Below are 115,343 nucleotides of genomic sequence, written 5' to 3'. Positions count from 1 at the left end.
CCAAGCCATTTTCGGACGAAAGCTGGCAGGCGCTGGATGCGCTCGGCAACAAGGTCGACGCTGCCCTTCAGGCTGGCGACGTCAGGCTGACCATGGGCGGCGAGCCGACCTTTGTCTCCATCGACGATTTCGAATCGGCCGAATGGAACACCGCCGCCGTCGGCCCGACCAAGCGTGAAAAGGCCGATGCGCTGATCCGCAAACTGCGCGAACGTTTCGCGCCGGGCGGCTTCCTGCATTATGGCCAGGGCAAATGGTACCCCGGCGAAAGCCTGCCACGCTGGACCTTCTCGCTCTACTGGCGCACCGACGGCCAGCCGGTGTGGAGCGATCCGTCGCTGATCGCGCGCGAAAAGAGCGACGCAAAGGTCGGACCGCAGCAGGCCGAAAGCCTGCTGACGGCGATTGCCGGCGAGCTCGGCATCGACAAGACGATGGTCAGCGAAGCCTATGAAGATCCGGCCGAATGGCTGCTCAAGGAAGGCAAACTGCCCGACAATGTCGATCCGTCCAATTCCAAGCTGGAAGACCCTGAAGAGCGCAGCCGCATGGCGAAAGTGTTCGAGCGCGGGCTGACCAAGCCATCGGGCTATGTGCTGCCGGTGCAGCGCTGGAACAGCCAGGCGTCGGATCCGCGCTGGCGCTCGGAGAAATGGAAGACCAGGCGCGGCCGGCTGTTTCTGGTGCCGGGCGATTCACCCGTCGGCTACCGCTTACCGCTGGGCACGCTGCCTTATGTGCCGCCGGCGCAATTCCCCTATATCGTGCCGGTCGATCCGTCGCTGCCGCGTGGCGCGCTGCCGGCGCGGGAAGCGATCTTGCCTGCCGCTGCTCCGGCAGAACTGGAAGGCGCCGACGAGATGGCGCGGCGCCAGCAGGCGATTTCTTTCACCGCGACGACCGGCCAGCAGGACCGGGTCGAGCAGGAGATCACCGAAATCGGCGGCGCGGTGCGCACGGCACTTTCGGTCGAGCCCCGCGAGGGACGGCTTTGCGTGTTCATGCCGCCGGTCGAGGCGCTGGAAGATTATCTCGAACTGGTCGCAGCCGCCGAGAATGCGGCAAAGGCGATCGGCTTGCCCGTGCACATTGAAGGCTATGGCCCGCCGCACGATCCGCGCCTCAACGTTATTCGCGTCGCGCCCGATCCCGGCGTCATCGAGGTCAACATCCATCCGGCCTCGAACTGGCAGGATTGCGTGGCGACGACGACGGCGATCTACGAAGAGGCGCGGCAGACGCGGCTTGGCGCCGACAAGTTCATGATCGACGGCCGCCACACCGGCACCGGCGGCGGCAACCATGTCGTGGTCGGCGGTGCGACGCCCAATGACAGCCCGTTTCTGCGCCGGCCCGATCTGCTGAAAAGCCTGGTTCTGCAATGGCAGCGGCGTCCGTCGCTGTCCTATCTGTTTTCCGGCCTGTTCATTGGCCCAACCAGCCAGGCGCCGCGTTTCGACGAGGCGCGGCACGATTCGCTTTATGAGCTCGAAATCGCGATGGCGCAGGTGCCGCACCCGGATCAGGGCAATGCACCGCTGCCATGGCTGGTCGACCGGCTGTTCCGCAACCTGTTGACCGACGTCACCGGGAACACGCACCGGTCCGAAATCTGCATCGACAAGCTGTTTTCGCCCGACGGTCCGACCGGGCGGCTCGGCCTGGTCGAGTTCCGCGGCTTCGAAATGCCGCCCAATGCGCGCATGTCGCTGGCGCAGCAATTGCTGGTCCGCGCCATCATCGCCCGCGCTTGGAAAAACCCGCTCGACGGCCGCTTCGTGCGCTGGGGCACCTCACTGCACGACCGTTTCATGCTGCCGCACTATGTCTGGGCGGATTTCCTCGACGTGCTCGACGACCTCAAGCTCAACGGTTTCGAGTTCCGACCTGAATGGTTCGATGCGCAGCTCGAATTCCGCTTCCCGTTCTGCGGCGAAGTCCAGCATGCCGGCATCAAGCTGGAACTGCGGCAGGCGCTGGAGCCGTGGCACGTCATGGGCGAGCAGGGCGCCATCGGCGGCACCGTGCGCTTCGTCGATTCCTCGGTTGAACGGCTGCAGGTCAAGACCGAAGGCCTCAATCCGGAACGTCACGCCATCGTCTGCAATGGCCGCGTCGTGCCGATGAAGGTGACCGACAACAGGGAAGTCGCGGTGGCCGGCGTGCGCTTCAAGGCGTGGCAGCCGGCGTCGGGCCTGCATCCGGCGCTGCCGGTCAACACGCCGCTGGTGTTCGATATCTACGACCGCTGGTCGGGGCGGGCGGTGGGCGGCTGCGTCTACCATGTCGCGCATCCCGGCGGGCGCAGCTACGACACCTTCCCGGTCAACGGCAACGAGGCCGAGGCGCGGCGGCTCGCCCGCTTCGAGCCGCGTGGCCATACGCCGTCGGCCTATGTGCTGCGCAATGAAGAAGCCTCTGAAGACTTCCCGATGACCCTTGACCTCAGGCGGCCGGCAAGACTCTGATCAGCGATGGCAAAGGGGAATCACAAAAAGCTACGCGGCAAGCCGCTGATCCACAGTCTGCTGGAGCACTACCAGCCGATTGACGGCGTCGTCGACGAAATGGTCGATGCAGCGGGCAATCCGCGCCCGGTGTGGAAGAACTTCATCGATTCGCTGGAAGAGCTTGGCCCAGAAAGGCTCGGCCAGCGCTTCGCCCGCGCCGACCAGTATCTGCGCGATGCCGGTGTCTACTACCGCGTCTACGACAAGGCCGGCGCCAATGAGCGGGAATGGCCGCTGGCGCACGTCCCGTTGCTGATCGAGGACAAGGAATGGGCCGAGATCAGTGCTGGCCTCGTGCAGCGAGCCGACCTGTTCGAGGAGATCGTCGCCGACATATACGGGCCGAACCGGCTGATCGAGCAGGGCATCCTGCCGGCAGGATTGATTGCGGCGAGCCCCGAATATTTGCGACCCGTCGCCGGCACCCGGCCGGCCAGCGGCCATTTCCTGCATTTTTGCGCCTTCGAGCTCGGCCGTGGGCCGGACGGAAGCTGGTGGGTTCTGGGCGACCGCACGCAGGCGCCGTCGGGCGCCGGCTTTGCGCTGGAAAACCGCGTCGCCACCACGCGTGCGCTGTCCGATATCTATGGCGAGATGCATGTGCATCGTCTCGCCGGCTTCTTCCGCCGCTTTCGCGACGCGCTGATCGGCATGGCCAAGGAAAATGACGGCCGTGTCGCCATCCTGACGCCGGGGCCGCTCAACGAGACCTATTACGAACACGCCTATATCGCGCGCTATCTCGGCATCATGCTGTTGGAGGGCGAGGACCTGACCGTGTCCGGCGGCAAGCTGATGGTGCGCACGGTGTCCGGCCTGATGCCGATCAGCGTGCTGTGGCGGCGGCTCGACGCCGCCTTCGCCGACCCGCTGGAACTACGGCCTGACTCGCACATCGGGACGCCGGGGCTGGTCGAGGCGATCCGCCGCGGCGCTGTGTCGACGGTCAATGCGCTGGGATCCGGCCTGATGGAAACGCGAGCGCTGCTCGCCTTCCTGCCGAAGATTTCGCGCGCACTGCGCGGCGAGGAGCTTCTCTTGCCAAGCGTCGCCACCTGGTGGTGCGGGCAGGACAACGAACGCCAGCACGTGCTTGCCAATCTCGACCGCATGGTTGTCGGCCCGGCGCTGTCGACGCGGCTTGCCTTCGAGGATGACGACCAGACCAGGCTCGGTGCGGCACTGACGCCGGAGGAACGGGCCGCGCTGATCGCGCGTATCGAAAGCGATGGCGGCGGTTTCGTCGGCCAGGAGGCGGTGACGCTGTCGACGACGCCGGTCTATGTCGGCGGCTGGCTGGAGCCGCGGCCGGCAAGCCTGCGCGTCTATCTGGCGCGAACGCCGGATGGCTGGACGGTGATGCCGGGCGGTTTCGCCCGTGTCGGCCTGTCACTCGACCCGACGGCGATTGCCATGCAGCGCGGCGGCCAGGCGGCCGACGTCTGGGTGGTCAGCGACAGGCCGGTCGAGCGCGAGACGCTGCTGCCGCAGGAGCATGACAGTTTTGCCCGCACCATGCCGGGCAGCCTGCCCAGCCGGGCGGCGGAAAACCTCACCTGGCTCGGGCGCTACATCGAGCGTTCGGAAGACACGGTGCGCATCCTGCGTGCCTATCATGTGCGGCTGGCCGAGACGTCGGACCCGGACATGCCGCTGCTCGCCGATGTCAGGGACTATCTCGAACCGTTCGGCCTCGATCTCGAATCGGCCATTCCACCCGGATTGATCGGCACGCTGGACAGCGCCGTCTACAGCGCCGGGCAGATCCGCGACCGCTTTTCGCCCGACGGCTGGCTGGCGCTGAAGGACCTGTCGAAGACCATCCACCAGTTCGCAACGACCGTGGCGCCGGGCGATGACGCGACAAGGGCGATGACGGTGATGCTGCGCAAGCTCGCCGGCTTTTCCGGCCTGCTGCACGAGAACATGTACCGTTTCACCGGCTGGCGTTTCCTCGAGATCGGCCGGCGCATCGAGCGCGGCATCCAGATCGCCCGCACGCTTGCCCGTCTCACCCGCTCCGGCGCGCCGGACGGCTCGCTCGACATGATGCTGGAGATCGGCGACAGCGTCATGACCCATCGCCGGCAGTATCCGGTGCGGGCCGGGCGGCGCACGGTGATCGACCTCCTGGCGCTCGATCCGCTCAACCCGCGCTCGATCCTGTTCCAGCTCGAGCGGCTGAAGGCCGAGATCGGCCTGTTGCCGTCTGTCGGTCCGGAGGGGCACATGTCGGTGGCGGCCAAGGAAATCCTGCAGCTCAACACGGCGATTGCCGTCATGGAGCCGTCGGAGATGTCGGCGGAGGTGCTGGACGATCTCGCCACTGAGATCGGCAATCTCTACAACAGCCTCGCCAAAGCGTACTTCGGCTAACATGCTGTACGATATCAGGCTTCATCTCAGCTACGATTATGACGCCGCGGCCGGCGGCAGCCGGCATCAGGTGCGTGTCTTGCCGCAGACCATTGCCGGCGTGCAGCGCGTGGTCGCCGCCTCGCTGTCGTTTGTGCCGACGCCGTCCGAGCGCACGGATTTTGCCGATTTCTTCGGCAACAACGTCACCACGATCGCCTTTCGCGATGTCCATGACGGGCTCGACATCCGAATGAGCGCGCGCGTGTCGGTGTCGCGGCCGGAGCCTGGGCTCGACGTGTCGCCCGATTTGCAGCGGCTGAGGGAAGAACTCGGCGCGGTGCGGTCACTGGCGCCTGACGCGCCACATCACTTTCTCACGGCCAGCGATCATGCCGGCATCGATGCGGCGATCACCGCCTATGCACGCGGCAGCGCCAGTGGCTCGACCGTCGGCACGGCCATCGACTTGTGCAACCGCATCCACCGCGACTTCACCTATGATGGTGAGGCGACCACCGTTCATACCAGGGCCAGCGACGCCTTCCGTCTGAAGCGCGGCGTCTGCCAGGATTTTTCGCACATCATGATCGCCGGCCTGCGCGGGCTGGGCATCCCCGCCGGCTATGTCAGCGGCTTCCTGCGCACCATTCCGCCGAAGGGCAAGCCGCGGCTCGAAGGCGCCGATGCCATGCACGCCTGGGTCAAGGTGTGGTGCGGGCGCGATGCCGGCTGGCAGGAATTCGACCCGACCAACGGCATGCGGGCCAGCAACGACCACATTACCGTCGGCTACGGCCGCGACTATTCCGACGTGGCGCCGATCGTCGGCGTGCTGAAAACCACCGGTGGTCAGGTCGGCGATCAGGCGGTCGATGTCATCCCGGTTGCGCTCGAGAAGGCCTGAGCCTCGAAGCACAGCTTCTCAACAACGGCCATGCCGGTTATGCTCGGTCGATACTTCGGGGAGGATCGGTCGGCAGGCATGCCGATGCGGAGTTCGGTATTGACGGCAATCAGTGTCATCATCCCGGCACACAATGCGGCGGCAACCATAGCGGCCACGCTGGCCTCGCTTCGTTCTGAAGCCGAGGTGATCGGCGAGGTGCTGCTGGTCGACGATTCCTCGTCGGACGGGACGGCAGAGGCTGCGCTGAATGCCGCCACGCAATTCTCGTTGCCGTTGCGCGTGCTCAAGAGCAGCTGCCGGGAAGCGGGCGGCTCCCGCAATGTGGCGCTGGCGCAGGCGCAATGCTCCTGGGTCTACCTGATCGACGCCGACGATTTGCATCTGGAGGGCGGGCTGCGGTCGATGCTGGTCCGGGCGGGGGAGCAGCCGACCGCCGACATGGTGGTCGGCGCCTACCGTCGGCGCACCGATGGCGCGGATCGGAACCTCAAGCTTCCGGCCGGCTACGCAGAAGACGGCATAGCCAATGCCTCGGCCTATCTGGAAGGTCACATTCGCTCGATCGCCGTGGGCAGTGCGCTGGTCTCCCGGCGCGTCGTCGGCGACACGCGCTTCCCGACCGGGCTTGCCTATGACGAGGACACGCTGTTCTGGGCCAGGCTGATGGGCAGGGCGTCGCTCGCCTTGATCGTGCATCCCGTCATGATCTACGACGTTTCGGCAGTGCGTTCCGATGATCGCTTCATCACCAGGCCGGCGCGCCGCTTTCTCGACTGGCGGCTTGCGCTGCGCGAGCTGGCTGACTGCGGCATCCCACTATCGTCGCTGAAGACCAGGGAAGGGCTGGTCGCCCTCAAGATCGCCCGGGTTCACTATGCGCGCGGCGATCTGGAGACGGCGGCGCGGTTCCTGAGGATCGCTGCGGCGGCGCCGAAGGTGCGGTCGAACACCTGGCGTTGCAGGCGATACCAGCTGAAGCTGGCGCTGCGGCGCTGGTTCTCCTCTCCGCGCGCCCAGTTGCAACGTGCCTGACCCAGCCCCGCCGCAGCTTGCCGTCATTGTCATCGGCTACCGCGCGCCGGCTCACATCGTCGAGGCGGTGACATCCCTGCTGGATCAGAATGCGCCGCTCGAGATCATGGTCGTCAACTCGGGCGGAGGTGAGGTGCTGGCGCTGCTGACCGGCGCCGGAGTCAAGGTGCCAGTGATCGAGGTCGGTCGAAGGCTGTTTGTCGGCGCAGCCCGCAATCTCGGCATCGCGGCCACGAAAGCGCCTTTCGTTGCCTTTCTTGCCGATGATTGCCTCGCCTGTCCGGGCTGGGCCGAGGCACGGATGCAGCGGCATCTGGCTGGCGACCGCGCCGTGGCGAGCGCCATGGTGAACAGCCATCCGCGCAATCTGATCGCCTGTGCGGCTCATCTGATCATGTTCATGCGGCGGCTTCCCGGTCTGCCGTCGGATCGTGCGCTGCGTTACGGCGTGTCATTCGATCGGCGGCTGTTCGATGAGTATGGCTTGTTCGATGAAACCATGCCTGCTGGCGAAGACACCGAATTCCTGGAACGGCTGCCGCCGGAATTGCAGCCGGTCTGGGAGCCTAAGGTGCAAACCGTTCATCGCAACGAAACCCGGCTGTCCAGATTGCTTGCCGATCAGTACAGGCGCGGCTGTCGCCGCGGCGATTACCTCGCAGCGTCCGCCCCAAACACGCCGTTTCGGTGTTTTCGCGACACGTTTCGCGATCGGCGCAATGCCCGCAAGCTGGCGAAGATCGGGCTTTCCGATCGGGATCGAACTTTCGCGATGATGTCGATGCCAATTGTCTGGCTTGCCCTGCTGGTCAAATCCGTGGGCGTCTATATTGGCGTGCGAAATCGCGTAAAAGCGGCAACACGAAAATGATAACGAGCCAAATCAAGCCTCGACGCTGGCGACGGAGCCGACTGTTTTGGACGCGGCAGAGAACGATCGCAGTTTTCAGCTATCGCTATGACGCGCATCTGGTTGCCGATCTGATCACCAATATCGATCCGGTCGTCGACGGCTGGATTGCCTATGACGATCGCGGGGCGACCGGCGTGTTCAGCAGCGAGCCGCAGCGGCGGCGAATCTTGCTCGAAGCAGCGCATGAAGCTGCCGCCGACTGGATCCTGGCTATTGATCCCGATGAGCGGCTGGAACGCGGTACCGCGGAGCGGGTCGGACAGTTGACGGGGGACTACAGGCGCATGGCCTGGGGGTTCCGGCTCCGCGAATTGTACTCGCCGACCGAGTACCGGGTTGACGGGCTGTGGGCCGAAAAGTTCCAGTATCGTCTGTTCAGAGCTTACGATCCGGCGAAGTACCGACCAGAGGACCTGCATGGGCTCTGGTATCCTCCCGATCTTGGTTTCAAGGCCCGCAAAAGCGGGCTCAACCTCTATCATCTGAAAATGGTGGAGCCGAAGCGGCGGGTCGCCCGCCGCAATCTCTACGACCACCTCGATCCAAAAGGCCTCCTGCAGGATGTGGGCTATGACTACCTTGCCGATGAGGCAGGGGCCGTGTTCGAACAGATTCCGCCCGGGCGCGACTACCATCCGCCTCACGTCGACGATGGCGGCCTCTGGATGGCCGACGTGTCGGCTGGTGGACCCGACGACATTCCATAGCAACGCGGTGGAACCAGCTGCCGGTCCCGCAGCTTATCTACGGGAAAAATTCCGTGGGAGAGGGCATGCTGGACAAATCCGCGTCGCTATCCGGGTCATCGGCGGCCGGGGAGCTTGCACGAAAGAACGGGGCGCCGAAGAATGGCGCGCAGGCCTCAGCCGATCAGGCCTCGCTGACCTATGTCAGCGATAGCGAGCCGGGTATCCGCCGCCTGAAGGCTGGCAAGGGATTTTCGTACAAGGGTCCGCAGAGGCAGGCCGTCAGAGCGGCGGCAATCGCCCGCATCAAGGCGCTGGCCATTCCGCCGGCATGGACGGATGTGTGGATCTCGCCCGATCCCGCCGGCCATATCCAGGCGACGGGCCGCGATCAGCGCGGGCGCAAGCAGTATCGCTACCATCCGCTGTGGGCCGAAGAGCGTGACGGCGCCAAATATTCGAGCCTTGTCGCCTTTGCCGAAAGCCTGCCGGAACTGCGCCGCCGCATCGATGCCGATCTGCGCCGCCACGGCCTGCCGGCGGAGCGCGTCGTGGCGGCGGTGGTCTGGCTGCTCGACAACACCATGATCCGGGTCGGCAATGCCGCCTACGCCCGGGACAACAAGAGTTTTGGGCTGACGACGCTGCGTGATCGTCACGTCGATATCAATGGATCGAGCCTGCGCTTTGCCTTCACCGGCAAATCCGGCAAGGAATGGAGGTTGAAGCTGGTCGACCGCCGCATCGCTCACGTCGTGCGCGGCGCGCAGGATATACCGGGGCAAAAGCTGTTCCAGTATCTGGACGAGGACGGGGCGAGGCATCCGGTGCGCTCCGACGACGTCAACCGCTACATCCGCGAGGCGGTCGGCACCGATTTTAGCTCCAAGCATTTCCGCACCTGGGGCGGTACCATCCATGCCGCGTCGCTGTTTGCGCAGACGGAGCTTCCCGAAAGCCAGGCCGGGGTGAAGCGGGTGATGAATGGCGTCATCGACAAGGTGGCCGAGCGGTTGGGCAATACGCGCGCCGTCTGCCGCAAATGCTACATCCATCCGCAAGTCTTCGAAGCCTGGGTGGAAGGGCGGCTGCTCGACGAAATGACCGAGGCCAACAAGCGCAAGCGATCCATAGACGGTCTCGATGACGAGGAGGCGCTGGTGCTGCGGTGGTTGAAGGCCAGCGAAGGTTGAAAAGTTGCACTAACTTTTTTGTCGACGCCATGTCGGCATAGGCCCTACTGTTTCGTCCTTTGATGAGAGAAAAGGACGTCCCATGCTCTACGCTATCCTCTGCTATGCCTCCGAAGATGTCGTCTCCTCCTGGAGCAAGGCACAGGATGACGAGGTCATGGCGAAACTCCTGAATGTGCAGCAAAAATACGCGGACGCCGGCCGGCTTGGCCCGGTGGCGCGGCTTTTGCCGACCACCGCGGCGACGACGCTGCGCAAGGTTAAGGGCGAATCGGTCGTCATCGACGGTCCGTTTGCCGAGACCAAGGAGCAGTTCCTCGGCTTCTACACGCTCGAATGCGCCGATCTCGATGAGGCCGTCGACTTCGCGCGCGAGCTGTCCGAGGTCAATCCGAGCGGCGGATCCTATGAGATCCGACCGGTTTCCGTCTTCGACCCAACCAGAGTTTTGAAATGACCGACCTTTCCTGGATCAGCTCCGCAATCTCAGCCGCCCGGCCGCAGGCGATGGGTGCGCTGCTGCGCTATTTCCGCGATCTCGATACGGCGGAGGAAGCTTTCCAGGACGCGTGCCTGAGGGCACTCAAGAACTGGCCGCAGAACGGGCCGCCGCGCGATCCGGCGGCCTGGCTGATCTTTGTCGGCCGCAACACCGGCATCGATGCGGTGCGCAAGCGCGCCAAGCAGGCGCCGATGCCCGAAGAGGACCAGATTTCGGACCTCGAAGACGCCGAGAGCGATATTGCCGAGCGGCTGGACGGCGCGCATTACCGCGACGATATATTGCGGCTCTTATTCATCTGCTGCCATCCCGATCTTCCGGCGACACAGCAGATCGCGGTGGCGTTGCGCATCGTCTCCGGGCTCACCGTGAAGCAGATCGCGCGCGCCTTCCTGGTCGGCGAAAGCGCCATGGAGCAGCGCATCACCCGCGCCAAGGCGCGCATTGCCGACGCCGGCGTTCCGTTCGAGACGCCAGGCGCGGTCGAGCGTTCGGAGCGGCTCGCCGCCGTTGCGGCCATGGTCTATCTGGTTTTCAACGAGGGCTATTCGACCAACAGCGGCGAGGCGCCGGCGCGGGCGCCGCTTTGCGAGGAAGCGATCCGGCTGGCACGCCTGCTGCTCAGGCTGTTCCAGACCGAGCCGGAAATCATGGGCTTGACCGCACTGATGCTGCTTCAGCATGCCCGCGCCCCGGCGCGTTTCGATGAAAACGGCGAGATCGTGCTGCTCGACGACCAGGACCGCTCGCTGTGGAGCCGTAAGATGATCGACGAAGGCTTGGCATTGGTCGACAAGGCGTTGCGCCACCAGAAGCCTGGGCCCTACCAGGTGCAGGCGGCGATTGCGGCATTGCATGCGCGGGCGGCAACGCCCGAGGAGACTGACTGGGCCGAGATCGATCTGCTCTACAGCCTGCTGGAAAGGATGCAGCCATCGCCGGTGGTGACGCTGAACCGCGCGGTTGCAGTCGCCAAGGTGCGCGGCCCGGAAGCCGCGCTTGCCATGATCGAGCCGCTTGGCGAGCGGCTCTCCGGCTATTTCCACTTCTTCGGCCTCAAGGGTGGGTTGCTGATGCAACTTGACCGTGGTGAGGAGGCGCGTGTCGCCTTTGACCGTGCGATTGCTTTGGCCAACACGGCGGCGGAAGCCGCCCATATCCGCATGCATATCGACCGGTTGATGCGGGACGGCGCCGTGAAGGCGCCTGCGAAGACTGCGCACTGAAGCCTGCTGGCTCAATCGTGCAATCCCGGCTTGGACCATGCCGGGGTGGCGATTTTCCCCTGAAACGAGTAATGCCACGCCATGACAGCGCCTGACGTGCCTGCGGCACGCGGGCGACATGGCACGAAGGCTTGACCGCCGCCACATGATGGCGGGCGGATCTGAAAGGGATAAAAATGACGATAGCGAAGGAAACGGCTGAACTTCTGGCGAAACTGGGCGTGGCCAAGGACGCGCTGACCGGCGGCGACCTCATCGTGCGCAGCCCGGTGACGGGCGAGCAGATCGCAGCGCTGAAGACGATTTCACCGGCTGAGGCGGCCAAGGCCATCGATGCCGCGCACGCGGCGTTCCAGGCCTGGCGGATGGTGCCGGGTCCGCGGCGTGGCGAACTGGTGCGGCTGCTCGGCGAGGAATTGCGCGCGCACAAGGTCGAGCTTGGCCGGCTGGTGTCGATCGAGGTCGGCAAGATCCCGTCCGAAGGCCTCGGCGAAGTGCAGGAAATGATCGATATTTGCGATTTCGCCGTCGGCCTCTCCCGGCAGTTGTACGGCCTGACCATCGCCACCGAACGTCCGGGCCACCGCATGATGGAAACGTGGCATCCGCTAGGCGTCGTCGGTGTCATCTCGGCCTTCAACTTCCCTGTCGCGGTGTGGTCGTGGAATGCGGCGCTCGCGCTGGTCTGCGGCGATGCCGTGGTGTGGAAGCCGTCGGAAAAGACGCCGCTGACGGCGCTCGCCTGCGAGGCGATTTTTGCCCGCGCGGTCAAGCGCTTCGGCGCGGATGCGCCGCAAGGGTTGGCGCCGGTGCTGATCGGCGACCGCGCCGTCGGCGAAATCCTGGTCGACCACCCGAAGGTGCCGCTCGTCTCGGCCACCGGTTCGACCCGCATGGGCCGGGATGTCGGCCCAAGGCTGGCCAAGCGCTTTGCCCGCGCCGTGCTGGAGCTCGGCGGCAACAATGCCGGCATCGTCTGTCCGACAGCCGATCTCGACATGGCGCTACGCGCCATCGCCTTCGGCGCCATGGGCACCGCCGGCCAGCGCTGCACGACGCTGCGGCGCCTGTTCGTGCATGACAGCGTCTATGATGCGCTGCTGCCGCGGCTGAAGAAGGCCTATCAGAGCGTCTCGGTCGGCAACCCGCTGGAGACGTCCTCGCTGGTCGGTCCGCTGATCGACAAGGCGGCGTTCGACGCCATGCAGAAGGCGCTCAAGGAAGCCTCCGCCCATGGCGGCAAGGTGACCGGCGGCACGCGGGTCGAGAACGGCCATCCCGACGCCTATTACGTCCATCCGGCGCTGGTCGAAATGCCGAAGCAGGTGGCTCCCGTCACCGAAGAGACCTTCGCGCCGATCCTCTATGTCATGAAATACTCCGACTTCGACGCCGTGCTCGACGAGCACAATGCGGTCGGCGCCGGGCTGTCGTCGTCGATCTTCACCCGCGATCTGCAGGAATCCGAGCGCTTCCTCGGCGTCGACGGCTCGGATTGCGGCATCGCCAACGTCAACATCGGCACGTCGGGCGCCGAAATCGGTGGCGCGTTCGGCGGCGAGAAGGAGACCGGCGGCGGCCGCGAGAGCGGTTCGGACGCATGGAAGGCCTATATGCGCCGCGCCACCAACACGGTGAACTATTCCAAGGCGCTGCCGCTGGCCCAGGGCGTGTCGTTCGACATCGACTGAGAAAAGATCGCTTCCGACAACGCCGTGGGGCGTTGTCGGAAGCCCCTCACTAAAAGCCTTGCCGGCGTCGCGACCACTGTCGCGGACGCCCTCAGTCTACCGCGCGCTCAATATCCCGGCGCAGGACGATTGCGGTCGTCAGGTCCTCGACGCCGGCATGGCTGGCAATGAGATCGCGCAGCGTGTTAAGCCGGTCGATGGATGGCACCTCGACCTCGACGATGAGATCGAGTTGGCCGCTCAGTGATGATACCCGCCTCACTTCCGGATAGCGTGCCAACTGGTCGAGAATGCCGATCGACGGCGTGCGGATCAGCGTGACCAGAAGGAAAGCGCAGACCAGTCCGGCGTCCATCTGGCCGATATCGGCGCGATAGCCGCGGATCACCCCGCTCTTTTCCAGCGACGTAACGCGTTCGCTCGTGGCGCTGCGCGACAGGCCGATTCGCCCGGCAAGCGTCTTCAGCGGGATGCGGGCTTCCTTCGACAGGATGGCGAGAATGTCCCGGTCCTTGGCGTCCAGTTCCCTCATCGCATCGCGCTCCAGGCGGTTCCGTTAAAGTGCCGGTCAAAGCCGTCATTGTGCCGGCATAACCGACGCTTTGTCGGATGCCCGATTTTTTGGCCCGTGCCAAGCTTCGGAAAAGCAGAACCGGATTTCTCATGACTGACGTTTCCCACCCGGCACCTCACTTTTCGCAGAGCGCGGCCATCGACCTGGCCGCACGGCACTTCGGCCTGACGGGAACGGTCACGCCGCTCGACAGCGAGCGCGACCAGAATTTCAAGCTAACGGCGTCTGATGGTTCGGTGTGGATTCTCAAGATCGTCAATGCCAGCGAGCCGATCGTGGAAAGCGAGTTTCAGACCGCGCTGTTCGATCATCTCGCGCGCAACGCTCCGGATCTCACTGTCCCGCGTCTCAGGAAGACGGTGGATGGCGCCTCACTTGCTCATGTCGCCGGTGCCGGCGGTGAAGACCACGCTTTGCGTACGGTCTCCTGGCTTGCCGGCCGGCCGCTGGCGGAGAGCCAGTCTACGCCAACGCTGCTGGAGAGCCTCGGCGGTGCGCTTGGGCGGCTGGACCGCGCTTTGCAAGGCTTTATTCATCCCGGCGCGCTGCGCTCGTTCGATTGGGATATCCGCCGCGCAGGCGACTCACGGCAACGCCTGCATTTCATCGACGACAGCAAGGACCGCGCCTTGCTGGAGCGGTTCCTCGATCATTTCGACGCCGTGGTGGCGCCCCGGCTGCCGACGCTCAGGGCGCAGGTCATCCACAATGACGCCAATGACTGGAACGGGCTGGTAGACCTTGAAAGGCTCGAGCATGTCACCGGGCTTATCGATTTCGGCGACGCCTTGCACAGCGTGCTGATCGGCGAGGTTGCCGTCGCCTGCGCCTACGCCATTCTCGATGCGGAGGATCCGATCGGAGCGGCTGCGCGTCTTGCCGCCGGTTTTCATGCGCAGTATCCGCTGCGTGAGGAAGAGCTCGACCTGCTCTTCGATCTCATCGTTATGCGCCTTGTCACTTCGGTGACCATTTCGGCGGCGCGCAAGGACCGCACTGCCGACAATCCCTATCTGTCGATCTCGGAAGCGCCGGCCTGGCGGCTGCTGCATCGCCTGGGCCGGATGAACCGGCGTTTCGCCACGGCCATCCTGCGCCATGCCTGCGGCTTCGAAGCCGTGCACGGCGCCCGCGCCGTGACCGGCTGGATCGCGGCAAACCGCGCGCAGCTTGCGCCGATGCTCGATCGCCATTCAGCAACGCTTGCCAAGGCGCTGGTGCCCTACGGCGATCCGCAGAACCCGATGACGGTGACGTCAGCCGCGCAGCAGCCCGACAAGGCCACCGCTTGGTGGGACGCCTACTGTGCCGAGCATGGCATCGAACTCGGCATCGGACCCTGGGGCGAGGCGCGCACGGTCTATGCCGGCGAGATGTTCGAGTCGCGGTTCGTCGAAGGCATACGGCGCGCCAATCATCTCGGCCTCGATCTCTTCATGCCGGCCGGCACGCGGCTTTACACGCCGCTCGCGGCTATCGTCAGAAGCGTCGAGATCGAAGAGGATCCGCTTGGCTATGGCTGCCTTGTGGCGCTGGAGCATGCGCCGCAGGGCTGCCCGCCTTTCATCACGCTTTGGGGCCACATGGCGCATGAAGCCGGTCGCCGCCTGAAGGCTGGCGACCGCCTCGAAGCGGGCGCGCTCGTTGGAGAGATGGGCGCGCCGACGGAAAATGGCGGCTGGGCGCCGCATCTGCATTTTCAGATATCGACGGACGCCAGCCTCGCCGCCCGTGACATTCTGGGGGTCGGCGAAGAGCGTTATCTCGCTGTCTGGAAGGAGCTGTTTCCCGATGCCGCCGAGCTGGCCGGCATTCCACCCGAGGCCTTTACCCAGAGCGGACGGTCCCGTCCCGAAATCGTTGCCGCGCGCAGGGCGTCGCTCTTGCCCAATCTTTCCATTTCCTATTCCGAGCCGATCAAGTTCGTGCGCGGCGATGGGGTGTGGCTGATCGACGATCGCGGCCGCGCCTATCTCGACTGCTTCAACAATGTCTGCCATCTCGGCCACGCGCACCCGGATGTGGTCGCGGCCATCGCCACCCAAGCGGCCAGGCTCAACACCAACACGCGCTACCTGCACGACGCCATCGTCACCTATGCCGAGCGCCTGACGGCGACGCTACCCGCCGGCCTGTCGGTGGCGTCCTTCGCCTGCTCGGGCAGCGAGGCCAACAGCCTGATGCTTCGCATGGCGCGAACTCATACCGGCCGCGGCGAAACGATCGTGCTCGACTGGGGCTATCACGGCACCACGCAGGAACTGATCGACCTCAGCCCCTACAAATACAAGCGCAAGGGCGGCAAGGGACGCCCGGCGCATGTGTTCGAGGCGACCATTCCCGACAGCTACCATGCTCCGGCCGAATGGCCCGTCGAGGAACACGCAAAACGCTTCGCCGAGAGCGTCGCCGAGCAGATCGCCGCCATGGCAAGAGAGGGCCGGGCGCCGGGCCTGTTCCTGGCGGAATCGATCCCGAGCGTCGCCGGCCAGGTGTTTTTGCCGGACGGCTATCTCGCCGAAGTCTACGCCATGGTGCGCGCCGCCGGCGGCGTCTGCGCGGCCGACGAGGTCCAGGTCGGCTTCGGTCGGGTCGGCAGCCATTGGTGGGCGTTCGAACCGCAAGGGGTGACGCCCGACATCGTCACCATGGGCAAGCCGATCGGCAACGGTCATCCGATGTCGGCGGTGGTGACGACGACGGAGATCGCCGCCTCGTTCAACAACGGCATGGAATACTTCAACACCTTTGGCGGCAACCCGGTGTCCTGTGCGGCCGGGCTCGCCGTGCTCGACGTCATCGAGCGCGACGACCTCAGGCACAACGCGCTGGAAATCGGCAACTATCTGATCGCCCGGTTCAAGGCCTTGCAGGCGCGCTACGACGTCATCGGCGACGTGCGCGGCCAGGGCCTGTTCCTCGGCATCGAACTGGTCGAGGACCGCAAGACAAAGGCGCCGGCAACGGCTCTTGCCCGCCGCGTCAATGACGGGGTTCGGGCGCGCGGCGTGCTGATCGGCACCGAGGGGCCGCATGACAATGTGCTGAAGATGCGCCCACCGATGATCTTCAGCCGCGCCAATGCCGATCATCTGGTCGGCGTTCTCGACGAGACGCTGGCAGTGGTTCTGGCGGAAGGGACCTGGGACGGATAACCGCGCGGCGCGCCCGCGCGGACGCAACACAGGAAGAGTGATTTCAGGAACGTCTGGCGCTTCAAGTGTCAGCGGGAGGAGAGGCTTTGCCTCAGCAAGGGAGGAAACCATGAAACAGAGACTGATTGCGGCGCTTGCGCTCGCACTGGCCACGATGGCCATACCGGCGAAGGCCGACACATTGGACATCGTCAAGCAGAGGGGCGCACTCCTGTGCGGCGTCAGCCAGGGCGTGACGGGCTTTTCCGCGCCTGACGACGAGGGCAAATGGAGGGGCTTCGACATCGATTTCTGCCGCGCCATTTCAGCCGCCATCTTCGACGACGCCGACAAGGTGAGCTATGTGCCGCTATCGGCCAAGGAACGCTTCACCGCGCTGCAGTCTGGAACTGTCGATGTCCTGTCGCGGCAATCCACCTGGTCACTGTCGCGCGACACCGGCATGGGGATCCGCTTCGTCGGCGCCGCCTACTATGACGGCCAGGGCTTCATGGTGCGCAAGAGCCTCGGCGTCGACAGCGCGCTGAAGCTTTCAGGCGCCACCGTCTGCCTCGAGCAGGGCACCACCACCGAGCAGAACGTCGCTGACTATTTCAGTGCCAACAAGATGCAATATGAGGGGGTCGTCATCGATTCCGCCGACAGCCTGATCAAGGCGTTCGACAGCGGCCGCTGCGATGTCTACACCACCGACGCCTCGGCGCTCTATGCACAACGCCTGAAGCTGACTGATCCCGCTGCTTTCACGGTGTTGCCCGAAATAATCTCGAAGGAGCCGCTGGCTCCGGCTGTTCGAAAAGGCGATGACAAGTGGTTCGACATTGTGCGCTGGACGCTGTTCTCGCTGATCGAGGCGGAAGAGGAGGGCATCACGCAGGCCAATGCAGAAGCGTCCCTGAAGTCGCAGAACCCGACTGTACGCCGGTTCCTCGGCGTCGAGGGCGACAACGGCCAGCAGCTCGGGCTCGACCCTGCCTTCGCCTACAACATCGTTGCCAAGGTAGGGAACTATGGCGAGATATTCGAACGCAATCTCGGCCAGTCCAGCCAGTTGAAGATCGCCCGTGGCATCAACGCGCTGTGGAATGCCGGTGGCCTGATGTACGCACCTCCGGCGCGCTGATTTTCCAGCGCGGCTTCGTGAACAGCCCGTCCCGATGCAATCGGGATGGGTTTTCTCGTTCAGCCGTTTCCTGATGATGGAAACGATGCCGCGAAGGCGGCATCGATGATGGCGAGCTTGACGGCCTGGGCGCTCATATATTCCTGGTAGAAGCTGTTCGAGATCCACATCACCGAATGCCCGCGCTGGCCCACCCAGCCGAGGCTGCCAAGATTTTCGGCGTCGCGCAGTTTGCGGGCAAGGTGGGTGCGCGACAGGGTCAGCCAGTTGGACAAGTCGCCGATCGAGACCACGCCGGTCGGGATCCGGTCCAGCCCGCCATGGTCGGGGTCGATGCCAGAGATCAGCCAGTCCATGACCGCGCCGCCATTGTTGAGCCAGGTGAAGAGCGAGAAGGTCTGTTTGGGCTCACGCACCGGACTGGACGATAGCAGGCCGTCGGCGATCAGCGGCTGTACGCTCGCGAGGGCGTTGGGACGGCAAAGGAAGTCTGCCAGCCGGCTGCCGCCGTCCAGACTGTCCAGCGTCTGCAGATGGGCAAGAAGCCAGCCGGTCACCGCCTCCAGCGAGGCTGCGGTGGGCTTCATTGGGCGAATGCGCCTGTCCTCGCTGTTTTCCTGATACTCGATGAAATTATAGTGCAGGATCTCACGGATGAAGGCGTCGGCGGTGTTGCGGCTGGCAACGGAGTGCTGGCCGATGACGTCGAGGAAGCGCGACGTCGTCAACTGCTTGCGATAGTCGCCGGGATCGCGCCTGAAATGCAGGGCAAGGCCGAGATGCGCCATCAGCCAACGCTGCTGCGTGGCAAACACCGAAGAGCGGCGCGGGTCCGCTCTGAAGGCTGTGATCATCGCCAGCGCCTGTGTCCGGACACAGCGGTGCAGCGCCGGGTGACCGGTAATATCTTCCAGATTGAGCATTAGTCTCCCGTGCCTCGATCCCACCAAGCCACGGACTCACATTTTCAGGCTTCTACACCGGTGTCCAGATGTCCGTATCCCGGCGGCGAGGAGCCACCGATCCCGGCCATGGGCTGGCAGGTCCTGGCAAGTGGCATGATTACCTGTGAGCGTGGAGGTTCAGCCAGCCTTCTGCATCGGGCGACAGGCCTCGAAAGCGGCATCGATGACCGCAAGCTTGGCGGCCTGCACGGTCATGTATTCCTGATAGAAGCTGTTCGAGACCCACATCACCGAATGCCCGCGCCGGCCCATCCAGCCGATGCTGCCGAGCTTTTCGGCGTCGCGCAATTTGCGCGCCAGGTGGGTGCGCGACAGTTTTAGCCAACTGGCGAATTCGCCGATCGAAACCACGCTGGTCGGGATCTGGTCGAGGCCGGCATGGGCAGGATCGATGCCGGACATCAGCCGATCCATGACGATGCCGCCATTGTTGAGCCAGATGAACAGCGAGAAGGTCTGCTTGGGTTCGCGCACCGGGTTGGAGGAGAGCAGGCCTTCCGCCACCAGCGGCTGCAGCCTGGCAATCATGCCGGGCTGCTCGAGAAACGAAGCGAGGCGATTCCCGCCGTCGAGGCCGTCGAGTGTGCGCAGATGCGCAAACACCCAGCCATCGAATTCCTTCAGCGTCGCTGTCGTCACCTGAAACGGGTGGGCGCGTCCGTCACCGGTGTGCGGCAAATATTCGATGATGTGATAGTGCAGCATCTCCTTGATGAAGGCCTCGGCCGTGTTGCGGCTGGCGACGGAATAGTGAAGCACGGCATCGATGAAGCGGGCGAGGGTCAGTTCCGTGCGGGGATCGCGCGGGTCACGGGCGAAATGCAGGGCAAGGCCGGTATGAGCCAGCAGCCAACGCTGTTGCGTGGCGAATACGGCGGCCAGGCGCGGACTCGTTTCATAGATGTGCAGCAGCGCCTTCGACTGCGCCTGGACATGACGATGCAGCGCCGGATGGCCGACAATATATTCGAAATTCAGCGCCATCCTCCTCGTCCTCCGGCCAGCCCCCCGGCAGCGAAGACGCAATCACATTTTCCAGCCTTAGCCGCACGTGTCCAGCCATGCCAACCCGGACAAAAGGCCTAGAGCTGTAAATCGTTCCACGGACACGTTGAAACCGGCTCCATCTCTTTGATTTTGAGGCCATTGCGCGGGGAAAGCGCCACCCGCTTTTCCTAGGGAAAACCGCTTCACACTTTTCCCGGAAATGCTCTTGTCCGATCGCGCCCGGCGCGTGTCGCATTTCGCTAAACCCTTGCAACCGTTCGAAAAACCTACCCCAATAATAGTCACCCCGGACAGCCTGTGGTTGAATTGACGGTTAGCTGGAGCGGGCATAGGTTCCGCGGCATCCGATCGGCCGGGGGCCTTTCCGGAACAGAGTTTGAAACCGCGACAGGGTTTGGCGTGCGATGCACTTGCATCGGCGGGGGTGAAGCTTTGCCAAAATCTTCTGTCTCGCACCGTGAGTGACTGCGTGGATTACATTCCCGAAACCGGCATGATGGCCGAAGACTGCCATGTTCCGAGTAGCGTCTGGCCTCAGCAACGCGCTATTCGATCGCTTGGCCGTCGCCGGTTCTGGCTGCTGCTGCTGGTTGCGGTATTGGTCGGTCTGTGGTTTTCCGCCGGCGCCTTCGCCCAGACCGCCAGCCAGATCACACCGCCCAGTTTCCGGCCACCCCCGCCCGGAAACACTGCCGGCGTCTCCATCCCGGAATCCGCGGGACTTGAGGCGCCGGCGGGCGCCGCAAAGCTGAGGGTCAAGCTCGCCGAGGTCAGCGTCGAGGGCGGTTTGCCCGACATGGAGCAGGCAACACAAAAGATCGTTGCCGGCCTGGCGAATCGCACGGTGAGCGCGGCCGACATCTTCGCCGCGGCGCGAAAGCTCGAAACTGAATATGGCCGCGCCGGCTATGCGCTGGTGCGGGTGGTGCTGCCGGCGCAGAACCTCAATGACGGCGCCCGGCTGCGGCTCGTCGTCATCGACGGGTTTCTCGAACGCGTCGACACCAGCAATCTGCCCGAACGCATACGCGGACGCGTCGAGGCGACGCTTGCGCCGCTCGTCGGACAAAAGGGCGTCAAACTGTCGGCGATCGAACGCAAGCTGCTTCTGGCCGGCGACACACCGGGCGCCAGGCTGCGTTCGACCTTGCAGGCCGGTACAGCCAAGGGCGGCAGTGTGCTGGTCATCGACGGCAAGTATCGCCCGATCGGCGGCCAGGTGACCGTGGACAATTCGCTGTCGCCGTCGCTGCAGCGCTGGTCGACGGGCGTCGGCGTCGACTTCAACTCGTTGCTCGGCCTTGGCGAACTCGTCTATGTGCGCATCGGCGGTTACCCCAATGGCGGCGAAAGCGGCCTGTTCACCGACGCGCCGCGCAACCGCAACTATGCCGCCGGCATCGTCGTGCCGATCGGCTATGACGGGCTGACGCTCAACTTCGAGGCCACCCGCACTCGCGCCAACCCGACCAATGAGCCCGGCACGCTCGGCTTCGGCAGTGAATTCGAGCGCTATTCGGCCAGGCTTCGCTATCCCTGGATCCGCAGCCGCGACCTGACGGTGAGCAGCGAACTCTCCTTCGACCTGCAGAACGACTTTCTCAATGCGGTGACGCCGATTTCGCTGCCGATCGCCGAGGACCGGCTACGCATCATTCGGTTCGGCACCGACGCCACCTGGTTCACGCCGCTCGGCGGCGTCTTCACCGGCAATGTCGTGGCCTCCTTCGGCATTGACGGGCTCGGCGCGCGCTCCGCGGCCGATGCCTCGCCTTTGCTGCCGCTGTCGCGTCAGGGCGCCGATGCCGACTTCCAGAAGCTCGAAATATCCGCCAGCTACAGCCAGCCGCTGGCGACGCATCTCGGCCTCGAGCTATACGCCCGCGCGCAGACGTCGTTCGGCAAACCGCTGCTGCAATCCGAACAGATCGGGCTTACCGGCGCGAACGGCCTGTCGAGCTTCGATGCCGGCGCGCTGCAGGGGGACTCCGGCTATGTGCTGCGGGGTGAGGTGTCCTCGCCCTGGTACGTGCCGTTCAGCGGCGGCATCGTTTCGCTGTCGCCCTATGCTTTCGGCGCCATCGGTGAAGTGCATCTCGAAATGCCGACCGTGCTCGAAGAGGCCAGTACGTCGGGGGCTTCCTACGGTCTCGGCATCAAGCTCGGCACCGCACTTGCCGGCAATCCGGCCAATGCCAGCCTGACGCTGGAATGGGGCCGCCAGCACCGGGACGATGACGTGCCGGACAGCGACCGCTTTTCGCTCGCCGGCGCGGTTCAGTTCTAGATGAGCCAGATCATGCAGCACCACAGCCTTTTCCCCTGGCACTCCCGCCGCACCAGCGCGCCTTTGATGGCGCTGCTTTTGACATCGACGGCGCTCGTCGGCTTCACATCGATGGTGCGGGCACAGGAACTGCCGACCGGAGGCAGTGTGGCCTCGGGTGGCGTGACGATCTCCAATCCCTCGGCCTCGCAGCTCTCCATCAAGCAGTCGACCAATTCGGCCATCGTCAACTGGCAGAGCTTTTCGATCGGCGCTGGAGCAAGGGTTGATATCGACCAGCCGACATCGACCTCGACGATGCTCAACCGCGTCACTGGCGGCACGAAGTCGACCATCGCCGGCCAGCTCAACGCCAATGGCCAGGTGTTTTTGGTCAATCCCAACGGCATCGCCATCTCCAAAACCGGCAAGGTCAGTGCCGCCGGCTTCGTCGGGTCATCGCTTGCTATCAGCGATGAGGATTTTGAGGCCGGAAAGCTCGAGTTTCAGGGCAAGGGCGCATCGGCTGCCGTCTCCAACCAGGGCTCGATCAGCATCGGCCGCGGCGGCTATGCGGCGTTGATCGGCGGCAGCGTCGACAATGCCGGCACGATCAGCGTGCCGCTGGGCAAGGTCGGGCTGGGCTCCGGCGAGAAGGCCGCGCTCGATCTCTCCGGCGATGGTTTTCTCCAGGTGTCGGTGCCGACCAAGGCTGACGGCAGCAACGCGCTGGTCGGCAATTCCGGCACGATCAGCGCCGATGGCGGGACAGTGGAACTCAAGGCTGCCGCCGTGCGCGATGCCGCGCGCCAGGCCGTCAACATGTCCGGCGTCATCGAGGCCCGCACCGTCTCCGGCCAATCCGGCGCCATCGTGCTCGGCGGTGGCGACGGTTCGGTGGAAATCTCCGGCAAGCTCGATGCCTCGGCCAAAGCCGGCGGCAAAGGCGGCAAGATCACCGTCACCGGCAGGAAGCTGAAACTCAAGGCGGCCAAGCTCGATGCGTCGGGCAAGGATGGCGGCGGCACGGTCAAGATCGGCGGCGACAAGCAGGGCAAGGGCAGCCTGCAGACCGCCACCACCACCGAGATCGACAAGGACACCACYATCAGCGCCGATGCCACCGGCACCGGAGATGGCGGCACCGTCATCGTCTGGTCCGATGAGCAGACAAAATTCGCCGGCAAGATTTCCGCACGCGGTGGCGACGTCGCCGGCAATGGCGGCTTCACCGAAGTCTCCGGCAAGCAGCGGCTCGACTTCATCGGTGAGGTCGATTTGCGCGCCCGCTTCGGCGACACCGGCGACCTGCTGCTCGATCCCTACAACGTCACCATCTCCAACGGGACCAACAACACCGGCGGCAGCATGACCGCCAACACCAATGACAGCGTCATCAACGTCACCACGCTGCAGAACCTGCTGGCGATGGCCAATGTCACCATCTCGACAGGCAGCGGCGGCTCGCAGGCCGGCGACATCACCGTCGCCGCGCCGATCGCCTGGAGCGCCAACACGCTGACGCTCAGCGCCTATCATTCGATCGTCTTCAACGCGAATGCCACGATCGGTGGTCTGGGCGGACTGTCGCTGGTCACCAACAATGGCGGCAGTGGCGGCACGATCTCCTATGCGCTGGGCGCGTCGGCCACCTTCACCGGCACGCCCGGGGCGCAGGCGCTGTCGATCAACGGCCAGAGCTATACGCTGATCTACGACGTCAACCAGTTGCAGGCGATCAACAGCGGGCTGAACGGGCGCTACGCGCTCGCCAACGACATCGAGGCCAGTTCCACTTATTCGTGGAACAATCTGATGGGGTTCACGGCCCTCGGCACCGACGGCAACACCAACATCCAGAATGGTGGCAACGGATTTAACGGCATGTTCGACGGGCTCGGGCACATCATCAACCAGATTTGGGTGAGGCAGATCCCGGCCAACTATGTCGGCCTGTTCGGCTATGTCGGCGGGGCCGGCGTGGTGCGCAATGTCGGCCTGGTCGACAGCTACACCAGCGGCTCCTACGAAACGGGCGCCATCGCGGGCTGGAACAAGGGCACAATCTCGGGCGTCTGGGCGAGCGGCTATCTCCAAGGCGTCAGCGGCTCGGGCGGTCTGGTCGGCCAGAATGACGGATCCATCAGCCGGTCGTTCTCGACGGTGGCGGTGCAATCGCGCGATTCGAACGCCGTCGGCGGCATCGCGGGCTCCAACAGCGGCACGATCAGCCAGGTCTATGCCAGCGGCTCGGTTCTCGGCGGCGACAAGACCGGTGGCCTGGTCGGGTTCAATACGGGCTCGCTCAGCGATGGTTATTCAACCGGCGCCGTCAACGGAACGTCGGGCGCCACCGGCATCGGCGGCAGCGTCGGCTTTTCCTGGGGCACGGTCACAAACGTCTATTTCGACACCACCACCTCGGGAACGACCACGGGCGTGGGCAGCGGCGGCACGCCAGGTGTCACCAGCACGGGCCTGACCACGGCCCAGTTGCAAGGGGGCGGCACCACAGCCCTCAGCGCGGCTTTCGGCGGCGGGACCGGCGGTCTCTATCCCTATCTGAACAGTTTTTATCCAAACGGCGTCCAGGCGATTTCCGGCATCGCCTACAAGGATAGCGGTGTCACACCGCTATCCTCGGGCACCCGTCAGCCCGTCTACGTCAAGAATCCGGGTTTCGTCACCGGCGTCTCGAACGGCGTCGACATCGGCACGGTGACCACTGGCGTCAACGGCTATTACTACATTGCCGTGCCGACCGGCTGGATCAACAACAGCGTGCTGGCCTACACCGTCCGCGATGCGCATCCGAATGACAGCTCTGGCGCTCAAAACGGCGTAACGTTCCGCACCGGGCTTGCGGGCGGCAACGTCTCCAACCTCAACGTTTACGGCAACTGGCGCCTCGACGAGGCGGACAGTTCCATCACGTCACTGTCGGCGCTGCAAGATGCCGCCGCAACCGCCGTCGGCTCGACCTATGTCGGCAGCCTCACCTTCGCCAACTGGCAGATCGAGACGGCGGCAACGACCTTCGCGCTCGACCAGGCGATCAACGTCGGCGCCGGCACGCTGGCGCTGTCGTCGAATGGCACGGTCACGCAGACCAGTGGCCTGACGGCGGCATCGCTGCTGCTCGGCGGCACGGGCAGCTTTGGCTTGACCAATGCCGGCAACCAGATCGGCACGGTTGCTGCCAATACGGGATCGGTGAACCTGGCCGATCAAGGCGGACTTGCCGTCGGCACCGTCTCGGGCGCGCGCGCAGTGACCACGGCCGGCGTCACCACAACGGGCCAGGTCAAGCTGCAGACGACGGGTGACCTGACCATCGCGGCGGGCGCCAAGGTCAGCGGCGCCGATCCGGTGCTTTCGGCCACCGGAAAATTCATCAACAACCGTGGCAGCGACGCCGTCACCGCCACCAGCGGCCGCTGGCTGGTCTATGCGGCCGGGCCAACCGGCAACACATTCGGCAACCTCAACAGCGGCAACACCGCGGTGTGGAACACGGCAGCCGGTGGCACGGTAAGCGTCAGCGACAACCGCTATGTCTTTGCCTACCGGCCGACGCTGACCTTCACTTCGACCAATGCCACCAAGACCTATGGCGATACCGCAGTGCCAGCGCTGGCCTATACGGTGTCCGGCTACCAGACGGGTGTGGCCAACGCCTATCTCGGCGACAACGCCGCCAACACATTCACCGGCGCGCCGTCGCTGTCTTCCGCCACGCCGCCGGCCGATGAGCAGGTTGGAGGCGGGCCTTATGCAATCACCGTTGGTGCCGGCAGCCTCGCGACACTGAACGGCTACGCGTTCGCCTTCAGCAGCACCGGCCAGCTCTCCATCGTCAAGCGCGCGGTGACGGTTACGGTCACGCCGAACCAGCACAAGATCTATGGCGATGCCGATCCATCATCCTACGGCTATACCGTCTCCGATCTTGGCGCAGGCATGGCGCTGGGAGGGTCGCTCGACCGCGATGCGGGTGAGAACGCCGGCACCTATGCCATCGTGCAAGGCACGCTGACCAATGCCAACAATTCGAACTATGACATCACCTATGTCGGCGCCAACTTCACCATCGGCAAGCGCGCCATCACAGTCACCGTCGATCCGGGACAGAGCAAGATCTATGGCGACAGCGATCCAGCAGCCTACACCTACTCTGTCTCCAACCTTGGCGGTTTGACGCTGACGGGCAGCCTTGACCGCGTGGCCGGCGAGAGTGCCGGCAGCTATGCGATCAACCAGGGCACGCTCGACGTCTCCAACTCCAACTACGACATCACCTTCGTCGGCGCCGATTTCACCATCGGCAAGCGCGCCATCACGGTGAGCGCCGATGCCGCGAGCCGTATCTACGGCGAGGCCAATCCGGCGCTGACCTATCAGGTGACCGCTGGCAATCTGGTCAATGGCGACAGCTTGACCGGCGAACTGGCGACGTCGGCAACGACGGCTTCGGGAGTGGGCACCTACACCATCACGCAGGGCAGCCTCGACAACGCCAACTATGCAATCAGCTATGTCGCCAATGATCTGTCGGTGACGCAGCGCGCCATCACGGTGACGGCCGATGGCAAGAGCCGCATCTATGGCAACGCCAACCCGGCGCTGACCTATCAGGTGACTTCTGGCAATCTGGTCAACAGCGACAGCCTGACCGGCGCGCTGGCAACATCTGCCACCGCAGGCTCTGGTGTCGGCAATTATGGCATCGTTCGAGGCAGCCTCGACAACGCCAATTATGCCATCACCTATGTCGGCAACAATCTGGTGGTAACGCAGCGCGCCATCACAGTAAGCGCCGATGGCAAGAGTCGTATCTACGGCAATGCGAACCCGGCTCTGACCTATCAGGTGACAGCGGGCGATCTCGTCAATGGCGATGCATTGAGCGGTGCGCTGGCGACGTCGGCGACGACGGCGTCGGGCGTCGGCAGCTACGGCATCACGCAAGGCAGCCTTGCCAATGCCAATTATGCGATCAGCTACGTCGGCAACAATCTGGCCGTGACGCAACGCGCCATCACGGTCACGGCCGATGCCAAAAGCCGGGCCTACGGCGACGCCAATCCCGCGCTGACCTACAAGGTGACATCAGGCAATCTGGTCAACAACGACAGCCTTGCCGGTTCGCTGACGACATCGGCCACGACGGCGTCTGGCGTTGGCACCTACGGCATCGATCGGGGCAGCATCGACAACGCTAATTACGCCATCAGCTATGTCGGCAACAATCTGTCGGTAACGCAACGCGACATCACCGTGACAGCCGACGCCAAGAGCCGCGTCTATGGCGACGCCAACCCGGCGCTGACCTATCAAGTGACCTCGGGCAATCTGGTCAACAGCGACAGCCTGACCGGCGAACTGGCGACATCAGCCACCGCAACTTCAGGGGTAGGCAGCTACGGCATCGATCGGGGCAGCCTCGACAACGCCAACTATGCGATCACCTATGTCGGCAAGACCCTGTCGGTGACGCCCCGCGCGCTTACGGTGACGGCCAATGCGGCGAGCCGCGCCTATGGCGATACCAATCCGATGCTGACCTACCAGGTGACATCGGGCAACCTGATCAATGGCGATGTCTTGAGCGGCGTGCTGGCGACGTCGGCGACGACAGCATCAGGCGTCGGTAGCTACAGCATCACACGGGGTAGCCTGGCCAACGCCAATTACGCCATCAGCTATGTCGGCAACACTCTCTCGGTGACGCAGCGCGCGATCACTGTGACGGCCAATGCCGCGAGCCGTACCTATGGTAATGCCAATCCGGCGCTGACCTATCAGGTGACATCTGGCAATCTGGTCAATGGCGATGCCTTGAGCGGTGCGCTGGCGACGTCGGCGACGACGGCGTCCGGTGTCGGCAGCTACGGCATCAACCAGGGCAGTCTCGCCAACGCCAATTACGCCATCAGCTATGTCGGCAATGATCTCTCGGTGACGCAGCGCGCGATCACTGTGACGGCCGATGCCAAGGTGCGGGCGCAAGGCATGCCCAATCCACCGCTGACCTACAAGGTTGGCGGCATGGGGCTCGCCAATGGCGATGCCTTCAGCGGGGCGCTGTCCACGGATGCGGTGCAGGCGAGCGAGCCCGGCAGCTATGCGATCGATCAGGGCAGCCTTGCCATTTCGGCCAATTACGACCTGACCTATGTCGGCGCCGATCTGGTGGTGGTGTCGACCTATGAGGTCCCGCCGACCGACACCGCCGCCAGCATCGTTGCGCGCAATGCCGAAGCGCATGGCGCAGGGGCGCCGCTGCCCGTCTTCTTCACCGGCGCTACGGTGGACGGGGATGCACAGGCACTGATCGAAGACCCGCGCCTCGACCAGCCAGCGCTGTGCCGCAGCATGGCGACGGTTGCCGCCGTGTGTGTCGTTGCGTCGGCGCAATAGGCTGCGGCAGGCGAGGCCGCCGTCTGTTTCAGGGATTGCGGCTTGTGGGCCTGCCTGTGCGCGAGAATGACGTGCGCAGGCGGTAGCGGTCGCCGGCGTAGCGGATGGTCGAGGAGAGCAGCGGCCGGCCGGCGGTGTCGACGATGAGCTGGCGCATCACGAGCGTGGATTTGCCGACATCGATATCGAGGTGGCGCGCCAGAACAGGATCGGCGTCATGCGCCTCGATCGTGGTTTCGGCGCGCGCCAGATCGACACCGGCATCGATCAGCAAGCCGAACAGCGACGCGTTGCTGAAGTCGACGCGGCTAAGATCGGGAACGAGGCTTGCGGCAAAGAACGAGGTGTCGACGGCGACCGGGACCTGATCGAGGCGGCGGATGCGTTCGAGGTGAAACAGCGCGGCACCCGGCGCGATCGACAGCTCCTCGGCCTCGTCCAGCGAGGCCGGCGCCTGTTCGGCGCGCAACACATTGGAAGAGGGCGTCAGGCCGAGGCGCCTGGCGGTCTCGCTGAAAGATTCCAGCGTGTTGGGGAACTCCTTCGGCACCTTGGCCGAGACATACCAGCCGCGTCCGTGCGAGGGCGTCAGCACGCCTTCCTCGACCAGGCTCTGCAGCGCGCGGCGCAAGGTCACCCTCGATATCGACATGCGGGTGAACAGGTCGCGCTCGGCCGGCAGGCGCGCGCCAGAGGCAAGCTTGCCAGAGGCGATCTCCTGCAGGATCGCATCGGCGGCCTGCCGCCAGAGTGGTTCGGGTCCGTCCGACTGCAGTGGCGAGCCCTCCATCACGGTCACCCCTTGATCTTTTCCCATACGCCCGTTCGCATCGAACGGTAGCAGGCGTCAATTATGTGGTTGACGATAACGCCGTCCTCGAAGGTTTCCAGCGGCGTCGTTCCCGCCGCGAAATGGTCGACGAAATGGCGCATCTGTTGGGAAAAACCATAGGCGCGGGTCTCCTCCGGCACTGGATAGACCCAGCCGGTCTCGGAATCGGCCTTTTCGACGAGATAGCCAACCGGCTTCTCGATAAAGCCCCAGACCGGGCCGACCGACGTGTCGGTGACGATGCGGCCCGCGGAGCCGACCAGTTCGTGGCGCAGCTGCATGCCGCCTTTCTCGATCCATGACGATTCGATGGTGGCAAGCTGGCCGCCGGCGAATTTCAACAGTGCGATGGCCGTATCTTCCCCTGACGTCTTGTCACCGTGGACCAGCGTCGCGCCCCACGCGAACACCTCGGTGATTTCATTGTCCTTGCCGAAGAAGTGACGCGCGCTTTCGACGGTGTGGCAGCCCATGTCGAGCAGGGCGCCGCCGCCGGCGAGTTCGGCGTTCCAGAAATGCGGCGCGTGCGGGCCGGAATGTGCTTCGCGCGCCCGCATGGTCAAGAGATCGCCGATGCCGCCTGCCTGGATCATCTGGTGCGCCTTGGCGATGTTGGGGGAAAACACCGCGCATTCCGCATAGCCATGCCAGATGCCGGCGCGCTTGACGATGTCGAGGATCTCCTGCGCCTCCTTGCCGGTCCGCGCCAGCGGCTTGGTGCAGATGACGGCCTTGCCGTGCTTTGCTGCGATCCTGACGGCTTCGAGATGGATTTCGTTGGGCAATGCGATGACCACCAGCTCAACCTTCGGATTGGCGCACAGCGCGTCGATGTCCTTGTGGGCGGTGACTTTGGGACCCCACTTCGTTGCGAAGGCGGTGGCGCGCTCGAAATTGCGCGACGAGCAGGCGACCAGCTCGGCGTTGCGCACATCGAGGATCGAGTCCGCATAGGTCTCGGCAATGAAGCCCGAGCCCAGAATTCCAACTCCAATCATACAAGTCCTCCCAGATTTCTTGCCGTCAATCCGAATGCTGCCTTAGCCGGGCAGCGACCTCTCGACGAGAAAAGACAACACAATACCACTTGTCACAAGATGTATCAGTAGGTATGGTCCGAGGCAACAGTGCAAAATCGTGAATCCACACGAGGCACCATCTTGAGGGAGAGCAGGACAATGCGTTCCATACGTGTATCGATCCCGCTGGCGGCAACGCTTGGCGTGATGTTTTCAGGCGGTGTCGGTGCCGCGTTTGCCGACCCGGTGACCATCACCTTGAACAGCTGGCGCACCGAGGACATTGCGGTGTGGCAGGACACCATCCTGCCGGCCTTCGAGGCCAAGCATCCCGGCATCAAGGTCGAGTTCGCGCCGATCAACACCAATGAATACAACGCCGCGGTACAGTCGCAGATCGAAGGCGGCGCCGGTGGCGACCTGATCACCTGCCGGCCGTTCGACGTGAACCGCGAATGGATCAAGCGCGGCTATTTCGAATCGCTTGACGGCCTGGCGGGGCTGGAGAACTTCGACAAGACCTCGCGGGCTGCCTGGACCGGCGCCGACGACAAGACCTACTGCCTGCCGGTCGCCGCCGTGCTCGCCGGCTTCTACTACAATGCCGACATCTTCAAGGAATTGGGCCTCAAGGTTCCCACAACCAGCGCCGAGTTCATCGATGTGCTGACCGCAATCAAGAAGGATGGCCGCTACACGCCGCTCGCCTACGGTTCGGCCGAATCCTGGCAGCTCGCCTATAACGGCCTCTACTCGATCGGCCCGGCCTACTGGAAAGGCGAAGAGGGCCGGCTCGGCCTGATCGACGGCAAGAAGAAGCTGACCGATCCTGAATTCGTCGACGCCATTGCTGCCTTCGCAGCCTGGAAGCCGTTCCTGCCGTCCGGCCAGGAAAGCCTGAACTATGCCGACATGACGCAGCTGTTCACGCTCGGCAAAGCGGCCATCCTTCCCGATGGTTCATGGGACATCAACCAGGCGACCTCGACCGGTCTCAATGTCGGCGTGTTCGGCCCTCCGGTGCCGAAGGCGGGTGACAAGCGCTATCTCCAGGAAATGCCTGACATGGGCATCGGCATCAACGCCAAGAGCGCGCACAAGGATGCGGCGAAGACCTTCCTCGACTGGGTCGCCGGACCTGAGTTCCAGGAGCTGTACGTCAACGCCGCGCCCGGCTTCTTTGCGATGAGCTCGAAGCCGGTGACCTACAAGAACAAGCTGGCGCAGGACTTTGCCGATCTGAAAAAGGGCGCCGAGCTGACGCCGCGCCTGGCGCTGGATCGGCTGAGCGCCGGCACGCCGCCGCTCGACGACGAGACCTGGCGCCTGCTGCAGGTGATGTTCACCAAGTCCGACGTCACGCCGCAGCAGGTTGCGACCGAACTCCAGGCCGGCCTCGCCTCCTGGTATGGACCGCAGAAGAAGTAATCCGGCTCTGCTTTGCGCATGCCTTGCCAGTTGGCGGGGCATGCGCAAGCCTGACGGCACGCCGGCCATGACGGACGGCGTGAAGATGAGGTTTTACGTTGATATCTCCCGCTGCCGCCTATCGAAACCTGCTGCTGTTCGTGCTGCCGGCGCTGGCCGTCTATCTGGTCTTTGCCGTGCTGCCGCTGGCGACCTCGATCGTCATGAGCTTCTTCCAGACCAGTGGCGGCGCGGGTGACGTCTTCGTCGGCTTCGCCAATTACGAGCGGCTGTTCACCCATCCGACCATCAGCGCCCGTTTCTGGAATGCGTTGCTCAACAACATGCAGTATTTCGCCATCCATCTGATCGTTGAAGTGCCGATGGGTCTGCTGCTTGCCGCGCTGCTCACTTCGGGCAAACTGGCGCGCTCGGAAGGCATTTATCGCACGCTGCTGTTCATCCCGGCGACGCTGTCGGTGGTCATTGTCGGCTTCGTCTGGCGGCTGATCATCAACCCGCTCTGGGGCCTGGTCGGCTTCCCGCTGCTGGGCACGGAATCGACGGCGCTCACCACCATCTCGCTGATGTCGGTCTGGCAGTATTTCGGCATCCCGATGGTGTTCCTCTACAGCGCCTTGCTGGCGGTGCCCAACGAGCTGGTCGAAGCCGCCAACATCGACGGCGCCGGCGGCTGGACGACCTTCTGGAAGATCAAGTTCCCTCTTATCGCGCCGCAGTTCGGGCTGATCGCCATCCTCACCTATATCTGGACGTTCAATGGCTTCGACCTGGTGTTCGCGCTCAACGGCTCGGCGCCCGGGCCGAACTACAGCACCGATATTCTCGGCACCTATTTCTACCGCACCTTCTTCGGCTCGAGCGGGCAGCTTGCCGATCTCGATCTGGGTAGCGCGGTCGCAACGGTCATCTTCCTCACGGTGTTGCTGGTCACCGCAGCCTATTTCTGGCTGATCCAGCGCCGCTTGAAATCCTATTCGGTCTAGGAGCTGAGATGAGCGCTCAAGACCTCGCCATACCAGCTGCCCGCCGCCGCCAGGACCGCGAACCCTGGACAATGGAGCGCATCATCGTGCATGCGCTGCTGATCGTCTTCGTGCTGCTGGCCATCGGGCCGGTGCTGATCGTCATCATCAATTCGCTGAAGACGACGCCGGCGATTTTCGGCGGGCCGTTCGACCTGCCGACGGCCAAAACCTTCAGCCTCGAAGGCTACAAGCGGGTCTTTACCCGCGGCAATTTCATCGTCAATTACCGCAACAGCCTGATCGTCACGGTGACGACGATCGGGCTGACCGTGGTGCTGTCGACACTCGCCGCCTTTGCGCTGGTCGAGTACCGGGTGCGGCTGGCGTCGCTGCTCGGCGGCCTGTTCGTGCTCGGCATCATGCTGCCGATCCGGCTCGGCACCATTCCGCTCATCCAGATGATGCTGGCCTGGCGGCTGATGGACACGCTGGCGGCGCTCATCCTCGTCTACACCGCCATGAGCATCCCGATCGCGGTGACGCTGATGGTCACCTATTTCCGCACCGTGCCGACCGATCTCAAGGAAGCGGCGCGCATGGATGGCGCGAGCGAATTGCGCACCTTCTGGATCGTGCTGCCGCTGGTCCGGCCGGGCCTCGCCGCGGTGGCGGCACTGACCATGCTGCCGGTGTGGAACGACCTGTGGTTCCCTTTGATCCTGGCGCCAAGCCGGCAGAACCAGACGGTGACGCTCGGCGTGCAGCAATTCGTCGGCCAGTTCATGAACGACTACCCGGCGCTGCTTGCCGCCCTCACGCTTGGCGCGGTGCCGCTGGTGCTGCTGTTCACCCTGTTCTCGCGGCAATTCATCAGCGGCCTGAGCAAGGGCTACAGCAAATGATTTCCGACATTTCGAACTGATGGAACATTGAGATGCAGATAGGCAAATACATCCGACGGCAGCCCGCGACGCTCACCAGCCTGCCCGCTGCGATCGGCGCGGAGCTCGACGGTTTTGCGAGCCTGCGCCAGGCGCCGCAGCGGATCGTGCTTCTCGGCACCGGCTCGTCGATGAATGCCCTGCTGGCCGGCGCCGAGGCGCTGGAAGAGGGCACGGGCGCATCGGTGATCGCCAAGGAGCCTGAAGCGTTCCTGCGCCTGCCGCCCAAGGCATCGGACCAGCGCACGCTGGTTCTGGCGGCATCGCAGTCCGGCATGAGCATCACCACGATCGAGGCAGTGCGTCTGTCGGTGGAGCTTGGGTTTCCAACGCTCGTCGTCACCGGCGAGGCCGGCAGCCTGATTACCGAAACCGGCGCCGAGATCATCGTCATGCCGATCGGCCCGGAGACGGTCGGCCCCAAGACCATGGGCTACACCGCCACGGTCATCTCGGTCCTGGCGGTCGCGGCCAAGCTCGCCAAGAAGACACTCGATGTCTCGGGGCTGCTCGCCCAGCTCGAGAAGACTGCGGAGACCGGTCTTGCCGCCGCGAAGGATCTGGTCACCCGCTTCGGTGTTCCCGACTATATCCTGGTCGCCGGCCAGGCGACGCATCTCGGCACCGCGCTCGAAGCATCGCTCAAGATCGCCGAGATCAGCGGCGTGCCGACCTCTGCTTTCGATACAGAAGAGGCCTTGCACGGCCATGTCTACGGCACGACGGACAAGAGCCTGGTTATCGCTATTGCACAGACCGAGAGCGAGGCGAAGGTTGCGGCCAATCTCGGCGAGGCGCTGGCCGAGCTTGGACCGCGCACGGTCGTCCTCAACCTCTCTGGCCACCCGACCCGCTTCGATCTCGATGTCAGCTGGCCGACCGCGCCGGAACAACAATGGCTTGCCGGAAGCTGGGCGCCGATGCCGCTGCAATGGTACGGCTGCGAGCTGGCGCTCGCGCGCGGCATCGACCCGGACAAGATGATCTACCCCAACCTCGGACGGCGGCTCAACGTGCGCATCCGCAAGGAGGCGTGATGGTTACCGCGATCGGAATCGACATTGGCGGCAGCCTGGTCAAGCTCGGCGTCGTCGACGGTTCAGGCAAGGTGCTGGCGCGTGGCGCCGTGCCTGTACACCGCGATATCGAGTTCGCGGATTTCGTCCACCTGGTTACAAAAGCCACCGAGACGCTGAGAAAAGTCTATCCCGACATCGCTGCCATCGGCATAGGCGTGCCGGGCACGCCCAATCCCGAGACCGGCATGCTGAACGGCCGTTGCCCGGCGATCCCGGCGCTGCTCAAAGGATCGCTGTCGAAAATGTTCTCGATCCGCTTCGGCGTGCCGGCCGTTGTCCGCAACGATGCCGTCAGCGCCACCCATGGCGAAATGCGCCATGGCGCGGGACGTCCGTACTCGCGCTTTGCGCTGCTGACGCTCGGCACCGGCATTGGCGGTTCCATGGTCATCGACCGCAAGGTCATTGACGGCCCGGATGGCCTGCCGCCGCAATTTGGCTGCATCTCGCTCGACCCGGCCCGCACCGACATTGCCGACCCGGTGCCGGGCATGGTCGAGAACCTCGCCAGCGCCCGCGCCTTGGTCAACCGCTATCGCCAGCTGAAGCCCGATACCGATGCGAAGGACGCCGAAACCGTCGTCGATCTCGCCAAGGGCGGCGATGCGATCGCTCTGCAGGTCGTCGACGAAGTGGCGCGCTGGCTCGGCCAGATGATCGGCATCATGTCGAACATGCTCAACATCGAGGCGGCGATCATCGGCGGCGGCCTGTCGCTGGCCGGTCCGTTCTTCACCGACCGCATTGCCAAGAACGTCCGGGATTTCGTGCTGCTCAAGCCCGGCCGCCCGCCGGTGATCGTGGCGGCCGAGCATGGCAACGATGCTGGCGTGATCGGCACAGCTGCACTGGCGCTCGATATGTTTGCGCCGACGGCAAAGGAATAGCGCCATGGCCGATGTCGAACTGCGCAAGATTTCCAAGAGTTTTCAGAACCTGAAGGTCGTGCACGATATCGACCTCGACATTGCCGAGGGCGAGTTCGTCGTCCTCGTCGGTCCGTCCGGCTGCGGCAAGTCGACGACGCTGCGCATGGTGGCGGGGCTCGACCGGCCAAGTGGCGGCGAGATCCTTATCGGCGGCAAGCTCGTCAACAACGTCCAGGCCCGCGACCGCGACATCGCCATGGTCTTCCAGAGTTACGCGCTCTATCCGCAGATGACGGTGGCGCAGAACATGGCTTTCGGCCTGCGCATCCGCAAGGTGCCGGATGGCGAGGTGACGCAACGCATTGCGCGCGTCGCCGACATCCTCGATCTCAGCGAGCTTCTTCACCGCAAGCCGCACCAGCTCTCCGGCGGTCAGCGCCAGCGCGTCGCCATGGGCCGCGCCATGGTGCGCCAGCCAAAGGTGTTTCTGTTCGACGAGCCGCTTTCCAATCTCGACGCCAAGCTCAGGGTCAAGATGCGCGCCGAGATCAAGAAGCTGCACCAGATGGTCGCCACCACCACGGTCTATGTCACCCACGACCAGGTCGAGGCGATGACGCTGGCCGACCGTGTCGTGGTCATGAACAAGGGCCGCATCGAACAGATCGGGCCGCCCAACGATCTCTATCATGAGCCGGCCAGCCGCTTCGTCGCCGGCTTCATCGGCAGCCCCGGCATGAATTTCTTCAAGTGCCGGCTGGAAGGGCGCGGTGACCGGCTGGCGGTGGTGCTCGGCGATGGAACCGAACTTTCGGTGCCGGCTTCCCGCACCGCGCGCTATGCGGCCCATGCCGGGCGCGAACTGGAATTCGGCCTGCGTCCAGAGCATATTACCGAGCAACGCGAGCGGCCCGATAGCGTCGACATCAAGGTGCCGGTCGAGGTGGTCGAGCCGATGGGCATGGAGACGCTGCTACATGTGCTGGTGGCCGGCGCCGAGGCCACGGCGCGCATCGATCCGGCAGCGACGCCGAAGCCTGGGGAGATGGCGACGCTGTCGCTCGGCATGGGCCACATGCACCTGCTCCACCCGGAAACCGGCAAGGTGCTCTGAGCGCAAAGGGCTCTGAGGCAGCTCAGAACGGCGTCCGCCACACATTCACATGTCGAACTGCAAAACAATATATTATCCGTTGACAAATATAATTTTGGAGCGAATTTTTAGGTGCGGCGCCAGACGACCGTGATGGCCTTCCGGCCATCTCAAACGCAGTCCAGGAATGTGCCGGTCATGATCGACATCCACAGCGTGTCAAAGTCCTTCGTGACCAGGGATGCCGATCCCGTCCACGCGCTGAAGGAAGTCAGCCTTGACATCTACGACAATGAGTTCTTCACCCTGTTGGGGCCATCGGGCTGCGGCAAGACAACCCTCTTGCGCCTGATCGCCGGTTTCGAGGCGCCGAGCACTGGCGCCATCCGCATCGCCGGTAGCGACGTCGCGGCGCTGCCGCCGCAGAAGCGGCCGGTCAACACGGTGTTCCAGAGCTACGCGCTGTTTCCGCATATGAGCGTCGCCGAGAATGTCGCGTTTGGGCTGCAAATGCAGAACGCGCCGAAAGCGCTGATCGAGGAGCGCGTCAAGGAAGCGCTCGAAATGGTGCGGCTCGAAGGCTTCGCCACGCGGCGCCCGGCGCAATTGTCGGGCGGCCAGCAGCAGCGTGTCGCGGTGGCGCGTGCGCTGGCGCCGAAGCCCAGCGTGCTTTTGCTCGACGAGCCGCTGTCGGCGCTCGACCTCAAACTGCGCAAGGGCATGCAGAGCGAATTGAAGCGGCTGCAGCGCGAGACCGGCATCACCTTCGTGCTGGTCACGCACGACCAGGAAGAGGCACTGGCCATGTCCGACCGCATCGCGGTGATGCGCAACGGCGACGTGCTGCAGGTCGGCACGCCGCGCGATATCTACGACAATCCGCAGGATCGTTTTGTTGCCGACTTCATCGGCGAGTCCAATCTTCTGCCGGGTGCCGCCCTCGGCCGCGATCCGGCGAAGACCATCGTCGTTCGGCCGGAGCACATCGTGGTTTCGCGGGCATCGGACGGCGCCAAGGGGCACGCCACGGGCGCCGTCTCCGCCATTACCTTCCTCGGCTCCGACACGCTCTATGAGGTCGTGCTGGAGGAGGGGGCGAAACTGCACTCGCGCTCGCGCGGCGGTGCCACGCTTGCGACCGGCGACCGGGTCGTCGTCGACTGGGCGCGCGGCGTCGAACGCGAGCTGGCGAACTGAGATGGGTCCGAACCGCACCTGGCTCCTGATCGCGCCGGCCATGCTGGTGATCGGCATCTTCATGGTGCTGCCATTGCTGCTGGCCGTCGGCTATTCCTTCATGACCGCCAACCCCTATGGCGGCGTCACCCAGCCTGCGACCTTCGACGCCTATCTGCAGTTTCTCTATCAGCGCGATTTCGACGACAGCCTGGTGTTTTCGCCGAGCTATGCGCTGATCATCCTGCGCTCGATCTATCTCGCGATCGCCACCACTCTGATCTGCCTCGTGCTTGGCCTGCCGGTTGCATGGTACATTGTCTGCCAGACACCTGAGCGCCGGCGGATCCTTCTGTTTGCCGTCACGCTGCCGTTCTGGATCAACACGCTGATCCGCACCTATTGCTGGATCCTGATCCTGCGCGACGAGGGCCTTGCGAATGGCGCGCTGCGCCATGCCGGCATCATCTCCGATCCGCTGCCGCTGCTCTACAATGACGGCTCGATCCTGCTCGGCCTCGTCTACACCTTCCTGCCTTTCATGGTGCTGCCGATCTATTCGACGCTGGAGCGCATCGATATCAGGCTGATCGAGGCCGCGCACGATCTCTATGCCAGCCGCGCCGCCGTCTTCCGCCGCATCGTCTGGCCTTTGGCCAGGCCTGGCGCGCTGGCCGGCGCAACACTGGTGTTCGCGCCGGCATTGGGTTCGTTCCTGGCGCCCGACCTGCTCGGCGGGGGCAAGAAGCTGCTCATCGGCAGCCTGATCCAGATGCAGTTCACCTCATCGCGCAACTGGCCGTTTGGAGCGGCTCTTTCGACCGTGGTGACGGTCGTGGTGCTGACCGTCTTCGTCATCCGCTCGCGCCGTGCACAGGAGGACCAGCGATGAATGGCGCAAAGCCTTTCGACTGGCGCCACACGCCCGGCCTGTCGGCCTATACCGCGCTGATATTCCTGTTCTTCTACGCGCCGCTGCTGATCCTGGTGATCTATGCCTTCAACTCGAGCCGGCTGGTCACCGTCTGGGCCGGCTTCAGCTTCAAATGGTTCGTGGCGGTGGCCAACAACAGCGCTATTCGCGACGCCGCCTACAACAGCGTCATCGTCGCCATCGTTGCCACCATTGCCTCGACCGCGATTGCCACCGCCGGCGCGATTGCGCTGGAGCGCGGCCGGCTGCGCTTTGGGCGCGGTGCGGCGACGGCGCTGATCGCCATGCCGCTGGTGGTGCCCGAGATCGTCGTGGCGATCACCACGCTGATCTTCTTCTCCGGCCTCGGCATGCATCACGGGCTGCTCAATCTGATGATCGCCCACACCGTCTTTTGCATCCCGTTCGCGCTGCTGCCGATCCAGGCGCGGCTGCGCGACATGGGCGGCACGCTGGAGGAGGCGGGACGCGATCTCTATGCCGATGAGTGGCGGTTGTTTCGCCTGATAACACTGCCTTTGCTGCTGCCTGCAATCTCGGCCGGCGCCATCATGGCCTTCGTCGTTTCGCTCGACGATTTCCTGATCTCGATGATGGTGTCGAGCGCCGGCTCGACCACCTTGCCTGTCTACATCTACGGCATGATGCGGCTTGGCGTGACGCCGGAGGTCAACGCCATCTCCACCATCCTGCTTGCCGTTTCCATCGTCTTTGTCGCCGCGGCCCTGCTCGTCGGGCGACGCAACCGATTTGCCTAGAAAATAAGAAACCAGAGGAGAACGACCGTGACCAAATGGAAAGAAGGACTTTCGAGGATAGCGCTTGCCGCCGCCATGCTCGGCGCAATCACCACCACGGCACTCGCCGATGCCGGCGAGCTGCATATCTACAACTGGACCGACTACACGTCGGACGAAATGATCAAGAAGTTCGAGGCCGAGACCGGGATCAAGGTCACCATCGACACCTACGATTCCAACGAGACGGCACTCGCCAAGCTCAGCTCCGGTGCCGCCGGCTATGACGTGATGATCATCAGCAACGATTTTGTGCCGATTTTCGTCAAGCAGAAGCTGTTTCAGGAAGTCGATGCGAGCGCGATGCCGAACTTCAAAAATGTCGATGCGGAATGGCAGCACCGGTCCTGGGATCCCGATGCGAAATACACCGTGCCGTGGGTGTGGGGCACGACCTCCTATTCCGTCGACACCGCTGTCTACAAAGGCCCGACCGATAGTTTGAAGCCGCTGTTCGATCCGCCGGCGGAGCTCAAGGGCAAGGTCGGCATGTTCGGCTCGCCGACCGAGGTGATGTCGCTGGCGCTGGTCTATCTCGGCAAGGACCAGTGCAACAGCAATCCGGCTGATCTGAAGGAACTGAACGCGTTGCTCGAGGCGCAGAAGCCCTTCGTCAAAGTCTACAATTCCGACGGCATCGTCGAGCGCCAGGTTGCCGGCGAAACGGTCATGCATGAGCAGTGGTCGGGTAAGGCGCTGGCGACACGGCAGCAGAAATCGACGGTCAAATACGTCTATCCTAAGGAAGGCGTTGTCGGCTGGATGGACAATGTTGCGGTGCCGACCAGCGCGCCCAATGTCGAGAACGCGAGAAAATTTCTCAACTTTCTGATGGACCCGGAAAACATCGCGCTGCAGCAGAAATACACCGGCTACCAGAGCGCGATCGCCGGATCGAACAAGTTCCTGGCGCCCGACATTGGCGGTTCGCCGGAGTTCAATCCGCCGGCCGACCTGAAGATCACCTTCGCGCCGTCCTGCGACGAGAAGGCGATCCGCGCCTATGACCGGATCTGGACCAATCTGCGCCAGTAACCAGTGACGCAAAACGCCGCTCGTTTGCACGGGCGGCGTTTTGTTCCCGGAGGAATTTGGAAATGAAACGCTACGCCCGTACCTTCGTCTTTGGCACCGGCAGGTCGGAGGCCTCGGCCGCCAAAAGGATGTCGGTGGTGACAGCCAGATGCGCCGCCAGCAATTCGGCGGCCTTCTCGGCATTGCGGTCGAGCACGGCGGTGGCGAGGTCCTGATGTTCCTTGGTGATGTTGCGGGCCTTTGGCGCCAGCGAGACCGAGCGGCGGCGATAGCGCTCACTCTGGTCGTAAAGCTGGTCGCGCAGGCGCAGCAGCCAGTGGCTATCGCAGCCGGCCACCAGCGCCTTGTGGAAGGCCGCGTGCGCGGTCGCCCATTCGTCGCTCGAATGCACCGGATCGTCGGGCGTGTGCTCGGGCGTGCGCGACAGTCGGTGGAGTGCGGCGACCAGCTGCGATTCCCAGGCGACATCGCCGACCTCGATGGCGCGGCGGATGCACAGCGTCTCGATCTGGATGCGCGTCTTGGTGAGGTCGAGCAGGTCCTCGGCCGAGATGGGTGCAGCGCGGAAGCCGCGCTGAGGCTCGGCCACGACCAGGCCTTCCGAGGTCAGCCGCGACAGCGCCTCGCGGATGGCGCCGAGGCTGACGGACAGCCGGTCGCAAAGTTCCTGGACCTTGAGCCGGCTGCCGGGCACGATCCGGCACGACAACAGGTCGGCGCGCAGATCCTCATACGCGCCCTGGGTGAGATTGATCGAGCCTTCCCTAGCCATTCGCTTGCCCGCGGTCGAATCCGTTCCTTGAGGAGCCTTGATACATTATCTCAGCCAGAAATCAGAATGCAAAATAATATATTCTCTGTTGACAGATATATAATTTCTCAACAAAGTCTAGCCTTCACCAACGAGGATGTGGCCAGTGCGATTTGCAGTCTATAAATCGTCGCGGGGACCTGGGCTGGCGATCGCCTTGCCGGCAGGCGAGTTCCGCGGCATCGACGCCAGCGATGCGATGTTTCCGGGCTGGCTGGACGAACTGATCGCCGAAGGCGGGCAAGCGCTCCACGCCGCCGGCGAGAAGCTGGCCTGCGGTCGCAAGATCGATGCGAAGGCGGTCGAATGGCTGCCGCCGATCGCGACGCCGGGCAAGATCATCTGCGTCGGCCTCAACTATGTCGACCACTCGATCGAGAGCGGTTTTACGCCGCCGGCCTATCCGACCTTGTTCGCGCGCTTTTCGACCAGCCTGATCGGCCATGGCGCGGCGATCCGCCGGCCGGAAGCTTCGATCCAGCTCGACTATGAGGGCGAGATGGTAGCCATCATCGGCAAGGGCGGCCGCCACATTCCCAAGGCCCAGGCGCTTTCCCACGTCGCCGGCTATTCCATCTTCAACGATGCCTCGATCCGCGACTTCCAGACCAAGTCGCCGCAATGGACCGTCGGCAAGAATTTCGACGGCACCGGCTCGTTCGGGCCGATCTTCGTGACATCTGACGAGTTGCCGCCAGGCGGCAAGGGCCTGCGCATCCAGACGCGGCTCAATGGCGAGGTCGTCCAGAACGCCTCGACCGATGACATGATCTTCGATGTCGCCTCGCTGATCTCGATCATCAGCGAAGCGATCACGCTGGAGCCCGGCGACATTCTCGTCACCGGCACGCCTGCCGGTGTCGGCATGGCGCGCAAGCCGCAACTGTTCATGAAGCATGGCGATGTCTGCGAGATCGAGCTCGAAGGCGTCGGCATCCTCTCCAATGTCGTGGCCGACGACGTCGTCGCCGCCCGAGCCGTCAATCAGTAACCCGCCAAACGCGAAAGGACGATGTCATGACAAGAGTGATGTTTCGAAATGCCATGATCTGGGATGGCACCGGCGCCGATGCCTTTCCGGCCGATCTCCTGGTCGACAATGGCCGCATCGTCACCATCGCGCGCACGCCAGGCCAATTGTCGGGCGAGGGCGCGACGACCGTCGAATGCCGCGGCATGACGCTGATGCCGGGCCTTGTTGAGGGCCATGCTCACATTTCCTTCGGCGGCGCGATCAAGGATTCCGATCTCGGCCTGATCCCGCCCGAGGAGCATCTGCTGCTCACCATGCGCAACGCCAAGACCTTGCTCGACCATGGTTTCACCAGCGCCTACAGCGCGGCGACCTCGAAGCTCAGGCTCGACATCGTCATCCGCAACGAGATCAACGCCGGCCGCCTGCCCGGACCGCGCATGCGCGCCGGCAGCCCGGAGATCACCGTCACCGGCGGCCTCGGCGACGAGCGCCAGCAGCATATGTATCACGAGAGCTTCGGCATGATCGCCGATGGCGTCGAGGAGATCACCAAGGCGGTGCGGCTGTGCTGCCGCGAAGGCGCCGACAACATCAAGATCAACATCTCTGGCGACGATCTCAGCCCCGCAGCGCATGGCGGCCTGACCGTCATGAGCGAGGCCGAGGTGATGACAGCGGTGTCGGTGGCGCGTGACTTCGGCAAGAAGATCAACTGCCATGCCCGCGCCGCCGGTTCGGTGAAACGCGCGGTCAAGTGTGGCGTCGACGTCATCTATCACTGTGAATCCGCCGACGAGGAAGCGCTCGATGCGCTGGAATCGGCCAAGGACCGCATCTTCGTCGGCCCGGCCATCGGCATCATCTACGGCACGCTCTATGAAGGTGAGCCGTGGGGCTTCACGCATGAGATGGCGGTGAAGTTCGGCATGCAGCGCATCCTCGACGACAGCCGCAAGGTCTACACCGAACTGCGCAAGCGCGGCGTACGCGCGCTGATCGGCGGCGACTATGGTTTCGCGCAGACGCCGCAAGGCACCAACGCGCGCGACCTGAAACATTTCGTCGACCTGCTGGGATATTCGCCCAGCGAAGCCCTGCAGTGCGGCACGCGGCTCGGCGGCCAGGTGATGGGCCTCGGCGACGAGCTCGGCATGGTCAAGGAAGGTTTTATTGCCGACCTCCTGCTGGTCAATGGCGATCCGCTGAAGGATCTCGACATGATGGTGCATGAGAAGAACCTCATCGTCATCATGAAGGATGGCGAGCTCTACAAGGACCAGTCGGCCTCGGTCGCCTCGCAGCGGCAAGCGGCTTAGTCGGCAGCCGTCATGCAGCCCGCGGTTCCGATCGATGTCGATGACACCACCGGCATCTGGCGGACCGACGGGCTGCCGATGGTCTATCTGCCCAGGCATTTCCTGGTGAACAACCATCTTGCGGTCGAGGCAGCCCTCGGCCGCGAGGCCTACAGCGCCACCCTGCGCGCATCGACGGCGAAATCGGCCATCGAATGGTGCGAGGCGCAGGTGCGCGGCAAAGGCCTCGACCCTGACGCGACCTTCCGCCACTATTTCCAGCGCCTGTCGCAACGCGGCTGGGGCCAGTTCTCCATCGATGTGCTGGATATTGCCGGTCGCCGCGGCAGCATCAGCCTGAAGAATTCGATCTTCGCGCTCGAAGCCGGGCAGCAGCGTGGCCAGCGCGTCTGCTACATGTTCGAAGGTTTTATCACTGGCGCTTTCTCATTCCTGCTCGGCATCGTGGATCCGGCGGCAGTGGAATGCGAGGAGACCTATTGCGCCTGCGATGGCCGGCACGACCATTGCCGTTTCGACTTCACGGCTTAAGCATGCCGGTTGTCAGCCGATTGCACCCGTGCATAGAGTTTTGTCGGCACGAAGGAACACAGTGGCATTGCCACGGGTGGAACGACGGCCTTACAAACGCCTGACGACGAATTCTCAGGATGGGGCAGGCGCTACTATGAGTGGCTGGTTGCATACTCTTCCACTCGTTTGGATGGCTCTCGTCGTGTTCGGGGCCACCTATCTCGTCGCGTTCATCTTGCACCAGGTCTTCGCCGCTCTGTCTGCGGGCTCCACGGCGCGGTCATTCAAGGCGCTTTCGCCTGGCATGCTGCCGCCGCTCGGTATCATCTTTGGCCTGTTTGTGGCGTTCACCGCGGCTCAGGTCTGGAGCGACAACGATCGCGCCAATGCGGCAGTCAATCGCGAGGCCAGTGCATTGCGGTCGGTCGTGCTTCTGGCGAGCAGTTTTCCCGGGGAGCCCGAGGCGCGCCTACAGACGCTGGTGCGCAGCTATATCGAGGAAACGACGAGCCAGGAATGGCCGCTGATGGCCGAGGGCGCGGCGACCCTCACCATAATCCCGCCGGCGCTTAACGAGGCGCTGCGGACGACGCTGGCTTTGACGCCAAGCAATCCCGGCCAGGAGATCGCGCAGCGCGAGATTACGAGGTGGCTTGAAGACGCCTTCGAGGCGCGCCGCCAGCGGGTTCTCGTCAGTTCGGCACAGGTCAACCCCACAAAGTGGGCCTGCCTGATCCTGCAAGCCTTCTGTGCTCTTCTCGCGATCGCGATCGTTCATAGCGATAACCGATTGGCATCGGCGATCGCTCTTGGAAGTTTTGCGACCGGCGTGGCGGCATCCGTTCTGCTAATTCTCGCCCACGATCGGCCCTTCACGGGAGAGATCGCAGTATCACCGCAACCGTTGCTGCAAGTTATGCCGGAAGCCAAGGCCGCCGGCGGTGGATGATACAGGCAGAATGAGACGGGCAAATTCCGTCGCGCTGTGAGGCCCTGATTTGGTGACAGGCAAAACAGCGGCCTACGAGTCGTCCCTCTCATCGCGCAGATTGGACACAACGCGGCGGTTCTGCGACCTGCAGGCGTTGTCGGGGCAGTCGCGGACCAGCCTGTCCTTGCCGTAGCCCTTGGCCCACATGCGGTTGCGGTCTATGCCGCCGGCGGCGAGGTAGTTCATCACTGCATCGGCGCGCTGCTGCGACAGCGCTGTTTCGCTTGCGCCGGGATCGTCGGCGAAACCCTGCAGCTTGAGCAGCCAGCGCGGATACTTTGACAACCAGGCGATCTGGGTGTCGAGGGTGGTCTTGGCGACAGAATCGAGCGCGGCCGAACCTTTCGTGAAATAGGTGCGGCGGCCGACATTGAGGATAAAATCCTCCTCGCTGCCCGGCTGCACGTTCTGGAAGCCGGCAATCTCGGCGTTGGTGACGTCGGGCGTGGGCGGCTTGGGTGTCAGTGTGTCGCTGGTCGAGCAGGATGCGCTCAGCACCAGCAGGCTGGCCGCGAGCAGCCGGCAAGCGTTTTCAGTCATGCGGTTCATGATGCGCCCAATCATTCGACAGTGGTGGAAGGGGGCGCCTGGTCGGCGATGTGCGGCAGGACCTCCACCGCGGTGCCGATCGGGCAACGCTGGTAGAGGTCGATGATGTCTTCCGGGAACATGCGGATGCAGCCGCTGGAAGCGTCGGTGCCGATGCTCCATGGCTCCAGCGTGCCGTGCAGGCGGTAGCCGATGTCGGCGCCGTCGCGGTAAAGATAGAGCGCGCGCGGCCCGAGCGGATTGTTGGGCGCGCCGCCTGCGATCATGGGCGGCAGCTCCGGCCTGCGCTTAAGCATTTCGGGGGGCGGGACCCATTGCGGCCAGAGCGCGCGGCGGTCGATCGTCGCGCGGCCGTACCATTTGAACCCCTCTTTGCCGACTCCGACGCCGTAGCGGATGGCGGTCTTGTTTTCCATGATGAGGTAGAGGAAATGGTGGCGGGTATCGACCACGACGGTGCCGACCGGCTCGCTGCTGAAATACTTGACGATCTGGCGATGCCATCGCTTGTCGATTTTGGCGAAGTTGGTCTTGCGATAGACAAAATTGTTGTCGCTGGCAGTACCGGCGAAATACGATTTTGCCACCGCCGCGGCTTGAACAACAGTTTCGGTTGCACTGGCCGCGACCAGCGCCAAGCCACCGATCACGACACCCCTGCGTGACAAAACCATCGGCAATCCCCCATGCCTTAAGCTGGTGGATCATAGTTGGGAATTATTTCGCCTCAAAGCGGAAAATGCGGCAGTTTGTCGGAAGCGGACCGGGCAGCGTGTGCTTCGGGTTCGGGGTGCAACATTAGGCGGTGCCATTTGCACGGATGGCGGCGAACCAACCATCCCGGCAAGGGCGCCAGATTGCTCACAACGTTGGCTCGCTACTTCGCGGCTTGGCAGCTTGCATCTCCGGAACGGTGAAAACCGGTACCTCGCCCGTGAAACCCTGGAGCTCAAAGGCGCCCGCCTTGACAACCGGCATCGATGCTCCTGCCGCAAAGCCGGGTCCAAGCACCAGGGCGATGCCCAGCTTCTTGGTCGTCGATTCGAGCCGTGCCGCGCGATTCACCGGGGAGCCGATCGCGGTGTAGTCGAAGCGCCGTTCGGAGCCGAAATTGCCTACCGAGCAGATGCCGGTCTCGATGGCGACGCCAATTTCGATGGAGCGATGGCCGTCCGCGGTGAAGGCGGCGTCTTCGAGCTTCACCCTCTCGATCAGGGCAAGGCCCGCCTCGAGCGCACGCTCGCGATGGTCGGGTTGGTCAAGCGGTGCGTTCCAGAACGCCAGCACCGCATCGCCCATGAACTTGTCGATGGTGCCGTCGCGCTTGAGGATCTCATCGGTCGCAATGCCGAGGAAATGGTTCACCACCTTGGCGATTTCCTGGGTGTCGAGCTGTTCGCTCATCGTCGTGAAGCCGCGTATGTCGCTGAGCAGGATTGTGATCTCGCGCTTCTCGCCGGACAGGATTGCCTCGGTGTCCGAGCTTGCAAGGCGCTGCACCACGGAGGGCGAAAGATATTGGGAGAACTGTCGCGTCAGGGTGGACCGCCGCTGCTCGCTGCGCCTGTACAGGACATAGCCTTCGAAGCCCGCAACCATGATCGTTGCAAGCGCCGGCTGCAGCGGATCATAGAGTGCGCCCTGCAGGCTGTATTCGAGAGCGCCGAACACAAACGGGGTGACGGCCAGCAGCGCGAGGGCGAGGGCGCCAACCACGACACGCCCGGCGAGCACTCCGGAAAGCCCGATGAAAACGACGGCACTGAGGAGAAACCAGAGCCGCTCGAGCATTCGCGCGTGCGTTGGCTCTGCCAGGTAGCGCCCGGCAAGCATCTGGGCGATCGCATCGGCGTGGATGTCCGCGCCCGGTCGCGCTGGATGTGTCGGCGTGGGCAGGTACTGCGTCAGTCCCACAGCCGACAGCTCGACAATGGCGATAGCGTTCTGCAGCCGCGGATCGCCATGGCCCGAAAGGATGGTGCTGGCAGACAGGCGGGGCGTATCGGTGGCGGTTTCCCAGAGGCGGATGCCCCCCTCCGGATCGAGCGGCACAATGGCGCCGGCCATCCTGAGTGCATCGAACCCGGCTGCATTCATCCGGGCTATGTAACCGTCCTGTCCGGCGTAAAGGCGCAGGAGTTCGAGTGAGAAGGACGGCCACAGCTGCACGCCTTGAGTGGTGTTGCGAATCCAGAGCAGCGGCACATGGCGCAGTACGCCGTCGGGATCGGGCAAGGTGCGAATCACGCCGAGGCCCCCGGCCGCGTTCGAGAATTCGGCAAGTGAGCCGGTCAGGCCGGTGAAGCCGGGAAGCGCATCCGGGACTTGCCCGACGATCGACCAGCCGGCTTTGGGCTCTGCTTCTGAAACCGTCGCTTCATTGCCCAGGCTGACGGCAAGCGCCGTCCGATTTTTGGCCAGCGCCGCGGCCAGGCGCTTGTCTCCGGCGATGCCCTCAGGCGAGGTGTCGGCTTCGGGGAGTACCAGCGCAAGCCCGACCACCGACGCGCCGGATTGGGTGATGCCATCGACCAGATCGGCCAAGAGGCCACGGTTCCAGGGCCATCGCCCATGTGCGTTGAGGCTGGCGTCGTCTATCGAGACGATCACGACGGGATTGCTCGTCGCCTCGCGTGGGGCGAGAAACTGGTAGAAGTCGTACGTCCGTTCGCGCAGGCGCGACAGCGGCCCGTCGAAAGCCAAATGGCAAGCGAGCAGCAAAAGAATGAGCACGAGACCGGATATCTTGCGCCTCACGGTCCACCGCCAATCAGCCCAACGCCTATCAGCCCAGCGCCAATCGGCAAAGGGGCTCATACCGGGCGCCCGCGCTCAATTGCAGAAGCGGGAGCAGCCATCGCCCTCGCCATCGTCCCTCCGCCCCCCGCTGCCCACAGGTGGCGTTGGGCTGTCAGGGAATTCTGTGACCACTCCTGGCAATGCGCCGTCCGTGGAGTCGCAGACTTTGAGCGAGCCGCCGAGTGCCGACGCACAAATTGCGCGTACGTCCAATCCAGGACCCGGTGCGCCTGGCAGGCCGGTGCCGGCTATCCGGTCGATACTGTCCAATATCGGGAAGGTGTCGATTCCACCGTAGCCGGCCAGCAGCTTGCCATCTTCCGATGTGCAGGCGTAGCCCGGGTTTGTGATAACCAGCCGTTTGCCATTGATCGTGCAGGTCATACGGCCGGCGCGCAGTATGCCGACGGTCTGGCCGGCTGCCACCAGCACTTCGATGATACCGCCCCTTGCCCCGAGCACCATGTGCGGCGTCGCAACCTGCATGACGCCCCGTTTCGAAACCTGGCCGCCATAAAAACGGGCCAGGCCGCTGTTCATGCCGATGTCGATCTTTCCCGATCCGGAGCCCGGATTATAGACGAATTCATCGATCGTCAGGCTGGTGTTCGGACCTATCTTGGCGCTCGATTCATCCCGGAACACCAGCATTCCAAGACCGGTGGGATCGCTGCGCAGCTGGTCGCCGAGTTCGACGCCGGCACCAACGTTCATTGTCCTACCGTTGTTGCGGACGATGTTGGTCTGATAGGCTGTCATCGATCCGACCGTCTCAGCGGCGGAGGGTGCAGCGAAGGCAAGGCAGGCGACAAGAGTGGCGATCAGACGGTACCTCATCGCGGCCCTTTCAATTGAGCGTCAACGTATAGCTCATGAGCATTTCGAACGATTTTCGGTCGCTGTCAGCGACGGCGAAGTTGGTTTCTCGATAGGCGAGATCAACGCTGATCTTCTGGGCTTCCGTCAGCTGAAAATCGCTTTCCGAGGCAATGCGCCAGAAGTCGCTCTTGATATTTGTACCGATGCCGACAGACAGATCAGGAGTGTCGCTGTGGCCGGCCGAGAAGGCGATCTGGTGCGACCATGCGAAAAGATCCGGTACGGTCATCAACAGGCCGCCATAGCGGACCTCGCCCATGTAGCTGCTGCCGATTTCGCCAGATCCTGAAGCGAAGTCATTCGAGCCGACAAAGCGCAGCCCGAGTGCCTGGCCATTGCGGAAGCGGTAGCTGCCGCCTGTCTCATAGAAGACCCTGCTATCGGCAAAAATGCCTTGCGAGGCGCTTAGATCGATGTAGCCGCCACCGGCGAAGAGGGTCGTCTCGACCGTCGGGCGAACGAGGAAACGTCCACTGAGGCCGACGCCGCTTTCGTGGATATCGCTGTCGAAACGATCTGTAACGGCAAACGCGGAAAGCAGCAGGCGGAGCGAATCGATGCCACTGTTGGGCAGCCCCTTGTCCCAGGTAACCGCTGCGTTGCCGTTGATAAAAGTCTTCTCGCTGCCCGGAACCGACAGGTCGTCCGTGAAAAAACCCTTGGTCGCCGTCAACGAGCCCGAAAGAACGAGGGCGTCGGCACTTGGCGTGCCGAGGTCCCACCGAACAAAGCCGTCGGCCCGCCCGTAGGGCGAGACGAGGCTGTCGTCGTCCTGCGCCCCGCCTGGCTCAAAATCGGTGAATGCGCTGAATACGCCTCCAGTCAGGGCGAGTTCCCAGGTGACGCCACGCAACGCGCGCTCGATGCGGGCCAGCAAGCGAACAGCTTCCTGCTGCTCACTTGCGGTCAGACCGCCGACTTCGATGCCGTACTGCACCTGCCGCCGGGCCAATTCATAGGACCCGACATGATAATACAACCGGCTGGCCGCAAGCCGGGCGCGCGCATCGCGAGGGTATTTGATCAGATACTGCTCGATTGAGGAGATCGCCTGATCGTATTGTCCCGCGTTGACCGCAACCGTGACGAACTGGGCGAGCGTTCCATTGTCGGCCGGACTGGCGATGCGGGCCGAAAATGCATCGTCATAGGCCGGAAAAAGACCCTGTGCGCCGGCCGGCAATACGCCGCTGAAAAGCAGCGCTGCGGCGAAGCCGAAGATCGTTCGAGCCCAAGATTGCATGCCGAGAACCCCACCCCCGAACCCGACTAGTGCGGAGGATTTAGCGCGACTACAAGAAAAAAGGCGACGGAACCGTCACCAGACCGCGCGAGCTTCAGCAGCTGTTGCAGCTGCGCAACAAATTTTCGGGTTCATTCCTATTTCGGCTACGCTGTTTGCCAAAACATCTTCTTATCGTTGCTGAACGTAATTGGAGTATCCGGCACCAGTGGCAAATAATTCAAACCCCTAAGTGGGACAAGATCTATGTTGTTTGCGCGATTCTGCGCGTATCCGGTCACCGAATGAGGCTTCAAGGCCACCCACGACTATCCAAAGGTCTTCCGTCGCGTTGCGCAAAGGGTCGGAGAGCTGAGGTGATTCCCACAACTTCGCTGAACGCGACGAGGTCAGCTCATTGCCCCCAAATTCCCAGGGGCGCGTCCCTGGACGCGCCTTGCTACAGGACGAGCATGGTGGCCAGCCACAACATCAGGCCCATGCCTACGATATCAGTCAAGGTGGTGAGGAAGATCGCCGAAGCGACAGCCGGATCGGCGCCGACCCGGCGCAGACCCAACGGGATCAGCACGCCGGAGATTCCGGACAAGAGGCACGCTCCGGACATGGCAAGCAGGATCACAAGTGCCAGCATGGGCGCTTGGGCCGCCGACTCCGGTTGCCTCGAGGCGTAGAACCACATCGCCGCAGCCGCAACAAGGCCGACGAGCAAGCCGTTAGCGATCCCGAGCGCTCCCTCTCTCATGACCAAGTGCAGCTTCGGTCGTTTGTCCACATCCCCCAGGGCAAGGCCACGCAGCGTCATAGCCAGTGCCTGGCAGCCGGTGTTTCCGCTCTGCCCGGCCAAGACTGGAAGGAACGCCGCCAGGGCGACGATCTTCTCTATCGTGCCCGTGAACGAACTGACCACGAATGCGGCCATGAAGGCCGTCAGGAGGTTCACCTGCAGCCACGGATGACGCTTCAAGAAGGCTGAAAACAGCGGCGTAAAAGAGCGCTCCTCCTTCTGGACACCTACCATCTGGCCAGGCTGGGCGGAAATTTCGATGATTTGCTGCTCGAACAAGCGCCAACCGCGAACCTGCCCGAGCAGCCGGTTCTCCGCGTCTACCACCGGGTAGACAGGGTAGTGACGCCGTACCGCTGCCTCGCATGCGTTGCTCAAAGGGAGATCGACATTGAGAGCGAACGGCTTGGGCAGCATGATATGATCGACAATGGCGTCCGGTTCGCTCAGCATCAGATCGCGCAGGACCACCAGGCCAACCAGTTTATCGCCCTCGTCCGTGACGTAGAGATAAGTGAGCTCGGTCGGCACCTGGGCGCGTCTGACAGCTTCAACCGCGGCAGCAACTGTCGTCCCGACAGGAACGCTGGCGGAAATCGGGTCCATCAGCTCGATGAGCGACTCGGGAATCGCGATATCCTCGCCACCGTCATGAGGCCCGATGGGCCGCATGTGCAGTGGCAAATGCTCGGCCACCTTACGGGCGTGCCCGTCGGGTAACAGCTTCAGTGTGTCGCGGATGAACTCGGGAGACTCTCTGGCGAGCAATTCAGCTGCGTCATCAGGTGCTCGGGCACGCAGCGTGCGCACCAACTTCTGAACGCCGGTCTCTTCTTTCATTTGCTATAGCCCCCGATTGAAGGTCACATAGTATGTAAACGAGCGGTACGGTATACAACTACCGGAGCGAATGCGTTCCCCGGATGGCTCAAAATGTCCTCCGCCGATTCTCTCGCCGCAAGATTGTTGTCGGCGACATTGATGTTCGATCGTGCGTCGTTGCTGGCGCTCGAGGCTTTGGCTGCCGAATCCGACCGTCGGGTCCTAAGGCGCGGTGAGGTCCTGGTTCGCGAAGGCGAGCCGTCGGACAGGTTCTTCGTCGTGCTGTCCGGTCGCTTTACGGTACACAAAGGAGATCGGCTTGGCTCGGTCGCCGAGATCGCACAGGGCGAACTAGTCGGCGAAATTGGTTTCTTTGCAGGGCTGCCCCGTACGGCCACTGTCCTTGCAGCGCGCGATTCGATCGTCCTTGAAATCAGTCGTAATCATTTCGAGAAGGCGGCCGAGGCTCTGCCGAACCTGAGAGAGGCGGTCACAATATCTCTGGCGCGCCGGTTCGCCACGCAAACTCCGATTTTGTCACGTCCCCAACCTGCCAAAATCCGAACGCTTGCCATCATTGCAGCTGGCGGAAGTCGCATCTCACCGGTTTTCATCGGGCACCTACAACAAGAGTTCGGCGCGGTCACGCGCGCTCAGTTCGTTTCCCGGCTTGACGTCCACGCGAAGTTCGCTGGTCGTCCGATCGACGACCAGCCGGTCCTTAACTGGTTGAACGAACTGGAGGCGCAAGCAGAATTCGTTGTCTACGTCGCGGATGAAGAACCTAATGAATGGACACGAGTCTGCATTCGCCAGGCCGATACCGTCCTGCTGCTGGCGAACGCGTCCTCCTCGCCTCGCTTGAACACGTCCGAGGAATTGGCGCTATCGGTCCATCCACCATCGACCGGTCGGCTTGTCCTAATTCACGACAATCGCTCGGCTGCGGTCTCCGGCACCTCTGCGTGGCTCGATGAGCGCCCCCATGTCGGCCAGCACCATCATGTTGCGCTGGAGGACGCGTCTGACATCCAGCGCCTGGTCCGATTTATCTCCTGCAAGGCACGTGGCTTCGTGGCGGCGGGGGGTGGGTCCCTGGGCAGCGCCCATCTGGGCGTTTACAAGGCCTTCGTCGAGGCGGGCGCGCTCTTCGACTATCTCGGCGGGACGAGTTCCGGAGCGGCGATGATGGCCGGCTTCGCAAGAGGGTTGGACGCGGAGCAGATCGACCGCGGCACGCACAACGTATTTGTCAAGAGTCGGGCGTTTCGGCGCCCCACCTGGCCGCGTTTCGCGCTTCTGGATCACAAGGCCTTCGATCGAGCCCTTCGGGAGGAATACGGCGACGTTCTGATCGAAGATCTTTGGCTTCCGTTCTTTGCGCTTTCGAGCAATCTGAGCAGCCGTCAGCCCCATGTCCACCGTCGCGGAAAACTCTGGCAAGCCGTTCGGGCATCCGGCTCGCTCCCGGGTGTCCTGCCTCCGTTCTTTACGGCTGACGGCGATATGCTGGTGGACGGCGCCATCATGAACAATTTGCCGCTGGAGCAGATGAGGGAACTCAAGACCGGCCCCAATGTCATCGTGAGCTTTGGGTCCAGTGCACCGCAAAAATACCACATCGACTATGACCGCATCCCCGGAAGATCGGAACTGGCGATCTCCCTGCTGAACCCTTTCGGCCGTGCCCGCCTGCCGCAGGTTCCGAGCATGCTTCAGGTTATTGCCGCGAGCATCCTGGCACACGGGCCGCAGGACATTGCCGTCGGCGACGAGGATGTCCTGGTCAGTCCGCAGGTTTCGAGCACCTTCATGGATTGGAGTCGGCATTCCGAGTTGTTTTCGGACGCCTACGACCGCACGGCGCAATGGATCGAGGAACGTCTCCGCCAGAACGACTCAGGGCTCCGGGCGGTGCTCGGTTGAGCAGGTCGGCGAGCGCATCGAGTTGATCGGCCGCAGGAACGACGACCGGCTGTCGGATTGCGAGAGCGGCGGGCGCCGAGAAAGGCGCCTCGTAATCCTGAATCGCAACGTCGCCAGGGATGACGACCACCGCCACACCGCGCCGCCCGATCGCGGTGCGGATCGCGGCCTCCAGCACCTCCGGTAGCTGCGATGGATGGGAAACCAGCTCGCAGACGATGCGATCCGGATATCCAGGTCGCGCGCCAGGCGCCGCACGTCGGCAACTGGCGCAACCGTGGCCTCCAGGACGGTCGTCGGCTATGTCCGCTTCGGGCTACCGCAAAAATGAACTCTATGACCGCGTTGAGGCGCGAAGCAGACATTCGGGTCCGCTCCCCTCAGGGCGCCCAGTTGCGCCCGCGACGAAGCCATTGACCGCCAACAGCAGCCAGGATCACGTCTGCTTTATGACTTCATCTCGACACGGATACCATGCAGGGTCTTGCTCGAAGCGTTGAGTACGCGACCCGCCGGTTGGGGCGCCATATGCACCACGAGACAGCCTTGGCCGTCCCAGGCCTGGACCGCCTGGATGACATCTCGATTGGGCGGCATCATGGTCCCATCCGGCGCGAAGTCGTGAATAGGGCCTTCCACCTGATCGAACACGAATACTGAAGGCCAGCGGTGGTGATGTGTCGGCTCTTCCTCGTCGGGCTGGAGGATCACCTCAAGCACACGTAGCCGGTCATTCTCAAACAATACCTTGTGGTTTGCGGGCGCCGCGATCACGGCGTCAAGGTTAGGGTCCCACTGCCGAGGGTCGGTCTGGTCGATCATGTTGGTGATCATGGCGTAATCTCCTCTCAGTTACACAGGCGGCCCTCACGCCGTCGCCACCGGTTGAATTGTGCCTTGCGCGCAGAACTGCTGCCCGTCCGCCAGTCGCGCATAGTTATGAACGATCTGATTCTCGTGATCTTGAACCTGCACGACGAAGTTGCCGCCTTGCTCGGTCCAACTCATGATGAAAAGTCCGGGTCGAACGCCGGTCAGATTGGTCTGAACCACCTCGTCGATCTCGGTAGCGCCGATCGTCGCCTGCACCCGCAATTCGGTAGGCGACAGGACCGTCAACCTCGGTACGAACTGTCCGAACGAGCAATCAAAAGTCTTCCCGACGAGCGAAGTCGGAGCACCACTGGTCGTAGCCATCCTAATCCTCCTTGATGATTTTGCGAAATCAGGCACGCTTGGCCGATGTTCGGCATAGATGCCGAAACCCTGCAATTCTTCAATCTTTGGAGCGCTCCAAGTTCAATTTCCAACAATTGAGGCTTGGCGTCAAGAAAAAACTTGGAGCGCTCCAAAAAATTGTCTAACTGAGGGAAATGAATGCTTCCAAAATGCCTACGCTCGCCGATGTCGGCAGGGTCGCGGGGGTCTCCCGCGGTACTGTCTCCAACGTATTCAACCATCCGGACCTGGTGCGGTCCGATCTGCGCAAGCGCGTCGAGGCCGCGGCGCGGCAGCTTGGTTACGATGGCCCCGACCCGAGAGGACGCGTGCTGCGCGACGGCAAGTTCAACGCCATCGGCCTGATCCCCCCGGGTGCTTACGCCATTGCCGACATGATCAGGAGCCCATATCTGCGGGAGCTGGTGCTTGGCGTTTCGCTTGCTTGTGACGAGGCTGGAGCGACACTGAGTTTGGTCAACGGTACGGACGAAACGCGCACCTCCACCATTCGCGAGGCCCTGGTTGACGGCTTCATCCTGGGCCATAGCGCAGACATCGAGTTGATCGCTTCTTTGCGGCGCCGGCGGCTGCCCTTCGTCATCCTCGAAAGCGATGCCGGTCCGGACGTCAATTCGATCCGGATAGACGGCAGAAGCGGGGCTCTGGCGGCCATCAGGCACCTCGCTGCTCTTGGACATCAGCGTTTTGCAATCCTGTCCATTCGGCGCACATCGGGGCCCCCCATCGTCCATTTGCCGGGCAATGCCCCGCGCGCAATCTCTGCCGGTTTTCAACTCGATCACGAGAGACTCTTCGGCTTCGCCCAGGGTTTGGCTGAGCTCGGTCTGTCAATCGACAATGTCCCGATCATCGAGACGACTCCAGGGGAGCCTTCGGCAGGAGCGGTCGTATTCGACCGGGTTCCGCAAGCAACGGCGATCTTGACTATGTCGGACTGGCAGGCAATCACCGTCCTGGACGAAGCGCGTCGGCGCAATATCAAGATACCCGAGCACATGTCGGTCGTCGGCTTCGATGGCACCGCAGAGTCTTCGCGCACCACGCCTCCGCTCACGACAGTGGCCCAAGACATTGTCGGGAAGGGGAGACTTGCCGCCACGACGGTGTTTGCAAACGGCGCCCCGAGCCAGGTGATCATACCGGTCGAACTCTTGGTCCGCGGCTCGACCGCTCGACCGCGGGGTTAGGTCGGGCCATCTCTTACATCGTCGTGATGCACAGTGCGCAACCGCGACCTCCAGCGTGGTCGCCGTCAAAGTCTGCTTTTAGTAGTTAGCAGGACGGGGTTCTACAGCCGCTATGAGGCGCGAAGCGGACATTCGGGTCCGCACCCCTCAGGACGCCCAGTCGCGCCTGCGGCGAAAGCCATTGACGCCGAACAGGTAGAGGGCAGACCGGCATCGGAGCTGCCCCTGCGACTAAAATCTCAACACCCAGGCTTCCACTTTTCCCTTGCCTTTGACTTCGATAACGCCGCGCGGTTCGAAGATGAATTGGTCCTTGAGCTGTTCGTAGACGGCGCGCGTCACCTGAACAGAGTCGGGAACTCCACCCGACTCCATGCGGCTCGCCAGGTTCACTGTGTCACCCCATAAATCATAGATGTACTTGCTCTTGCCAATGACGCCGGCGACCACTGGCCCGCTGTTGACGCCAACCCTGAGCTTCATCGAGACGTTGTGTTCCATCGCGTGCTCGCGGGTAATGTGGACCATGCGGATGGCCATGCGGACCATGCGCTCGGCGTGGTTGGCCACCGGCACGGGTAGGCCGCATACCGCCATATAGGAGTCGCCCACCGTCTTGATCTTCTCGATGCCGAGATCATTGGCGGCAACGTCGAAGCGCGTGAAGAGTCCGTTGAGCAGCATCACGACATCGTGCGGCGGCATTTCCGATGTCAGTGCCGTGAACCCGACCAGATCTGCGAAGGCGACGGTGACCTCGGCAAAGCCGTCGGCGATCCTCTCCTCGCCGGCGCGCAGCCGATTGGCGATCGGTGCCGGCAGGACGTTGAGCAGCAGCTGCTCGTTCTCGCGGTTCTTGGTCTCGATCACGGCATTCTTCTGGCGCAGATCCTCAACCATGCCGTTGAAGGCCGAGCAGAGTTCGCCAATCTCGTCGCGCGTGCGGACCGGCACGCTGGTCGCATAGTCGCCAGCAGAGAAGCGTTTCACCCCGGCCGTGAGATCGCGGAGCGGTCCGAGCAGCGCGCGCGAAAGCCAGGCGGCGGTGGCGGTGACCACGAGCATCGCCAGTCCTCCGACCAGCAACAGATCCCGGCGGAGCTCGGCGATCGGTGCGAAGGCCTCGGCGCTGTCGATCTTGGCGACGACAGCCCACTTGAGATCGGAAATCGCGAGCGGTCCCCATGAAGCGAGCGTCGGGACACCACGGTATCCGATGATCTCGCCCGTGCCCTCGACACCGGCGAGCGCGGCACGGGAGGCTTTGGTATCGACGCGCTGATGCAGCACTGGTGTCCCGTAACGCTGAATGACGGCGATCTCCTCGTCCGAAGTGCCCACGGATTTGAGATCGGCGAAGAAGCTGTCCCGGTTCTCGTAGAACGCCCGCGGGCCAGAGCGCACCAGATAATCGGGTCCGACGAGATAGGCCTCACCCGTGTCGCCGAACCCTTCCTGCCGCCAGCGGCGGTTGCCGGTGACGACGTTGTCGATCTCATCATTCGACAATTGCGCGACCAGCACGCCGATGACGACGCCCTGGGCAATCACCGGTGCTGCCATGAAGGCGATCGGCGCGCCACCTGATGGCGCATAAGAGGCGAAATCTACGAGGCAGATGGCTGACGGGTCTGCGATCTGCGCGCAGCGGGCGACGGCGGCCGCGACGTTGGTGCTGCGGTACGGACCCAACTGAAGAGACGTGGTGAAATCCACCTCCTTCTCGACCGTATAGATCAGGCGACCTGATTTGGGATCGGCAATCATGAAATCGAAAAAGCCGAACGTGGTAGCCGCGGCGCGCATCAATGGATGATAGATGGCATGCAGCCTAGAGTATTCGCTTCCGTCGCCGGCGTCGTCGAGAAGGTTGCGCCGCTCCGCTGGGTTGGGATTGTCCACAATGTAGTGATACTGCAGATAGTAGGGGGCGCCGTCGACCGGCAGGTAGTCCGACAGGGCCGGTTCCCTGCCCAGGGTGCGCGTTATTCCGGGGATGAAGTTCTCAGCGTACCAATCGCCGACCTTCTGCCGCAGGTCAGGCGGCGCGCCTGCCCGGTCGAGCTGGTCGACCGCGGTTCGGAACTCCCGTGTCGCATCGACCACCATCTTCGAAGTGGCAAGCAGGCGCAGTTCCGCCTCGATCGTGCGGAAGTAGGTTTCGACCTGGCGCGTCTTGGTCTGACGGGCGGCCGTGAGTTGGTCGAAGACTGCTTTTTCGAGAGCGTCGCGGGCGCGGAAGTAACCGAGCGCCCCTGTGACCATGACCGCGATCGCACCAAGAAGGACAAGGGTTGTAAAAAGCTTTGCAGCCAAGCCCCAGCCCGCGGGGCTGGATGAGCCGGTCACATCTGAAGAAGACATGTGATCTTGCTTTGCTTTTGCATCAGGTCTTCGGAAACAGGAGCGTCCGCGCGGCGCCGGACAGCAAGCCAGGATCGTGTTTCATCTGTTTTCCCCCTCTCCCTTGCATATGCATAGCAAATTTACGGCGAAACGTGTGCAGGAATGCGTTGTCGATTTGCCGATGGGACTGCACGGCAAAGCGAGCACTGCCGCGCGCTTCGAGACGTCCGTGAGCCTCCGTTGAAGTCGATCGAGACCATCGCCGGCAAGAAGGCCGCGCTCATCCCGTGGAATGGACGAGGCCGGCGCAGCCACGTGAGAAGCCTCGGGGCTAGGTTCGGGCTGCCGCCCGCGCTGGCGTTTGTTTAGGGCGTCTGGCGAGACTTTCAAACTCAGACAACGAAAAAGAGCCGGCGCTATGAAACACCGGCTCCCTCTAGGTCGATAGCCTGGCGCAGGGGCAACCTCCAAGTCACCCCATGCCATCTATCGCAGGCGCGCTGGTTAGGCGCGCGATAAGTCAGATTAGCTGCCCGAACCGGAAGCGCAAGTGCCGATGCCCGAGTTGTCCATGGCGGTGCAAAGGCCGGTGAAGCGGCCAGTGACCCAACCACCAATGCCGATGATGAACCCGATAGATGCGACCGCGATAATGCCGATGAGGATCGAATATTCGACCATGGCGGCGCCGTTTTCGTCGTCGCGGAACTGCTTGAGAAGTTTCGTCATTTGTCTAACCCCTGTTTACCCATTACCCGGACAAAGGTGCCCCTGTAGGTGCTCATCCCCCAGTCCCGATGCTGATCGTCTTCCTCGAAACGGGGACGAGTCAACTATCGTTTAACGAATGGTTAACCTTTGGATGCTTTGGGCACAGTTCGTTTTACAGCTAAATATCTGTGAACAATCATAAATTTCTGACTTAACCATAAGTCGCAGTTGATTTGCGACCAATGCGTGGGCCCTAAGTCCCAGATATATCCAGTTATTTAGCGAGGGCTAATCTCATGAACTCGCGATCAAGGGAGGGCATTGCCATGGACCGCAACTTCGCGCGTGCGCTTCAGCGACGATGAAGGGCGTACCCTGGTGAACTTCCGCCGCTAGGTGAAGCCGAGTGCCACGAAATAGACGTCGTGCAGCCGGCGGCTGATGGCCGGGCGCTGGGACGCCGGACTGTCGATGCTGCCATGGTCCAGATGGTGAACAAGTACCGCCGGCCGAGAGGCACGGAGCCGTTGCGGCAGAAGCCCGCCTAGCGCGTATCCAAAGTTGAACGGCGACCGATGCGGGTTGGGCGAGCAGGTACTGCCAGCTTGCGAAGACAGGCTATCATTGTGTCCATGGAAGATGCACACAACTCCTTTGGCCCGTTCGTGCTCGACGGCACGGACCGTTTGCTGCGCCTGCGATGGCCAGCACGACCATTGCCGGTTCGACTTCGCGGCGGGGTAGTCAGCGCGGCTCTACTCTGCGGCCGAAGCGGTCAGGCCCAAACCCGATCGCCAGCCGAGCGCCGGCGCGATGGCCTCGATGAAATCGTGGATGATCTGTTCATATTCATGCAGCGCGAAATCGTAGGGCAGTTCGAGCCGCAATTCGTCCACTTTGGCCAGGACCGGATCGTTGGCAAGTTGCTCCAATATCTGTTCGGACGTGCCGACAATGTCGCGGGCAAACAGCGTGCGGCGTTCGCCATGCGCCTTCAAGGTGCGCTCGTTGCGTCCGGCCGCATAGTCGGCATAACGTTTGCGCGTGCGTGCGTCGGCGCTGTCGAAGGGCACGATCACCCGGCCCAGGGCCACGCGGCCTTGCCTGTCGCTTTGCTGAGCAAAGAAGGTCTCCAGCTGGTGCAACTGGGCTTCGAAGAAATTGTCCGTACCCTCGCCGGAGGTGACATTGCCGATCAGCAAATTGAGGCCGTTGCGGCCCGTCCACTCCACCGATCGTAGCGAGCCGCCGCCATACCAGATCCGGTCGACAAGGCCGGGCGCGTGCGGCTGCAGGCGAGGGCGCACGCGGCCGCCGGGAAATTCGATGATCGCGCCAGGCTCGCCGATCGGATCGCCGCGCAAATTGTTGACGAAGCGCAGCACGCGCTCATGCGAGAAATCGAAATTGCGCCAATCGCCGTCGAAGACAAGCGGTCCGAGAACATCGGCATGCGGCGGGAAGCCGGCGCTCAGACCGACATTCAGCCGGCCGCGCGACAGCACGTCCACCGTCGACAGGTCCTCAGCCAGGCGGTAGGGGCTTTCATAGCCGATTGGGATCACCGCCGTGCCGAGCTCGATGCGGCTTGTGCGCTGTGTGGCGGCGCCCAGAAAGGCGGCCGCCGACGAAATGCCGGGCTCAAGATGGCGCTGCCGCACCCAGGCGCCGTCATAGCCGAGCCGCTCGCCGAGCTCGAAAAGAAGCAGCGTCTTTTCAAGACCTGAATGCGGATCGCTGTCCGGATAGTTGCCCGGCGTGAGGAAGGCGACCTTGCGGATGTTGCGTGCGATTGACGTCAAGGCTGCGGTTCCTTGTTGGGCATGATCTTTTCCGAAAACCGGGTCCCACTTTTCGGGATCATGCCTCCCTTAGTACTTCTTCAGCCCGGGCGGATTGGTCCGCGACTGCGCGATCTGCTCGGCGGTCAGGCTCCATCGAGCGAGCGCCTTGCCATAGGTTCCGTCCTTGATGGTCTCGTTGAGCGCTGCGGTGATGATTTCGGCGATGCCGCTGTCTTTCTTGGTGGTGACGCCGACATCGGTCGTCAGCGGCCAGCCGGCATTGACGGTTCCGACCGACCGGGTTTCGCCGGTCAGCGCTGCCTGATAGGCCTGAGCCGAATTCATCGAGAAGATCGTGTCGGCGCGGCCGGAGCGGATCGCCAGGCTGGCGGCAGCGGTATCATCGAGATAGATGATCTCGACCGGCTTCAGCCCGGCTTCGACATCCCGCCTGCTCCACTCCAAGATGATCTTTTCCTGGATCGTGCCGGCATCGGTGATGACGCGCAGCCCGGCAATGTCTTTCGGTTCCTTGATCGCCGTGATCGGGCTGTCATTCCTGACATAGAAGCCGTGCAGGCCCTGCCGGTAGCTCGAGAAATCGAACTTCAGCTTGCGCTCTTCGGTGACGCCGACATTGCTGATGACGGCATCGTATTTTCCGGACGCCAGCCCGAGCGGCCAGTCTTCCCAGGCGACAGCGACGAGATTGAGTTTTCGGCCGAGCTTGTCGGCAATCAGCTGGGCGATGTCAGGATCGGCGCCGATGACGGTCGCCGCATCGGTGGCATAGGTGGCAACCGGCGGCGTGCCGCCGGGGGCGATGCCAACCGTCAAGACGCCGTCCTCGACGAATTTGAAGCGCGCCGGGATCGACGCAATCAGAGCCGGATCCTTTTCCGCGCGAGGCCGTGCCGATTGTTCCGGGCTGAGGTCGAATGGCTCCGACGCGAGCGTCAGGAGAGAGGATGCCAGAAACGCGCAAATGCCGATGACGGCAGGGATCGCTTTGCTTCTTAGGAACATTGGACTTCCAGTCTTGGCGGTGTTGTGTGGATACGTCCTCGGCTCAGCCGAACGATCGAGAAGGCGGACGCCGATGGCGTCCGCCTCAAATGTGTTCCGGCTCAGCTGTTGGGCTTCGGCAGGCCGGGCGGGTTGGTGTGCGACTGGTCGATGGCCTCGGCGGTCAGGCTCCACCGCTTCAGCACCTCGCCATATTTGCCGCTGGCGATCAGCTCGTTGAGGGCCAGCGTGATGGCGTCGGCGAGACCGCTGCCCTTGCGCGTCGCCACCGCGATCTCGGCGGTCAGCGGCCAGCCGCCGCTGACGATGCCGACCAGCTTGGTCTTGCCGCTGACGGCTGCGGAATAGGCGAGCGTGGCGTTCGGATTGAACTCCGCATCGGCGCGGCCCGACTGGATGGCGAGCTGGCTCGCGGCGGAATCGTCATAGTACTGGACCTCGACCGGCTTCAGCCCGGCCGCGACATTCTGGCGATCCCACTCGAGCAGCACCTTTTCCTGATTGGTGCCGGCGCCGGTGATCACCCTCAAGCCGGCGACATCCTTCGGCTCCTTGATCGAGGTGATCTTGCTGTCGGCCTTCACGTAGAAGCCGAGCACGTCCTGCCGGTAGGTCGAGAAGTCGAACTTCTCCTTGCGCTCTTCCGTCACCGTCACATTGCTGATGACAGCGTCATATTTTCCGGAGGCAAGACCGAGCGGCCAGTCGGCCCAGGCGACCGGAACGAGGTCGAGCTTCAGCCCTAGCGTCTCGGCGATCAGCACGGTGATATCGGGATCGGTGCCGACCGGCGTCTTGGCATCGGTCGCGTAGGTGCCGACCGGCGGATCCCACGGGTGGGTGGCGACGGTCAGATATCCCTCCTTGGCGAACTTGAAACTCGGCGAGATCGCCGCCGCCGCCTTGTCGCTCTTTTCGGTGTGAATGCGGCCCGGCTGCTCCGGGGTGAGATCGAATTCCGCGGCCTGGGCGATGGAGGCAAAGGCAATGGCCGATAGGACCGCGCCGAAGGCGAGGGACAGAGGTTTCCTGTACAAAGTCATGGGTTCTCTCCTTGCATGATGGACGTGCGGGGTCGACGCTCCCTGATGGGGAGCCTGGAAGCCGGCGGTTCGCACATGGCGCCGGCGCGTTTTCCTGAATGTTTTGCGCGCTAGAGAACCTTGGCGAGGAACTCGCGCGTGCGTTGGTGGACGGGCGTGGTGAAGACCCTGGCCGGCGTCCCGACCTCGAGGATCTTGCCGCCTTCCATGAAGACGATTGTGTCGGCGACTTCGCGGGCGAAACCGATCTCATGGGTGACGATCACCATCGTCGTGCCCGAGGTCGCCAGCTCCTTGATGACATCGAGCACTTCGCCGACGAGCTCGGGATCGAGCGCCGAGGTCGGCTCGTCGAAGAGCAGCACCTTCGGCTTCAGCGCCAGAGCCCTGGCGATCGCAACGCGCTGCTGCTGGCCGCCGGACAGATGGCGCGGATAGGCGTCAGCCTTCTCCGGCAGGCCGATGCGGGCAAGCAGGTCCCGCGCCAGCGCGATCGCCTCGTCGCGTGCGACGCCCTGCACCGAGACAGGCGCTTCGATGATGTTTTCGATCACCGTCAGATGCGGGAACAGGTTGAAGTTCTGAAACACCATGCCGATGGCTGAGCGACGCCGGCGGATCGCCGCTTCCTTAAGCTCGTAAAGCGTATGTCCGTCGCGGTGGTAACCGACCAACTCGTCATCGATGGTCACGAAGCCGGTGTCGGTGCGCTCGAGATGGTTGATGGTGCGCAGCAGCGTCGACTTGCCGGCGCCAGATGGGCCGATGATTGCCGTCACCGAGCCGGGCGCCAGATCGAGATCGACGCCGTCGAGCACCGTCAGTGAGCCAAAACTCTTGGAGACGTCGCGGATTTCGATGCGCCCGACCCCGCGCCGCGCCAGTTTTTCGCCTGCAGTCACCAGCGGCTTGCGAACCGTGGTCGCAGGCGCCGGGACAAAGGGCCCCGGAGTGGCCACTGGTACCGACCGACGCCCGGACAGGAAGGCAAAGAGGCTGGGCAGCAGCGGGCCGGACGGCGTGCGCACGGCGCCGCGCGAAAAGCGCCGCTCGATGCCGAGCTGGATGATCGACAGCACGCTCATGATGATGAGGTACCAGATGGTCGCCACCATCAGCAGCGGGATCACTTCCAGATTGCGCTTGTAGATGACCTGGACGGTGTAGAAGAGCTCGGGCAAGGCCAGCACGTAGACCATCGAGGTCGACTTGGCCAAGCCGATCATCTCGTTGAAGCCACTGGGCAGGATGGCGCGCATGGCTTGTGGCAAAACGATGCTCAGCGCCTGCCTGCGACGCGACAGGCCCAGTGCCGCCGCCGCTTCATGCTGGCCCTGGTCGACGGAGAGAATACCGCCACGGATGATCTCGGCCGAGAAGGCGGCCTGGTTGAGGCTCAGCCCCACCACCGCTACCCAGAACGGGGTGAACATCTCGACGGTGTTGTACTGCGCAAACAAAAGGCCGGTGAACGGCACGCCGACATCGATGGTCGGGTAGAGATAGCCGAGATTGTTGAGGACGAGCAAAAGCACGATCAGCGGGATGGAGCGCAAGAGCCAGATATAGGCCCATGAGACACCGGACAGCAGCGGCGAGGCGGAGACGCGGGCGAATGCGAGCAACGTCCCCAGGAAAAAGCCGAGGGCCGAGGCGAGCACGGTCAGAAGCAGCGTGCGGCCAAGGCCGACCAGCACCGGCTCGGACAGGAAGAAGCGGGCAAAGACGTCCCAGCCCCATCGCGGATTGGTCAGGATGGATTGCAGCGTGAAGAAGATCAGCACGACGGCGACGACCGTACCGACGACGCGCCAGGGATGCCTGGCCGGTACCACCCTGTACCCCTGACGATCCGCAGTGAACGGTATGGTCCTGGGAGAAACTGCCTCGCCTATGTCGGCCGTCACTGTCATGGATCGCCATCGCTCCGATAGAGGGGAATTTCAGAGAATTACTTTATAAGCAAAAGTAAACTCAGGTTACGTTAGCGAGCTTAGGGTAAATTTCACGGCATTCGTTTTTATATTTTCAAAGATTCTGAGTTATTTCGTCTATGCTATTCGATCTTAACGGGTCGTAGTCGCGACCTGATCAGCTGATCAACTAGCCTTGCGCTCGAACGCATTGGGTCCAAACTCCTGCGTCAGCGCGCTGATGTCCTTTTCGAAGGTCAGCGTGCCGTGGATTTCGGGATCGACGCTGGTGTCGAACAGCGCGGTATAGCCATTGTTGAGATAGAGGCCGGCAGCCTCCGGCTGGCGGAAACCTGTGGTCAGATAAAGTCGCGTATAGCCCTGGCGCGCCGCCTGCAGTTCGAGTTCGACGAGCACCGTGCGGGCAAGGCCCTGGCGGCGCAGGTCGATGTGTGTCCAGACGCGTTTCAGCTCGGCGGTGCGCTCGTCATAGCGCTTGAAGGCGCCGCCGGCGATTGCTGTGCCGTCGCGCGTCAGCAGCAGAAAATTGCCGTTGGGCGGCGCGAACAGTTCGGCGGGATAGCGGCGCATCTCCTCGCCGGGCTCACCGAAATAATTGCCGTAGCGAGTCGTGTATTCCCAGGTCAGGGCTTCGATGAGCGGGGCGGCGCGCGGATCGAGCGGCGTCGTGTAGAGAAAGCTGTCTGTCATGGCTTAGGCCCTGTTGCCGGCTCGCTTGTCCGCGGAGCCTCGTTGGCGGCGAGATAGTCCTGCACCAGCGCCACCCAGTAGCGTGCGGCGTCAGGCAGGATGTCGTCGTTGAAATTGTAGTTGGGGCTGTGCAGGTCGGCGCTGTCGCCGTTGCCGATGAAAAGATAGCTGCCCGGCCGCGCCTCGAGCATGAAGGCGAAATCCTCGCTGGCGGTAATGACGGGGAAATTCGTCTCGATCCGCTCGGCGCCGAAATGCCGGAGCGCCACCTGGCGGGCGAACTCGGTTTCCTCGGGGTGGTTGATCAGCGTCGGATAACCGCGCGGATAGTTGACCTCGGCGGTCGCGCCATAGCTTTGCGCCTGTGCCTCGGCAAGCGCGATGATGCGCGTCCTGATCTGCTCGCGCACCGTCTTGCTGAAGGTGCGGATGGTGACCTTGAGCTCGACGCTGTCGGGGATGACGTTGGCGGCGATGCCGCCATTGATGGTGCCGACGGTGACCACCGCCGTCTCCAGCGGATCGACATTGCGCGACACGATCGTCTGCAGCGCCATCACCAGCGAGGCGGCGGCGACGATGGGGTCGACGGTTTGGCTCGGCCGTGCGCCATGACCGCCCTTGCCGACGATGCGGATGATGGCGAGGTCGACGGAGGCCATGGCCGGGCCGCTGAGGAAGGCGAACTGGCCGGCCGGCACGCCTGGCCAATTGTGCAGGCCGAAGACGGCGTCGACCGGAAAGCGTTCGAACAGCCCGTCCGATATCATCGCCCTGGCGCCGGCGCCGCCTTCCTCGGCCGGCTGGAAGATCAGCCGCAGTGTGCCGGAAAACTTGCGCGTCTCGGCAAGATGGCGGGCCGCTGCCAGCAGGATCGCGGTGTGGCCATCGTGCCCGCAGGCATGCATCACGCCCGCATTGGTGCTGGCATAGGACAGGCCGGTCGCCTCGACGATCGGCAAAGCGTCCATGTCGGCGCGGATGCCGATGCTTTTCTCGCCGAGCCCGTTGCGCAGCGTGCCGACCACGCCGGTGCCGCCGATATTTTCCGCGACCTCATAGCCCCAGGAGCGCAGCCGATCGGCGACGAGTGCCGCGGTCTTCTTCTCCTGATAGGCCAGCTCCGGCTCGCTGTGCAGCTTGCGGCGCAGCGCGACGAATTCGTCCGCGTGATCGAGGATCGCCGCTTCGGATGCGATCGAGCGCGCAGGAGCCTGAAAGGTCATCAGGCGGCTTCCTCGGTGGCCGCGGGAGAGGCTGCCTGCGCATAGCGGCTTTCCTTGAACGGCAGGCCGAGATGATCGCGCAGCGTCGTGCCGATCTGCGTGCGTGCGTGACGGCCGCGCTTTTCCAGAATGGGCAGCACATGCGTTTCGAAATCGTCGAGACCGGACGGGATGACCTGGAAGCCCAGCACGAAACCGTCGGCCGCTCCACCGTCCACCCAGCGGATCAGCTGGTCGGCGATCTTTTCGGGCGTGCCGATGAACTCGTTGCGCGACGTTGCAGCATCCAGCGCGACTTCGCGCAGGGTCAGTTTCTTCTCCCTGGCGACGCGTTTGATGCGGTCGGTGGTGGAGCGGAAATTGTTCTTGCCGATGTCGCCCAGCTCCGGGAACGGCTCGTCGACCGGATAGGCGGTGAAGTCGTGATGGTCGAAGAAACGGCCGAGATAGAGCAGCGCCTCGTGGATGCTGACGAGATCGCGTATCTCGCGATATTTGCGCTCGGCCTCTTCTTCCGTCGAGCCGACAATCGGCGCGATGCCGGGGAAGATTTTTATGTGGTCGGCCGAGCGGCCGTGCGCCACGGCACTTTCCTTCAACCGGCGCGACAGCTCGCGGTTTTCCTCGAAGGCGGCGGCATTGGCGAACACCGCATCGGCATGCTGGCCGCCGAGTGAGATGCCGTCATCCGAGCCGCCGGCCTGGAACAGCACGGGCTGTCCCTGCGCGGAGCGGCCGAGATTGAGCGGACCTTCGGCCGAATGGAAGCGGCCCTTGAAGTTCAGCCGGTGCATCCTGGAGAAATCGGCGTAGCGGCCGGCCTGGCGGTCGCGCACGAAGGCGTCGTCGTCCCAGGAATCCCACAGGCCCTTGACGATCTCGATGTGCTCGGCGGCGATCTCGTAGCGCAGCGCGTGTTCGGGATGCTTGTCGCGGCCGTAATTTTTTGCTGAGCCTTCGAGCGGCGAGGTCACCGCATTCCAGCCGGCGCGGCCGCCGCTGACGGTATCGATCGATCCGAACTGCCGCGCCACAGTGAACGGATCGCTGTAGGAGGTCGACAGCGTGCCGACGAGCCCGATGCTCTTGGTCGCCACCGCCAGCGCCGACAACAGCACGATTGGTTCGAAGCGGTTGAGGAAATGCGGGATCGACTGCTCGTTGATGTAGAGCCCGTCAGCGACGAAGGCAAAGGCGATGCCTGCCGCTTCCGCCTGCTGGGCGATGCGCACGTAATAGTCGAAATTGGTGCTCGCATCGGCAGGCACGCTCGGATGCTTCCAGGCGTTCATGTGCCCGCCCGGGCCTTGCAGCATGATGCCGAAGGGAATTCGCTGATTGCTCATGACGGCAGGCTCCTTGGATTGTTTGCTCAGGCTGCGGCCGCCGGCCGCTCGCGCACCAGCATCTCGGCGGTGGCGAGGCGCCACAGGCCGCCGACGGCCGGCTCGACGATGAATTCCGAGTTGCCGGAGCGCGCATGCAGGCGGTCGAGCTCGGAGCGGACCTGGTCCGGCGTTCCGGCGATCACGCTCGGCCGCTTGGCCTCGATGCTGTAGTCGGCGGCGCCCAACTGGCGGGCATAATCCTTTGCCTGTTCCTCGCTGCCGACAGTGACGCTCTGGGCACCGGGGACATGCACCTTGAACAGCTTGATCTTGTCGGCCTGCGCCTCGGCCTCGCCTGAATACTCAGAGACGATGACGGAGACTGCGATGATCGGCGCGCGACCGGTCTGTGCCCGGTAGGCGGCGACGGTATCGTCGAGCAGGTCATCGTCGCCATTGAGGTGGCGGGCGAAAACGAACTCCCATTGGTGCGCCGCTGCAAGCAGGGCGCTCTCGACGCTGGCGCCGAGCAGGAACCGCTGCGGCGCGACCGGCGGACGCGGTGTGGCGCTCAGCCCTTCGACCGGGCCGGCGCCGTCGAGATAGGCGCCAAGCTCGGCGATCTGCGCGCCGAAATCTCGGCTGCGCGCCGGATCGTTTCTGCCTTGCAGGGCGCGCGTCGACAGCGGCAGGCCGCCGGGCGCCTTGCCGATGCCGAGATCGACGCGGCCGGGCGCCAGCGCGCTCAACAGATGAAAATTCTCGGCGACCTTGTAGGGGCTGTAGTGCTGCAGCATGACGCCGCCGGAGCCGATGCGGATGCGGCTGGTGTTGGCGAGCAGATAGGCGATCAGCACTTCCGGCGAGGAGCTCGCAAGCTCGGAGGCATTGTGATGTTCGGCCACCCAGAACCTGCGGTAACCGAGCCGTTCGGCAAGTTGCGCCAGCGCAACCGTCCGCTTCAGCGCGTCGGTCGCGCTTTCGCCGCTGGCAAGCGGGCTCTTGTCGAGGAGGCTGAGTGCATAAGCCATGAGATCTCCACCGTCGGCCGCGCGGCGGCCACATGTTCACTGGGGGAGATCATAGTTGGTATAGTCTATAGATTTTATAGACTACATGCCAAGTTTCAGCCTTTGAGAGAAAAACCCGTTCCTGTGTGACGTCGGCTTTGGAATGCGCGACCTGCATGAAGAGTTCGCATCATCGCCCGTTCTAGGGATGCGGCGGAGGGATCAGGTCGCGGGCGACGAGCGCGTCGATGATCCGCTCAGCGCCGGACACGAACTGGCGGCCATTGGCCTCGCCAGAGGCGTGAGGGGAGGTCTCGCCGGCCGGCAAGATCAGCACGGGCAGCGCCTGATTGGTCTCGCCGACAAGATCCACCACTGCGGCGCGCGGCCTGGGGAAAGCGATCCGTCTGATGTCGATCGTATCGGCAAGCCCGGGAAACGAGGTCAGCACGCCTTCCACCAGCGCAGAATGACGACAGAAGAAGCGCTGCCCCGGAAATTTGGCGTCTTCGAAATCCGGGGTGAGCAGGAACAGGACGGTCTTGTCCGGGTTGGCGGAGGTCAACGGCGTTTCCACTTCGAATGTGCTTTCAGACGGCCCGAAGCCTACTCGCGCCGGTGCCTTCACACGAAGGCGCGGATTTCAAAGCCGATGCGTTGCGAGGCAATAATTGCCTCTTGCATGGCCTCTGATCCGAATGCCGTTCCCGATGGGGGCGCAAGCCGCGGTCAGCCGCGCGTGGAGCGGCTGAAGACGATCTCGCCGATGGCGATGGCGATGGCGCAGATTGCCATCAGGACGATCGAGATGACGGCTGCCGACGGCAGGTCCGTGCCGGTCTCGGAGATCTTGCTGTAAAGCAGCAGCGGCAGAATGTTCACTTGCGTGCCGACCAGGGCGAGCGCGGTACCATAGGCGCCGACCGAAACCGCAAAAGTGAGGCAGAAAGCGGCGATCAGCGAAGGCATGATCTGCGGTATCAGGACATCCGCCAGTACGCGGAATGGGTTCGCCCCCAGGGAGCGCGCCGCGCGCAGTTGAACGGTGTCGAAATTGCGCACGGCCGGCAGCACGATGAGAACGACGCGCGGCACCAGATAGTAGGAATAGGCGAGGCCGAGCCCAAGGGTGGAGAAGATGAAGCCGCCGACCGCCGCCGGGTCGAAGCCGAGCTTTGCCAGAAGCAGCGTGACGAAGCCCGCGCGTCCCAAGAGCAGGATGAAGCCATAGGCGACAATCAGGCCGGAGAAGGTCAAGGGCAGCGAGATGGCGATCAAAAGCGAGGTGCGCATGCGCGGCGACAGGCGCGCCAGCGTGATGGCCACCGGCACGCCAACGAGAAGCGAAAGGAGCGGGGCGGCAACGCCAAGCAGGATGGATCCGCGCAGGCCGGTCCAGAACGTCGGATCGCCCCAGACGCGGGCGAAAGCGGAACCGCTGTCGCTCGCGGCTTCGGTCAGAATGGCGGCGAGTGGCAAAAGAAAGAACAGGCCGAATACGACTGCTCCGGGCACGGCGAATGACGCGGTGACGGCGGCGGGCGTTCTTGCGGACATCGTTGTTCCCTGTTGTGATTGGTCCGCGAGGTTCGCCTCGCGGACCGCGACTGGTGCGATGATTACTGGCCAAGCACCGCTTTCGCCCAGCCGGCATCGATCTCGCTTTTCCTGGCCGTCGCCTTGACGATATCGATCGGCTTCAGTTGCGGGGCGTCGGGCAATTTGCCGGCCACGCTCTCGGGCAGTTTGACGCCAGGCACCGACGGACGCACGAAACCTTCGGCGAAGATGCCTTGTCCCGTCTCGGTCATGATGAAGTTGAGCCAGAGCTTGCCGGCATTCGGGTTCGGCCCGTTCTTGACCAGCGAAATGGCGTAGGGCGCGGCGGCCGATGCTTCCTTCGGCATGACCACGGCAATGTCGTCGCCCATGCCGTCCGTGTACTTTGCCTTCAGGCCGTCATTCTCGTAGCCGATCCAGATCGGGATCTCGCCTTTCAGGAACTGGGCGTAAGGCGTCGTGCCGACAGTGCGCAGAACGTTGCCGGCCGCGGTCAGCTTGCCGAGATAGTCGATGCCGGGCTGAACGTCGTCCATGCTGCCGCCATTGCCGAAGGCCGCGGCAAAGGCAATCACCTGGCCTTGCCCCGTCGAGCGCGGATCCTGATAGACGATGGAATTCTTGTATTCGGGCTTCAAGAGATCGGCCCAGCTTTGCGGAACGTTCTTGATCAGCTTGGTGTTGACGAGGAACGATACGTTGAGCGTATGGACCGTGAACCACTGGCCGTTTTCATGGCGGAAAGCGTCAGGCAGCTTTTCGAAATTGACCGGCTTGAAATCGGCCACCAGGCCCTTGGATGTCGCATCGAGCGCCGATGCGGCAAAGTAATAGGCGGAGTCGGCCTGGGGGCGGTTCTTCGACTTGTCGAGCGTCACCACCGTCGCGGCCGAGCCAAGATCGTTGTAGACCATTTCGACGCCCGGATAGCGCGTCTTGAAGGCCTTGAATTCGGCCGCCCAGTTGGCCCAGGTCGGACCGGTGTCGAAGGAGACGACCATGCCCTCCTTCAGCGCGGCGTCGTAAAGGGCCTGTTCCCCCTGGTAGAGTTCCGGCCCATCGAAGGCGAAAGCAGGCGTGCTTAGCAGTGAGGCTGCCAGAAGGGCGGCGCCGAGGCCGATATGTGTGTTCATTGCGATTTCCTCTCTGTCGCTTGACTAACTGGTTTGCTGGCTGGGTGGCAGCAGCCGGATCGCGTCCGGCGGGATTGCGACGCCGCCTATGTCTTCGCGCATGCGGGTTTCCAGCCGCACCGTGCCGTTGCCAACGGCAAGATCGATGCGGCGCGTGGAGCCGAGGAAACGGTCGGCGACGATGTTGCCGGCAAGTGCGTTGACGTGTCTCAGGGCATCCGCGCCGAGCGGAACCACGCTTTCGGGCCGCACAAGCGCAATGACGGTCGCGCCGGTGGCATGGCCGGCCGTGTCACAGGCGAGAACGCCGACAGGCGTTTCGATGCGACCCGCGGCCGCAATGGTCGAGCGCCAAAGATTGGCCTCGCCGACGAAACGCGCCACGGCCTCATCGGCCGGACTGTCGTAGAGGTCGCGCGGCGGCGCCACCTGCACCAGCCTGCCGTCGCGCATCACGGCGACGCGATCGGCGATCGACAGCGCCTCTTGCTGGTCATGCGTGACCAGAAGCGTTGCGATGCCGGCTGCGCGCTGCACGCGCAGGATCTCGTCGCGCATCTCGACGCGCAGATTGGCGTCAAGCGCCGAAAGCGGTTCGTCGAGCAGCAGGCCGCGCGGCTGGAACACCAGCGCGCGGGCAAGCGCCACGCGCTGCTGCTGGCCGCCTGAAAGTTCGCGCGGTGCGTTGTCGGCGCGATTGCTCATGCCGACGCGCTCCATTGCCTCCAGCGCAAGCCTGCGCCGCTCGGTCAGCGTCACGCCTCGCACCTTGAGCGGATAGGCGACGTTCTCCCAGGCGCGCATATGCGGGAAGAGGCCGTAGGACTGGAACACGATGCCGAGATCGCGCCGCTCCGGCGGCATGGCCGAGACATCCTTGCCGTCGATGATCACGCGTCCCTGAGCCGGGGTCAGGAAGCCGGCGAGCAGGTTGAGCAAGGTGGTTTTGCCCGATCCGGAAGCGCCTATGACGGCGACCAGTTCGCCCGGTCCGACTTTCAGCGACACATCGTTGACGCCGCCGTTTGCGCGCGGATAGTGGAACGAGACCTGGTCGAGGGTAAGCATCAGGCCGCCCTCCCGCCGGCTGTCGTGCGTGCCGCCAGCGAGCTCGCCAGCGACGCCATGGTGGCCAATGCGAGGAGCACCACGGTTGCCGCGCAGGCAAATCCCGTCGCCCCGTAAAACGCCTGCAGCAGCACCACCGGATAGGTGCGCGAGAGAAAGCCGGAGATCAGATTGGAAATCTGGAACTCACCGATCGACAGCGCCGCCACCGTCAGCAGGGAAGAGGTCAGGCTCGCGCCAAGAAGCGGCACGACGATGTCGCGGGCGCGTTGGGCAAAGCCCGCGCCAAGCGAAGCCGCCACGCCTTCGTAGTCGGCAAGGCGCAGCTGTTCCATATCGGCAAGCAGCGTGGTGACGCTGTAGGGAAGCGTCAGCACGAGATGCGCGGCGACGAGCAGCCAGAAACTGCCGAGCCACGGCAGGCTGTCCGACGAAAAGACCAGGATGAAGCCGAAGGCCAGCACCAGTTCGGGTGCGGCCACCGGCATCAGCGCGGCAAGCCGCGCGGCGAAGCGCAGGCCGCGATGCGCTGCCGAATGGATGGCGTAGGCCAGCGGCAGGCCGACGATGATGTTGAGGACGCATGTGGCCGCCACGACCTGAAGACTGGTCGTGAAGGCGCGGCGGAAACTCGGGTCCGCCGCGATCTCGGCATACCAGCGTCCGGTAAAACCTTGCGGCAGAAGCGTGTTGCTCCACGTCTCGCCAAACGAACCCATGAGCAACAGCAGGATCGGCGCTGCCAGAAAGATCAGATAGAAAACGGTTACTGGCAGCACGAACCGCGTCCCTCTGATTTGAATGACTGTGCGTGGAAGTTTTCGTTCATCACGTCATGTATCCGCAGCTGGTGATAGATTTATGACAATCTAGGCCTCTGGCCTCTCAAGATGTATCCGGCCATGCGGGCGAGGGCCTCGCCGGCATCCTGGCACAGGGTGGCGCCGTCGACCGGAGGCGTGTTGCCGAGCGCCAGAACCGGGCGGTTGAAATGCAGGCCAAGCGCCATTTCAGAAAGCGTGCCGTGCCCGCCTCCTATGGCGATGAGGATCTGGCAGCCGCGGGCGATGATGGCGTTGCGGGCTGGGCCGATGCCGGTGGCAATGGGAATGGCGACATAGTCGTTGGCCGCGGTCCATTCTTCGTCGGGCAGCAGGCCTATCGCCATGCCGCCTGCGTCGCTGCAGCCTTTGCAGGCGGCTTCCATCACGCCATTCCTGCCGCCGCATAACAGTTGCACGCCAAGCCGCGCCAGCTCGCCGCCTATATGTTCGGCCATTGCCAATTCGTCGTCCGTGGCGATTTTCGGTCCGATGATGCCGACCGGTACGCGGCGGATGCCGCCATTGGCGGCCAGCCTGCGCAGCGCCTCGACCGCGCTGACGGCAACTGCGTCCGCAGGCGTGTCGCCGGGGCGCCATACCATGGCCCAGGCGTCGAACCGGCCGTCCGGCCCGAACAGGGCTTTCTCGGACGCCGACCACAAAAACTCTTCGCTCACCATTATTCTCCTCTTGCCGCAGGCTTATCATGCTGCGATAGTACATGGAAGATATCTTACACACTTCGAAGCTGTCGCGACAAGGTCGGACCCATGGAAGCCAGCTTGAACGACAAGATTACCGAAAGGCAGGCGCGCATCGTCGAGATCGTCAGCCAGCACGGTTTTGCCACCATCGACACGCTGGCCCGCGATTTCAGCGTTTCGGCCCAGAGCGTGCGTCGCGATATCATCAAGCTCGATGCCGAAGGCCTGTTGCAGCGCTTCCACGGCGGCGTCGGGGTGTGCGAGCCGTCCGTGCGTCTGGGTTACTCCGAAAAGCGAACGGTTGCCGCCGATGCCAAGCTGCGCATCGCTGAGCGGGCGGCGGAGTTGATTCCCGAGGACAGTATCGTCTTTCTGGATGTCGGCACCACTGTCGAAGCCGTAGCGCGGGCCTTGTGTGGGAAGCGGCGGCTGCGCGTCTTTACAGTGAGCCTGCCGGCCGCGGCGATTTTGACCGGCCGCCCCGGTATCGATCTCTTCGTGTTCGGTGGCGCGGTGCGCGGCGCCGACGGTTCGCTGGCCGGCGAGACGACGCTGGCCATGATAGGCCGCTTCCGTTTCGACTACGCGGTGCTCGGCTATTCCGGCTTCGACGAGGATGGCGCGCTGATGGATTTCGATCTTGAGAAAGTGGCGGTCAAGCAGCAGGCGATCGCACGGTCGGCGCATGTGCTCGCAGTCGGCGATTCCTCGAAATTCGCCCGTCGCGCACTGGTGCGTGTCGCCCCTCCCGGCGCCGGTTCTACAATCGTCACGGATGCAATCAGCCCGGCTGACCGCAAACGCTTCGTCACGACATTCGGCTACCGGGTCGAGAAAGCCGGCGGTCCTTAGCGATCCCCATGTTCGGTACCGGCAAGCAACGCAACAGGCATTGTTGAAGACGATCCGGGCAAGCGGCGATACGGGCTAACTGGATCCTTTCTGTCTAGGTCCATCACGATGAGAACGACAGCAATTCTCCCGGCGGCGACCAGGGGCGCGTGCGCCAGCAGCCTGCAGTTCAGGTCCTCTCACGATGTCGTCGAGACTCGCCCTGGCGCCGGAGGGGTCAGGGAATCGGGCTGCTGGAGGCCGCTGCAACAGTCTGCGGTATCGGGATCAATTCATGCGGTATCGCGCACAGACCGCTCAGATCATAGAGTCCATCCTGCGCTACGAGGGAGAAGGATGCCGGTCGCTGTAAATTCGATAATGAGACAGCGACATTGCCACGCATCCTGCCGGCCGGGCGGATGCCTGAAACGATATGGCACGACCAGGCCGTGCGAAGATTGCGGTCTGAGGCCGTCTTCCGCAGACTTTTGGCTGCGACTCATCCAACCATTCCGGAGGGAAAGCGGACCCGGAAAGCGCCCAACCTCGCCAATGGCCGGGACGGCTCTGCGCATGGTGTTGCCATGAGCGCCGCAACTCTCCGGCTACTCACATGGAAGAAGGACGAAGACGTCCGCAAAATGAGCGCGGCAAGGCTGCGCATTTCCATCAGGTTGGGGCAATTCGTAGGACGGACCCCTGGTCTGTCGGCAGGCAAACTTCAGGCAAATATCGTGGTGATCCCGAACAGATACGCCCACGAATTTCAGCAGTTCTGCGCCAGAAACCCAAAGGCATGCCCCCTGGTCGCGGTGGGCAGTGTTGGGTCGCCCCACATAAGAGCGCTCGGCGACATCGATCTGCGCACCGACGCGCCGCAGTACGATGTCTACCGGTTTGGCGAATTGGTGAGCCGGAAGACGGACATAACCAAAGAGTGGCGGGGAGATTTTTCCACATTTGCCCTGGGCAGTTCCTTCACCTTCGAGAACAGGCTGATCGAAAGTGGCATCGAGCTGCGCCATGTGAGGATGGGGCTGAAGGTGCCGGTCTATCGCAGCTGCATCAGGACAGTTCGTGTCGGACCCTTCAGCGGAAACATAGCTGTGTCCATGCGCCCGATCCGTCGTGCCGATATCGACAAGGTAAGGGCGATTTCGGTTCGCTATCCTCAGGCCCATGGCGCGCCAATCCACATCGGCGCGCCCGATGTCATCGGCATCGATGACATCGAGGCCCCGGAATGGGGCGACGCGGTCGGGATTAGGGACGATGAGGTTCCTGTATTCTGGGCGTCGGGCCTCACCGCACAGAATGCCCTGCAGCGCGCGCGCCCGGAAATCTTCATCACCAACGCGCCCGGCTACATGCTCATCACTGATGTCGATAGCCGCGCCGATATCGGTCCTTTCAGAGTCTATTGAAGCATGATCGTCCGAACGCTCCAGCGCGACGCGCTTCAGGTGAGGCCGTTGCGGGAGAGATGGCGAACGACCGGCGCGAACATCTCCTGCTTGATATAGGACCCCATCGGCGCCCCCTCGAACAGGGCCTCAGTGAGCGCCGCATCCTCGGCCACGACGATGCCTGCCTCACGCGCCTGGGCTGCCAGTTCGCCAGCCGTGCGGCCCTGGCCTTTGGCGACGACCGCCGGCACCGGCGTCTCGCCCTTGATGTAACGCAATGCCACGGCACGGTCGGCGGAAACGAACACGATCACCGCATTTTTCACGCCGAGCCTGATCGGCCTCGTCACGGCCTGGCGTCGCTGCCGCCGCTGTTCCTGGCGGATCAGCGGATTGCCTTCGAGGTCCTTGTTTTCACGCTTGTACTCGCTCACCGTCATGCGCATGTCGCGAAGAAACAGCCAGCGCTGCAGTGGAACATCGACCACGCCGATGGCGACGAAGGCGAGGGCCGCGGCAGAGCAGAGCGGCACCAGTACGGCCAGGACGGTCGGCCCAAGGCATGTCTGGCCGCAGCCGGGCGCGTCGAACAATGGCTGCAGCGACGACGCCAGGACAATTGCGAACAGGCCGGCCAACAGAACCACCTTGATCAGGCTCTTGGCGAATTCGATGACATTGCGCAGCGACAGGATTTTCTGAAGACCCTTTGCCGGGTTTATGTTGTCGAATTGCGGCTTCAGCGGTTCGAAGGAAAAGACCGGGCCGAACGTCGACAGCATGCCGAACACGATGGCGAGCACGACAACGATTGCGACCAGCGGCAATGTGATGACCATCAGCACCGAGTAGGTCTGTCGGATGGCTCGCGTGCTGACATCGGCGAATGTGCCGCCTTGTGTGGTCACGGTCTGAACCAGCTGCAGAACGTGGTCCAGAAGCATTGGCCATGCGACGTAGAGATAGGCCAGCACTGCAAGGAAGGTAAAGCCCGAGACAAGATCCCGACTGTGCGACACCTGTCCTTTGCGGCGAGCATCGCGCAGTTTCTTGTCGGAAGCCGGCAGTGTTTTTTCTTCTGCTTCCTGGCTCATCTTTCGACCTTATCGCTGTGTCCCCGAAACTATTCCGTGCGCCAAACGTCCTCAGGAAGCGGCCTCTCGCTCGGCCTCTGCCTGTGCCGGCGGCAGTGATTGCGCACCACCGCGTGCGGCTTTGCCGGAACGACCGGTGATCGTGGCCAGCGGCTGGACGTTGAATTCCTGCGCCAGTTCCTGAAAGGACAGGACCGGAAGCTCGATCCCATTGTGCACCAGCAGGCTGCGCATATGGCGCCGCACATCCATCGCTGCGAGCACCACGGGCACGGCATTGGCGGTGTTGTGCGCCAGCACCTGTTCGATCTCCCCGACCAGGGCCTGCGCATCGTCGTCGGACAGGTTCAGGAATGTGCCGCTCGACATGGTCTGCACGGCTTTTCGCAGGATGTCCTCGGCTGATCGTTGCAGCACATAGGCTGCAATGATGTTGTTGCGATCCGCGCAACGAAAGCTGATCTGGCGTTTCAGTGCCGTGCGCACCCCTTCCGTTAGAAGCACGACGTCCTGCTCGCGCTGGCCCCATTCGACGATGGCTTCGAGGATCAGGCGCAAATTGCGGATCGGCACGTTTTCGCCGACGAGCCGGCGCAAAACCTCCGCGATCTTTTGCAGCGGCACGATTTCCTGTGCCTGTTTGATCAGATCCGCGTACTCGGTTTCCATGTCGGACAGGAGCTTGCGTGTCTCCTGGATGCCGACGAAATGACCGGCATAAAGACGAAGCGCATTGCTCGCCCATCTTGCCGCCACTTCGGCCGGTGTCGCGAAGCTGAACCCTGCCTCCTTCAGGACGTGAACATGCCGCTCGTCGACCCATACGGATTTGCGCCCGCCGGCAACCGGCGACGCTTTTTCGAATGTCACGTCAAGCAGTTCGAGATGCGTGGCATCGGCTTCGACGAGGACGCGCGCGGCAGGGATTTCCTCGTCGAGTATCGGTGCGCCTTCCAGGTCGATGCGGATGCCGCGCGGCGAAGCGGTCTCGTCGACCTGCATGCCGATGGCTGGAACGTTGACCCCGAGGTCGCCGAACAATTCGCCGCGCACGCTTTCGGCGAGCGTGCTGAATTCGGTCTCCGGTATAGCCTGCGCGAGGCCGCGTCCGAGATGCACGACAATGCGATAGGACGCAGGCAGCGCCAGGGTTTGAGGCGCTGCGAGTGTGGCTTTGTCGTCGCCGACAGCCCTGGCCTCGGCATGGCCGGCGCTGTCCTCGGAATCCGACTGCTTGATCGCACGGTTTATCAGATAGGCGCCGGCCCCGAGACAGGCGCCGATTGCCAGGAACACCAGGGCTGGAAATCCCGGCACCAGGGCCAGGCCGACCATGATGATGGCGGCCAGTGCAATGGCTCGGGGATCGCGCAGGAGCTGACTGGTGATCTGTCCGCCGAGATCGCCTTTTCCATCCGCGCTGCCGACGCGGGTCACCATGGTTCCGGCCGCCACGGCAACGAGCAGTGCCGGTATCTGCGCGACCAGCCCGTCACCCACGGTAAGCAGCGCATAGGTCGTGGCCGCCTCACTGAGCGACATGCCGTGCTGCAGCGTGCCGACGCTGAAACCGCCGATGAGATTGACCAGGATGATGACGATGCCGGCAATGACGTCGCCTTTGACGAATTTCATCGCGCCGTCCATGGCGCCGAAAAGCTGGCTCTCGCGTTCGAGCTGCTGGCGCAGGCGGCGCGCCTCGGCCTGGTCGATATCGCCGTTGCGCAACTCGGCATCGATGCTCATCTGCTTGCCCGGCAGCGCGTCCAGCGAGAAGCGGGCGGCAACCTCGGCAACGCGTTCGGCACCGCGGGCAACCACGATGAACTGCGCGACGGTGATGATCATGAAGATCACCAGTCCGACGGCGATGCTGCCGCCGACCACGAAGGTGCCGAACGTGGTGATGATGCCGCCGGCATCGGCCTGCAGCAGGATCAGCCGTGTCGTCGTGATGGTGATGGCCAGCCGAAACAGCGTGGCGATCAGGATGACCGACGGCAGCGAGGAAAACTGCAGCGGATGCGAAACATAGAACGCCGCCAGCAGGATAAGCACGCTGATGGCGATGTTGGTGGTGATGAGAATGTCGACGAGGAATGTCGGCAGCGGGATGAGCATCATCACCACCGCGAAAAGCAGGAGGACGGCGACGACCAGATCGCTGCGGCGAGACAGCTTGACCAGGAGTTGCAGGAGCCGCTGCGTCATTGACTACCTCTTTGCGATAGAAAGCTGCGGAGCGCGCTGCGCGCTTCGGTCTTGCGGCCGGCCGCGAGCAGGGCGCGGCTCTTCAAGAGAGCGAGAGCCGGATGGTCATTCCCGTCCATGGTCTCCAGCCTGGCAACCGTCGCCAAAGCCTTGTCGGCTTCGCCCTCCAGTATCAGCAGATGGGCAAGCGTCTTCAGCACGCCGGCATTGCGTGGCTCGAGCTGCGCGGCGATGAGCAGGTAGGCCACGCCCCGCTTTGCCTGTCCGTGACACCCGTAGAGATAGCCCAGGACATGCAGCAGATGCACCGGTTCTCGCGGTTCAATCAGATTCCGCTTCCTTCCTGCATGCGACCGACCAGATTGCGATGGCGCTCGATCTCTTCTTCCATCAGCGTCACGGCAAGCGTTCTGAGCTGCTCGCCGCCCTCAAGGTCTGGAACCATGTCCGCAACGAAGCGCTGCAAAATCGGCACGCAGCGCCGCAGGATTCCAGCCTCCGCGCCGACGGGCATGACGAAGTCGAGAAGCATCTCGTCGAGAGACAGGTCGGCTGCATTTCTGGCCGGTTGGAATTCCGGCACTTGCGGGTCTTCCGCGGCTCCGGCCGATGTCGTCTGCCGGGCGCGGCTAGCGGCTCTCTCGGCGTCGTTCATGCGTCGCCGGCCGATCGATTGGCCGCGAACGCTTTCGGCCTGGCGGACGTCGCGGCCGTCGGCTCGCGCCGTGTCCAGCCGTGGCCCTTCGAGCCGGCGGCTCATTGATACTTCAGCGCGACCGTGGCGCCGCCCTTGGTCAGCAAGAGTTCCGTGTCGCCGATATGCTTTACCGTCCAGCCGTCGTCAGTGAAGGCGCCTTCGTGATAGCGGGCTCCGTCGGCCGCGATGACATAGGGCTGCTCGCCATACCAGATCGCCTGCAGCATCAGCCGCGGCGCCTGCTGGGCGTTGCCGATCATGACGGCTGAGGCAAGCGCGACATGGGCGCCGAATTTCTGGTCGAACCATGACTGCGTTGCGGTCCAGGCGCCCGACATGTCATTGGTGATCACGCCCGAGACCACGAGGCGCTCCGATGATTTCTCAATGGTCAGTGCGCCCAGGCCGCTTTGGTCGAGGCGCTGCCTGAGCTGGCTCTCCGCCTCGGCCAAGGTCTGCGCCATAAGCGGCGAGGAATCGTTGAGCGTCCGTTGCCTGCCCTGGTCGGCGAAGGCGACTTTGACAGGCTCGCCGTCCGATGCCGACACCAGGTCGGTGAGGCCGGGCAAGGATTTCGACAGCCCGCTTGCGGTGAAGGTGATCGCGCACAGGACGAAGACGATGCAGCCCGCAGCCATAGCCAGCCGGCCGGCAGCGGTCCAATCCGTCGACCGTCGTTGGCTGGCAAGCCGGACCGTGGCGCCACCGAGCGTCATGACGACGGGAAGCCTGCAACGGCTGCCGTGTCCTTCCTTGATCGTCTCGCCCGAGGCGAGGACCACGTCACCGCCGATCGCTTCGATCTCGACGATGCCGCCTTGCCGGCGCAGCCTTGCGTGAATCGGCCCTACGCCGGCATCGCCAAGGACTATGTCGGCTTCGGTGCTGGAGCCGATTGTGTGAACGGGTTCGTGCAGACTGATTTCGGCGCCGCCGTGTACGCCGTGGATGACGGCCAGGACGATCGGATGGCCGGCGTGCGTCGTCGCTGCAGCCCTCAACTGTGGCAACAGCACCGCTTCCATTGGCTTGCCGGCTGAAAAGGCGGTCATGCCGGTTCGTCTCCCCAATGACGGTTTTCAAGATGCCGGGCGGCGAAGACGCCGCCGCTTGTCCGCGGCGGCGTGAATTCGGTAAGCCGTCAGACTTTTTCTGCAGACCGGCCCATCGTGCTCGCCAGGCCCATTTTCATGTCATGTTCAGATTTCGCGGTATCTTTCTTTACCTCGAGGCTGAACATGCGTTCCTGCTGCCTGATCATCTTTTCGAGGTTGTCTTCCGGCGAGCCGCCAGTGGTGATCGGAGGGGTTGTGGTCATCGTCGTCTCCTTGAAGAACCATTCGAATTACAAACGCCAGGCGGCCGCGCGATGCTGCCTGGCCTCTTGCGACTATCACCTTACGGCAGTCCAACTGGAATTGGAAGTCCATTTGGAATTTATGAACCAATTTAGTTCCAAGTGTTGCATTGCAGGCGTCTGAGGCGTAAGCTGCGATGGGGGTCAAAGGGGTTTGATGAAATGGAAAATGGTCCGTTGGCGGAACTATTGGTCGAGCGCTTTGAAACGATGCCGCCGCAGTTGCGGGTAGCGGCGCGTTTTGTGCTGGATCATCCCAAGGATGTGGCGCTGATGTCGATGCGCGAACAGGCGCAACAGGCCGGCGTTTCGCACTCAACGATGATGCGACTGGCGCGATGGCTCGGCCTCGAAGGCTACGAGGATATGCGCAGCCTTTACGCTCGCGCCTTGCGCGAGGCGAGCGCGCGAGGCACGACGCGGCAAGCGATCGGAGGGGCCGGTGAAACGGGCTATTCGGTGGCCGGCGTCGTTGCCGACAGTCTTGCCGCCCAGATTTCGAGCCTCGGCGAATACACCAGCGCCATGCAGATCATTGCCGCCGCCGACGTCCTGCAACGATCGCGGCGCCTTTTCGGTCTAGGCTCGCGCGCGGCCTATCCCGTCGCAAGCCACTTCGCGCACCTCATGTCGCTCCTGGCCGACGATAACCGCACTGTGGCTGTCGTTACCGAAATGGCCGGCCAGGGCTTGGACGATCTGCGGCGCGCCGGCCGCGGCGACATGGTGTTGGCCATCAGCATGGCGCCCTATGAGCGCGCGACGATCGAGATGGCGCGTCAGTCGGCCCGGCAAGGCGTCAGCGTGGTGGCGATCACCGACAGCAGCGTCGCGCCGCTCGCCCGGATCGCACAAGAGACGATCATCGTCACATCGAATTCGCAGTCGTTCTTTTCAAGCATGGCGCCGGCTTTCGCCGCCGTCGAGCTGTTGGTGGCGCTGATGGCGGCGCGCTCCGAGCCGGATGCTGCGGAACGGGTAAAACAGTCGGAAGAGCAACTCGCTGCTTTCGGCATTTATTGGAAGCCCGCGCGGTAGCATCCTCAAGGGGTGCGACCGGGGCGGGTGGCGGCTGTCTTGTCGCCGGCAACGCAATCCGGAGGTCGCCCCCATGATATCGCTGGCCAGAACCCTGCTCGATCTGCAAAAGGCGATTGCGAGCGCGATCGAGGCCGCCCGGCTTCAGGCGCAGGCGGCGTCGGTGACCAACCTGGCGCGCGCCAATGCGACCACAAACGGTTTTCAACCGGTGCGCGCCTCCACGGCGCTGACGCCATACATCTTTCCTCAGCGCTACGAGTTTGCGCCAACCGCGATGGCTCCGGTCAAGCTTAACGCAAGCAAGGCTGAGGACGACGCGGCAAAGGCGCGTGGCATCGTCGATGAGGCCGTACGCGGCAGGAGCATCGACCAGATCGCCGCCGCGCGTGGGATGAAGCCCGAGGAGGTCATTGCCGCACTCAGGTCCGGACATATGAACGTGACCGTCAGCGGCAATGGCGAATTCGAAACCACGACCATAGACGCTGGCGGTGGCCGCACTGTCACGCAAAACTACGACTACCAGCACGGCAGCTACTATACGACCGTTCAGGAAAAGGCTGGCGGCCCGACGACCTCGACGCCGGTGCGCGACGGGCTCGGGCGCAAGGAGACCAGCAGCTACAATTCCGACACCGGCGCGGTGACGACGCGCTACGAGGACGATCTCGGCACGGGTACGGTCACGGAGCGCACATCGATGCCGAACGGCGCGTCGGTGGAGACGGTGACGCCGCGCGGCGGCCCGTCCATTCCGGTGACCACCGTTACCGGTCCGGATGGAACGAAGACCACCTTGGCTCCCAAGCAGAAACCGGGCGGCGACAGTACGCGCATCATCACGGACGGCCTGGCCGCGGGGAAAAGCATCGACCAGATCGCGCGGGAGAACAACCTTACCCCCGCGCAAGTGACAGCCGAACTGCAGGCGGCCGGCTATCAGGTCAAGACCGTCGCGGCAACGAGCGACAATGGCGACGTCCAGTCGGTCGAAATCGTCGACGCGCACACCGGCGCCAAGACCGTCTACAGCAACGACATCCAGCACGACGAACGCACTGTCGTGACCAATGCGGGTGGCAAGGAAACCACGCAATGGGCCGATGGCAACGGCCGGACCCGTGAGACCGTCCGCACCATCGCCACAGGCGAGACGACGACCACTGCCGTCGATCCTAAAGCCGGCACGCAAGTCAAGACGGTCACCGACAAGGATGGCCGGGTGACAACCACCACGACCGAGCAGATCAACGGCGGCAAGCCGATCGAGTACGATGTGAAATCGGGCGACAGCCTGGGCGCGATTGCGAAACAATATGGCGTCACGGTGGACGACTTGCGGCGGGCCAACCCGCAGCTTTTCAGTTCACTTGGCGATTCGGTCATCCATCCGGGCGAAAAGGTCACTGTCGCAAGCGGCAGCCGAACGACGGTCACGGTCACCTTCAATGGTTACACGCTGACCACCAGACCCGACGGCAGCATGACGCTGCACAACGCCACCACGGGCGCCGATCTGAACATCAAGGCTGGAAGCACGCAAGCAGCCTTGGCCAACACACTTCTGGCGGTGAACCCGAACAGCAGCGACCCCGAGGTGGCGAAGGAAGGCCAGGTCGCAAAGACCCTTGTCGAAGGCATTCTGGCAGGCGAGGCGTTGCCTGGCCTTGCCGAGGCAGCGAAGAAAGCCGGGCAGGACAAACAGGCTCTGATCAAGAAATACGGACTGGGCATACCCGCCGCCCCCAAACTCGATGGCCAGCACCGGATTGTCGACCCGTTTGGTGATCCGCCGAAAGGCAATGCGCCGTCGGGCGGAAAATGGACGCCGCTTAAAATCGACGGTGTCTGGACCTGGGTCGATCCTCAGGTTGCGCAGGCCATCATTGCGGAAAACACGGCCCTGTCACGGGTGACCGAGACGCGCGCCCTGGCTGTTCAACGACAGAATCAGTTGGACGTTCAGATGCTCGACCCGGCCTACAATGGCGCGGTCGCTGCCGCCAAGGCCACCGTCAACAAGGGTTTGGCCCCCTTGGATATGTCATGGAACGCGCAAAAGCCTCAGGGAACGCTAGCCGAGGCACAGGATAGGCTGACCAAAGCCAATACCGTGCTGCAGAACGCGCAAGGTGCGCGTGCCGAATATGAAAATGCGGGACGGGTGCTCAACGAAGCCATTGCCGGCAACAGCAAGTTGACCCCACTGGTCGATCCAAAACAGCCACATGTGAGTGCAATGGGCGCCCCGCCCGGACCGTCATACGCTCAGCAGGTTGCCGACCATGCCGCCATCGACAAGCAGTTTTCCGAAGTTGGACTGCATCTGAGCAAGGGCGACAAGCTCACGATCGATTCCCTGCTGGGTGAGGCTGATCTCAACGGCGTTGCCGTGGACTCCGAGCAATACAAGGACCTCAAGGCGATGCAGACGGCTGCTACCAGCCAGCTGGACCTCGCACAGGCCTACCAGAACTACTATGACGCCCACGGCAACGCCGCCCAGGTCGGAGCGCGGCAGAACGCCCTCGAGCAGCGATTGCTCCAGGAGTACCTCGGCAAGCAGAAGTTCGACCCGAACGAGAAAGTGAGCCGTATCAACGGCGACTACCTCGGGCGCTATCAGGGATCCACCCTCGAGATTCGCGATGGGCAGCTTTGGGTGGTAAACCACTTCGAAGAGGGAACGACGGAGCAGGCGCTCACCTACAGGCTGAACAACAAGAATGTCCGGGACGATTATCGCGACCGTCCGCTCAACAAGGAATGGCAGCAACTTCTGCAAGGGGACGGCTCAAACGCGCAGCAATGCGTGTCCAACGGTCTGACGGCCGTCAAATTTACTGAGGCGCAGGCCGCCGAGGCTCTCAACAGCACGCTCGACGGGCAGCTCGGCAAAAGCATTACAGATCTGAATTCCAAGCTGACCGCGCTGCAAGCCGAGGTCAACAAGCCGCACAAGCCGGGAACCGTCGATGCGCCAGCGGGCACGCTGACCGACGGCGCGCAGCCTGTCACAATCGATGTCGACGGACGGACGATCAAGGTGTCACCGGAGGTTGCGCAAGCCTACGGCCTGACCGGCATCGATGCGCTGACGCAAAGCGGCAAGGCGGTCTGGATCGATCTGGACACAAGCGACGGCGATGCCAGTGGACGCTGGGTCGATCCCGAGTTGGCTGTCGCCCAGCTGTCGCTCGAGGCTACGAAGAACAAGATTGCGCAAGTCGGCGATTTGCGCCGGGTGCTTCACGATTTCAACGAATACCACGAGCTCTCGCTTAGCGATCCGTCGCTTCTGATCGAGCGCAACAGCAGCGTGGACAGGGCCTATCTGGACAAGCACCAGCAGCAAACGCTCGATGTTATCTACAAGCCGAAGTTCAAGCAGTTGTTCAACAGCGGCTACGACAACACGTTTCGGGACCAGCCGGGCAAGACGCTTGAGACCACTGTGGCCAGGGCGCTCAATCTCGATCGCTCGACCGATGCGGGTCGCAAAGCAAGCGACAGCGTGCTGGAAGAGATTCGCGACATCGGCGGCGTCAAGATCTCGGTGCGCGTTGTGCCGATCTTCTATGTCGATTCCGCGGTTGGGGCACAGCAATCCGTGTTGTTTGCCGTGCGGGATGGCGATGCCACGCGCTATGTCGACGCCACCGGCCAGAAATTCGACGATCTGGCGGATTTCCAGGACAACAACAACCTGTTTTCCGAGAGCGGCAAACTGGTTGTTCCCAAGGGCCTGGAGATGAAGACCGGAGCCGATGGCGAGATAGCGCTTGAGGTTGTCAATGCGCGTAACGTTTCGGTCATGGACAGACTTGTCGATCCGCTGGTTGGTGTCGTCACCGGCGTGGCGACCATCCTGTCGTTCACGCCGCTGGCTCCGGTTGCCGCCCCGGTGGCCTATGCCGGCGCCGGATATCTGGGCGCCCGGGCGCTGGTAAAGGAGGTCAATTATCTCCAGCATGGCGGCGAATGGGACGATGGAGCCTCGCTGGGCAATATTGCCGGTGTTGTGACCACGGTTTTGCCGGTCGCCTCCAGCCTGGTCCGCACTGCCGGCCTGGCCGGAAAGGAATTGAACGCGCTCCAGGCCTTTCGCGGCAGCATAGGCGCAACCCGGGCGGGCTCGCCGCTGGCACTGCAAACGCAGACCTACATGCAGTCGAGCGCCTTGTTGAACAAAACGGCGTGGCACCTGGATGTCGGCTCGGTCATTGCCGGAACTCCATTGCTGGTTACGTCCGCCTTCGATCTTGCCGCCAATGGCAACCAGATGAATGGCCTCCAACTCGCCAACGCGATCATCGGTACGGGCACCGGTATTTTCGGAACGGGGATCGGCATCCGAGGCCTGCGCACACTACGCCCGGGAACAGGCGAGGAGGCAACGCCCGCCAGCTTCAGTGACGATGCCTCGTCCGACTACACCGAATCCTGGACTTCCCAGCCGGCCATAGGCCATTCGGGAAAACCGATGAAACTTCTGGAAGCCGATGCAGACGGCGTGTTTGTGGACACAGGCGAACTGGTCTACCACGACCCTGCTTTCCCTGTTATTCGCCAAGACGTGGACGATGCCGGTGGAGCGGGCGAACCTGGCACGGCATTGGTTCCAGTCTCGTGGTCATCGACAAAGCCGGGCGTGCCCGCCGACAACGATCCGATCGTTGTGCCAGGCACGGTGGTGGTGGCGAATGCGCAGCGTCCCCTAATCTGGGACCCGCAAAGCCGCAGTTTTTCGGGTGATCAAACCTCACAGGACGGCAGCGGTTCTGCGGCAGGCTCCCGACCGTTGATGCGCTACACGATCGGCAATCGTCATACCGGCGAGACCCTTTCCGACTTCAATCTGCCGGCGGAGCAAAGAACGACGGCCCTGCCCAAGACCAAGGCAATAGCGGCCGCAGCGAAGCCGGTACCGGCTCCCGTCGAGCTCGACCCTTCCTTGCCGGTTCTTTATCTCGGCGACGATGGCCGCTGGACCGAATCGGTCACGCGGCAAGAGGCCGAGACAAACGCGGTGACCGACACCGGGCAACCCCAACCCGTGAGGTCCGACGGCACGCCTATCATCAACAGGTTCTCGTCGAACCCGCTGAGCTTCGGCCAGACGTTCCTCGCCATCAAAGCCGGCTTGCGGCGCATCGGTACGCGTTACCTCGACACCGCCCCCCGCTACGACTATCCGAAGCTTGGCGAACTGGTCGACAGCATCTACCAGCGACCCGTCCCGGAAGGGGTCGCCGCGGGACAGCGCATCTATGTCGAGGCGGGCGGCAAGTATCTGGAAGCGACCGTCATCATCGCCGGCCCGCAAGCAAGCATTGTCCACGGCGACGTCGTGCCGGGTGAACACGTCACGGAAGCCGGCTATCTTGGTTCCGGCTCGACCGTCGAGCGCGCCAAACGCCTGTCGATGACGACGCCCAACGGCCAGCTTCGGGTCAACACGCCCGCGCGCGAAGTCCATACGTTCGATCCGGCCGACAATGCCGAGATCACGAATCGCTCGGCGTTGGGAGAAACGCTTGCCGCGACCTTGCCGGAACTGCCCGGCGAGACGGCGACGCCCGCATCGACATGGACACCGCAGCAGGTGGAACTCGTCGGCGACTACCTGCATTCGCTCGAGCGTTCGACGGATCCGGTTTTGCGCGATGCCGTGACCACGACCAGGCTACAAATGGGGGGCAGGGGCCTGCCAGAGGCCGGCACCGAAATGACGCCGGCTCAGCATCATGCGTTGACCGAAATACTCGATGCGGACAAGAACAGCGTCTTCACCGGCTCCAAGCCGGCCGGGCAGCTTTCGATGAATGGCGTGACGACCCTCCAGGTGTTCGGCGCGCAAGGCAGACTGCCGCAGTCGCCGGCCGAAGTGATCGACCGGCTTGGCCTGTCGTCAGAAGGCGGCTTGCCTGGCGGCGAGCAGTTGCTGACATCAGGAGCGCTGCCCGCAAATGCCCGTTGGACCGATGCCGGCCGCGATATCGTGCGCGATTACGTCGAGGCCGCGACGGGCGCTACCGATCCGAGCCTTGTCGCCGCGGCGAAGGCCGCGCTGCCGGCTTTGAAGGGACGCGCCACAAAGCCCGGCAAGGCCGTGACGCCAGAGCAGCAGGACGCGCTCCTGCAGGTTCTTGCCGCCGATGCCGGCGGCACGTGGGTTTACGGTCCCAGGCTGCAGCCGGGGAGGGCGTTCAGCCCGTCCGGCAAGCTTTCGCCGGAAGGCCGCTACAATGAGAAGGTTCTGTCGGGGCACGACACGTGGACGCCGCATCTGTGGCGAGAGATGCGCGCCTATGCCGCCAACCAGCAGAAATCCGCCGATCCCGCGGTCCAGTCGCTGGGCCGTTCCCTGGCGGATGCACTGCCTGGCGGCAAGCCCAAGACCGAAACTGAGATCAACAGCACTGTGCCCGTTCTTCTGCAGCAATTGCGGGATGCCGACAGCGCAAGCTCGTGGCGCTCGCCGAACTTCTTCACCGATGCGCAAGGGGTCTGGCGCTCCGACCGCGCGACGGTCTCCTGGTTCCTGCAGGAGCACGAGTCCAACATTGTTGGCGGGCCAGCGCTGAACAGCCTGGCGACCAACACGCTTGGTCTCGGCGGATCGATGCTGGGTATCAGTTTGCCGCTGCCCAGCCGCCAAGCCTATGGCGAACTCAGCCTGAAGAACAACGGTCCCAGCGGCACCGGCTTCCTGCTGCCTGTCCATCCCGACGATGCGAAGGGCCAGGCACTGTTCGCCAATGGCTACCGGCCGAACTACGCTTTCGACGAAACGGCCGGTCAGTGGATCGGTGCGGCGCCGATGCTGACGAAGAACACGTATCAAAGCGAAAAAGCCTTTGGCTTGTCCGTATCCATCGGCGGCTTCTCTGTCGGCGGAGCTTTCGTCGCGCGCAAGCTCTATTATCTTGGCGGCGAGGGCGGCCGGCCGGGCTACACGCTGAGGCCCGAAGGCCCGCTCAGCCGTGAGGCGGCCTCGTTCTGGGAAGAGGCCACGCGAGGCGGCGCCAGCCACTACAGCGCCGAAGGCAAGGTGCCCGGTATGGACGATCGCGTCCTCTACCGGAATTTCAGTGTCGTTGCGCCTTTCGGAGGCGGCAAGGAGCCCTGGCGCGGCAGCGTTGCCTTCCAGGGTGTGCCACGTGAGGCGGGCGCTGGCCCCGTCAACCGGCTGGACCGGACGGATTACGGCTTCGGCGCGTCCGTGAGCCTTCCGCAATTGCCGCTGCTGACGGCGGAGGTCGGCTCGGTGAACAAGGCCTTGGTTTCCCATGACCGGACCGCGCGCCCGCATTCCCAATTCAGCGACGGCGCAAACAAAGTCCTGTCCGCGCTGGGAACTTCGGGCGGGCGCGTGACACCGGATTTCCTGGCGCATCTCGATGCCTATCTCGGCGAGACGGCGGCCTCTTCAGATCCGCAGCTCAGGCTTGCCGGCGAACGCGTATCGGACGTGTTTCCGGAACTCGGCAATGCGCCGTATCCGGACCAGCTCGCCACTGCCCAGGGACGGCCCGAAGGCATGAGCAGGGCGGCGTGGAAAGCGTTGCGGCAACAGCTCGACCAGCAGGCGCGCGGCGAACTGACGCCGACGCAGGCCCATTACCTCAATCTGTTGTTCGAGGGCGATGCTCGTCAAAACACACTGCCTTCGTCGCCAACGGGCAGGGACATCGCCGCTCCCGGCAATCCGGCGCCAAGGCCGGTGTCATCAGAGAACGGGCCGGTCTTGCATGGGCTGTTCGACAACTCGATGGCCAAGCCGCTGACGTCGGCCGAAATCGCTGCAAATCGCAAAGAGGCGGCGAGCCTGCTCAATGACATGCTGCATCAGGATCTCGGCATGCCAGAAGTCACCAAGGACAGCCTGGTGGATCAGTTCAGCAGGTCGCCAACGCTTATGGGCCTTCTGCGCGACGCTCATGACAGGGGCGTGCGTATCGTCAACCCGGCGCGGCGCGATCTCAGGCTTTCCGACGCCGGCACCGGCGAGGACGTGACAGCGACCGGATCGCAATTCGATAGCAATCTGGGCGTCATCTTTGTCGACGCCGAAACGTTCCGCGCGCCCGGCTCGGACGGCGACACTGTGCTTGCCGAATTCGTCGATCTGTTCAGCCATGAGGCAAAGCACGCTGCCAGCGGCGCGGTCGACCTCAAACCCGACAACTTCAGCGACCGGCAGGCTTATGGCGACGCGGTGGTCTCAGCCAATCTGCACCCCGAGGGCGAAGCGACATTCACTCAGTATGTCGTGGCCGACGAGCTTGCGGCCAATGGCGGCAAGCCGGCTGCAATTCTCGCCGGCGATGTGCCGATGGCCGAAATATTCGCCCGGTACAAGGCCGGCGAGATCGATCGGCCCCAGGCTATCGCCGACATGGCAAGGCTGATCGGCGACAAACAGCCGAGCACCAGCGAGGGAACTTACACCGAGTTTTATCGCAACCAGGCCGCCAAAGCGTATGACCACTACATAAGCGGCGCCACCGGACCTCTGCTGCAACCCGGCCAGCCCGCGCCCGCAAACAAAGGCCAGCCCAAGAAGGGGCTTACCCAAAGTGGCGTCCAGAAGGTCCCGCTCGCTCGAGTGCCGGGCCTCGACATGAGCAATTTTCAACCGAACCAGGTTTCCTGGCTGAAACCCAAGCAGGTGGCGAAACTGACGAAACAGCAGTTGGGTGACATGGATCGCGCGGGCCTGCTGCCTCATCTCACCAGGGCCCAATTACGCGCCATCCCTGAGACCAAGATCGTTGATGTCAACATTGCGGGTCTGGAAGGGAAACAAATTCCCTGGTTGACCAAGGGCCACATAGGCAATCTCACAGACAAACAGACGCAGGATCTGATCGATACCGGTTTGAGTTCAAACCTTACGCGGCCGCAATGGCAGCAGATCACGGGAGACAAGGTCGCCCTCTTCGATATGACGAAGGTGGATCCAAGCCGGATTGCCTGGTTCGAACCCGACCAGGTCGCGAAGTTCACCTCAAAGCAATTCGCGGATCTGGGCGAGGCTGGCCGGTTGAATTCATTTACAGAGCCCATGGTCGCAGCGATCCCCGACGACAAGATCGGCGGGGTCGATGTGACGAAGCTCGATCCAGGTCAGGTCCCCTGGCTGACCGAAAAGCAGGTCCCGCAGCTGACCTTGGCCCAATGGGGTGACTTCCCGCTTGACCACATTGAAGCCTTCACCCAACCGCAGATCGAGAAAGTGCCGGCAAAACTGTTCGGCGAAATGAGCCCGGGCCTGTTTCGCAAGTTCACGCCCGAGCAGTTCGGGTGGATGTCAGCGGATCAGGCCAAGGCGCTTTCCTCGCTGCAGATGACGACTTTCCGGGCAACTCACAAGAAGACCATGACGCCTGTACAGGCCGCCGCGGTCGACGAAGTTCTGGGCCATGCAAGGTGGAAGGAAAACCGCGAATTGCTCGCGACGTTCGGCGGGATGACCACCGCCGCCATTACGCTACGGGAGACCCTGCCGCCGCATATCTCGGCGACGGCCGCCGGCGTGGCCTTTGGGGTTCGTGGCCTTGTCTTCAGCGCACAGGCAATTTTTCCCAACGCCACGGCAGGCAACAAGCCGCTGGGGCGGGCCCTCAACGCCATCAACGCTGTAACCTTCATCTTCGCGGCGCCGGGTTCAGTCAACGCTGCCCTGCACGGCGACAATCTGTGGGTGAACGGCACCTATGGTCTTGGCAATATCATCTTCGGCACCAAGACCGGCCTGCAAGTCTTCACAGGACGGACTGTGTTCCGAAATGCGGGCGAGCATCTCGGCGAACCGCTCTATGTGCTTGGATCGGCCTTCTACACATTCCAGAACCTCGATTCCCCATTGGCCTGGGTAGCGGGCGGTCTGTTCACGGTCGGCTGCAGTGAATTCTGGGCGTCGGCGGCCAGAACCGATATTCTGAACCGCAAGCCGGCTCCCAGGACAGAGCAGGAGTCCGAGCAAAGGGCCAAGTCCGACAAGCGCTGGGCGACGGCCGACCGTCTCTCGCTCGGAATAACCTTCGGCGTCGGCATGATCCTGTTTGCCTGGGACACTCTCGACGGCGAACCCTGGAAGGTAAAGCCTGCCACACCGCCGACACCGACCCCGACACCAACGACGTCCCAGTCGCCGGTGCCACCATCGCCTAAGTCATCTCAGTCGCCGGCTCAGTCGCCGGCGCCCCAAACGACGGCCTCTCAACCGCCAGCACCACAGTCATCGCAACCGCCGGCGCCTCAATCGACGTCCTCCCAGCCGTCGCAATCGCCGCCTCCCACAAGTGGGAGACCTCGTGGCGGCCTGAAGCCTGTCAACTATGTCGAGCCGCAGGGCAATGGCGATTCCGAAGGCCGCACGAACCCCACACTGGAAAAGGATGGCTATCGCTGGGTCCAGGCGCAAAGCGGCGATACCATCCGCCTGATAGCCAGGAGCCAGTCGGTCGATGTGGCGCAGACAATGATGCTCAACATGGATCACATCCTGACGCCGGATATGATCGTCTCGGGCGACAGGATCTATCTGCCCGACAGGTCGGTGTGACGGCCAGTGGACAGGGCGCCCGCCGCGTCACCAAAGCGGCGGGCAGCTATGGCTCCACGGCTCGCGCCGCGTACCTTCGGGCAACGCAAGCAGCAAGATTGGCCGCCCTTTCGGCTACGGAGTTTGACGGCTCCGAAGGATAAGAAGCGGTAAACTGCAGATCGGACGGATGCCATTCGCAGTCGACGATGCGCAATGTGCCGTCCGCGGTGTGTTCCCGCACCACTTGTTCGGGCAATGAGGCAATGCCGATGCCGTTGAGCGTCATCTTGATCGACGCCGCGAGTGAGTTGGCGGGAAAGATGCGCGGCGTCTGTTCCACTTCACCGCTGAGCTTGCGATGGATTTCGCTGTAGAGCCTCGTGCTGCGGGCATAGCTGATGATTGGAAACTGCATCAACTCATTCAGGGTCAGTTGACCGCACTTCGGCAACTTCAGGTTTGGCGCGCAGACCCATACCAGCGGAAAGGACGGCAGGTCGACATTCTCGATGCCGTACTCCAGCACCGGCCCCATCAGCACCGCCAGATCGATGCGATGAGACATCAGTTCGCTGCGCAGCGTTGTCGTGGCGTCGACGACGATATCGGTCTCCACAAGCGGGTAGTGTTCCTTGAGCTCGCCCAGGAAGTCCGACAGCCATGTGTGCACGATCGATTCGGCCATGCCTAACCTCAGCACTCCCGCCGTTTCGGAAAGCGAGTTGGCGGCGAGTTGCAAGCGTTCGGCGTCGCGCAAAACGCGTTGCGCGGGCGGCAGCAGACGCTGGCCCTCGGCAGTCAGTTTGACTGTGCTGCTCTGGCGCTCGAACAGCCTGGCGCCGAGCGCCTCCTCGAGGCTCGCTATTCGCGCCGATACCGCCGGTTGCGTCGTGTTCAGCCGGTCGGCCGCCTTGCGAAAACTGCCGAAGGTCGCAACCAGCAGAAAGGTCTCGAGCTGTTTGATGTTGAAGGGGATCAAGGGTCAATGCCGGACAATGATCTGGGCGCCGATCTTGACCCGGTCATAGAGGTCGATCACATCTTCGTTCGTCATGCGGATGCATCCGGAAGAATTCGCCTGGCCGACGGTCCATGGCTGGTTGGTGCCATGAACACGGTACAGGGTGTTGCCGATATAAAGGGCGCGCGCGCCCAATGGGTTGTTTGGTCCTCCGGGAACGTGTGCCGGCAGGACCCGGCCCGTGGTTGCTTCCCTGGCCCGCATTTCGGCGGGCGGCCGCCAGTCCGGCCAGTCTTTCTTGCTGGAGATCGTATCGCGGCCGGACCACTCCAGCCCTTGCCTGCCGACGCCCACCGCATAGCGCAGCGCCTTGCCGTTCCCCAGCACGTAGTAGAGACGCCGTTGCGTGGTGTCGATCACGATCGATCCCTTCGGTTGAGGCTCGTTGAAATCCACGACCTGCCTTGACATCGCAGAGCGCGCCGGCGCCGGACCTTCATCCAGTGTTTCGTCAGGAGCGGCAGGCGATACTAGCAGGCTTCTATCCTGGTCGTAGGTCCAGCTTCTGGGATCGTAGCCGCCATTCGATTGCGCGTGTGCCGACACGATCGTGCCGGCAATCAGCCATGCGCCGCCCAACGCCGCCCTGCCGCGGCTTCGCGCGGCAAACCCGGCCGACTGTCTCGCAAGCGGACCGTTGTTTCCTGTCACAAAGACCGATTCTGTAGCTGTACTTCTTGCCTGTTCGTGCCGGCGATGTCGGTGTTGCATCCGATTCAGTCCACACCATAGCGTTTTGCCGATCCTACGCAACATTTGGCACGAATTTAATACTCGCATTCCATTTGGACTTCCAATGTCCATATCCGCGCGATAGAATGATCAGGCGGCGCTTTCGAGCGACGTGGCGGATGATGGCCGATTGCAAGCCGCGGGCAGGATCAGATGGCGACTGGACGCTACATCGACCGGTTAGACCTGAAGGCGGCGACTGCGGCCGCCGGGACAGGCATTCTGGCACTGTTGCTGATGCTCGGTCTTGCCGGCCGTTCCGCCGCTGCCGAACCGCACTGGCCGTCAGGGCCCTACAAATACATTGCCATCGACCAGTCCGTGTCGGACGCGCTCGTCGAACTGGGGCGCAATATGGGTATGCCCATACGGGTCAGCGCCGAGGTAAAGGGGCGGCTCAGCGCCGGCATGCAGCAGAGTTCAGCCCGCGCATTTTTCGAAGCGATCTGCAGCCGCTATGGCCTGGTCTGGCATTTCGACGGCATCGTCATGAACGTCGCGACCGAGGCCGAAATTCGCACCGAGATACTGCCCCTCAGTGCCAACGCAGTGGACGGAGCGCAGGACCGGCTTTCGCGGCTGGGCGTGCTCGACCCAAGGTTTCCCGTCACGATCTCCAGGCAGGACGAAGCCGCCTCGGTATCGGGTCCGCCTTCCTACATCGCGCTGGTAAAGCAGACGCTCGGGCAGGCCGCCGCGCCGCAACCCAAGCAGCAGTCCGCGAAAGTTACATCAATCCGCGTTTTTCGCGGCGCCAAGCAGGCCGAGGTGGTGGACGTGCCTTCCTACAAGGTCGACTGAGGACGGAGGTCAAGCCCATGGCTATCGCACCGATCGGAGCGCTGGAGGCCACGCTTTCGAGCCTGGCCACAAGCGCCGCCACGCAGCAGCAGACGATTGCCGCCGCGACGCCGGAGGGCAACCGGATGGTCGGCGCCATGCAGGAAAAGCATGAGGCGGCCAAACCCGGCGCGGCCGAGCGTGGCGATACTGCCGCGCGGCCCGGCCAGCAGGTAGCGCAGGCATCGGCCAGCGCCAGCCCGGCCATGGCCGGGCAATCCTCCAATCCTGGAAGAATCGAACCTATCGTTGAGCGACAGCTGTTTGAATATCTGGCCGAGGCGGAAAAGGCAGGCGGCATGGCGTTCAAAGGGCCATCCGAGATGTTCGGCGCGGCCGTCAACGCATTGAAAGGACCGCTTCAGGGCATGCAGAAGGCCTTCGGAGACCCGGCCTCGTCGGCGAAAGCAACGGCCGGGCAGTCGCCCGAGCAGACGACCGGGGCGGCGGACAATCCGACCGATCCGACGACGAACGAGGAACTCCTCGACAAATACATCTCGGTCATGTGGGCGGCCGCCAATCTCGAACTGGTGACGAGCAGCGTCACCGCCGCCACCTCGTCGACCAACGCGCTCGTCAAGCAACAGTAGGCGTCAAGGAGTGTTCGTGCCCAACCTGTCCTTACCGCTGTTGACAAGACTGTTGAACCGTTGCGTTGCGCGCGGCCGCTTCGCGCTCGTCTTTCTCGCAATTCTTCTGCTTCAGGCATGTTCGGTGGAGCTCTATTCCGGGCTCAACCAGAGGCAGGCAAACGAGATCGTGGCGACGCTGATGCGCCATGGCATCGCGGCGCAAAGCGAAACGGCCAAGGACGGCAAGATGGCGGTTTCGGTGGAGAAAGGCCGCTTCGCCGAAGCCATGGCCATTCTCGATGAGAACGGCTTGCCCAAACAGGAATTTCAGACGCTGGGCGATGTGTTCAAGCGAGGCGGGCTGGTCTCGTCGCCGGTGGAGGAGCGGGCGACGATGATCTACGGCCTGAGCCAGGAACTGTCGCGGACGATCTCCGACATAGATGGCGTGCTTTCCGCGCGCGTTCACCTCGTCCTGCCCGAAAATGACCCACTGCGGCAACAGCTGGTTCCATCCTCGGCGTCGGTCTTCATCCGGCATCGCGCATCGGTTGCGATGAACGAGCTCGTCCCGCAGGTCAAGATGCTGGTGGCCAAGGGCGTGGCCGGGCTGACTTATGACAATGTCTCGGTCACGCTCATCCCGGTGGCGGCGCCGGCGCCCGAGGCGGTGACCGAGCCGAGGCTCACATCGTTCCTCGGCATCTGGCTGCATCCCGACAGCCTCAGCGCGGCCATGTGGCTGTTTTGCGGGATGGCGGCGGTCATCCTGGCGTTGGGCTCGCGGCTTTTCTATCTGCAGTGGCGCCGCCGCCCGTCCGGGGTCTACGCGCTGGATCCCGCGGCAATTCCGTTGAAGAGGACGTGATGCAGCAAGACCCGGCGCAGAGTGCTGGCTGGCAGGCATTCCTGTCCAATCCCGCCGCCTATGCGGACGCGGCGCGGCTGGTGCCGTGCTTCGACGGTTCGATCGACGAAGCCGCATGTCTGCACATGCTTGGTTTGCCTCGTCTGCACGGCCGGCTGTCCGCAATTCTGAACGAGCGCTACGGCCTGTCGCTGGAAACCGCGCCGCCTGCCGATGACATCGACCGGGCCATTGCCCTTGCCTCCGGCGAGGCGCTGGAGGACATCGCGCTTCGGTCCGGCGCGATCTATTGGGCCGGCAGTCTGGCCTCGGTCATTGCCGGCCGGCAAGCCGCCGCCCTGCAGGCAGCGCTTGGAGCCGATGCCTATGCCTTTGCCCTCGCCAATCGCGATCTGACCGGACCGCTGCGGCCGATCGGGCCGCTGGAGGATGTCCATGGCCTGGTCTACGAGGACGGCCTGCGTTGCCTTGGCGCCTGGGGTCAGTCGCTGTCCGGCGACACGGGCATGCGCGTGCGTTTGAAGCTCATGCCGCATGCGCTGATCGACCAGAAGGCAGACGAAGCCTTCGTCAAGACCGGGCCTGCCATTGTGCGACGAGCGATGGGGCCATGAGCGAATCGCACAAGGCCTCCGGCACGGTTTCGCTGCGCCCCCACGCCCGCATCCTGCGCGCGGCAGAGGCGCGCGAACTGCGAGAGGGCTATGCCCTGGTCGACAATGCGCGGCGTGAAGCGCAGCAATTGCGGGAGGCCTCGCGGCGGGCCTATGCGGCCGAATATGCGCAGGGCTATGACGACGGCAAGGCACGAGGCGAAGAGGAAGCCGCCCGCCTGATAAGCGAGGCAGCAGTCAAGGTGGATCGCTACCTCGGCGGCATTCAAAACGAGGTGGTCGGCCTGGCGCTTGGCGTGGTCGAGCGCGTGCTTGGCGAATTCGACGTCGGCACGCTTGTGGCGCAGGCCGCAAGACAAGCCGTTGCCGAGCTGCGCAGAGGCAAACATCTGAAGGTCCAGATCCACCCCGGCGCCCTGGACAAGGTGCGCGATGCACTGGACGCGGTGTTGCGTGACAGCCAGCTGGGCATGACGGTCGAGATCGACACCAATGAAAACCTTGCCCTCGGCGCCTGCACCTTGTCGACCGACTTTGCCGTCGTCGACGCAAGCATCGACGCACAATTGCGGGCCATAGAAGGCGCGATCGCCGCAAGGGCGCAGACATCATGACGGCACCCGTGTCCGAGAGCGACAGCCGTCTGGCGTCGATCATTCCGAACTTGCGGTCGGTGCTGCGCGACGATGCCAGCCGGCCTCGCAAGGGGCGGGTGCGCAGGGTCACCGGCTGGGTCATCCATGCGACCGTCGAGGAAGCCCGTATCGGCGAGGTCTGCGAACTGTCCGACCCCAGGACCGGAGCCGTCGCCAAGGCCGAAATCGTCGGCTTCTTCGACGACATGGCGATCCTGGTTCCGCTTGGCGATGTGGCCGGCCTGTCGAACCTGACGGAGGTGCTCGCGACCGGAAAGGACCAGCGTGTGCCTGTTGGTCCCGGCCTGCTCGGACGCGTCATCAGCGCGCTCGGCGAGCCGTTGGACGGCACTCCGCTTTCGCCCGAAGGCATCACCGGCACCTACCCCGTCAATGCCTATCCGCCATCGCCGCTGGAACGCAGCCTGATCTCCGAGCCGATCCAGCTCGGCATCCGCGCGCTTGACGGGTTGCTGACCTGCGCGCGTGGCCAGCGCGTCGGCATTTTTGGTGAACCCGGCGTCGGCAAGTCGAACCTCCTGTCCGACATCGTCTGCGGAACCGATGCAGACGTGTCCGTGGTTGCCCTTGTCGGTGAGCGCGGTCGCGAGGTGCGCGAATTCCTTGACCGAAAGCTCGGTCCGCGCGGACGCTCGCGGGCGATCGTCGTGGTGGCGACGTCCGACAGGCCTGCAATCGAGCGCGTCAAGGCGGCCTATGTGGCGACCAGCATTGCCGAATATTTTCGCGATCAGGGCAAGCACGTCCTGCTTGCAATGGACAACGTCACGCGCTTTGCCCGCGCGCAGCGCGAGATCGGGTTGGCCTCGGGCGAGCCGCCGACGCGCCGTGGCTTTCCATCGTCGCTGTTTGCGGTTTTGCCGCGCCTGCTCGAGCGCTCCGGCCCCGGCCGCGTTGGTTCGATCACCGGCCTCTACAACGTCCTTCTGGAAGGCGACGGCACGCTCGATCCCGTCGCGGAGGAGGTCCAGGCCCTTCTCGACGGCCATGTGTTCCTGTCGAACGAACTGGCGCAGCGCAACCATTTCCCCGCCATCGACGTGCTGCGCAGCCGCAGCCGCCTCATGGAAACGGTCGCGCAACCGGCGCATCGCGCCGATGCAGGCCATCTACGGGCGCTGCTTGCCCGCTATGCCGACATCGAACTTTTGCTGCGTGTCGGTGAGTATGAAAAGGGCAGCGATTCGATCGCGGACGAGGCTGTGGCCAAGATGGAAGCGATCAGCGCCTTCCTGCGCCAGCCCTCTTCCACCCAGGAAAATTTTGAGACCACACGTCAACGCATGCGGGACATCGTCAATGACCGACCATGACATGATCGTTCGACTGCGCGAGCTCAGGCGCCGCAGGGAGGAGCGCGCGCTGCAGGACGTCATCCAGGGACATGGCGCCGAGCGCAGGGCGGCTGTGATAGCTCATGACGCCTCCACGGCGGTCAGCCGGCATGTTCGGCAAACGGCCGATGCCGAAGATGCGGCGTTCGGTTCTCTCGTCGGCCGGCCGGTCAATGTCGCCAGCCTGCATGGGCTTCAGGGCCGCTTCGAGGCCGCCGCCGACAGGACCGAGGAACTGCGCGATCGGCAAAAGGCCGCGGATGCGGACAGAGACCGCCTGGCGTCGGAACTGTCGGCAGCGCGCCGCCGTCATCATGCGCGCCAGCTGGCCGTGTCGAAACTGGACCGGTTGACGGAGGCCCTGGACAGGCGCGGCGCGCGTGGCCGTCTCGCATTGCTGGAACTCGCCGAGGAGGATGAACGTGGTTCGTCGCGCTAGGTCCTTCGCGATTGCTTGAAAACAAAAGACACGAGGCGCGCTTCGCCATTCTTGCGCAGCGCACCCGGCCCGATGACGCGGTCCTGACGGTGGAGATCAACGCAAGATGCTGCAGGTTTTGGTGTCAGCCGAAACGATAGCGCAACAGGATCCGACGCAGCGCGAGGCCGGCAGGACGGACGGTGGCGAACGGCTGACGCCGGCCTCTGTGACGGCAACCGAGATGGCGGCGTTGAACGCCTTCTACCGCCGGCGCGGCAAGGCCCGGATCACGGTTGCGGGCGACAAAGCCGAAATTGCCGCCCGGTGGCCGGCAACAGGTGCTGCGGACCAGTCCTTATGCGCGATCGGCGTGACGGTCGGTGCAAAGGGGGCAACATTGCAATTGCCACTTCGCGCCGTCGAACGGTTGTTGGCCAAGGCGAAGGTTTCGGTGGACCTTAGCAAGCTTGCGCCCCCGCACGCCGCGTTGCTGCTGGAAGCTGTCCTTGCGCACGACATTGAAAGGCTCGAGGGCGCGCTCGGCGAAAAGATAGAATTCATCTCGATCAAACGCAGCGCGACACCGCCGCCAACGACGCCCTTCGCCTTTGCCTTGAGCGGTGATGATCAAACGACGCAATGCACGTTCTTTGCCGACGATGCCGAGCTCGCGGTTCGCATGGCCCGCCTCCTTGACGAGGCCGGCGCGGCGCTTCCGGTTCCTGCCGATTTCCCGCTGCTGGTCTGTCTTCGGCGTGACGCGCTCACAATCACCCTTGGCATGCTTGAAAGCCTGCAGCCCGACGATGTCATCCTGCTCAGCGATGCCGAGAAGGACCGAACGGCGGCAATCATTGTCGCGGAGCGATTTTTCGCGCCGGTGCGCCTGACAGCCGCCGGGCCGCAATTGCTTGCCGCGCCGGCGGCAATCGCCGGATCGAACTGGGAGTGGACCATGGATCAGAAGACACCACCAAGCGGCCAGACATTGGAAGAATCGAGCCTGGACGAGCTGCCCGTTGCGCTAGCTTTCGAGGTCGGCCGCACGGTCATGCCGCTTGGAGATGTCAGGCAGCTTGCACCTGGTGCCATCGTTGCGTTTCCCGATGCCGTAGAAGAGACGGTCGACATCATGGCCAACGGCAAACGTGTCGGCCGCGGCGAGGTGGTGCGGGTGGGGGACCATCTGGGCGTACGGATCCTGCGGATGTTCGACAATGGTTGAGAATTCGCCCAACCTGCTCGCGATCCTGCTGGCCATCGGCCTTGTCGGCCTGTTGCCCCTGGCAGTCGTCACGATGACGGGCTTTCTGAAGATATCGGTTGTGCTGTTTCTCATCCGCAACGCCCTTGGCGTCCAGCAGATGCCGCCCAATCTCGTGCTCTACGGCATCGCGCTTGTGCTGACCGTCTATGTCACGACGCCGGTGCTGAGCGAAATGATGAACCGGCTTGAAGAAGGGCAGGTCCAGCTCCAGACCACCGACGATATCGCCAGGGCGGCGCAACTGGTTCGCGAGCCGTTGCGGCGGCATCTCATGAAGTTCACAAAGCCACAGGAGCGGCAGTTCTTCCTCGATGGCACCAGCCGGCTCTGGCCGCCGGAAGCGCGCCAGAACCTCAGGGACGACGATCTCTCGATCCTGGTTCCGGCCTTTGTCGCCTCCGAGCTGACGCGTGCCTTTGAGATCGGCTTTCTGCTTTATCTGCCGTTTCTCATCATCGACATCGTCGTCGCCAATGTCCTGATGACGCTCGGCATGATCATGGTTTCGCCGGTCCTCATTTCGATACCGCTCAAGCTGTTTTTGTTCGTCGCCATCGACGGCTGGTCGAGGCTGATGCATGGCCTCATCCTGAGTTACGTTTGAGGCGCAGGAGAGCTGCATGAACGACGACATCATCCTGGCGAAGGTGCAGGGCGCGCTTATGACGGTGTTGCTGGCGTCCAGCCCGGCAATCGTCGCGGCACTTGCCGTCGGTCTCCTTGTCGGCCTTGCGCAGGCGCTGACACAGATCCAGGACCAGTCGCTGCCGCAGACCATCAAGCTCGTCGTCATCTTGCTGGTCATCATGGTCACCGGTCCGCTGCTTGGCCAGCAGATCGCCCAGCAGGCATCGGCGGCGCTGGATGAATTTCCGGTCCTTACGCGCTGAGCCGCACAACATGGCGGCCGAGCCCCTCTTCGCATTGCTCCGGGAGTTTCAGCTCTACCTTCTCGCCGGCAGCTTTGCGCTGGCCCGCCTGATCGGCTTCATGCTGCTGATGCCGCTCTTTTCGCGCGTGCCGCTGTCGGGGCTTCTGCGCAACGGCGTTGCGCTGGCGCTGGCGGTCCCGGTCTTTCCGATGATCGCAAGCAAGCTGGCGAGCGCCGACATCTCGATGACGTTGGTCGTTCTCTATATTTTCAAGGAGGCGGTCGTCGGCGTGACGCTCGGCCTGGCGATGGGGATCCCGTTCTGGGCCGCCGAGGCGGCGGGCGACATTTTGGACCTGCAGAGGGGATCGACGATGGGGACCCTGATCGATCCCATGATGACCCACGAAACCAGTTCCACCGGCACTTTGCTCGCCGTTACCATGCTCAGCATCTATCTGGCGGCCGGCGGGCTCCAGCTCTCCTTGACCGGCATCTATGACAGCTATGGCCTCTGGCCGGTCGACGCGCTTCTGCCCGTGTTCAGCAAGGAGGCCGCCTTGCTGTTCCTGGGCCTGCTCAACCGCATCCTGATGATGGCGATCACCCTGGTGTTCCCCCTCGTCATCAGCATGCTTTTGTCCGACATCGTGCTGGCATTTCTTGCCCGCGCTTCCCCCCATCTCAACGTTTTCGCGCTCTCGCTGGTCGTCAAGACGCTGGTTTTCAGCCTGGTCTTCGTCCTCTACGCCGCGTTCCTCATTTTCTATATGAATCGCGACCTCGGTTTCCTGCATGAGGCCGGCCGGCAAATAGAAGCGATAGCCTGTCGAGGCTGCCGCTGAAGCATAGTGGCAGGATGTGTCTGTAGCGTAGGCATTGGCCGGCCAATAAATAGAATTTATCGGCAAGGAAAGATTATAAGAATTTGACAGGCAGACGAGGCCTCGATGATCTTAGACAGTCACGACCTGACTCTGAACCGTGCATACCTCTGGAAGCCATGGCTTACCCTTCCACGTCACTGATGTCCGAGGATTTGCGGCTCGCCGAGTCAAGCCGGCTGCGGAAACTTGTCAGAACAGGCGCCTATGAGGGGCGCACAACCGGACTTGCGCGCGGTAAGCTCCAGGCCAATCTTGTTATTTTGCCGCGCCGCTTTGCCGGCGAATTTCATCAGTTTTGCGTTCGCAATCCGAAACCTTGTCCGCTGGTCGGCATCAACCGCATCGGCAGCCCGTCGTTGCCGACCCTTGGCGACATCGATATCCGCACCGACGCACCGCAGTACAACATCTATTGTTTCGGCGAGGTCATTGGCTGGAAAACGGACATCATCGATTTGTGGCGCGACGACTTTGCCGCCTTCGCGCTCGGCAGTGCCCTGAGCGTAGACTCAGCGCTTGCTGAAAAGGGTGTGAAACTGCGCAGCACCGACTATCGAAAAACACCGCCCACTTTCCGAACCAGAATCGAGACGTGTCAGGTTGGGCCGTTCGGAGGTGAGATGCTCGTCTCGATGCGGCCGATAAGACGATGCGATGTCGACAAGGTGCGCGCGCTCACCGCACGTTACCCGCATGCTCACGGCTCTCCCATCCATGTTGGCGATCCGGCGGCGATCGGTATCAAGGATTTGATGGCGCCCGACTGGGGGGATGCGGTCGAAATCAGGGCAGGGGAAGTTCCTGTATTCTGGGCCAGCAGCCTTACCGCGCAAGATGCTATTGCACGCGCCGAACTCGCAGTGTCGATCACGGTGTCGCCTGGCCACATGCTGATAACCGACCTGGATGTGCAAGCGTATCCACGATAAAGTCCGTCAGGCTTGAGGCTCCGCAGACTCCGAGCACCGGCGTGAGAGGTATCGGACTAAAGCTACCGAATAGGCGTCTCGCCGCGAAACAGCGGCTGGTGCGTCCGCATCAAGGTGGCAATCCGGTCGGCGACCTTTCGTACCGGCGGGGAGTGACGTTCATCGTGATGGGTAACGATCCACTGGTCGGTTTCGAGTTCGGGCAGCGGCTGGGCGACGCGAACCAGTCGCGGATCGCTGTCGCCGACGAAGCACGGGAAGATCGAAAGGCCGGCGCCGGCGGCCACCAGTTCGCGCACCGAATGGCTATCGTTGCCGCGTACAGCGATGCGGTCGCCGTGATGGGCTTGCAGCCAGCGCGCCGAGGCAATGTTTGCGCCTTCACCGGTGACTCCGACGAACAAGCCGGCGGCGACGCCGTTGATCAGGTGACGTCCGGAGTAAATGGCATGGGCGACCTTGCCGCTCTGACGGCCCGCCAGCCAACGCTCGGTCGGGCGCTCGCTGCGGATGCCGATGTCGGCGGCACGGCGACCGATGTCGACGCGGTCGGTGGTGGTGACGAGTTCCAGCCTTATGCCGTCATCGACCGTCCAGATATCGCCGACATGGGCGGAAATGAAGGCTGAGGTCCATGGCCCCGCCGAGACGCGGACAATGCGGTCGGGCAGGTTTCCCTCGCGCCAGCGGGTCAGCGACCGCATTGCCGCCTCGACGTTCTCGGCGCGCCGCAAAAGGTCCTCGCCGACCGCTGTCAGCCGGTAGCCGGTCTGCTGACGCACGAAGAGCGGTTCGCCGATCTGTTTTTCGAGCGCGGTGACGCGCCGTCCGAGGGTGGCCGCGCTGAGGCGCGTGGTTGTCGTCGCCGCGCTCAGGCCACCCAGCCGCGCAACGTCCAGAAACAACCGCAGATCGTCCCAATCGATGTCCATTTTTCAGAAATGAAAAACCCCTTGCGACCTTGGCTGTAGCGCCAAGGGGGATCTCGCGCAAGTATGTAGCCATTGGAAGCGTTGAGCAATTCCCGCGTGGAAGACAGTGACAATCGCTTCAACTGCTCAAAATCAGCACACAATTCTGCCGGCGGCGAATGAGCCAAGCAGGATACGCTTTGCACATTCAAGCAACCAGACGCGGAGCATTCCGCGCATCAAGGGAGACGATCATGCTTAATAACCTTCGACGCCGTTTGGGTCGCTGGCTTGCCTATCGCCAGACGATTGCGAGCTTGAGGCGGGTTCCGGAGCGCACACTGGAAGATGCCGGCATTTCCCGAGAAGACATCCGCGAGCATGCCCGCCACGCCACCCTGCGTCGCTAGAGCGTCTCACCGTTTCATGGAAACGGGGAACCGTTCTATCTCTTTGTTTTTACGCAATTCCGGACGGGAAAACCGCCCACACTTTTCCTGGAATTGCTCTAGCCGGCGGTTCAAGCCGCATGGTTACTCGACGAACAAGACTGACTGCGCACAGCACGTCTGAATCGTGAAAAAGCATCCAGGACTGCCCAGTGTCATCGGCTGCCGGCAAACCCGCTGGGGGAAGATTGCCGTTCAGGCAAAGGCGATGCGGATCGCTCCGTAAGGGCCGAAATCCGAGACGATCTGGTCGCCATTCCGGCATTCGACCGGCCGGATGAAGGAGCCTGACAGCACGACCTGTCCGGCCTCGATGCGCATGCCGTATTGGTGAAGCCGGTTGGCGAGCCAGACGATGCCCTTGGCCGGATGGTCGAGGACGCCGGCGCCAAGGCCTGTTTCCTCGACCTCGCCATTGCGCGATACGATGGCGCCGATCCAGCGCAAATCGGCTTCACGCGGATTGGCCTTGTGGCCTCCCACCACGATGCCTGCATTCGCGGCATTGTCGGCGATCGTGTCGAAGAAGGTGCGGATCTTGCCGGTTTCCTTGTTCATCCGCTCGATGCGGGTGTCGAGGATTTCGAGCGACGGCGCGACGTAGTCGGTGGCGTCGAGCACATGGTCGATCGATATGTCGGGGCCGGCCAGCGGCGCCTTCATCACGAAAGCGATCTCGGCCTCGATGCGCGGCTGAATGAAGCGGCCGGCCGGTACCGTTGCGCCGTCTTCGAAAAACATGTCGTCGAACAGAATGCCGGAGTCCGGAATGTCGATGCTCAACGCCTGCTGCATGGCCTTCGAGGTCAGCCCGATCTTCCAGCCCTTGATCGCGAGCCCCGACGAGGCCTTGCGCTTCACCAGTGCTGCCTGAACGCGATAAGCATCGTCCATGGTCGCTTCGGGGAAATCGAGGCTGAGCAGTCTGATCTGGCGGCGGTCGCGCTCGGCCTCGAACAGTCTTTGCGCGGCGTCGTCGACTTGCGCGTCCGTCATCATTGGCCGGCTCTCTCGTCGATGACACCGTTCCTGAGCAGGCCGATGCCGTCGGCCTCAACCTCGATGACGTCGCCCGGCTTCAGCCAGATCGGCGGGTCGAAGCGCGCGCCGGCGCCTGTCGGCGTGCCGGTGACGATGACATCGCCCGGCACCAGCGTGGTGAAGGTCGAGACATAGTTGATGATCTTGCGGAACGAAAAGATCATGCGGCCGGTGCGGTCCTGCTGCCGTATCTCGCCATTGACCCGCGTTGTCAGTCCGATGTCGGCAATCTGCGCCTCATCGGCAAACGGCACCAGCCATGGCCCGATTGAGCCGGTGCGGTCGAAATTCTTGCCCTGGGTGACGTTGAACTTGGCGTGGCGCACCCAGTCGCGGATGGTGCCTTCGTTGCACAGCGACAGCGCCGCGATGTGACCGAGCGCATCGGCCTCGGCAATGCGGCGGCCGGCCTTGCCGATGACGATGACAATCTCGCCCTCATAGTCGAGCTGCGGCGATTCCGGCGGCCGCACCAGCGGCGCGCCGTGGCCGACGAAGGAGCGCGGGAAACGGATGAACAGCGACGGGTTGGAGGGGGCAGCCTGTCCGTCCTTGTACTCTTCATTGCGGTCCGGAAAATTCACGCCGACGCAGATGATCTTTTCCGGCGAGGGGACCGGGATTTCGTAGGCGATGGCGTCGAGCGCGAAGTCGGGGGAATAGGCATCCGCTTCCTCGGCTAATCGCCGCAAGGCGCCAGCCTCGATCACCTCGCGTAGCGTTGGCCATTGGCTGTGCCGCGCCAAGAGATCGACAGCACCCTTGTCGGTGATTGCGCCGTAGCGCGTCTTGCCGCCGACGGTGAAGGTGGCGAGGCGTCCATGGCTCATACTCAAAACTCCGTGGCCATCAAGGCGCAATGATCGGCGAGGCCGCCAGGTCCGACGTGCGCGGCTTTGCGCCGGCAAACACGCTGCCTTCCTCGAACCAGCTTTTCGGCGCCGGCGCGCCCCACAGCGTTTGACGCTGCGGGTCCTTCAGATCCCATTTGATCGGCTCGAGGTCCGGGTCGACCGTCTGGTAGTCCGAGCAATAGATCTCGATGCGATGGTTGTCGGGGTCGCGGATGTAGAGGAAGAAAGCGTTGGAGATGCCGTGCCGGCCCGGCCCGCGCTCGATGTTCGGCAGCCAGCCGGTGGTCGACATCAGGTCGAGCAGGTCGATGATGTTGAGCGGCGTCGGCACCCAGAAGGCGACGTGGTGCAGGCGCGGGCCGACACCGTTGGTGAAGGCGATGTCGTGCACGCCGCCCTTGCGGTGCATCCAGGCCGCCCACAGCCTGTGGCTCTCCTCGTCCTCGGTGTATTCCGTCACGCGGAATCCGAGCTCGTTGTAGAAGGCGACAGCCTCGTCGACATTCGGCGAGAAGCAGTTGAAGTGGTCGATGCGCAAAGGCTTCACGCCCTTGTAGAGCGCATACTTCTGATGGATCGGCGGCAACCGCTCCATCTTCGAATAGAATTCGAGCGGAATGCCGTGCGGGTCGCGGGTGCGGAAAGTGCGCGACTGGTAGGGGCGTTCGACCCATTCCACCGGCAGGCCCTTGGCCCTGAAGAAATGTTCGGCCTTGTCGAGGTCCTCGTCGGAGAAGACCTTGAAGCCGAGGTCGCGCGCTTCCGCCGTTGGCCCCTTGCGCAGAACGATGCAGTGGTGGCCGCGCTCTTCCATGGCGCGCAGATAGATGGCGTCGCTGGTCTCGTCGGTCACCTGCAGGCCAAGCGTGTCGACATAGAAGGCGCGGGATTTTGCCAGATCGGTGACGACAAGCTCGATATGGCTGAGCCGCACGATGTTGAAGGCGGGATAGAGGTTGGGTTGGGGCAGGGGCATCATGTCTCTCCGGTCAGCCGCCGAGCTTTTGAATCGAATGCGGCGCCGTGGCGAACGCGATGTTCTTGGTTTCCATGTAGAAGTCGAACGACCAGTCGCCGCCGTCGCGGCCAATGCCCGAGCTTTTCACGCCGCCGAATGGCGTTGGCAGATGCCGTACATTTTCCGAGTTGACCCAGATCATGCCAGCATCGAGCGCATCGGTGAATCGGAAGGCGCGGGTCACGTCAGCCGTCCAGAGATAACCGGTGAGGCCGTATTGCGTGTCGTTGGCAAGCGCCAGCGCTTCAGCTTCGTCCTTGAAGGGGATGGCGGTCAGCACTGGGCCGAAGATTTCTTCCTGGGCGATGCGCATCGTGTTGGTGGCGCCGGTGAACAGGGTCGGGCTGACATAGCAGCCGCCGCCGGGGCCGGCGAACTTGCCGCCACCGGCAGCAACGACCGCGCCTTCCGATTTGCCGATCTCGATGTAGGACAGCACCTTCTCCTCGTGCACCGGATGGATCAGCGGGCCAACCACAGTCTCGGGATCGAGCGGATGACCGACCTTGATGCGCCTTGCCTTCTCCGCAACCAGGCTGGTGAACTTGTCGTACACGGAAGCCTCGACCAGCAGGCGCGACGACGAGGTGCAGCGCTCGCCGTTCAGCGAGTAGATCATGAAGACGGCGGCATCCGCCGCGCGCTCCAGATCGGCGTCGGCGAACACGATCACCGGGTTCTTGCCGCCGAGTTCGAAATGTACGCGCTTCAGCGTGTCGGCGCCCTGTTTCATGATCATCGAGCCGGTGCGGCTTTCACCGACGAAACCGATCGCCTTGATGTCGGGGTGTTCGGTCAGCGCCCGGCCGGCATCCTCGCCAAAGCCGTTGACGAGGTTCCACACACCCTTGGGCAGGCCGGCTTGCTCGGCGATCTCGACCAGCAGCCGCGCCGTCAGCGGCGAAAGCTCGGCGGGCTTGTGCACCACCGTGCAGCCGGCGGCGAGCGCAGGCGCGATCTTCCAGGTCGACAGCATGAACGGCGTGTTCCAAGGCGTGATCACACCGACGGGGCCGATCGGCACGCGGGTCGTCATGTTGACCTGGCCCGGCGCACGGATGGTTTGGCCATCACGCGCCTCGGGCGCGCGGTCGGCATAGAAGCGGAAATTTTCCGCACCCCGCAACGCGGCCTTGGCCATGAATTTCAGCGACTGGCCGGTGTCCATGCACTCGACGAAGGCGATCTCCTCGGCGCGTGCAACGATGGCGTCGGCGATCTTATGCAGGAGCTTCTTGCGCGCGTCGCCCGAGATCGCCGCCCAGTCCTTGAACGCCGCTTTGGCCGCCTTGGCGGCGCGGTCGACGTCGGCCGCCTTGCCGCGGGCCACCGTGGCGATGGGTTTCAGGTCGATCGGCGAGATTGTTTCGTATGTCGAGCCGTCAATGGCCGGTACCGCCTCGCCGCCGATCTGGTTGAGCACGCCGCCCTTGCGGAAGCGCTCGAGATAGGCCTCGGCCTTCCTCAGATTGTCGTCCAGTGCGGCCATCGGGTCTTTCCTGTTTCTCTCTATCGCCTGATCACTTTCCGCGCAGGCGCGGATGGATGGCGTTTTTCTTCCAGCTGAGTTCGGCGTCGATCTCGCGGATCTCCAGCGACAGCGCGAAATGCGGCGTGGCAAACAGCGATGCCAGATGGTCCGAGACCGCCGTGAAGATCGCCTCGCCGGCGCGCTTCTTGTCCTGCGCGCTGCGGCCCTTGCCGATGCGCAGGTTCATGTCGATGAAGCCGTTCTCGGGCAGACGGTCGGCAATCGCATAGGCCTCGGCGCGAAAGGCGCGAACCCTGATCGCGCCCGGTTCGAATACGCCGGTGTCGAGCATGGTGCGAGAAACCAGGGCGCACAGCGCCGGCATGTCGACTTTCGCGTCGAGGTTCGCGGAATATTCGATCGCCATATGCGGCAAGGCTTTCCTCCACCGGCGCCACGGTCTTGTAATTAACATGTGAATTACATCTTGACGCTGGAATGTCAAGCGTCGTTCTATGCCGCGAAGGGCCGGGATTGCCGCTCCCGGCAAAATGACGGATATAGCTGCGATCCAACCCCTGATACTAACCGCGACTCGGGAACGGATGGATTTTTCGGAGACCTGATCTTGCTACCGCCCAGCACACGCCGCTCGTTGCCGATGGCATTGCTTCGCGCCCGCGAAGTGATCATGGCGCATTTCCGGCCGATGCTGGCCCGCCACGACATCACCGAGCAGCAATGGCGTGTGCTGCGTGTGCTCGCAGAAACCGGGCCGCTTGAGGCAACCGAGCTTGCCAACCGGGCGTCGATCCTGCCGCCCAGCCTGACCCGCATCATCAAGACGCTGGAAGAGCGCGGCTTCATCACCCGCAACAAAGTCAAGGATGACGGCCGCCGCGCCTTGCTCGCCATCAGTTCGAGCGGTGTTGCGCTGATCGAGGAGTTGGCGCCCGAGCGCGTCGCCATCTATGATGCAATCGAGAAGCGCTACGGCGCCGAAGAGCACGAGCGGTTGCTGGATATGCTGGAGAGTTTGATCCAGTCGGAGTCGATGGAGGACTAGTCTTGACCGCTGCTCGCCCGTCGCTGGCTCCGGGCGTTCGTCGCTCGAAAAGCCAAGCAATTGGCTTTTCGTCCGCTACGCGGACCGCTCCTCACCCACCAAAACTTCCCAGTGCGCTTGGCTGCATGTAGTTCCGCCCGACATAGAGCAGGGCTGCATCGTCGCTGCCGTGACGGATGTCGACGACGCGGCCGAACATGACATTGTGCGTGCCGACCTTGTTGACCGCGCCGATCTCGCAATCGAAGGAAACGATGGCGTCGAGCAGGGCCGGCATGCCGGACGGCATGGTCTGCCAGCGCGCGGCTTGATAGCGCTCGGCCATGTCGCGGATCGCGCCAGCGAATTTTGCCGCCAGATGCATATGCGACTGCGTCAGCACGTTGACGCAGAAGCGTTGGTTGGCGAGGAACAGGCCGGTCTGCGCCGAACGTTCGTTCATGCACACAAGCAGCGTCGGCGGGTCGTCCGACACACTGCACATGGCGGTCGCGGTGAAGCCGCCGCGCCCAGCCGGGCCGTCGGTGGTGACGATGTTGACCGGCGCGCAGACCCGCGCCATCGCCTCGCGGAATTCCAGCCTGGCGACTTGGCTTGTCATGGCCGCTTCCATGGCTGGCCTCGCTCAGTTGGACTGGGTGGAAAGCGGCGGCAGCCAGGTGTCGCCGGTCCAGCCCGTCTCGTCATAATCGGCCATGCATTGGTCGACGAGGTCTTCCATCTGCTTCAGCCGGCCGCCGCGCTCGGCGCCCTTCAGCACCTGCAGCCGCACCTCTTCGGGGGCGCCGGCATAGTTGAGCTCGTAGAGCGCGTGGCGGCCGCCGAATTCGGTGCCGGTCGCGTCCCACAGCAGTTTCATGATCTTGATGCGCTCGACATGGCCCATATCGTTGGAGCCGCGAACATATTGCGCGAGGTAGCGGTCGATCTCCGGGTTGCCGAAATCCTTCACCGAGGAAGGGAGATAGATCAGTCCCGAGGCGATCACCCGGCGCACCGTGTCGATGACGCGCGGATAGGCTTCCGACATGAAGGTGCGATAGGCGAGCGCGGCCTCCAGGTTCGGCAGCACCGCGCCATTCGCCCAGAGAATGGGGTTGTGCGCCATGGCGTTGGAAAAGCTCCAGAACATGTGGCGCAGAGCAATCACTTCGCCGAGCGCCGCCTGGTTGCCGCGGAAGGCATCGCCGCCGGTGGCGCGCAGCGCTTTGGCGAGGAGGCCGGCGAGGAAGTCGAGTTTCACGGCAAAGCGTGTGCAGCCCTGAAAACAATAGCCATGCATGAAGCCTGACGCCGGATGGAACGACAGGATCTTTTGCGCGTCGCGCAGCACCAGCACGTCTTCCCAGGGGATGAAAACATTGTCGAGCACCAGGATCGCGTCATTCTCGTCGAAGCGCGACGATAGCGGATAGTCGAAGGGATGGCCGACGGTGTTGGCCGTCTGCTCATAGGAAACCCGGCAGAACATTTTTATGCCCGGCGCATTCATCGGCACGATGAACATCACCGACAGCGACGGATCCTCCGTAACCGTCGCCGAGCTCTGCGCCAGGAAATTGTAATGGGTGAGAGCCGACGATGTCGCCACCACCTTGGCCCCCGACACCCATATGCCGGCATCGTTTTCCTTGGTGATGTGCACGAACACATCCTTCACCTGCTCGGCCGGCTTGTGACGGTCGATCGGCGGATTGACGATGGCGTGGTTCATGAACAGGACCGCTTCCTGGGCTCTGCTGTGCCAGGCGAGGGCATTGTCCTTGAACGGCCCGTACCAGTCGGCATTGGCGCCGAGCGTGTTCATGAGCGCGGCCTTGTAGTCCGGCGTACGGCCCATCCAGCCATAGGACATACGCGACCACTCCGCGATCGCTGTCTGCTGCGCAGCAAGGTCGGCGGAAGAGTGCGCGACGCGAAAATACTTGTGTGTGTAGCCGCCCGAACCGGTATCGGTCGGAGAGGTCAGCACCGGCTGTCGCGCCGGATCATGCAAGGCATCGTAGAGGCGGGCAAGCGAGCGTGCCGAATTGCGCATCGCCGGATGGCTGGTGACGTCGGCCACCCGTTCGCCATTGATATAGACCTCGCGCCCGTCGCGCAGGCTCGCCAGATATTCGGCGCCCGTGAACGGCCGCGATTTGTCGGCCCGGAAATCTTCCGATCGCATCATGATCCTCCCGTTGATGGTGAGGACAGTAGCCTCCGGCGCCTCCATGGGTTATGGACGAAAGCACAAAACCGCTTGGACTTTTTCCGGCCAGCCATGAGCCAGACCGCTATCCCGGAATTCTTCGTCTATGGCGAGCCGGCACGCTCGCTCGACGTCGGTTTCCTGCATGTCGAGACTGTGCAGGCCCGTGCTTCCGTGCATCGCGGCCGGGTTCTTGCGCACAAGCACCCGCAAATGGCGCAGATCACCTTCTGGACGAGTGGCAGCGGCATCTACCGGATCGAGGACAAAAGCTGGAGTTTTTCAGCGCCGACGGTGAGCTTCATGCCGAGTGGGGTCGTCCATGGCTTCGACATCGAACCGGGCACCGACGCCATTGTCGTTTCGGTCGCCGACGCAGCGCTAGCGGCCATTGCCGAGCATTCCGCGCTGGCGCTCGACCAGCCGGTCATCGTCACCGGTCGCGGCGAGGCGGCACTTTGGCAGAGGCTCAGCGAGACGATCGGAATGATCCAGGCCGAATATAGCGAGGCGCAAGCCGGCATGGAGAAAATTCTGCCGCCGCTGGTCGCGGTGGCGCTGTCGCACATCGCCCGGCTCGACGCCCAATCGCACGTGGTGACGGTGCCGGCGGCGGTGGCGCTCGGCGGACGGTTGCGGCGGCTGATCGACCGCCATTTCCGCAACGACTGGCCGGTCGAGCGCTATGTCGAAGAACTCGCCACGACGCGGCATCTGCTCGACAAGGCGGCGCATCAGGTGCTGGGCTGCGGCGTGCGGCAAGCGGTCAACGACAGACGGCTGGTCGAGGCCAAGCGGCTGTTGCTGTTCACCATCCGCACCATCGAGGACATCGCCTATGAGACCGGCTTCAACGATCCGGCTTACTTCTCGCGATTCTTTCGAGATGCAGTTGGTGTGGCGCCGGCGGCGTGGCGGAAGAAGCGCCTTACCCTCCCCCTTGTGGGGAGGGTCGGCGAACAGGCGGAGCGCAGCGAAGCCTGAGAGACGGGGTGGGGGCG

General features: G+C 63.3%; 95 protein-coding genes (1 of these 95 running past the window's edge). 49 read left to right on the top strand and 46 right to left on the bottom strand.

Annotated features, from left to right (window positions below):
• The 10 genes from AC1DYJ_RS14075 to amaB all read left to right on the top strand — a co-directional run.
• Positions 1–2,468 carry the 3' portion of a transglutaminase family protein gene (locus tag AC1DYJ_RS14075; protein ID WP_477288223.1) on the top strand. 892 nt of this gene lie to the left of the window's left edge, so the window shows 2,468 of its 3,360 coding nt (coding positions 893–3,360); the start codon falls outside the window, past its left edge; it ends in the stop codon at positions 2,466–2,468.
• Between the two features lie 6 nt (positions 2,469–2,474).
• Positions 2,475–4,886: a circularly permuted type 2 ATP-grasp protein gene (locus AC1DYJ_RS14070; protein ID WP_477288221.1), complete on the top strand. Its 2,412-nt coding sequence runs from the start codon at positions 2,475–2,477 to the stop codon at positions 4,884–4,886.
• A 1-nt stretch (position 4,887) separates the two neighbouring features.
• On the top strand, positions 4,888–5,772 hold the full coding sequence (locus AC1DYJ_RS14065; RefSeq protein ID WP_477288219.1) for a transglutaminase family protein: 885 nt from the start codon (positions 4,888–4,890) through the stop codon (positions 5,770–5,772).
• Between the two features lie 99 nt (positions 5,773–5,871).
• Positions 5,872–6,807, top strand: a complete 936-nt coding sequence (locus tag AC1DYJ_RS14060; RefSeq protein ID WP_477288217.1) for a glycosyltransferase family 2 protein — start codon at positions 5,872–5,874, stop codon at positions 6,805–6,807.
• Positions 6,800–7,678 carry a glycosyltransferase family 2 protein gene (locus AC1DYJ_RS14055; protein WP_477288215.1) on the top strand — a complete coding sequence of 293 codons (879 nt, stop codon included), beginning with the start codon at positions 6,800–6,802 and terminating at the stop codon, positions 7,676–7,678. Before AC1DYJ_RS14060 ends, AC1DYJ_RS14055 begins: the two co-directional genes overlap by 8 nt.
• On the top strand, positions 7,675–8,427 hold the full coding sequence (locus AC1DYJ_RS14050) for a hypothetical protein (protein WP_477288213.1): 753 nt from the start codon (positions 7,675–7,677) through the stop codon (positions 8,425–8,427). The genes AC1DYJ_RS14055 and AC1DYJ_RS14050 overlap by 4 nt, the downstream gene beginning before the upstream one ends.
• A gap of 65 nt (positions 8,428–8,492) precedes the next feature.
• On the top strand, positions 8,493–9,599 hold the full coding sequence (locus tag AC1DYJ_RS14045) for a DNA topoisomerase IB (RefSeq protein WP_477288211.1): 1,107 nt from the start codon (positions 8,493–8,495) through the stop codon (positions 9,597–9,599).
• A gap of 82 nt (positions 9,600–9,681) precedes the next feature.
• Positions 9,682–10,056 carry a YciI family protein gene (locus AC1DYJ_RS14040; protein ID WP_477288209.1) on the top strand — a complete coding sequence of 125 codons (375 nt, stop codon included), beginning with the start codon at positions 9,682–9,684 and terminating at the stop codon, positions 10,054–10,056.
• Complete coding sequence (locus tag AC1DYJ_RS14035; RefSeq protein ID WP_477288207.1) at positions 10,053–11,327, top strand: RNA polymerase sigma factor; 1,275 nt, start codon at positions 10,053–10,055, stop codon at positions 11,325–11,327. The genes AC1DYJ_RS14040 and AC1DYJ_RS14035 overlap by 4 nt, the downstream gene beginning before the upstream one ends.
• A 176-nt stretch (positions 11,328–11,503) precedes the next feature.
• Positions 11,504–13,018 carry an L-piperidine-6-carboxylate dehydrogenase gene (gene amaB / locus AC1DYJ_RS14030; RefSeq protein WP_477288205.1) on the top strand — a complete coding sequence of 505 codons (1,515 nt, stop codon included), beginning with the start codon at positions 11,504–11,506 and terminating at the stop codon, positions 13,016–13,018.
• A 91-nt stretch (positions 13,019–13,109) separates the two neighbouring features.
• Here the strand turns inward: amaB and AC1DYJ_RS14025 are convergent, their stop codons facing one another.
• Positions 13,110–13,550 (bottom strand): Lrp/AsnC family transcriptional regulator, encoded by a 441-nt coding sequence (locus tag AC1DYJ_RS14025; RefSeq protein WP_477288203.1) that lies wholly within the window; start codon positions 13,548–13,550, stop codon positions 13,110–13,112.
• A gap of 131 nt (positions 13,551–13,681) precedes the next feature.
• Between AC1DYJ_RS14025 and AC1DYJ_RS14020 the strand changes: the two genes are divergently transcribed.
• Together AC1DYJ_RS14020 and AC1DYJ_RS14015 are read left to right on the top strand one after the other, a co-directional pair.
• A complete protein-coding gene (locus tag AC1DYJ_RS14020; RefSeq protein WP_477288201.1) occupies positions 13,682–16,747 on the top strand; it encodes an aminotransferase class III-fold pyridoxal phosphate-dependent enzyme in 3,066 nt (1,021 codons plus the stop codon).
• A 109-nt stretch (positions 16,748–16,856) separates the two neighbouring features.
• Positions 16,857–17,870: an amino acid ABC transporter substrate-binding protein gene (locus AC1DYJ_RS14015; RefSeq protein ID WP_477288199.1), complete on the top strand. Its 1,014-nt coding sequence runs from the start codon at positions 16,857–16,859 to the stop codon at positions 17,868–17,870.
• Positions 17,871–17,929: 59 nt separating this feature from the next.
• Here AC1DYJ_RS14015 and AC1DYJ_RS14010 read toward each other — a convergent pair whose 3' ends face one another.
• Both AC1DYJ_RS14010 and AC1DYJ_RS14005 read right to left on the bottom strand, forming a co-directional pair.
• Positions 17,930–18,793 carry a hypothetical protein gene (locus tag AC1DYJ_RS14010; protein WP_477288197.1) on the bottom strand — a complete coding sequence of 288 codons (864 nt, stop codon included), beginning with the start codon at positions 18,791–18,793 and terminating at the stop codon, positions 17,930–17,932.
• Positions 18,794–18,952: 159 nt separating this feature from the next.
• The gene (locus tag AC1DYJ_RS14005; protein ID WP_477288195.1) at positions 18,953–19,819 is read right to left on the bottom strand and encodes a hypothetical protein; all 867 of its coding nucleotides are present in this window, start codon (positions 19,817–19,819) and stop codon (positions 18,953–18,955) included.
• A gap of 493 nt (positions 19,820–20,312) precedes the next feature.
• Between AC1DYJ_RS14005 and AC1DYJ_RS14000 the strand changes: the two genes are divergently transcribed.
• Together AC1DYJ_RS14000 and AC1DYJ_RS13995 are read left to right on the top strand one after the other, a co-directional pair.
• Positions 20,313–22,130 (top strand): ShlB/FhaC/HecB family hemolysin secretion/activation protein, encoded by a 1,818-nt coding sequence (locus AC1DYJ_RS14000; RefSeq protein WP_477426118.1) that lies wholly within the window; start codon positions 20,313–20,315, stop codon positions 22,128–22,130.
• Between the two features lie 12 nt (positions 22,131–22,142).
• On the top strand, positions 22,143–28,529 hold the full coding sequence (locus tag AC1DYJ_RS13995) for an MBG domain-containing protein (protein ID WP_477426116.1): 6,387 nt from the start codon (positions 22,143–22,145) through the stop codon (positions 28,527–28,529).
• A gap of 28 nt (positions 28,530–28,557) precedes the next feature.
• Here the strand turns inward: AC1DYJ_RS13995 and AC1DYJ_RS13990 are convergent, their stop codons facing one another.
• On the bottom strand, positions 28,558–29,319 hold the full coding sequence (locus AC1DYJ_RS13990) for a GntR family transcriptional regulator (protein ID WP_477288509.1): 762 nt from the start codon (positions 29,317–29,319) through the stop codon (positions 28,558–28,560).
• Positions 29,320–29,324: 5 nt separating this feature from the next.
• Entirely contained in the window at positions 29,325–30,359 is a 1,035-nt protein-coding gene (locus tag AC1DYJ_RS13985) for a Gfo/Idh/MocA family protein (protein ID WP_477288363.1), read from the bottom strand.
• A gap of 180 nt (positions 30,360–30,539) precedes the next feature.
• Here AC1DYJ_RS13985 and AC1DYJ_RS13980 point away from each other — a divergent pair, with 180 nt between their 5' ends.
• The 10 genes from AC1DYJ_RS13980 (at position 30,540) to AC1DYJ_RS13935 (ending at position 40,700) form a co-directional block, all read left to right on the top strand.
• Positions 30,540–31,808 carry an ABC transporter substrate-binding protein gene (locus AC1DYJ_RS13980; protein WP_477288365.1) on the top strand — a complete coding sequence of 423 codons (1,269 nt, stop codon included), beginning with the start codon at positions 30,540–30,542 and terminating at the stop codon, positions 31,806–31,808.
• Positions 31,809–31,906: 98 nt separating this feature from the next.
• Positions 31,907–32,794 (top strand): carbohydrate ABC transporter permease, encoded by an 888-nt coding sequence (locus AC1DYJ_RS13975; protein WP_477288367.1) that lies wholly within the window; start codon positions 31,907–31,909, stop codon positions 32,792–32,794.
• Positions 32,795–32,865: 71 nt separating this feature from the next.
• On the top strand, positions 32,866–33,678 hold the full coding sequence (locus AC1DYJ_RS13970; RefSeq protein ID WP_477288511.1) for a carbohydrate ABC transporter permease: 813 nt from the start codon (positions 32,866–32,868) through the stop codon (positions 33,676–33,678).
• Between the two features lie 32 nt (positions 33,679–33,710).
• Positions 33,711–34,754, top strand: a complete 1,044-nt coding sequence (locus AC1DYJ_RS13965) for an SIS domain-containing protein (protein ID WP_477288369.1) — start codon at positions 33,711–33,713, stop codon at positions 34,752–34,754.
• Positions 34,754–35,683, top strand: a complete 930-nt coding sequence (locus tag AC1DYJ_RS13960) for an ROK family protein (protein ID WP_477288371.1) — start codon at positions 34,754–34,756, stop codon at positions 35,681–35,683. The genes AC1DYJ_RS13965 and AC1DYJ_RS13960 overlap by 1 nt, the downstream gene beginning before the upstream one ends.
• Positions 35,684–35,687: 4 nt before the next feature.
• Positions 35,688–36,779, top strand: coding sequence for an ABC transporter ATP-binding protein (locus AC1DYJ_RS13955; RefSeq protein ID WP_477288373.1), 1,092 nt, complete (start codon positions 35,688–35,690; stop codon positions 36,777–36,779).
• 177 nt (positions 36,780–36,956) lie between these two features.
• Complete coding sequence (locus tag AC1DYJ_RS13950) at positions 36,957–37,955, top strand: ABC transporter ATP-binding protein (protein WP_477288375.1); 999 nt, start codon at positions 36,957–36,959, stop codon at positions 37,953–37,955.
• A 1-nt stretch (position 37,956) separates the two neighbouring features.
• Entirely contained in the window at positions 37,957–38,826 is an 870-nt protein-coding gene (locus AC1DYJ_RS13945) for an ABC transporter permease (protein WP_477288377.1), read from the top strand.
• The gene (locus AC1DYJ_RS13940; RefSeq protein WP_477288379.1) at positions 38,823–39,626 is read left to right on the top strand and encodes an ABC transporter permease; all 804 of its coding nucleotides are present in this window, start codon (positions 38,823–38,825) and stop codon (positions 39,624–39,626) included. Before AC1DYJ_RS13945 ends, AC1DYJ_RS13940 begins: the two co-directional genes overlap by 4 nt.
• 27 nt (positions 39,627–39,653) lie before the next feature.
• Positions 39,654–40,700, top strand: a complete 1,047-nt coding sequence (locus AC1DYJ_RS13935; RefSeq protein ID WP_477288381.1) for an extracellular solute-binding protein — start codon at positions 39,654–39,656, stop codon at positions 40,698–40,700.
• A gap of 70 nt (positions 40,701–40,770) precedes the next feature.
• Here the strand turns inward: AC1DYJ_RS13935 and AC1DYJ_RS13930 are convergent, their stop codons facing one another.
• Positions 40,771–41,472, bottom strand: coding sequence for a GntR family transcriptional regulator (locus AC1DYJ_RS13930; RefSeq protein WP_477288383.1), 702 nt, complete (start codon positions 41,470–41,472; stop codon positions 40,771–40,773).
• A gap of 145 nt (positions 41,473–41,617) precedes the next feature.
• Here AC1DYJ_RS13930 and AC1DYJ_RS13925 point away from each other — a divergent pair, with 145 nt between their 5' ends.
• The 4 genes from AC1DYJ_RS13925 (at position 41,618) to AC1DYJ_RS13910 (ending at position 45,265) form a co-directional block, all read left to right on the top strand.
• Positions 41,618–42,502 carry a fumarylacetoacetate hydrolase family protein gene (locus tag AC1DYJ_RS13925; protein ID WP_477288385.1) on the top strand — a complete coding sequence of 295 codons (885 nt, stop codon included), beginning with the start codon at positions 41,618–41,620 and terminating at the stop codon, positions 42,500–42,502.
• A gap of 26 nt (positions 42,503–42,528) precedes the next feature.
• Positions 42,529–43,803 (top strand): metal-dependent hydrolase family protein, encoded by a 1,275-nt coding sequence (locus tag AC1DYJ_RS13920; protein WP_477288387.1) that lies wholly within the window; start codon positions 42,529–42,531, stop codon positions 43,801–43,803.
• Positions 43,804–43,815: 12 nt separating this feature from the next.
• The gene (locus AC1DYJ_RS13915) at positions 43,816–44,334 is read left to right on the top strand and encodes a DUF5943 domain-containing protein (protein ID WP_477288389.1); all 519 of its coding nucleotides are present in this window, start codon (positions 43,816–43,818) and stop codon (positions 44,332–44,334) included.
• A 184-nt stretch (positions 44,335–44,518) separates the two neighbouring features.
• The gene (locus AC1DYJ_RS13910) at positions 44,519–45,265 is read left to right on the top strand and encodes a bestrophin-like domain (protein ID WP_477288391.1); all 747 of its coding nucleotides are present in this window, start codon (positions 44,519–44,521) and stop codon (positions 45,263–45,265) included.
• Positions 45,266–45,337: 72 nt separating this feature from the next.
• On the opposite strand, the gene AC1DYJ_RS13905 is transcribed toward AC1DYJ_RS13910, so the two are convergent.
• The 6 genes from AC1DYJ_RS13905 to AC1DYJ_RS13880 all read right to left on the bottom strand — a co-directional run bounded on the left by AC1DYJ_RS13905 (position 45,338) and on the right by AC1DYJ_RS13880 (position 52,404).
• On the bottom strand, positions 45,338–45,856 hold the full coding sequence (locus tag AC1DYJ_RS13905; RefSeq protein WP_477288393.1) for an OmpA family protein: 519 nt from the start codon (positions 45,854–45,856) through the stop codon (positions 45,338–45,340).
• A gap of 11 nt (positions 45,857–45,867) precedes the next feature.
• A complete protein-coding gene (locus AC1DYJ_RS13900; protein ID WP_477288513.1) occupies positions 45,868–46,530 on the bottom strand; it encodes a L,D-transpeptidase in 663 nt (220 codons plus the stop codon).
• A gap of 187 nt (positions 46,531–46,717) precedes the next feature.
• Positions 46,718–48,613 (bottom strand): CHASE2 domain-containing protein, encoded by a 1,896-nt coding sequence (locus AC1DYJ_RS13895; RefSeq protein ID WP_477288395.1) that lies wholly within the window; start codon positions 48,611–48,613, stop codon positions 46,718–46,720.
• A gap of 75 nt (positions 48,614–48,688) precedes the next feature.
• Positions 48,689–49,414, bottom strand: a complete 726-nt coding sequence (locus tag AC1DYJ_RS13890; protein ID WP_477288397.1) for a FecR domain-containing protein — start codon at positions 49,412–49,414, stop codon at positions 48,689–48,691.
• A gap of 88 nt (positions 49,415–49,502) precedes the next feature.
• Positions 49,503–50,777: a tetratricopeptide repeat protein gene (locus AC1DYJ_RS13885; RefSeq protein ID WP_477288399.1), complete on the bottom strand. Its 1,275-nt coding sequence runs from the start codon at positions 50,775–50,777 to the stop codon at positions 49,503–49,505.
• A gap of 439 nt (positions 50,778–51,216) precedes the next feature.
• The gene (locus AC1DYJ_RS13880; protein WP_477288401.1) at positions 51,217–52,404 is read right to left on the bottom strand and encodes a magnesium transporter; all 1,188 of its coding nucleotides are present in this window, start codon (positions 52,402–52,404) and stop codon (positions 51,217–51,219) included.
• Between the two features lie 93 nt (positions 52,405–52,497).
• Between AC1DYJ_RS13880 and AC1DYJ_RS13875 the strand changes: the two genes are divergently transcribed.
• Complete coding sequence (locus tag AC1DYJ_RS13875) at positions 52,498–54,312, top strand: patatin-like phospholipase family protein (RefSeq protein WP_477288403.1); 1,815 nt, start codon at positions 52,498–52,500, stop codon at positions 54,310–54,312.
• A gap of 447 nt (positions 54,313–54,759) precedes the next feature.
• On the opposite strand, the gene AC1DYJ_RS13870 is transcribed toward AC1DYJ_RS13875, so the two are convergent.
• The gene (locus AC1DYJ_RS13870; RefSeq protein WP_477288405.1) at positions 54,760–55,146 is read right to left on the bottom strand and encodes a hypothetical protein; all 387 of its coding nucleotides are present in this window, start codon (positions 55,144–55,146) and stop codon (positions 54,760–54,762) included.
• A 33-nt stretch (positions 55,147–55,179) separates the two neighbouring features.
• The gene (locus AC1DYJ_RS13865; RefSeq protein WP_477288407.1) at positions 55,180–55,509 is read right to left on the bottom strand and encodes a MoaF-related domain-containing protein; all 330 of its coding nucleotides are present in this window, start codon (positions 55,507–55,509) and stop codon (positions 55,180–55,182) included.
• 191 nt (positions 55,510–55,700) lie between these two features.
• Here AC1DYJ_RS13865 and AC1DYJ_RS13860 point away from each other — a divergent pair, with 191 nt between their 5' ends.
• Positions 55,701–56,741, top strand: coding sequence for a LacI family DNA-binding transcriptional regulator (locus AC1DYJ_RS13860; RefSeq protein ID WP_477288409.1), 1,041 nt, complete (start codon positions 55,701–55,703; stop codon positions 56,739–56,741).
• Positions 56,742–56,972: 231 nt separating this feature from the next.
• Here AC1DYJ_RS13860 and AC1DYJ_RS13855 read toward each other — a convergent pair whose 3' ends face one another.
• The 16 genes from AC1DYJ_RS13855 to AC1DYJ_RS13780 all read right to left on the bottom strand — a co-directional run bounded on the left by AC1DYJ_RS13855 (position 56,973) and on the right by AC1DYJ_RS13780 (position 75,101).
• The gene (locus AC1DYJ_RS13855) at positions 56,973–59,105 is read right to left on the bottom strand and encodes an adenylate/guanylate cyclase domain-containing protein (protein WP_477288411.1); all 2,133 of its coding nucleotides are present in this window, start codon (positions 59,103–59,105) and stop codon (positions 56,973–56,975) included.
• 507 nt (positions 59,106–59,612) lie between these two features.
• Positions 59,613–59,816, bottom strand: coding sequence for a Flp family type IVb pilin (locus AC1DYJ_RS13850; RefSeq protein WP_477288413.1), 204 nt, complete (start codon positions 59,814–59,816; stop codon positions 59,613–59,615).
• Positions 59,817–60,553: 737 nt separating this feature from the next.
• Positions 60,554–61,600, bottom strand: coding sequence for an LLM class flavin-dependent oxidoreductase (locus AC1DYJ_RS13845; RefSeq protein WP_477288415.1), 1,047 nt, complete (start codon positions 61,598–61,600; stop codon positions 60,554–60,556).
• A 69-nt stretch (positions 61,601–61,669) separates the two neighbouring features.
• Positions 61,670–62,608: an ABC transporter substrate-binding protein gene (locus AC1DYJ_RS13840; protein WP_477288417.1), complete on the bottom strand. Its 939-nt coding sequence runs from the start codon at positions 62,606–62,608 to the stop codon at positions 61,670–61,672.
• A gap of 101 nt (positions 62,609–62,709) precedes the next feature.
• Positions 62,710–63,651, bottom strand: coding sequence for an ABC transporter substrate-binding protein (locus AC1DYJ_RS13835; RefSeq protein WP_477288419.1), 942 nt, complete (start codon positions 63,649–63,651; stop codon positions 62,710–62,712).
• Positions 63,652–63,761: 110 nt separating this feature from the next.
• Positions 63,762–65,564 (bottom strand): amino acid ABC transporter permease/ATP-binding protein, encoded by a 1,803-nt coding sequence (locus AC1DYJ_RS13830; protein WP_477288421.1) that lies wholly within the window; start codon positions 65,562–65,564, stop codon positions 63,762–63,764.
• Positions 65,565–65,750: 186 nt separating this feature from the next.
• Positions 65,751–66,275, bottom strand: coding sequence for a GNAT family N-acetyltransferase (locus tag AC1DYJ_RS13825; RefSeq protein ID WP_477288423.1), 525 nt, complete (start codon positions 66,273–66,275; stop codon positions 65,751–65,753).
• Positions 66,272–67,501: a M20 aminoacylase family protein gene (locus AC1DYJ_RS13820; RefSeq protein ID WP_477288425.1), complete on the bottom strand. Its 1,230-nt coding sequence runs from the start codon at positions 67,499–67,501 to the stop codon at positions 66,272–66,274. Before AC1DYJ_RS13820 ends, AC1DYJ_RS13825 begins: the two co-directional genes overlap by 4 nt.
• Positions 67,501–68,847, bottom strand: coding sequence for an LLM class flavin-dependent oxidoreductase (locus tag AC1DYJ_RS13815; RefSeq protein ID WP_477288427.1), 1,347 nt, complete (start codon positions 68,845–68,847; stop codon positions 67,501–67,503). The genes AC1DYJ_RS13820 and AC1DYJ_RS13815 overlap by 1 nt, the downstream gene beginning before the upstream one ends.
• A 26-nt stretch (positions 68,848–68,873) precedes the next feature.
• Positions 68,874–69,860 (bottom strand): MsnO8 family LLM class oxidoreductase, encoded by a 987-nt coding sequence (locus tag AC1DYJ_RS13810; RefSeq protein WP_477288429.1) that lies wholly within the window; start codon positions 69,858–69,860, stop codon positions 68,874–68,876.
• A 181-nt stretch (positions 69,861–70,041) separates the two neighbouring features.
• The gene (locus tag AC1DYJ_RS13805; RefSeq protein ID WP_477288431.1) at positions 70,042–70,404 is read right to left on the bottom strand and encodes a DUF3088 domain-containing protein; all 363 of its coding nucleotides are present in this window, start codon (positions 70,402–70,404) and stop codon (positions 70,042–70,044) included.
• A gap of 164 nt (positions 70,405–70,568) precedes the next feature.
• A complete protein-coding gene (locus AC1DYJ_RS13800) occupies positions 70,569–71,396 on the bottom strand; it encodes an ABC transporter permease (RefSeq protein ID WP_477288433.1) in 828 nt (275 codons plus the stop codon).
• A 62-nt stretch (positions 71,397–71,458) separates the two neighbouring features.
• On the bottom strand, positions 71,459–72,532 hold the full coding sequence (locus tag AC1DYJ_RS13795) for an extracellular solute-binding protein (RefSeq protein WP_477288435.1): 1,074 nt from the start codon (positions 72,530–72,532) through the stop codon (positions 71,459–71,461).
• 24 nt (positions 72,533–72,556) lie between these two features.
• Positions 72,557–73,600: an ABC transporter ATP-binding protein gene (locus tag AC1DYJ_RS13790; protein WP_477288437.1), complete on the bottom strand. Its 1,044-nt coding sequence runs from the start codon at positions 73,598–73,600 to the stop codon at positions 72,557–72,559.
• On the bottom strand, positions 73,600–74,379 hold the full coding sequence (locus tag AC1DYJ_RS13785) for an ABC transporter permease (RefSeq protein WP_477288439.1): 780 nt from the start codon (positions 74,377–74,379) through the stop codon (positions 73,600–73,602). The genes AC1DYJ_RS13790 and AC1DYJ_RS13785 overlap by 1 nt, the downstream gene beginning before the upstream one ends.
• Positions 74,380–74,459: 80 nt before the next feature.
• On the bottom strand, positions 74,460–75,101 hold the full coding sequence (locus tag AC1DYJ_RS13780; protein WP_477288441.1) for a TIGR00725 family protein: 642 nt from the start codon (positions 75,099–75,101) through the stop codon (positions 74,460–74,462).
• A gap of 105 nt (positions 75,102–75,206) precedes the next feature.
• Between AC1DYJ_RS13780 and AC1DYJ_RS13775 the strand changes: the two genes are divergently transcribed.
• On the top strand, positions 75,207–75,980 hold the full coding sequence (locus AC1DYJ_RS13775) for a DeoR/GlpR family DNA-binding transcription regulator (RefSeq protein ID WP_477288443.1): 774 nt from the start codon (positions 75,207–75,209) through the stop codon (positions 75,978–75,980).
• Positions 75,981–76,354: 374 nt separating this feature from the next.
• On the top strand, positions 76,355–77,386 hold the full coding sequence (locus AC1DYJ_RS13770) for a putative hydro-lyase (protein ID WP_477288445.1): 1,032 nt from the start codon (positions 76,355–76,357) through the stop codon (positions 77,384–77,386).
• Positions 77,387–77,421: 35 nt separating this feature from the next.
• Here AC1DYJ_RS13770 and AC1DYJ_RS13765 read toward each other — a convergent pair whose 3' ends face one another.
• The 6 genes from AC1DYJ_RS13765 to AC1DYJ_RS13740 all read right to left on the bottom strand — a co-directional run bounded on the left by AC1DYJ_RS13765 (position 77,422) and on the right by AC1DYJ_RS13740 (position 82,688).
• The gene (locus AC1DYJ_RS13765) at positions 77,422–78,462 is read right to left on the bottom strand and encodes an EscU/YscU/HrcU family type III secretion system export apparatus switch protein (RefSeq protein WP_477288447.1); all 1,041 of its coding nucleotides are present in this window, start codon (positions 78,460–78,462) and stop codon (positions 77,422–77,424) included.
• 51 nt (positions 78,463–78,513) lie between these two features.
• A complete protein-coding gene (sctV, locus tag AC1DYJ_RS13760; protein ID WP_477288449.1) occupies positions 78,514–80,673 on the bottom strand; it encodes a type III secretion system export apparatus subunit SctV in 2,160 nt (719 codons plus the stop codon).
• On the bottom strand, positions 80,670–80,981 hold the full coding sequence (locus AC1DYJ_RS13755) for a tetratricopeptide repeat protein (protein WP_477426114.1): 312 nt from the start codon (positions 80,979–80,981) through the stop codon (positions 80,670–80,672). Before AC1DYJ_RS13755 ends, sctV begins: the two co-directional genes overlap by 4 nt.
• A 17-nt stretch (positions 80,982–80,998) precedes the next feature.
• Positions 80,999–81,433 (bottom strand): hypothetical protein, encoded by a 435-nt coding sequence (locus AC1DYJ_RS13750; protein WP_477288453.1) that lies wholly within the window; start codon positions 81,431–81,433, stop codon positions 80,999–81,001.
• Positions 81,430–82,422: a SctD/MshK family protein gene (locus AC1DYJ_RS13745; RefSeq protein ID WP_477288455.1), complete on the bottom strand. Its 993-nt coding sequence runs from the start codon at positions 82,420–82,422 to the stop codon at positions 81,430–81,432. The genes AC1DYJ_RS13750 and AC1DYJ_RS13745 overlap by 4 nt, the downstream gene beginning before the upstream one ends.
• 89 nt (positions 82,423–82,511) lie before the next feature.
• Positions 82,512–82,688: a hypothetical protein gene (locus AC1DYJ_RS13740; RefSeq protein ID WP_477288457.1), complete on the bottom strand. Its 177-nt coding sequence runs from the start codon at positions 82,686–82,688 to the stop codon at positions 82,512–82,514.
• Positions 82,689–82,904: 216 nt separating this feature from the next.
• Between AC1DYJ_RS13740 and AC1DYJ_RS13735 the strand changes: the two genes are divergently transcribed.
• Complete coding sequence (locus AC1DYJ_RS13735) at positions 82,905–83,765, top strand: MurR/RpiR family transcriptional regulator (RefSeq protein ID WP_477288459.1); 861 nt, start codon at positions 82,905–82,907, stop codon at positions 83,763–83,765.
• Positions 83,766–84,354: 589 nt separating this feature from the next.
• Positions 84,355–94,341: a LysM peptidoglycan-binding domain-containing protein gene (locus AC1DYJ_RS13730; RefSeq protein WP_477288461.1), complete on the top strand. Its 9,987-nt coding sequence runs from the start codon at positions 84,355–84,357 to the stop codon at positions 94,339–94,341.
• Positions 94,342–94,387: 46 nt separating this feature from the next.
• On the opposite strand, the gene AC1DYJ_RS13725 is transcribed toward AC1DYJ_RS13730, so the two are convergent.
• Together AC1DYJ_RS13725 and AC1DYJ_RS13720 are read right to left on the bottom strand one after the other, a co-directional pair.
• A complete protein-coding gene (locus AC1DYJ_RS13725) occupies positions 94,388–95,302 on the bottom strand; it encodes a LysR family transcriptional regulator (protein ID WP_477288463.1) in 915 nt (304 codons plus the stop codon).
• A gap of 3 nt (positions 95,303–95,305) precedes the next feature.
• Positions 95,306–95,923: a L,D-transpeptidase gene (locus AC1DYJ_RS13720; RefSeq protein ID WP_477426112.1), complete on the bottom strand. Its 618-nt coding sequence runs from the start codon at positions 95,921–95,923 to the stop codon at positions 95,306–95,308.
• 306 nt (positions 95,924–96,229) lie between these two features.
• Between AC1DYJ_RS13720 and AC1DYJ_RS13715 the strand changes: the two genes are divergently transcribed.
• The 12 genes from AC1DYJ_RS13715 to AC1DYJ_RS13660 all read left to right on the top strand — a co-directional run bounded on the left by AC1DYJ_RS13715 (position 96,230) and on the right by AC1DYJ_RS13660 (position 105,338).
• A complete protein-coding gene (locus tag AC1DYJ_RS13715; RefSeq protein ID WP_477288466.1) occupies positions 96,230–96,877 on the top strand; it encodes a type III secretion protein in 648 nt (215 codons plus the stop codon).
• A 17-nt stretch (positions 96,878–96,894) separates the two neighbouring features.
• A complete protein-coding gene (locus AC1DYJ_RS13710; RefSeq protein ID WP_477288468.1) occupies positions 96,895–97,509 on the top strand; it encodes a hypothetical protein in 615 nt (204 codons plus the stop codon).
• A 16-nt stretch (positions 97,510–97,525) separates the two neighbouring features.
• On the top strand, positions 97,526–98,359 hold the full coding sequence (sctJ, locus tag AC1DYJ_RS13705) for a type III secretion system inner membrane ring lipoprotein SctJ (protein ID WP_477426110.1): 834 nt from the start codon (positions 97,526–97,528) through the stop codon (positions 98,357–98,359).
• On the top strand, positions 98,359–98,973 hold the full coding sequence (locus tag AC1DYJ_RS13700; protein ID WP_477288471.1) for a hypothetical protein: 615 nt from the start codon (positions 98,359–98,361) through the stop codon (positions 98,971–98,973). Before sctJ ends, AC1DYJ_RS13700 begins: the two co-directional genes overlap by 1 nt.
• Positions 98,970–99,587 (top strand): type III secretion system stator protein SctL, encoded by a 618-nt coding sequence (sctL, locus tag AC1DYJ_RS13695; RefSeq protein ID WP_477288473.1) that lies wholly within the window; start codon positions 98,970–98,972, stop codon positions 99,585–99,587. Before AC1DYJ_RS13700 ends, sctL begins: the two co-directional genes overlap by 4 nt.
• Positions 99,584–100,942, top strand: a complete 1,359-nt coding sequence (locus tag AC1DYJ_RS13690) for a FliI/YscN family ATPase (protein WP_477288475.1) — start codon at positions 99,584–99,586, stop codon at positions 100,940–100,942. The genes sctL and AC1DYJ_RS13690 overlap by 4 nt, the downstream gene beginning before the upstream one ends.
• Positions 100,929–101,402, top strand: a complete 474-nt coding sequence (locus AC1DYJ_RS13685; RefSeq protein WP_477288477.1) for a hypothetical protein — start codon at positions 100,929–100,931, stop codon at positions 101,400–101,402. The genes AC1DYJ_RS13690 and AC1DYJ_RS13685 overlap by 14 nt, the downstream gene beginning before the upstream one ends.
• A 106-nt stretch (positions 101,403–101,508) precedes the next feature.
• A complete protein-coding gene (gene sctQ / locus AC1DYJ_RS13680) occupies positions 101,509–102,609 on the top strand; it encodes a type III secretion system cytoplasmic ring protein SctQ (RefSeq protein WP_477288479.1) in 1,101 nt (366 codons plus the stop codon).
• Positions 102,602–103,255: a type III secretion system export apparatus subunit SctR gene (gene sctR, locus AC1DYJ_RS13675; protein ID WP_477288481.1), complete on the top strand. Its 654-nt coding sequence runs from the start codon at positions 102,602–102,604 to the stop codon at positions 103,253–103,255. The genes sctQ and sctR overlap by 8 nt, the downstream gene beginning before the upstream one ends.
• Positions 103,256–103,271: 16 nt before the next feature.
• Positions 103,272–103,541: an EscS/YscS/HrcS family type III secretion system export apparatus protein gene (locus AC1DYJ_RS13670; RefSeq protein WP_477288483.1), complete on the top strand. Its 270-nt coding sequence runs from the start codon at positions 103,272–103,274 to the stop codon at positions 103,539–103,541.
• A gap of 10 nt (positions 103,542–103,551) precedes the next feature.
• On the top strand, positions 103,552–104,367 hold the full coding sequence (gene sctT / locus AC1DYJ_RS13665) for a type III secretion system export apparatus subunit SctT (RefSeq protein ID WP_477288485.1): 816 nt from the start codon (positions 103,552–103,554) through the stop codon (positions 104,365–104,367).
• A 158-nt stretch (positions 104,368–104,525) separates the two neighbouring features.
• Positions 104,526–105,338, top strand: a complete 813-nt coding sequence (locus tag AC1DYJ_RS13660; RefSeq protein WP_477288487.1) for a D-glutamate cyclase family protein — start codon at positions 104,526–104,528, stop codon at positions 105,336–105,338.
• A gap of 62 nt (positions 105,339–105,400) precedes the next feature.
• On the opposite strand, the gene AC1DYJ_RS13655 is transcribed toward AC1DYJ_RS13660, so the two are convergent.
• A complete protein-coding gene (locus AC1DYJ_RS13655) occupies positions 105,401–106,270 on the bottom strand; it encodes a LysR family transcriptional regulator (protein ID WP_477288489.1) in 870 nt (289 codons plus the stop codon).
• A 233-nt stretch (positions 106,271–106,503) separates the two neighbouring features.
• Here AC1DYJ_RS13655 and AC1DYJ_RS13650 point away from each other — a divergent pair, with 233 nt between their 5' ends.
• The gene (locus tag AC1DYJ_RS13650; RefSeq protein ID WP_477288491.1) at positions 106,504–106,659 is read left to right on the top strand and encodes a YjiS-like domain-containing protein; all 156 of its coding nucleotides are present in this window, start codon (positions 106,504–106,506) and stop codon (positions 106,657–106,659) included.
• Between the two features lie 234 nt (positions 106,660–106,893).
• Here AC1DYJ_RS13650 and hpaH read toward each other — a convergent pair whose 3' ends face one another.
• From hpaH to AC1DYJ_RS13625, 5 genes are read right to left on the bottom strand one after another with little or no spacing between them, the layout of a single operon-like run.
• The gene (hpaH, locus tag AC1DYJ_RS13645) at positions 106,894–107,697 is read right to left on the bottom strand and encodes a 2-oxo-hept-4-ene-1,7-dioate hydratase (protein ID WP_477288493.1); all 804 of its coding nucleotides are present in this window, start codon (positions 107,695–107,697) and stop codon (positions 106,894–106,896) included.
• Complete coding sequence (locus AC1DYJ_RS13640; protein WP_477288495.1) at positions 107,694–108,569, bottom strand: fumarylacetoacetate hydrolase family protein; 876 nt, start codon at positions 108,567–108,569, stop codon at positions 107,694–107,696. Before AC1DYJ_RS13640 ends, hpaH begins: the two co-directional genes overlap by 4 nt.
• 19 nt (positions 108,570–108,588) lie before the next feature.
• Positions 108,589–109,569: a 3,4-dihydroxyphenylacetate 2,3-dioxygenase gene (gene hpaD, locus AC1DYJ_RS13635; RefSeq protein ID WP_477288497.1), complete on the bottom strand. Its 981-nt coding sequence runs from the start codon at positions 109,567–109,569 to the stop codon at positions 108,589–108,591.
• 13 nt (positions 109,570–109,582) lie between these two features.
• The gene (gene hpaE, locus AC1DYJ_RS13630; RefSeq protein WP_477288499.1) at positions 109,583–111,100 is read right to left on the bottom strand and encodes a 5-carboxymethyl-2-hydroxymuconate semialdehyde dehydrogenase; all 1,518 of its coding nucleotides are present in this window, start codon (positions 111,098–111,100) and stop codon (positions 109,583–109,585) included.
• Positions 111,101–111,131: 31 nt separating this feature from the next.
• Positions 111,132–111,518, bottom strand: a complete 387-nt coding sequence (locus AC1DYJ_RS13625) for a 5-carboxymethyl-2-hydroxymuconate isomerase (RefSeq protein ID WP_477288501.1) — start codon at positions 111,516–111,518, stop codon at positions 111,132–111,134.
• Positions 111,519–111,743: 225 nt separating this feature from the next.
• Between AC1DYJ_RS13625 and hpaR the strand changes: the two genes are divergently transcribed.
• A complete protein-coding gene (gene hpaR / locus AC1DYJ_RS13620; protein WP_477288515.1) occupies positions 111,744–112,148 on the top strand; it encodes a homoprotocatechuate degradation operon regulator HpaR in 405 nt (134 codons plus the stop codon).
• A gap of 91 nt (positions 112,149–112,239) precedes the next feature.
• Here the strand turns inward: hpaR and AC1DYJ_RS13615 are convergent, their stop codons facing one another.
• A complete protein-coding gene (locus tag AC1DYJ_RS13615) occupies positions 112,240–112,749 on the bottom strand; it encodes a flavin reductase (RefSeq protein WP_477288503.1) in 510 nt (169 codons plus the stop codon).
• A gap of 24 nt (positions 112,750–112,773) precedes the next feature.
• On the bottom strand, positions 112,774–114,318 hold the full coding sequence (locus AC1DYJ_RS13610) for a 4-hydroxyphenylacetate 3-hydroxylase N-terminal domain-containing protein (RefSeq protein WP_477288505.1): 1,545 nt from the start codon (positions 114,316–114,318) through the stop codon (positions 112,774–112,776).
• A gap of 96 nt (positions 114,319–114,414) precedes the next feature.
• On the opposite strand from AC1DYJ_RS13610, the gene AC1DYJ_RS13605 reads away from it, so the two are divergent.
• Positions 114,415–115,326 (top strand): helix-turn-helix domain-containing protein, encoded by a 912-nt coding sequence (locus tag AC1DYJ_RS13605; protein ID WP_477288507.1) that lies wholly within the window; start codon positions 114,415–114,417, stop codon positions 115,324–115,326.
• Positions 115,327–115,343 lie beyond the last annotated feature (17 nt).

This window comes from Mesorhizobium sp. P2_B11, from assembly GCF_056404855.1.
The sequence above is the reverse complement of the archived record's forward strand: the minus strand, read 5'-3'. Positions and strand labels throughout refer to the sequence as shown.

Coding starts and splice junctions, on each gene's coding strand:
- AC1DYJ_RS13820 (WP_477288425.1), bottom strand. CDS start 67,501: ATGACCTTTCAGGCTCCTGCGCGCTCGATCGCATCCGAAGCGGCGATC.
- AC1DYJ_RS13795 (WP_477288435.1), bottom strand. CDS start 72,532: ATGAACACACATATCGGCCTCGGCGCCGCCCTTCTGGCAGCCTCACTG.
- hpaD (WP_477288497.1), bottom strand. CDS start 109,569: ATGCCCCTGCCCCAACCCAACCTCTATCCCGCCTTCAACATCGTGCGG.
- AC1DYJ_RS13835 (WP_477288419.1), bottom strand. CDS start 63,651: ATGACTTTGTACAGGAAACCTCTGTCCCTCGCCTTCGGCGCGGTCCTA.
- AC1DYJ_RS13955 (WP_477288373.1), top strand. CDS start 35,688: ATGGCCGATGTCGAACTGCGCAAGATTTCCAAGAGTTTTCAGAACCTG.
- AC1DYJ_RS14065 (WP_477288219.1), top strand. CDS start 4,888: ATGCTGTACGATATCAGGCTTCATCTCAGCTACGATTATGACGCCGCG.
- AC1DYJ_RS14025 (WP_477288203.1), bottom strand. CDS start 13,550: ATGAGGGAACTGGACGCCAAGGACCGGGACATTCTCGCCATCCTGTCG.
- AC1DYJ_RS13885 (WP_477288399.1), bottom strand. CDS start 50,777: ATGCAATCTTGGGCTCGAACGATCTTCGGCTTCGCCGCAGCGCTGCTT.
- AC1DYJ_RS13800 (WP_477288433.1), bottom strand. CDS start 71,396: ATGTCCGCAAGAACGCCCGCCGCCGTCACCGCGTCATTCGCCGTGCCC.
- AC1DYJ_RS13960 (WP_477288371.1), top strand. CDS start 34,754: ATGGTTACCGCGATCGGAATCGACATTGGCGGCAGCCTGGTCAAGCTC.
- AC1DYJ_RS14050 (WP_477288213.1), top strand. CDS start 7,675: ATGATAACGAGCCAAATCAAGCCTCGACGCTGGCGACGGAGCCGACTG.
- AC1DYJ_RS13815 (WP_477288427.1), bottom strand. CDS start 68,847: ATGAGCAATCAGCGAATTCCCTTCGGCATCATGCTGCAAGGCCCGGGC.
- AC1DYJ_RS13875 (WP_477288403.1), top strand. CDS start 52,498: ATGTCCTCCGCCGATTCTCTCGCCGCAAGATTGTTGTCGGCGACATTG.
- AC1DYJ_RS13830 (WP_477288421.1), bottom strand. CDS start 65,564: ATGACAGTGACGGCCGACATAGGCGAGGCAGTTTCTCCCAGGACCATA.
- AC1DYJ_RS13950 (WP_477288375.1), top strand. CDS start 36,957: ATGATCGACATCCACAGCGTGTCAAAGTCCTTCGTGACCAGGGATGCC.
- AC1DYJ_RS13740 (WP_477288457.1), bottom strand. CDS start 82,688: ATGACCACAACCCCTCCGATCACCACTGGCGGCTCGCCGGAAGACAAC.
- AC1DYJ_RS14035 (WP_477288207.1), top strand. CDS start 10,053: ATGACCGACCTTTCCTGGATCAGCTCCGCAATCTCAGCCGCCCGGCCG.
- AC1DYJ_RS13920 (WP_477288387.1), top strand. CDS start 42,529: ATGACAAGAGTGATGTTTCGAAATGCCATGATCTGGGATGGCACCGGC.
- AC1DYJ_RS13810 (WP_477288429.1), bottom strand. CDS start 69,860: ATGGCTTATGCACTCAGCCTCCTCGACAAGAGCCCGCTTGCCAGCGGC.
- AC1DYJ_RS13840 (WP_477288417.1), bottom strand. CDS start 62,608: ATGTTCCTAAGAAGCAAAGCGATCCCTGCCGTCATCGGCATTTGCGCG.
- hpaR (WP_477288515.1), top strand. CDS start 111,744: ATGGCATTGCTTCGCGCCCGCGAAGTGATCATGGCGCATTTCCGGCCG.
- AC1DYJ_RS13765 (WP_477288447.1), bottom strand. CDS start 78,462: ATGAGCCAGGAAGCAGAAGAAAAAACACTGCCGGCTTCCGACAAGAAA.
- AC1DYJ_RS13615 (WP_477288503.1), bottom strand. CDS start 112,749: ATGACAAGCCAAGTCGCCAGGCTGGAATTCCGCGAGGCGATGGCGCGG.
- AC1DYJ_RS13860 (WP_477288409.1), top strand. CDS start 55,701: ATGCCTACGCTCGCCGATGTCGGCAGGGTCGCGGGGGTCTCCCGCGGT.
- AC1DYJ_RS13700 (WP_477288471.1), top strand. CDS start 98,359: ATGCAGCAAGACCCGGCGCAGAGTGCTGGCTGGCAGGCATTCCTGTCC.
- AC1DYJ_RS13745 (WP_477288455.1), bottom strand. CDS start 82,422: ATGACCGCCTTTTCAGCCGGCAAGCCAATGGAAGCGGTGCTGTTGCCA.
- AC1DYJ_RS13685 (WP_477288477.1), top strand. CDS start 100,929: ATGACCGACCATGACATGATCGTTCGACTGCGCGAGCTCAGGCGCCGC.
- sctR (WP_477288481.1), top strand. CDS start 102,602: ATGGTTGAGAATTCGCCCAACCTGCTCGCGATCCTGCTGGCCATCGGC.
- hpaH (WP_477288493.1), bottom strand. CDS start 107,697: ATGATGACGGACGCGCAAGTCGACGACGCCGCGCAAAGACTGTTCGAG.
- AC1DYJ_RS13945 (WP_477288377.1), top strand. CDS start 37,957: ATGGGTCCGAACCGCACCTGGCTCCTGATCGCGCCGGCCATGCTGGTG.
- hpaE (WP_477288499.1), bottom strand. CDS start 111,100: ATGGCCGCACTGGACGACAATCTGAGGAAGGCCGAGGCCTATCTCGAG.
- AC1DYJ_RS13880 (WP_477288401.1), bottom strand. CDS start 52,404: ATGAAAGAAGAGACCGGCGTTCAGAAGTTGGTGCGCACGCTGCGTGCC.
- AC1DYJ_RS13690 (WP_477288475.1), top strand. CDS start 99,584: ATGACGGCACCCGTGTCCGAGAGCGACAGCCGTCTGGCGTCGATCATT.
- AC1DYJ_RS13790 (WP_477288437.1), bottom strand. CDS start 73,600: ATGCTTACCCTCGACCAGGTCTCGTTCCACTATCCGCGCGCAAACGGC.
- AC1DYJ_RS14015 (WP_477288199.1), top strand. CDS start 16,857: ATGAAACAGAGACTGATTGCGGCGCTTGCGCTCGCACTGGCCACGATG.
- AC1DYJ_RS13655 (WP_477288489.1), bottom strand. CDS start 106,270: ATGGACATCGATTGGGACGATCTGCGGTTGTTTCTGGACGTTGCGCGG.
- AC1DYJ_RS13640 (WP_477288495.1), bottom strand. CDS start 108,569: ATGAGCCATGGACGCCTCGCCACCTTCACCGTCGGCGGCAAGACGCGC.
- sctQ (WP_477288479.1), top strand. CDS start 101,509: ATGCTGCAGGTTTTGGTGTCAGCCGAAACGATAGCGCAACAGGATCCG.
- AC1DYJ_RS13905 (WP_477288393.1), bottom strand. CDS start 45,856: ATGAACCGCATGACTGAAAACGCTTGCCGGCTGCTCGCGGCCAGCCTG.
- AC1DYJ_RS13715 (WP_477288466.1), top strand. CDS start 96,230: ATGGCGACTGGACGCTACATCGACCGGTTAGACCTGAAGGCGGCGACT.
- AC1DYJ_RS13870 (WP_477288405.1), bottom strand. CDS start 55,146: ATGATCACCAACATGATCGACCAGACCGACCCTCGGCAGTGGGACCCT.
- AC1DYJ_RS14020 (WP_477288201.1), top strand. CDS start 13,682: ATGACTGACGTTTCCCACCCGGCACCTCACTTTTCGCAGAGCGCGGCC.
- sctV (WP_477288449.1), bottom strand. CDS start 80,673: ATGACGCAGCGGCTCCTGCAACTCCTGGTCAAGCTGTCTCGCCGCAGC.
- AC1DYJ_RS13825 (WP_477288423.1), bottom strand. CDS start 66,275: ATGACAGACAGCTTTCTCTACACGACGCCGCTCGATCCGCGCGCCGCC.
- AC1DYJ_RS13990 (WP_477288509.1), bottom strand. CDS start 29,319: ATGGAGGGCTCGCCACTGCAGTCGGACGGACCCGAACCACTCTGGCGG.
- AC1DYJ_RS13605 (WP_477288507.1), top strand. CDS start 114,415: ATGAGCCAGACCGCTATCCCGGAATTCTTCGTCTATGGCGAGCCGGCA.
- sctT (WP_477288485.1), top strand. CDS start 103,552: ATGGCGGCCGAGCCCCTCTTCGCATTGCTCCGGGAGTTTCAGCTCTAC.
- AC1DYJ_RS13670 (WP_477288483.1), top strand. CDS start 103,272: ATGAACGACGACATCATCCTGGCGAAGGTGCAGGGCGCGCTTATGACG.
- AC1DYJ_RS14040 (WP_477288209.1), top strand. CDS start 9,682: ATGCTCTACGCTATCCTCTGCTATGCCTCCGAAGATGTCGTCTCCTCC.
- AC1DYJ_RS13660 (WP_477288487.1), top strand. CDS start 104,526: ATGGCTTACCCTTCCACGTCACTGATGTCCGAGGATTTGCGGCTCGCC.
- AC1DYJ_RS14005 (WP_477288195.1), bottom strand. CDS start 19,819: ATGGCGCTGAATTTCGAATATATTGTCGGCCATCCGGCGCTGCATCGT.
- AC1DYJ_RS13710 (WP_477288468.1), top strand. CDS start 96,895: ATGGCTATCGCACCGATCGGAGCGCTGGAGGCCACGCTTTCGAGCCTG.
- AC1DYJ_RS13900 (WP_477288513.1), bottom strand. CDS start 46,530: ATGGTTTTGTCACGCAGGGGTGTCGTGATCGGTGGCTTGGCGCTGGTC.
- AC1DYJ_RS13985 (WP_477288363.1), bottom strand. CDS start 30,359: ATGATTGGAGTTGGAATTCTGGGCTCGGGCTTCATTGCCGAGACCTAT.
- AC1DYJ_RS14070 (WP_477288221.1), top strand. CDS start 2,475: ATGGCAAAGGGGAATCACAAAAAGCTACGCGGCAAGCCGCTGATCCAC.
- AC1DYJ_RS13930 (WP_477288383.1), bottom strand. CDS start 41,472: ATGGCTAGGGAAGGCTCGATCAATCTCACCCAGGGCGCGTATGAGGAT.
- AC1DYJ_RS13750 (WP_477288453.1), bottom strand. CDS start 81,433: ATGAGCCGCCGGCTCGAAGGGCCACGGCTGGACACGGCGCGAGCCGAC.
- AC1DYJ_RS13850 (WP_477288413.1), bottom strand. CDS start 59,816: ATGACGAAACTTCTCAAGCAGTTCCGCGACGACGAAAACGGCGCCGCC.
- AC1DYJ_RS14045 (WP_477288211.1), top strand. CDS start 8,493: ATGCTGGACAAATCCGCGTCGCTATCCGGGTCATCGGCGGCCGGGGAG.
- AC1DYJ_RS13970 (WP_477288511.1), top strand. CDS start 32,866: ATGGAGCGCATCATCGTGCATGCGCTGCTGATCGTCTTCGTGCTGCTG.
- sctL (WP_477288473.1), top strand. CDS start 98,970: ATGAGCGAATCGCACAAGGCCTCCGGCACGGTTTCGCTGCGCCCCCAC.
- AC1DYJ_RS13940 (WP_477288379.1), top strand. CDS start 38,823: ATGAATGGCGCAAAGCCTTTCGACTGGCGCCACACGCCCGGCCTGTCG.
- AC1DYJ_RS13915 (WP_477288389.1), top strand. CDS start 43,816: ATGCAGCCCGCGGTTCCGATCGATGTCGATGACACCACCGGCATCTGG.
- AC1DYJ_RS13855 (WP_477288411.1), bottom strand. CDS start 59,105: ATGTCTTCTTCAGATGTGACCGGCTCATCCAGCCCCGCGGGCTGGGGC.
- AC1DYJ_RS13965 (WP_477288369.1), top strand. CDS start 33,711: ATGCAGATAGGCAAATACATCCGACGGCAGCCCGCGACGCTCACCAGC.
- AC1DYJ_RS14010 (WP_477288197.1), bottom strand. CDS start 18,793: ATGCTCAATCTGGAAGATATTACCGGTCACCCGGCGCTGCACCGCTGT.
- AC1DYJ_RS13865 (WP_477288407.1), bottom strand. CDS start 55,509: ATGGCTACGACCAGTGGTGCTCCGACTTCGCTCGTCGGGAAGACTTTT.
- AC1DYJ_RS13650 (WP_477288491.1), top strand. CDS start 106,504: ATGCTTAATAACCTTCGACGCCGTTTGGGTCGCTGGCTTGCCTATCGC.
- AC1DYJ_RS13980 (WP_477288365.1), top strand. CDS start 30,540: ATGCGTTCCATACGTGTATCGATCCCGCTGGCGGCAACGCTTGGCGTG.
- amaB (WP_477288205.1), top strand. CDS start 11,504: ATGACGATAGCGAAGGAAACGGCTGAACTTCTGGCGAAACTGGGCGTG.
- AC1DYJ_RS13890 (WP_477288397.1), bottom strand. CDS start 49,414: ATGACAGCCTATCAGACCAACATCGTCCGCAACAACGGTAGGACAATG.
- AC1DYJ_RS13610 (WP_477288505.1), bottom strand. CDS start 114,318: ATGCGATCGGAAGATTTCCGGGCCGACAAATCGCGGCCGTTCACGGGC.